Genomic DNA, 112654 nt, shown 5'->3' on the forward strand with positions numbered 1-112654 from the left:
CACGGCCCGATGGAGGACCTGGCCGTCGACGCCACCTCCGGCAGGCTCCTCGTCGACACCCTGGCCTCGGGCAAGCCGCTCGGCGTGGTCTGCCACGCCCCGGCCGCACTGCTGGCCGCCACCGAGGCCGACGGCAGCAACGCCTTCGCCGGCTACCGGCTCACCGGCTTCAGCAACGCCGAGGAGACCCAGAACGGCCTGGCGGCGGGCGCCAAGTGGCTGCTCCAGGACCGCCTGGTCGAGGCCGGCGCCGACTACCGGGCGGGGGAGCCGTGGGCCCCGAACGTCGTCGTGGACCGCAATCTGGTGACCGGTCAGAACCCCGCCTCCGCCGGACCGGCCGCGGCCGAGGTCCTCAAGAAGCTGAAGTGACGCGGTAGGGCTCCGCGCCCACCGATGAGCCGCCGCCGATGAGTCCCTTCAGGGATGCGAGAAGGAGAGAGATGAAAGCGATTTCGATCAGGGAACCCGGGGGCCCGGAGGTCCTGGAGTGGACCGAGGCCGAGGACCCGGCCCCGGCCGCGGGCGAGGTCGTCGTCGACGTGGTGGCCGGCGCGGTGAACCGAGCGGACGTCGCGCAGCGGATGGGTTGGTACCCGGTGCCGCCGGGAGCATCGCCCTACCCGGGACTGGAGGTCTCCGGCCGGATCAGCGCCGTCGGCGAGGGCGTCACCCAGTGGCGACCGGGCGACGAGGTCTGCGCGTTGCTCACCGGCGGCGGGTACGCGCAGAAGGTCGCCGTCCCCGCGGGGCAACTGCTCACGGTGCCCAAGGGGATGAGCCTCGTCGAAGCGGCGGCCCTGCCGGAAGCCGCCGCCACGGTCTGGTCGAACGTCTTCATGACCGGTGCCCTCAAGGCGGGCGAAACCTTCCTCGTGCACGGCGGAGCCGGTGGCATCGGCACGATGGCCGTCCAGCTCGCCAAGGCCCGCGGCGCCCGCGTCGTCACCACGGTCGGCGGCCCCGACCAGGCCGCCCGGGTACGAGATCTCGGCGCCGACCTCGCGATCAACTACCGCACCGAGGACTTCGCCGAACACGCTCCCTACGACGTGATCCTCGACGTCGTCGGCGGCCACTACCTCCAGCGCAACGTCCGCTCCCTGGCCCCCGACGGGCGACTGGTCATCATCGGTCTGCAGAACGGCCTGGAGGCCGAACTCGACCTCGCCGACCTCCTCTTCAAGCGTGCGTCCGTGCACGGGACCACCCTGCGCTCCCGCCCGACCGCGCAGAAGGCGGCCATCGTGGCCGAGGTCCAGGAGCACGTGTGGCCCTTGATCGAGAACGGCTCCGTGCAGCCGGTCATCGACCGGACCCTGCCCATGGCCGAGGCCGCCGAGGCACACCGGATCCTGGACGCCCACCACATCGGCAAGATCGTCCTGGTCAACCCCGACACCCCGTGACGCCGCCCCGGCCCCGCACCCGAAGCCGACGGCGGGGTCTCCTCCGTAGTCCTCACGGGGCAACGCCGTTTCCCGGGCTCATGACCCTGGATGTGCCCTCGGGCACGTGCCTGGGAAGGCGTTCATGCCAGGCTTTCGCCTCTCGCCGGCGCCCAGGAGCCGGCCAGCCGCTTCCGCGCGGCAGCGGCTTGCAACCGCCCCGCCTGGAACGCGGGCACCCACGCCGACGGGTCCGTCAGGTCCGTGCCGAGCGCCGCCGCCGATGCCTCGTCCGGGAACAGCGACACCACCGTCTCCGCGCCCAGCGCAGCCAACGCTTCCTGCCCGGGAGCCTGACGCGCCATCGGCTCCACGACGACCAACGTACGTGCACCGGCCGCGAGGTCCACGTTGGTGCCTGCCCGCAGCGCGCCGTCGATGAAGTGGCGCCCACCGATCGAGACGGGAGGCGCCGCTCCCGGGAACGCGCTGGAGGCCGCGACAGCAGCCGCCAGTGGAACGCCACTGTCGCGATCCCAGACCACCGGCTCGCCGCTTCCCGCCTCCACGGCAGGGATGAGCAGGCGACGCTCGCTCGGCCAGGCGTCCGTGCCGACGAGCCGGCGTCGCACCGCGACCAAGGCCCGCTCGGCCTCCGGATCGGCCGCGGCGAGGGCGATCCGCCCGACCCGCCGACGGGCCTCCTCCGGTGGCAGGCCGGCACCGAGGACCGCGAAGACCTCACCCATGCGCTGCGGATCGGCCTGCGGCGGCCGGGGGCCGTCGCCGCTGCTGCCGGCGGGGTCGGCGAAGTGTGCGAGGTCCTGGCCCGTGGCCAGCGCGGCGCCCACGATCGCGCCGGCCGAGGTGCCGACGACCAGATCCGCCGCGCCCAGGTCGACGCCCAGGCCGCGCAGGCCGTGGACGAGTCCCACCATCCAGGCCGTGCCGACGAGCCCGCCCGGGCCGAGCACGAGCGCACTGTCCCGTGAATGCATCGTTCCCCCATCCGCTGCTGTGGCGATCCCCACCCTAAAACGATCAACCAGCCCCTCAACGGCCGGCTCGCGCGTGGACCCCCTTGTGCCCATGTGCCCCGGCCGCCTGACGGCCGCTCTCGGCGCATGAAAGGCGCATGAAAAAGGCGGGGTCCGAAAACCCCGCCCGTACACGACGAAACCCCGGCTCAGGGCCAGACCAGGCAATAAGGCTGGTGCCCCGCCTCATGCAACCGGTGGCTGAAGTCCTGCCACTCGTGAAGCAGCTGATACACGTTGAACGCATCGCGCGGACCGCCGCGGTCCGGGACCGTCGACCAGATGAAGGCCGCCGCGCCGACCGCCTCCTCGCCGATGCCGCGCAGGGGGTCGACGACGGTCATGGGGAGTTTGACGACCGCGTAGTCGGGGTGCAGGACGACCAGTTCCAGGGGCGGCACCTTGTGCAGGGGGACGCCCTCGATGCCGGTCAGGACCATCGCGGCCATCGTCTCCGGCTTGATCTTGGTGAACATGCCGTTCATGCCCAGCTCGTCGCCGCCGAGTTCCTCGGGGCGCATCGAGATGGGGACGCGGGCCGCGGTCGCGCCGTCAGGCGCGCCGAAGTATTTGTACGTCACCCCCACCCGACCACCCTTCCTGCTCCCCGCCGTCAGGCGGTCGGCCCGGTGGTCCGAACGGCGGTCGACCGGTCGCTCCAGCTGGCGGTCCAGCTGCCGATCACCCTGCCGGTCGTGCCGCTCGGGCTCGCTCGGTACATCCTGTGTCCGACGTGCGTCGCTCTGCCGCGCTTCGGTCGATTCCTCCGCGTCGCGCCGGTGCCTTCCCCGCCGGGCACGTCGAGGACCCAGGTCATCAGTCCCCTCGCCCAGTCCGCCACCGCGATGCATATCTCCACCCGACTGCTTTTCTAGGACGCGTGGCCCCCGCCGCGCAACCCGATCATCGTGTCAGTGACCTCCCCCACGGCCGCCCGCCGAAACGTGCGGTGGAACAACAGTCCACGGGTTCTTGTCCGGCCTCTGATCATTACGTGCGTAAGAGCTGTGTGTATCAGGGCTCAGTCTCGCAGATGGCGGATGGCGGCGCTTGGATCTTGAGGCGGACCACGCGCCCGCCGGGCCGCGGCCTACCCTGAGGAGGTCACCCAAGCAGCCGGAGTCCGAGAAGCCGGAGAAGCAGCAGGTCATGAGTGCCCTGAGTGAAACGCCCTATCCCTACGACGCGCCGGCCTCCCAGGCGCTCTTCGACCGCGCCTCCGCCGTCGCACCCGGCGGCGTGAACTCGCCGGTGCGGGCCTTCCGCGCCGTCGGCGGCACGCCCCGGTTCATGGTGTCGGGGAAGGGGGCCTACCTGACCGACGCCGACGGGCGGGAGTACGTCGACCTGGTCTGTTCCTGGGGGCCCATGATCCTGGGGCACTCGCACCCCGAGGTCATCGCCGCCGTCCAGGAGGCCGTGGCCCGCGGCACGTCCTTCGGCACGCCCGGCGAGGGCGAGGTCGCGCTGGCCGAGGAGATCGTCGCCCGGGTCGAGCCCGTGGAGCAGGTGCGGCTCGTCAGCAGCGGCACCGAGGCGACCATGAGCGCCATCCGGCTCGCCCGTGGGTTCACCCAGCGGTCCAAGGTGATCAAGTTCGCCGGCTGTTACCACGGTCACGTCGACTCGCTGCTCGCCTCGGCCGGCAGCGGCGTCGCGACCTTCGCGCTGCCCGACACCCCGGGTGTCACCGGTGCCCAGGCCGGCGACACGATCGTGCTGCCGTACAACGACCTGGAGGCCGTGCAGGAGGCCTTCCACCGGCACCCCGGTGAGATCGCGTGCGTGATCACCGAGGCCTCGCCGGGCAACATGGGCGTCGTACCGCCGGACCCCGGGTTCAACCAGGGGCTGCGGGACGCCTGCCGGAAGAACGGCGCCCTGTACATCTCCGACGAGGTGATGACGGGCTTCCGTACCAGCCGCGCCGGGTGGTACGGGATCGACGGGGTCAAGCCGGACCTGATGACCTTCGGCAAGGTCATGGGCGGCGGCTTCCCGGCCGCGGCGTTCGGCGGGCGCGCCGATGTGATGGCCCACCTCGCCCCAGCCGGTCCCGTCTACCAGGCCGGCACCCTCTCGGGTAACCCGGTCGCCACCGCCGCCGGGCTCGCCCAGCTGCGGCTGCTGGACGACGCCGCCTACGAGAAGGTCGACGCGGTCTCCGCGCAGATCCAGTCCCTGGTCGGCGAGGCGCTGAGCAAGGAGGGCGTCGCGCACCGGCTGCAGACCGCCTCCAACATGTTCTCGGTGTTCTTCACCGACCGGCAGGTGCGCACCTACGAGGACGCCAAGCGGCAGGACTCGTACCGCTTCACCGCGTTCTTCCACTCGCTGCTGTCGAACGGCGTCTACCTGCCGCCGTCGTCCTTCGAGTCCTGGTTCGTGTCCACGGCCCACGACGAGCGGGCCATCCAGAAGATCGCCGACGCCCTTCCGGCGGCGGCCCGGGCGGCTGCGGAGGCCACCGCGTGAGCATCAGCAACGGCAGCAGGGACAAGGACGTCACGGTCGTCCACCTCATGCGGCACGGTGAGGTCGCCAACCCGGACGGGATCCTCTACGGGCGGCTGCCCGGGTACCACCTGTCCGAGCTGGGCCGGCAGATGGCCGACCGGGTGGCCGAGCACCTCGCCCCGCGGGACGTCACGTACGTCTGCGCCTCGCCGCTGGAGCGGGCGCAGGAGACGGCCACCCCGATCGCCAAGGCGCACGGTCTCGACCTGGACACGGACGAGCGGCTCATCGAGGCCGACAACGTCTTCCAGGGCAAGACGTTCGGCGTCGGGGACGGTGCCCTGCAGCGGCCCGAGAACTGGAAGCACCTGGTCAACCCGTTCAAGCCGTCCTGGGGCGAGCCGTACGTCGACCAGGTGGTGCGGATGATGGGCGCGCTGAACGCGGCCAAGGACCAGGCGCGCGGGCACGAGGCGGTGCTGGTCAGCCATCAGCTGCCGATCTGGATCGTGCGGTCCTACGTCGAGCGGCGGCGGCTGTGGCACGATCCGCGCAAGCGGCAGTGCACGCTCGCCTCCCTGACGACTTTCACATATCTGGGCGACAGGATCGTGTCGGTCGGCTACAGCGAGCCCGCGATCGATCTCGTCCCGGCCCATCTGCGGGCCGGTGCCAAGCCGCAGAAGGGCAAGGGCACCGCTCAGGGGAAGGCCTTCGGGGCCTGAGACAGGGGTTTCTGACGGTCCGTTTGGTGTGTCTTAGCGCGCTTTTTCGGTATCCGTTACGAAAACCATACAAATCAGCGGAACCTCCTCGTTCGTCGCGCCCTCTGACTGGGTGACCATCAGCAGGCGCGACGAATCGGGGATCTCCATGCGCACCGTCTCCCGGAACCTCTCCCGCAGGGGAATGCTCGGACTCGGCGCGGGTGCGGCGGCCGCCGCCACCCTGGCGGGCTGCGGGAGCCACACGTCATCCGACGGTGCCGGGCACCCGAACGGTTCCGGGCAGGGGAAGAACGGCCAGGGCGGCGGGAGCGGTTCGCATCCGGCCAAGCCGATCGGGGACGGTTCCACGTCGTTCACGGGCAAGCAGGCGCACCAGCCGGCCAAGCCCGAGCCGCTGGAGCCGGGCCAGACGCCGCCGCAGTTCGTCATCTTCTCCTGGGACGGCGCCGGCGAGGTCGGCAACGGACTCTTCCCGCGCTTCCTGGACCTCGCCAAGCAGCACGGCGCGAGCATGACCTTCTTCCTCTCGGGGCTGTATCTGCTGCCCGAGTCGAAGAAGCGGCTCTACGAGCCCCCGAACAACCCGCGCGGCGCCTCCGACATCGGCTACCTCACCGACGAGCACATCAAGGCGACGCTCGCCAACGTGCACCGGGCGTGGCTGGAGGGCCACGAGATCGGCACCCACTTCAACGGGCACTTCTGCTCCGGCCACGGCACCGTCGGCAACTGGACCGCACAGCAGTGGAAGAGCGAGATCGAGCAGGCCAAGGCGTTCGTGAAGCAGTGGCGGACCAACACCGGCTGGCACGACCTGCCCTCACTGCCCTTCGACTACGACAAGGAGCTGGTCGGCGGCCGTACGCCCTGTCTCCTCGGCCAGAACAACCTGCTGCCCACCGCCCGTGAGCTGGGCTGGCGCTACGACGCCTCCTCGCCGGGCGGCCGTCAGGTGTGGCCGGACAAGAAGCTGGGCATCTGGGACCTGCCGCTGCAGCAGATACCTTTCCCCGGACGTTCCTTCGAGGTGCTCTCGATGGACTACAACATGCTCGCCAACCAGTCCGTGAACTCCACCAAGGCGCCCGCCTACAACTACCCGGGCTGGCGCAAGCAGTCCGCGCAGGCGTACATAGCGGGCTTCCAGCGGGCATACGAGACAAACCGGGCGCCGTTCTTCATAGGTAACCACTTCGAGCAGTGGAACGGCGGCATCTACATGGACTCCGTCGAGGAGGCCTTCAAGCACATCGCGCGCGAGAAGGAGAAGGGTGCGGACGTGCGGATGGTCTCCTTCCGGCAGTTCGTCGACTGGATGGACGTACAGAAGCCCGAGGTGCTGGCCAAGCTGCGCACGCTGGAGGTCGGGCGGCAGCCCGCCGGTGGCTGGAAGCAGTTCCTCGCCTAGTCCGCTGCCGGAAATGTCCCGTGTAAATAGCTCCTGAAATGCGGTTTTCCGCCCGACAGGGGGGCGCGCGAGATCCTCGGAAACGGCATGCGAAACTTTTCACATGAGTACCCGTAGCCGCGCCGTCCTGCTCAGCGCCGTGGCCGCCGCCCTGGCCCTGACGCTGTCCGCGTGCGGCAACGGCGGCACCTCCGGCGGCGGTGGCAACACCAACTTCGTCACCGGCAACAACGGCATCGCCACCGCTGCCCCGGGCAAGCGCGCCCCGGCCCCGGACCTGTCCGGCAAGACCATCGACGGCAGGACGCTGGACGTGGCCGACTACAAGGGCCAGGTCGTCGTCATCAACGTCTGGGGGTCGTGGTGCGGCCCGTGCCGCGAGGAGGCGCAGTACTTCTCCAAGGTGTCGAAGCAGTACCAGGGCAAGGGCGTGCAGTTCGTCGGCATCAACACCCGGGACACCAGCACCACCCCGGCGATCGCCTTCGAGAAGGAGCACGGGATCGGCTACCCGAGCCTGTACGACCCGACGGGCAGGCTGATGCTCCGCTTCAAGAAGGGCACGCTCAACCCGCAGCTGATCCCCTCCACGCTCGTCATCGACAAGCACGGGAAGGTCGCCGCGCGGGCCCTGGAGGCGCTCGACGACACCTCCCTGCTGAAGATGCTCAAGCCGGTCCTGGCGGAGAAGTGACGTGAGCGCGACGCTGACGCTGGCGTTGGGCCAGAACCAGACCGTGATGCACGGCGCCCTGTTCATCGCCGCGCCGATCGCCCTGCTCGGCGGGCTCGTCTCCTTCTTCTCGCCCTGTGTCCTGCCCCTCGTCCCCGGCTACCTCTCCTACGTCACCGGAGTCGCCGGCACGGACCTGGCCCAGGCCCGGCGCGGGCGGATGGTCGCCGGGGCCTCCCTGTTCGTGTTCGGCTTCAGCGCCGTGTTCGTCTCCAGCGGGGCGCTGTTCGGCTACTTCGGCCGCAACCTGGTCGACTACCAGGACACGCTCTCCAAGGTGCTCGGCGTGCTCATGATCCTCATGGGCGTGTTCTTCATGGGGCTGCTGCCCGGCCTGACCCAGCGCGAGTTCCGCTTCCACCGGCGGCCGGTGACCGGCCTGATGGGCGCGCCGCTGCTGGGCGCGCTCTTCGGTATCGGCTGGACTCCCTGTCTCGGACCGACCCTGTCGTCGGTGAACCTTCTCGCCATGACCGAGTCCAGCGCCGGGCGCGGCGCACTCCTGCTGGTCGTCTACTGCGTCGGTCTCGGCATCCCCTTCGTCCTCACCGCGGTCGCCTTCCGCAAGGCGCTCGGCGCCTTCGGCTGGGTCAAGCGCCACTACGCCTGGGTGATGCGCGTCGGCGGCTCGATGATGATCGTGACCGGAGTGCTGCTGCTGACCGGTGCGTGGAGCAGCATGGTGCAGCAGTTGCAGATCTGGTCCGGCGGCTTCGATGTGGGGATCTGACCGATGAGCAAGACCGAAACCGACAAGAGCCAGGACACCGACAAGAGCCCGGACCAGGAGGACCTCGGCGCGGCCGGCTCCCAGCTGTCCACCGCGCCGCGGGAGGAGCTCTCCCCCGTGCCCGGCCTCGGCGTCATCGGCTGGGCCCGCTGGTTCTGGCGGCAGCTGACCTCCATGCGGGTCGCGCTGCTGCTGCTCCTGCTGCTCTCGCTCGGCGCGATCCCCGGCTCGCTGATCCCGCAGACCGGCGCCGACCTCAACAAGGTCGACGACTTCCGCAAGGCCCACAAGACGCTCGGTCCGATCTACGACAAGCTCGGCCTGTTCCACGTCTACAGCTCGGTGTGGTTCTCCGCGATCTACATCCTGCTGTTCGTCTCCCTCATCGGCTGCATCGTCCCGCGCACCTGGCAGTTCGTCGGCCAGCTGCGCGGCCGGCCGCCGGGCGCGCCCAAGCGGCTGACCCGGCTGCCCGCGTACACCACCTGGCGCACCGAGGCCGACCCCGAGCAGGTCCGCGAGGCCGCGCTCGCCCTGCTGAAGAAGCGCCGCTTCCGCGCGCATGTGGCCGGGGACGCCGTCGCCGCCGAGAAGGGCTATCTGCGCGAGGTCGGCAACCTGGCCTTCCACATCGCGCTGATCGTGCTGCTCGTCGCCTTCGCCTCCGGCCAGCTGTACAAGTCGGACGGCACCAAGCTGATGGTCGAGGGCGACGGCTTCTCCAACGCGCTGCCGATGTACGACGACTTCAAGTCCGGCAGCCTGTTCCAGAACGACGACCTGGTGCCGTTCAGCTTCGACCTGAAGGACTTCAAGGGCACCTACGAGCTCACCGGCCCGAACAAGGGCACACCGCGCACCTACCAGGCGAAGATCGACTACAGCGTCGGGGCGTACGGCAGGCAGAAGCCGACCACGATCAAGGTCAACGAGCCGCTGCACATCGGCGACGCCAAGGTCTACCTCGTCAGCCACGGCTACGCGCCCGTCATCACGGTCCGCGACGGCAAGGGCAAGGTCGTCTACCGTGCCGCCACACCGCTGCTGCCGCTCGACGGCAACGTCACCTCCAACGGCGTGGTCAAGGTGATGGACGGCTACCGCAACGCCCAGGGCCAGAAGGAGCAGCTCGGCTTCCAGGCCTTCTTCGTGCCGACCTTCGACCCGAAGAGCGGCACGATGCTCTCGCAGTTCCCGGCACTGGTGAACCCGCTGCTCGCGGTGAACGCCTACCACGGCGACCTCGGCGTCGACAGCGGTACGCAGAACGTGTACCAGCTGGACAAGACGCACATGAAGGCGTTCAAGGACGGCAAGGGCCAGCTGCTGAAGAAGCTCCTGCTGCCGGGCGACACGCTCACGCTGCCGAACGGCGCCGGGTCCGTCACCTTCGAGAAGAACATCAAGGAGTGGGCCGGCTTCGAGATCGTCCAGGAGCCGGGCGGCGGCTGGGCGCTCGGCGGTGCCCTCACCGCGATCTTCGGTCTGGCCGCGTCCCTGTTCATCCAGCGCCGCCGCGTGTGGGTGCGGGCGGTGCGCGGCGCGGACGGCGTGACGGTGGTCGAGATGGCCGGGCTCGGCCGCAGCGAGTCCGCCAAGGTGCCCGAGGAACTGGGCGCACTCGCCGGAACCCTCTACGACCAGGCGCCGGGGGCACCCGAACCCGACGACGACTCCACCGAATCTCCCGTCGTACCTGCCGAAGGGGCTGAGAAGTGACTCTCGCCGCCGCAACCAACGAACACCTCGCGAGCATCAGCAACACGCTGATCTACTCGTCGATGGCCGTCTACACCCTGGCCTTCTTCGCCTACATCGCCGAGTGGCTCTTCGGCAGCCGCAGCAAGGTGGCCCGCACGGCCGCCGCGCTCACGGCGCAGACCGGGACGGCCCAGGGCCCGGCCGTCACCGTCAAGCAGGCCGGCGGGGGCACCGCCGTGCTGGAGCGGCCCAAGGTCGTCGTGCGGTCGGCGTCGGGCGCCCGGGACGTGCCGGACGGGCCCGGCGCGCACGGCGGTGACGTCCAGGGCGACCTCTACGGCCGTATCGCCGTCTCGCTCACCGTGCTCGCGTTCCTCGTGGAGCTGGTGGGCGTCGTCTGCCGCGCGGCCTCCGTGCAGCGGGCGCCGTGGGGCAACATGTACGAGTTCAACATCACCTTCTCCACGGTGGCCGTCGGCGTGTACCTGGCGCTGCTGGCACTGCGGAAGAACGTGCGCTGGCTCGGGCTGTTCCTGATCACCACGGTCCTGCTCGACCTGGGTCTGGCCGTCACCGTCCTGTACACCGCGAGCGACCAGCTGGTGCCCGCGCTGCACTCGTACTGGCTGTACATCCACGTCTCCACCGCGATCTTCTGCGGCGCGGTCTTCTACGTCGGCGCGGTCGCCACGATCCTGTACCTGTTCAAGGACGCGTACGAGACCAAGCTGCAGACCGGCGGCAAGCCCGGCGCGTTCGCCACCTCGGTGCTGGAGCGGCTGCCCGCCTCCGCCTCGCTGGACAAGTTCGCCTACCGGGTCAACGCGGCCGTCTTCCCGCTGTGGACGTTCACGATCATCGCGGGCGCGATCTGGGCGGGCGACGCCTGGGGCCGCTACTGGAACTGGGACCCGAAGGAGACCTGGTCCTTCATCACCTGGGTCGCCTACGCCTGCTACCTGCACGCCCGCGCGACGGCCGGCTGGAAGGGCCGCAAGGCCGCCTACCTGGCGATGATCGCCTTCGGCTGCTGGCTGTTCAACTACTACGGCGTCAACATCTTCGTCAGCGGCAAGCACTCCTACGCGGGCGTGTGAGCCCGGGGTCGGTGACACTGGTGTCATGAGCGGTTCCATCGAACAGGGCACCAGTCAGACCCACGGGAACACGCACATCCTCCACTTCCTGGTGCGGCTCCCGCGGCGCATGGAGGACGTCTGGGCGGCGGTGGCCACCCCCGAGGGACTCGGGGGCTGGTTCACCGCCGTCGACGTGCTGGAACCCCGGCTCGACGGCGCGGTCGCCCTGCGTGACGTGGGGGCGGGGCGGGTCACCGCGTGGGACGTCGACCGGGTCGCCGAGTACACCCTCGGCGCCGGCGGCCGGATCCGGTTCCATCTGGAGCGGGGCGGCGACGACAGCTGCGTGCTGCGGTTCACCCACGAGTTCCAGGGGGAGCGCGAGTCGGAAGCCGGCTGGCGTGCCCGGTTCGAGCAGCTGACGGCACGCCTGGGGTCCCCGCGGAGCCCTTCCGGATCCGCGCGGGAGGACCTTTCCGGGCAGGAGCCCGTGGAGCCCCTCCCCGGCCAGTTCACCTAGGCCCGCGGCGGCCGGTCAGGACACCGCCGAGAGGCTCCCGTGGGCCACCGAGGCGATGTGGTCGCGCAGCCGCTCCACGTACAGTCGCAGGTTCTTCGCCGCCACGTCCGTGTCCGGGTACCGGCTCGCCAGCCACAGCCCCTCGTGCAGCCGGTTCACCCACACGCACACCTGGTCGCCGTACGACACCCGCAGCAGTGCGTGCGCCCGCTGCCCGGCCCAGTGCTCGGCGCCGGGGACGGCCCGGGTGTCGACGTAGGAGACGATCGAGTGCAGGTCCGGGGAGGTCGGCCGGAAGTCCGTGCCGAGCAGCCGCAGCACCCGCGCGAGCGGCATCCGGGCCAGGGACCGGTTGGCCTGCAGCTCGGCGCGCACCGCCCGCAGGGTGTCGGGGAAGCCCGCCGTACGGCCGACCGGGACCTCGATGGGGGCGCCGCCCACGTACCAGCCCACCGAGTCGTTCCACCGCGACTTCACCCGGGTGTGGAACGGCACCACCGTCCGGTAGACCGACTGCCCGCCCAGCTCGTGCACGATCAGCCCGGTCGCGGCCAGCAGACCGACCATGCTGCCGCCGTACGGCCTGCAGTACGCCTCGAACGCCGCCGCCTCCTGCGCGTCCGCCAGCGGCTCGCACAGCATCCGCTGCCTCGGCAGCGGGTCGCCCGGCACCAGGCCGAGGTCGACCGGGAAGCCCGGCAGCGTGCCGTCGCAGCGCCGGATGAACGCGCGCCAGCGGTCGACGACCGCGTGCCGGCCGTCGATGCCGTCCGCGTCGGCCCGCTCGATCTCGCAGAAGTCGACGTAGCTGGCCGCCGGCGCCAGGGGGCCGGGCTCGGTGCCCGCCAGGGTCGCCGTGTACAGCTCGTGGATCTCGGCGGCGATCCGGGTCAGGGAGTACGCGTCGACGTTGCTGTGGTCGAACGCCATGTACACGCTGGCGCCGTCGTCCCGTACGACCGCCGTGTAGATCAGGTTCGGCCAGCGCAGCGCGTCCGCGACGGTGTCGAAGCGGTCCTGGAGGTGCTGGACCAGCTCGTCCGCGTCGTCGAAGTCGCCCGCCTCCTCCCGGTGCAGGGAGACGTCCGCGGCGTCCAGCGTGAACCGGCGCAGCTCGTCTCCCGAGGGTCCGGCCCAGCGGAAGCCGCTGCGCAGCGTCTCGTGCCGTACCGTCCAGGCGCGCAGCGCCTCCTGCAGCGCGTCGAGGTCGACCGGCCCCGGCAGGTCGAAGGCGGTGCCGAGCCAGGTCGGCACGAACAGCCCGTCCTCGCGGACGCACCTGGCCGTCCTGATGTGCGACTCCTGGATGTAGGCGGGCGGCCGGGAGTCCTCCGGCAGTGCCGTCGCCGCCGCCACGGTCGCCGGGCTCAGCGTCCACTCGACGAGCCGTCCTGGCCGGACCTCGCAGCGCTGGATGTCAGTGATTCGCACGCGTCTCCTATCGGCAAAAAAAGGGGGGCCCTGAATGCGGGCCCCCGTGAAGGCAATGCCGTGGGACGCGGCCGGGACATGCCCGCCCGCTTCAATTCAACGGATCGGGTGGCGGGCCGAACGCGGAAGTGAATAACCGACGGTGACCGGTGGGGCAGAGGTGGCGTCAGCCGACGGTGATCGAGTCGAGCTTCTCGCGCAGGTACACATGCGAGTCGACCGGCGGGTACGCCACCCGGCCCACCGGCGCCGGCACGGACTCCACCCGGGTGCCGGGGGTGCACTCGCCGAAGTACACGAGCGACATCAGCTCCTCGGCGGGCGCGTCGGCGGGCGGCGGCAGCACTCGGTGCCGCCCGGACCGCCACCGGTCGCCGGTCCAGCGGGCCAGGAGATCACCGACGTTGACGGTGAACGCGGCCGGGTCGTACGGCGCGTCCTGCCAGCCGCCCGCGTCGGTGTGGATCTGCAGTCCGCCCTTCCCGGCCTGCCGGTCGAGGATGGTCACGGTCCCGAAGTCGGTGTGCGGCCCGATCCGGAACTGCCCCGGCAGCGGCTCGCCCACCACCTCCGTGCCCGGGTACCAGTTGATGTTGAAGCCGTACGTCGGATGGTCCATGTGCCGCGAGAAGAAGTCGGGTTCCAGCCCCAGCGCGTAGCCCAGCAGTGACAGCAGCTCCTTCTCCAGGGCGGCCATCCTCGCCAGGTACCGGGTGCAGAGCGGCCGCAGTGCGGGGACCTCGGCGGGCCACACGTTGGGCGCGTACCACTCCGCGTTGACGACGGGGTCCTCGAAGGGCTCGTCCGTCGCGAAGGTCAGCGACTCCTTCAGGTCGGGCGGGGTCTCGGTGCCCTCCGCGTACCCGTTGGCCTCGGCGCCGGGCCCGAGCCAGCCCCGGCCGCCGACCTTCGCCGCGTACGCCTGCTTGGCCTCGGCGGGCAGGAGGAAGAACTCCCGCGCGGCCGCCCGGATCCCGGCCCGCAGCCCGGGGTCCACCCCGTGCCCGGTGACCAGCAGGAACCCGGCGGTCTGCAGCGCCTGGTCGACGGTTCGGGCCAGCGCGGCACGGGCCTGTCCGGCACCGCCCAGCCACGGCCCCAGATCGATGGTGGGAACGCGTGCGCTAGTCACCGATGTCCTCCTTCCACAGCTGCGGGTTGTCCTTGACGAAGGCGCGCATCATCGCGACGCACTCGGGGTCCTGGAGCAGCACGATCTCCACACCGTGCCCGGCGAGCCAGTCGTGGCCGCCGTGGAAGGTGGCCGCCTCGCCGATCACCACCCGGGAGATGCCGAACTGGCGGACCAGGCCGCTGCAGTACCAGCACGGGGAGAGCGTGGTGACCATGGTCGTGCCGCGGTACGAGCGCTGCCGTCCCGCCGCGCGGAACGCGGCCGTCTCCGCGTGCGCCGAGGGGTCGTCGTCCTGGACGCGGCGGTTGTGGCCGCGGCCGAGGAGGGTGCCGTCGGGGGCGTAGAGCGCGGCGCCGATGGGGATCCCGCCCTCGGTCAGTCCGGCGCGGGCCTCGTCGACGGCGGTGGCGAGCCAGGCGCGGGCCTGTCGTTCATCCATGGCTTCACTGTGCTGGTCGGCCGGGTGCGGGGCAACGGGGCAGGCCCCGCGCTAGCCCGCCACGGCCCGCCAGATCCGCTCCGGGAGCAGCACCGCCGCCTGGTCCAGGTCCACGTCGTCGATGCCGGACAGCCACCGGCGGGCGACCCCGATGACCGGACCGAGGATCAGTGACTCCAGCAGCGGCGCCGGCAGTGCGGCGAGGTCGCCGGAGTCCACGTACCGCCCCGCCCACTCGGCGAGCGGCGACAGCCGGGCCTCCTGGGCGTCCCGGAGGCGTTTGCCGTCGGCCATCCCCTGCCGGTCGGCGTACGAGGAGTGCAGCAGCAGGGCCGCCTCCCGGTGCTCCTGGACGAAGTTCAGGTAGGTCCTGACGAGGGCACGAATACCGGTGTGGGCGGTACGGGTGTGCTCCAGAGACGCGACCAGCTCGCCGAGCAGCCGGCCGAGCCAGCGGGTGAGCAGGGCGTTCATCAGCCCGTCGACGCCGCCGAAGTGGTGGTAGAGGCTGCCGAGGCTCACCCCGCTCGCGCGGGTGATCGCAGCGACCGTCAGCCCCTGCTCGCCCGACTCGCCGTACACCCGCAGGGCGGCGTCCAGGAGCTGTTCGACGGTGGCCTCGCCACGCTGCTGCTTGGGGCTCATACTGAAGTGCTTTTCTAGAAAGTTATTTTAGTTCTGTGGGCTGTCGGCCCACACTGGTTGTCTCATCCTCACATCCAGGAGCGGCTGGTGTCGTCACCCGAGAACCATGGAATCCCCGAGATCCCCGTCTCTCTCACCGCACAGCAGGCCGCCTCCGGAACGGTCCTCAGACTGCCGCCGGGCGCGGGCGTACCGCCCGTGCGGATACCCCCGGTCCGCGACGGCGACCTCGTCCGGCTGCGCACCGGCGACCGCGAGGTGCACCTGCGGATCCGCGTCACGCCGGCCGCCGCCGGAGCGGGCTCCGAGAAGAAGCAGGGCCTCGCCTGCCTGGGTGTGATCGGTGTCGTCGCCGTCGTCGTGCTGCTGCTGGTGCTCACGAACCGCGGCAGCGGCGACGACACGGCCGGCGACACGCTCAGCTCGTCGCCGTACTCACCGTCGTACCCGACCGCCACGGCGACCGGCGAGCCGTACAGCAGCGCTCCGGACACGAGCGACCCGTACGGCAGCGACCCGTACAGCAGCGACCCGTACGGCACCGGCGACCCCTACGGCACCCCGAGCCCGGACCCGAGCCCCTACACCTCGGGCACCTGCCTCAACGGCACCCTGCCCGACTCCACCACCGCGCAGTCCGTCAGCGGCGTGGACGAGGTCTCCTGCTCCGCGTCCGACGCGCACTACAAGGTGATCGAGACCATCCCGCTGACCTCGGACATGAGCCGCTGCAACGACAACCCTCAGACCGAGTACGCCTTCTCGTCCCGCTACACGATCAACGGGGCGACCATGAACGAGTACGTCTACTGCCTGGTCGGCCTCGGGTCGTACGCCCGCTGAAGCAGCGTGCGGGAAGCCGACCGACCCAGGGGGCTGGACAACCTCTCGCGGCTGCCCGCCGGGGACCGGGATCGCAGCGCCGCCGGCGGCAGCGTCAAGGTCGTCGCTGCCGCCGCCGTGGCGGCTATCCGCTGATCATCCCGATGACCGCCCGTACGGCCTCGGCCACCGGCCGGCCGACGGCTCCGACGGTGGCGGCGATCCCGGCGATCGCCATCAGCGCCCGGTGCCGCTCCTGGGCGGGCACGGCGGCGTCGGGACTGACGGCGGGCAGGGACTCGTCCAGCAGCTGGGCGTCGGGCGCCGGCACCTGGGTCCGCAACCGGGCGACCAGCCCGTTCAGTTCGGCCAGGGCGGCGGTGAGGGCCGGGTCCTGCTGCCCGGCTCCGGGGCCGCCCTGGTTCTTGACGATGCCCTGGTTGTTCCGGCCGCCGTACATGTTCACGTTGTCGCCGTAGTAGTGGTTGGTGCCGCTCATGCGCCGATCCCCACGTTTCCGCTGCCGCCGTACATGTTGACGTTGTCGCCGAAGTAGTAGTTCTTCGGCGAGACGGTGAGGCTCTCCACCAGCACCTTGAACTCGGTGTCCGGATGATCGATGGCGTAGGAGATCTGGCCGACGATCTGGTCCAGATAGCGCGGGTCCTTGCTGGTGACCAGCGCGGTGGACGTGCCCGAGGTCTCGACCGCGAGGACGTGGTGCGGGGCCGCGAACACGACGGAGAGCATGTCGATGAGGAAGAAGATCTCGGCGAGGACCGCCGCGATCCAGACGAAGGTGACATAGCCGGCCATACTGGAGTGCTGCGAGGTCTGTTCCCCGCTGTTGTCCAGCACGCGGGCGGGCAGGCTGGGCAGCATCGCGATGAACCCGACGATCAGCGTCCCCGCGGTGTACCGCAGGAACCGCAGCACCGCCTCCTTGCGCCTGGGCTGCAGGACGAAGGTGTAGACGCGGGCGATGTTCGCCAGCGGGTACACCGCCGCGCCGATCCACAGGATCCGCTTGCTGACCCGCAGATCGAGCCGGGAAGGGGCCGGACGGGCCGGCGGCGCGGGGACGTCCGGCGGGTGTGGCGTGGCGCCGGGCGCCGCGGGCGGTGCCGCGGGCGCTTCCCGCGGCGGGGCGGGTGCGGTCGGCGGATCCTGGGTCGGGCGCTCGGGTGGCGGGCCGGTCTGCATCTGCTTCTGTCCCCCAGTGGTCAGGCGATCCCTGGCAACTCAGCGACCACCATTAACAACGCCCCGGGTGCGCGATGGCAAGCCGTCCGTGCTCGCCAAGTGCCGTCAGTACGGGAGGAGTTGAGGTCGGCTCAGTCCGCGACCCGCAGCAGCAGCTTCCCCGTGCTCGACCGTCCCCCCATCAGCCGGTGCGCCTGCGCCGCCTCCGCCAGGGCGAACTCGGCCGTCACCGGCAGCGTCACCGTCCCGTCGGCCGCCTTGGCGAACGCCTGCTCCGACAGCCGGCGCAGCACGTCCGGCGCCGTGGCGGCCAGGGTCAGGATGGAGAAGCCGGACACCGAGACGCCGCGCGGGTACAGCTCGGGCTGGCCCACGGTCCACGGTTCGGCGCCGCTCGCGTTGCCGAAGGACACCAGGCGCCCGAAGACGGCCAGCGAGGCCAGTCCGGCGCGCAGGGTGTCGCCGCCGACGGGGTCCAGGACCAGGTCGGCGCCCCGCCCGCCGGTCGCCGCGCGCACCTGCTCCTGGAAGGCGCCGACGAACACCTCGTCGTACCCGTGGTCCTTGGCGTGGGCGGCCTTCGCGGCCGAGGACACCACGCCGTACACCGCCCCGGCGCCCGCCGCCCGGGCCAGTCGGCCGACCGCCGTACCGATGCCGCCGGCCGCGCCCTGCACCAGGACCGACTCGCCGGGCTGGAGCCGGCCGACGGTGTGGACGAGGGCGTACGCCGTGGGCAGCACCGCGGGCAGGGTCGCGGCGGTGCGCAGGTCCAGGCCGGAGGGGACCGGGAAGACGGTGGCCGCCTCGGCCACCGTCACCTCCGCGTACGCGCCGCCCTCCGTGAGCGCCATCACCTCCTGGCCGACGGCGAGGTCCGTGACGCCGGCGCCGATCGCGCGGACGCGGCCGGAGACCTCCACGCCGGGGACGTAGGGCAGCGCGGGCACCCGGTAGCCCTCCGAACGGGCCTTCAGGTCGGCGAAGTTCACCCCGGTGTAGGCCACGTCGATGCTCACCTGCCCGGGGCCGGGCTCCGGCACCGGGGCCGTCACCAGCCGCAGCACCTCGGGACCGCCGTACTCCTGGAACTCCACCGCGCGCATGCCGTACCCCCGGCTCCACTCGACTGTTCAATCAAAAGCGAACACCCGCGAGTGTATGGTTTTCATCGAACACTCGGCAAGCCCCCGCACGGGGACGACGGAGAAAGAGGGAGGGGACTCACGTGACCGCCAGCAGCCACCGGACCGCCCCGGACCACACCCACCCCGACGACGTCCCGGTGCAGACGGCCCTGGCCGCCCTCGCCGACCCGGTACGCCTCGTCCTCGTCAGGGAGCTGGCCGGCTGTGCCGACTGGAGCCGCAGCTGCGGCAGCTTCGACGTACCGGTGGGCAAGGCCGCCCTCAGCCACCACTTCTCGGTGCTGCGCGGCGCCGGGCTGGTGGAACAGCGCGACGAGGGCCCCAAGCGGGTCAACCGGCTGCGCCGGACGGAGTTCGACGCCCGCTTCCCCGGGCTGCTGGACCTGGTCCTCCGGGCCGACTGACCCGGCGGCCGGGCGGCTGAACCGCGGGCACCGGCGGCGCGGACGGGCCCATCGGCAGCGCTCCGCACCGCCCGGGCCTCCTCGGTCGGCGCCCTCAGGTGTCCCGGTCGTCCTTGCCCAGGGACTTGAGGAACTCGGGATTGTCGTCGGGCGCGACCCAGGCGGCGGCGGAACCGCCGGGCCGGGCCTGCCGCGCCCGGCCGGTGATCAGCCAGGCGACCGGGCCGACCAGTACCTCGCCGAAGAGCAGGATGACGACCACCCACACCACCTTCGGCAGATGCCGCACCTCTTCCTCGGGGGTGTTCAGGCAGTCCACGAAGGCGTAGATCCACAGGGCCAGGACCAGCAGGAACGGCAGATACCTGAGCATGGCGTGCGATCCCCCGACGAAGTGAGACGGCCCCGGTGACCGGGCCAGGGTAGCGGGTGGCCATGATGGATGCTCCATGATCGCTGCCCGGGGACCGGGGGAAAGGCGGCTGCGATGAGGACGCGTGCGCGCAGGAGGCGGGCGGCGGCCGCGGTGGCCGCCGGGGGGCTGGCCCTCGGTGGTGTGCTGGTCGCCCGGGAGCTGGCCTCGCCGGTGTTCGGCATGCGGCAGGGGCCGCTGGCGAAGGACCCGGCATGCGCCCGGATCGCCGCGCACTACCCGGACCGTCTGGACGGCGACCGGCGCGACCCGGTCAGTTACGAGGGACTCACGGCCTGGGGCCACGGGCGGGTCCGCCTGCGCTGCGGCCTCAACCCGCCCGCCCAGACGAAGGACCCGTGCATCGCCGTGAACGGCGTCGACTGGGTGCTGCGCGAGACCGCCGCGCGCGACGGACACGACGTCCTCGTCACCTACGGCCGCCGGCCCGCCGTCGAGATCACGCTCGCGGACTCGGTACGGCAGACCGACACCGTGCTGATGCGGCTGAGCCGGCTGGTCGCGCCGGTGCGGCAGACCGACCACTGCCTGGCCGCCCGCTGAGCCGCGCTCAGCGCCTCCCGTGCGTCTTCTCGGCGAGCAGCGGGCGCGTGATCGTGCGCACGTCCGCCTCGCTGAGCCTGACCAGGCCCTGCGCGGCGACCTTCCCGTCCCGGTCGATGAACAGCGTGTACGGCAGCGTCGACGTCTGGTACTTCGCGGGCAGCCGGTGGACGAGCTGCCGGCTGCCGGGGTCGTGCAGGCTCGGGTAGGCCAGCCGGTGATCGCCGGCGAACGCCCGGCCCTGGGACCGGTCGGCGTCGGTGTCCACGCCCAGCACCTGGACGCCCTTGGCCGCCAGGTGCCGCTGGGCCTCGGAGAGTTCGGGCGCCTCGGCACGACAGGGGCCGCACCAGGCGGCCCAGACGTTGAGGACGACGACCTTGCCGCGGTAGTCGGACAGCCGGATCCGGCCGCCGTCGAGCGCGGTGCCGGCGAGGTCGGGGGCTGCCTCACGGTCGGCGGCCGCGAAGTGGCGCACCGGGGATGCGGCGGAGCCGGCCGTGTCCTGCGGGGGCGCGCACGCGGCGAGCGCGAACAGCGGGACCAGGAGCCGTAACACGCGACGACGTCTCATGATCGCCGAGTATCCCAGCCGCGCCGCACCCCCGCGGGGCAGGGGTGGGCGCAGGGACGAAGGGGTAGGTCGGCGATACTTGACCGCATGGCTTACGACGATCTTCGCTCCCTGCTGCGGGCGCTGGAGCGCGAGGGCGACCTCAAGCGCATCAAGGCCGAGGTCGACCCCTGTCTGGAAGTCGGGGAGATCGTCGACCGGGTGCAGAAGTCCGGCGGTCCGGCCCTCCTCTTCGAGAACGTGAAGGGCTCGGCGATGCCCCTCGCGATGAACGTCTTCGGCACCGACCGGCGGCTGCTGAAGGCGCTCGGCCTGAAGTCGTACGGCGAGATCTCCGAGAAGATCGGCGGCCTGCTGCGGCCCGAGCTGCCGCACGGCTTCGTCGGCGTGCGCGAGGCCTTCGGCAAGCTCGGCGCGATGACGCACGTGCCGCCGAAGAAGGTCAAGGAGGCTCCCGCCCAGGAGGTCGTCCTGCACGGGGACGAGGTGGACCTCGACCGGCTCCCGGCACTGTTCACCTGGCCCCAGGACGGCGGCTCCTTCTTCAACCTGGGCCTCACGCACACCAAGGACCCGGAGACGGGCGTCCGCAACCTCGGGCTGTACCGCCTCCAGCGCCACGACCGGCGCACCATCGGCATGCACTGGCAGATCCACAAGGACAGCCGCAACCACTACCAGGTGGCCGCGCGCCGGGGGGAGCGGCTGCCCGTCGCCATCGCCTTCGGCTGCCCCCCGGCCGTCACCTACGCCTCCACCGCCCCGCTGCCCGGCGACATCGACGAGTACCTCTTCGCCGGGTTCATCGCGGGCAAGCGGATCGAGATGGTCGACTGCAAGACGGTGCCCCTGCAGGTGCCGGCCCAGGCCGAGGTCGTCCTGGAGGGCTGGCTGGAGCCGGGCGAGATGCTGCCCGAGGGCCCCTTCGGCGACCACACCGGTTTCTACACCCCTCAGGAGCCTTTCCCGGCGCTGAGGATCGACTGCGTGACGATGCGCAGGCGCCCGCTGCTGCAGTCGATCGTCGTGGGCCGCCCGCCCACGGAGGACGGCCCGCTGGGCAGGGCGACGGAGCGGTTCTTCCTCCCCCTGCTGAAGGTCATCGTCCCGGACATCGTGGACTACCACCTGCCCGAGGCCGGCGGCTTCCACAACTGCGCGATCGTCTCGATCGACAAGAAGTACCCGAAGCACGCGCAGAAGGTGATGCACGCGGTCTGGGGGGCGCACATGATGTCCCTGACCAAACTGATCGTGGTCGTGGACTCCGACTGCGACGTGCACGACCTGCACGAGGTCGCCTGGCGGGCCCTCGGCAACACCGACTACGCCCGTGACCTCACGGTCGTCGAAGGCCCCGTCGACCACCTCGACCACGCCTCCTACCAGCAGTTCTGGGGTGGCAAGGCGGGGATCGACGCCACGAAGAAGTGGCCGGAGGAGGGCTACACCCGGGACGGGGGCTGGCCGGACATGGTCCTCTCCGACCCCGACACGGCGGCCCTGGTGGACCGCCGCTGGAAGGAGTACGGCCTGTGAGCAGCGCCTCCGCAGCGATCCCGCAGCCGGGACGCACCAAAGCCTTCCTGCGCCTGGTGATGATCGAGCACTCGGTCTTCGCGCTCCCCTTCGCCTACATCGCCTCCCTCACGGCGATGTACGAAGGGGACCGCACCATCCACTGGGGCCGGCTGCTGCTGGTCACCATCTGCATGGTCGGCCTGCGCACGTTCGCGATGGCGGTCAACCGGATCATCGACCGTGAGATCGACGCCCGGAACCCGCGCACGGCCCACCGGGAACTGGTGACCGGCGCGATGTCGGTCCGGCACGCCTGGACGGGCGCCCTGATCGCCCTGGTGGTCTTCCTGGGCGCGGCGGCCCTGCTCAACCCGCTGTGCCTGGCTCTCGCCCCGGTGGCCGTCATCCCGATGGTGGTCTACCCCTACGGCAAACGCTTCACGAACTTCCCGCAGGCCATCCTCGGTCTCGCCCAGGCCATGGGACCCGTCGGCGGCTGGCTCGCCGTCTCCGGCTCCTGGAACCGGGACGCGGTGATCCTCGGCCTCGCGGTCGGCATCTGGATCGGCGGTTTCGACCTGATCTACGCCTGCCAGGACGTCGAGACCGACCGGGAGATCGGCGTCCTGTCGGTCCCGGCCCGCTTCGGCATCCCGGCGGCGATCTGGGGCGCGCGGGCCTGCCACACGATCACCACGGCCCTGTTCGTCTGGTACGCGGTGGCCACGGATGCCGGTGCCTTCTTCTGGCTGGGCCTGCTGATCGTCGCGGGCGCCTTCGTCTACGAACACCGCATCGTCCGCCCCCACGACCTGTCCCGCCTCAACAGGGCGTTCTTCTCGGTCAACGGCTTCATCGGCATTGCCCTGTTCGTGTGCGCCCTGCTTGATCTCCTGGTCCGCGGTCTGACCGTCTGACGAACCCCGGGCCACCCGGCCTGAGCAACTCCCGACCGACCGGTACGCTCAAGGTGTGAACGCAGGAGAAACGCAGCGCGTGCCTTGGATCGTGGGGGTGTCCGGTGCTTCCGGGACGCCGTATGCGGCAGCCGTGCTGCGGGCGCTGCTGGAGGCGGGCGAGGCGGTCGACCTGGTGGTCAGCCGGGCCTCGCGGCTGACGCTGCTGGACGAGACGGGGATCTCGTTCCGCGACGCCCACTGGCAGGACGACCTGCGGGAATGGCTGGCCCGGGGCGCCGACGGCAAGCCCGGGACCTTCGACGTGGACATCAGCGGGATGCGGCACTGGAGCGCGGGCGACCTCGCCGCCGGTCCGTCCTCCGGGTCGTACGCGGCGAAGGGGATGCTCATCGTGCCCGCCTCCACCGCCTGCGTGGCCGGTGTGGCGCTCGGGCTCTCAAAGGACCTGCTGCAGCGTGCGGCGAGCGTCACCCTGAAGGAGCGCCGGACGCTGGTCGTCTCGGTGCGGGAGACGCCGCTGAACGGGCAGACCCTGCGTCACCTGGTCGCGCTGGACGACGCCGGTGCCACCGTCGTACCGGCCTCGCCCGCCTTCTACGCGGGCGCCACGCACATCCAGGACCTGGTGGACTTCGTCGCCGGACGGGTGCTGGACGCGGCCGGTGTCGCGCACGGCCTGTACCGGCGGTGGCGGGGCGAGCTGGGCGGCGGTTCGGCGGACTGACGGACCAGCGGTTCGGCCGGGCACGTCGCAGTACCTCTCATCAACTCGGAACTCTTCAGCGGAAGGCTTCGATCGCATGGACGCGGTGGACAGGCAGCTCATCCAGGCCCTGAGGGAGAACGGCCGGGCCTCCTACGCGGAGCTGGGGCGCCTCGTCGGCCTGTCGGGCCCGAGCGTCACCGACCGCATCAACCGGCTGGAAGCGGCCGGTGTCATCACCGGTTACCGCGCCACGGTGAACGCGGCCTCGCTCGGCCTCGGCGTCACCGCGCTGATCGGCATCTCGCTCTCCGACGCGGCCGACCACGAGGACGTCGCCCAGCGGCTGCGGGACCTGCCGGAGATCGAGGACTGCTGGTTCATCGCCGGCGACGACTCCTACATGCTCAAGGTGCGCTCGTCCGACGTGGACGGTCTGGAGAGGACCATCCGGCGGCTCAGCGGCACCAAGGGCGTCTCGCGTACCCGTACCACCATCGTGCTGTCCACGAAGTGGGAGAACCGGGTCGGGGAGCTGCCCGAAGAGGTCTAGGGATACGGTTGGTCGGGCTGTCGTAGAAAGGTGTGGGTATGGACGTCGGGCTCAAGCGCGAGCTGGAGGAGAAGGTCCGCTCCGGTGAGCGGCTGACTCGCGAGGACGGCATCGCGCTGTACGAGTCGGACGACCTGGCGTGGCTCGGCGGCCTCGCCCACGAGGTGCGCACCCGCAAGAACGGTGACGTCGTGCACTTCAACGTCAACCGGCACCTGAACATGACCAACGTGTGCACGGCCTCCTGCGCCTACTGCTCCTTCCAGCGCAAGCCGGGGGAGAAGGACGCGTACACGATGCGCATCGAGGAGGCCGTCAAGCTCGCCAAGGCGATGGAGTCGGAGAACCTCACCGAGCTGCACATCGTCAACGGCCTGCACCCCAACCTGCCGTGGCGCTACTACCCGCGCTCCCTGCGCGAGCTGAAGGCCGCCCTGCCGCACGTCTCGCTGAAGGCCTTCACGGCGACGGAGATCCACCACTTCGAGACGATCAGCGGTCTGTCGGCCTCGGAGATCCTGGACGAGCTGATCGACGCGGGCCTGGAGTCCCTCACCGGCGGCGGAGCCGAGATCTTCGACTGGGAGGTCCGGCAGCACATCGTGGACCACAGGACCCACTGGGAGGACTGGTCCAGGATCCACCGCCTGGCGCACGAGAAGGGTCTGAAGACCCCGTGCACCATGCTCTACGGGCACATCGAGGAGCCGAGGCACCGCGTCGACCACGTTCTGCGGCTCCGCGAGCTGCAGGACGAGACGAACGGCTTCCAGGTCTTCATTCCGCTGCGCTACCAGCACGACTTCGTGGACATGAAGGACGGCAAGATCCGTAACCGCCTTCAGGCCCGTACCCAGATGGCGACCGGCGCGGAGGCGCTGAAGACCTTCGCGGTCTCCCGGCTCCTCTTCGACAACGTCCCGCACGTGAAGGTCTTCTGGGTCATGCACGGCGTGCAGACCGCCCAGCTGGCCCTGCAGCACGGCGCGGACGACATGGACGGCTCGGTCGTCGAGTACAAGATCACGCACGACGCGGACAACTACGGCACGCCGAACAAGCTGACCCGTGACGACCTGCTGGACCTGATCCGGGACGCCGGTTTCCGCCCGGTGGAGCGGAACACGCGGTACGAGATCATCCGCGAGTACGACGGCCCCGACCCGGCGCGCCGCGAGTCCCCCCAGCCGATGCGGGTGTGAACAGGGCGTCCTGAGGGGGTACCCGGCAGCGGTGAGTTCCCGTACGACTGCCCCCGAAGACGCCTACACGGCGGCGCCTTTCGTCCCGGAGGGCGCCGGTCTGTCCGCCCTGCGCAGGGCCGCGGCCGGCTGCCGGGGCTGCCCCCTGCACCGGGACGCCACGCAGACGGTGTTCGGCGCGGGCGACGCGCACGCGCGCGTGATGCTCGTCGGGGAACAGCCCGGTGACCAGGAGGACCGCCAGGGCAAGCCGTTCGTCGGTCCCGCGGGAAGACTGCTCGACCGCGCCCTGGAGGAGGCCGGCATAGACCCGGCGGACGCGTACGTCACCAACGCGGTCAAGCACTTCAAGTTCACCCGGGCCGAGCCCCGCAAGCGCCGGATCCACAAGGCGCCGAGCCTGCGGGAGATGACCGCGTGCGGGCCGTGGCTCGCGGCGGAGCTGGCGCTGGTCGAGCCCGAGTTGATCGTGGTGCTGGGCGCGACCGCCGGCAAGGCGCTGCTGGGGTCGTCGTTCCGGGTGGGCGAGGTCCGCGGGACGGTGCTGGAGGAGGAGATCCACGGGCGGCCGGAGCGGCTGGTGCCGACCGTGCACCCGTCGTCGGTGCTGCGGACGCAGGACGACGAGGACAGGAAGGCCGCGTACCAGGGGCTCGTCGCCGATCTGAAAGTGGCTGCGCGCGCCCTTGGGTAATAGGTACAGTGCCCAAATGCCGCTTACCTTCACTCTGGACCCCGCCATCACTCCCACCTTGCGCGACGGCGTCCTCGACCTGTGGACGGACGTCTCCAACGCGGGCGGCGCCGTCGGCTTCGTACCGCCGGTCGGCCGGGAGGACGTCCGGCCGGAACTGGTGAAGCACTTCGTGGCCATGGCCGAGGGCCGCCACCGGCTGCTCGTCGGCTGCGACGAGACGGGCCGGCCGGCCGCGACCGCCTTCTTCTCCTTCAACACGCACCGGCTGCAGAAGCACTGGGTGTGGCTGTACACGGTGATGGTCCACCCCAGGCACCAGGGCAAGGGGTACGGCCGCGACCTGCTGGCGGCCGCCGCGGACGCGGCCCGCGCCTTCGACGGCGTCGACGCGATACGGCTGACCTGCCGGGGCGGTCTGGGTCTGGAGCGGTTCTACGGCTCCTGCGGCTACAAGGAGGTCGGCCGGGTGCCGGGCGCCATCCGGGTGGCACCCGGCGACGACCGCGACGACGTGATCATGCTGCTGCCCCTCGGCTGACCCCCTTGCAAGATCCCGTCGCGGGCGTGCTTCACTGGACGATGACCCCTTTTGGAATCGGACGAGTGGATTGAGATGCTCCGCTACACGCTGATGCGCCTCGGCATCTTCGCCGGCTGCCTCGTGGTCGTCTGGGGAGCCGTCTACTCCGGCATCTTCCCGCGCGGTTTCGGCAGCTCCAACTTCCTGTGGGTGCTGCTGCTGTCGCTGGTGCTGTCGGCGCCGATCAGCTGGGTGGTGCTGCGCAAGGAGCGGGACCGGGCCTCGGTGCACATCGTGAACCGCGTCGACCGGATGAAGGCGAACCTGGACGCCAACCGCAACCAGGAGGACCTCGCCGACGACACCGCCCGGGCACAGGGCCAGCCCTCCTGACCGACGGGACGGCTCCCGGCGCCCTGGGCCGCAATTAGTCTTGCCCCATGGGTGGGGCGAAGACCAGACGGATGCCGCGTGCGGTGCGGGAGCAGCAGATGCTCGACGCCGCCGTGCGGATCTTCGGCCAACGCGGCTACATGGCCGCCTCGATGGACGAGATCGCCGAACTCGCGGGCGTGTCGAAGCCGTTGGTCTATCTGTACCTGAACTCCAAGGAAGACCTCTTCACCGCCTGCATCCGGCGCGAGGCCACCGCGCTGACGCAGGCCGTCCGCGCCGGGGTCCGCACCGACCTGCCCGTCGACCGCCAGCTGTGGGACGGGTTGCAGGCCTTCTTCGCGCACACCGCCGAGCACCCCGACGCCTGGTCGGTGCTGCACCTCCAGGCCCGTACGCACGGGGAGCCCTTCGCGGGCGAGGTCGCCGCGATGCGCGAGGAGATCGTCGCGTTCGTGACCCGGCTGGTCGCCGTCGCCGCACGCGAGGCGCACCGAGATCCCGATCTCGCCGAGCACGAGGTCGCGGGGCTCGCCGAGGCGCTGGTCGGCGCGGCGGAGTCACTGGCCTCCTGGGCCAACGCCACGCCCGGAGTCACCGCCCGGTCGGTGACGGTCACCTTGATGAACGTCGCCTGGGCGGGCCTGGGCAACCTGATGCGGGGGCGTCCCTGGGTTCCGCCGGCGGAGGTCTAGCGCCGCGGGGAGCGCCTCGCCGCTGCCGGGCGCGGGGTGGCGCCTAGCCCACCGCCTCCGCCCCCAGCGGCCATGCCCCTCCGGAGAGGTGTAGCCTCCCGTCCGGCCCCCGCAGCTCGAACCGGCCGGTGCCGTCCGCACCGTAGCTCAGCGTCGCGGGCAGCAGCACCGGCGCCCGGAACCAGGCCCGGACCACCGCCCTGTCCGGGACTCCGTGGGCGGCCACGCAGCGGGCGACCGTCCACATGCCGTGCGCGATGGCCCGTGGGAAGCCGAAGAGGCGGGCGGTGAAGGGATGCAGGTGGATGGGGTTGCGGTCGCCGGAGGCGGCGCCGTACCGCCGGCCGACGTCCCCGGCGAGCCGCCACTCGGCCCGCACCGGAAGCGGTGGCGCCGGCGCGGCGGGTGACTGCCCGGACACGTCGGTCCGGTGCCGCGCGAGGTATGTGCTCCGCGACTCCCATACGACCTCCCCGTCGGCCCGCACCCCCGTGACCACCGTGGCTTCGGTGCCGCGCCGGTGCGGGGCCAGTCCTTCGACGTGGACGGCGAGTTCGTACACGCCGGTCGCCGGAAGGGGCGTGTGTCCGGTGATCTCGATCGACGTGTGGACCAGACCCGGCAGGGGCAGCGGAAAGGCCCGGTCGCTCATCAGCCGCATGGCCAGCGGGAAGCCGAGGACGTGCGGATAGGTGACCGGGAGGGCGTCGTCGCCGGTGGGGAAACCGCAGACGCGCTCGTAGGCGGCCAGCCGGGCCAGGTCGAGCCGCACCCCGGGCAGCACCAGACGGGCGCGCGGGAAGCCGGCCTCGGGGGAGGGGCGTTTGAAGGGGGAGCGCAGGACGCCCCGGGCCAGCAGCGGGGCCGGCGCGGGGGCGGCGGCCAGGGTGACGGTGGTCATCCCCCCCAGCGGGCTCTGGCCCACGGTGCGGCCGGTGAAGCGCGGATGGTGGTCTGCCATGTCCTGCCCCCACTGCTTACTCTGGAGTAAGGTTACCGCCGGTAAGCCTACGTCACAGGGGGAGGGGAGGTCGAGACGGGCCCGTCGAAGTCCCCCCTCGGCATGGAAGTTGAATCCCCCTCACATAACCCCCGAGGCTGCACACCCCCGGCCCGGGACCACCTCCGGACCCGCACAATCCCCTCACGGTGGAGCCGTACGATCACCTCCCTAACCTGCGGTAACCCCTTTCCGCCAAGGCGCCGCAGGTGCACGCACGCCAGAGGAGCCGCCCGTGTCCACCCCGTACCCGCACGACCCCGCCTCCTCCGGCGCCCCCGTCTCCGCCACCGACTACGACGGCCGTCCGGTCCTCGTGGAACCCTCGGTGCAACGGCTCGACGGCGCCGTGCGGGAGGTGTCGGTACCGCCGTTCGCGGCCCCGGTGAAGCACGGTTCCCTCGCGGACCTGCCGTTCGACAACGCGGAGACGGCCCCCGCCTCCGTCGTGCTCAGCCGCCGCCTGCCCGACGGCCGCTGGGCGGACGTCACGGCCGCGCACTTCGCCGAGCAGGTGCGCGCGGTGGCCAAGGGGCTGATCGCCGAGGGGCTGGTGCCGGGTGACCGTGTCGCCGTCATGGCCCGCACGACGTACGAGTGGACGCTGCTCGACTTCGCCGCCTGGGCCGCCGGCCTGGTCACCGTGCCGATCTACCCCACCTCGTCGGTCTTCCAGACCCGCTGGATCCTGCACGACTCCGGCGCCGTCGCCCTGCTCACCGAGACCACCGCCCAGGCCACCGCCATCGGCCCCGAACTGCCGCACCTGCCCGACCTGCGCCACCTGTGGGTGATGGACAAGGAGCACGTGACCCGGCTCGCAGAGGCCGGCGTACAGGTGCCGGACGCCGAGATCGCCGTACGGCGCGGCATGCTGGGCCCCGACACCCTCGCCACCCTCATCTACACCTCCGGCACCACCGGCCGCCCCAAGGGCTGCGCCCTCTCGCACGGCAACTTCTTCGCCGAGGTCGACAACGCCATCGAGCTGCTCCACCCGGTCTTCAAGGCCCAGGACGAGGAGCCGTCCGTCCTGCTGTTCCTGCCGATGTCCCATGTCTTCGGACGCATGGTGGCCATCGCCTGCGTCCGCGCCCGGGTCCGCCTCGGCCACGCCCCGAGCCTGGCCGCCGAGGACCTGCTGCCGGACCTCGCGGCCTTCAGACCGACCGCCCTGCTGACCATCCCGTACATGCTGGAGAAGGTCTACAACTCGGCCCGCGCGAAGGCCGAGTCCGGCGGCCGGGTCGCGGCCTTCGACCGGGCCACCACCGTCGCCCGGCGCTACGGCGAGGCGCTGGAGGCCCGGCAGACCGGCAGCGGCAGCGGCCCGAGCCGCTCCCTGAAGACGGCCCGCAGCTTCTACGACCCGCTCGTCTACCGCAAGATCCGCACCGCCATGGGCGGTCGCGTCCGGTACGCCATCTGCGGCGGCTCCCCGCTCGGCCGCCGCCTCGCCGCGTTCTACGCCGGCGCCGGCATCGAGATATTCGAGGGCTACGGCCTGACGGAGACGACCGGCGCCACGACCGTCACCCCGCCCCTCAAACCCCGCCTGGGCACGGTCGGCTGGCCGCTGCCCGGCACCCGGGTCCGGATCGCTGCCGACGGCGAGATCCTCGTCGCCGGCGACCACGTCCTGCGCGGCTACTGGGACCCGCAGGCCGGCGGCGTCGTCCCCGCGACGAGGGACGGCTGGCTGGCCACCGGCGACCTCGGCGAACTGGACGACGAGGGCTACCTCACCATCACCGGCCGCAAGAAGGAACTGCTGATCACGGCGGGCGGCAAGTCGGTGGCCCCGGCGCCGCTGGAGAACTGGCTGCGCCAGCACCCGCTGATCTCCCAGGTGATGCTGGTCGGCGACGCACGCCCGTACGTGAGCGCGCTGATCACCCTCGACCCCGACGGCATCACCCACTGGCGGCAGATGATCGGCAAGCACCCGGTGCCACCGGAACTCCTCGTGGGCGACCCGGAGCTGGAAGCGGTCCTGCAGCGCGCGATCGACGAGGCCAACAAGCTGGTGTCCCGCCCCGAGTCCATCCGCCGCTTCGCCGTCCTGCCCGTGGACTTCACCGAGGAGGCAGGGCATCTGACGCCTTCCATGAAGCTCCGCCGCGAGGCGATCACACGGGACTTCTCCCGCGAGGTGGAGAGCCTGTACGGGAACTGAGGCCGCACGCCCGCGCGGGGCACGGCGATCGGTCGACACCCGCTCCTCGCTGATCCCGCCTCGGTCCGGACTCGGCGGGGCGGGGAGCGGGTTGCCGCCTGGGTCGGTCGCGGCCCGGCATCGATCCTCGTACGACCTCAACAGCCAGTCAATCCTTGGGTTTTCTCGGCAACCCCAAGTGTTAGCTTGGGGGTTGTGACCCTCGAAGACCTCCGCGTGTTCGTGGCCGTGTGCCGCGCCGGCAGCCTCAGCTCCGTCGCGCGGGACCTCGGCTGCACCCAGTCCGCCGTCAGCCAGCACGTCAAGCGCCTGGAGCGGGAGACAGGGGTCGCGCTGCTGGAACGGCAACCGCGAGGAGTCGCCCTCACCCAGGCCGGGCGGATCCTGGAAGCGGCGGCGGCCGAGGGCATATCCGGCCTCGACCTCGCGGTACGCCGGCTGCGCGACCTCGTCGACGGCCACAGCGGCCACGTCCGCGTCGCCACCGGTGCCACCACGGTCCGGCACTTCATGTCCGACGCGGTGGTCACCTTCCGCCGCCGCCACCCCAAGGTCAACCTGGAGTTCCGGACGGTCAGTTCGGGACGCGGCACCTTCGACGCGCTGGCCGACGGCACCCTGGACCTCGCCTGGATCACCGTCGGCTCCCCGGTGCGCGGCATCGAGCAGCGGACGGTCGCCGCACTGCCCTGGCTGCTCGCCGTCCGCGCCGACGACCCCCTGGCCGGGCGGCCGGATCTCGACCCCGCCGACCTGCGGGACGTCCGTCTGATCCGGCTTCCCCCCAACTCCACCTCCGCCGTCCACCTCGACGCGGCCTGCGCCGAGCTGGGCGTCCGGCTCACCTACGACCCGAGCGTCGCCGACTGGGACACGGCGCTGCTGCTGGCCGAGCTGGCGGTCGGCCGGGCGGTCGTACCCGCCGTGCCGGGGCTGCCGGTACCGGGCGAGGGCGACCTGCGGCTCGTCCCGCTGCCGGGCCTGCGCCCCCTTCCGGTCGGCTGGGCCGTCCGCCGCTGGGACGCCCTCAGCCCTCCGGCCCGGGCGTTCGCCGACACGGTCGCGGAGTTCCGGGCCGCGGGCTGAGGGCGAGCGGCGCGGAGTTCCGGGCCGTGGGCTGAGGGCGAGCGCGGCCCGGTCAGCCCTCCTTCCGGGCGAACAGGCAGGCCTGTGCGACCGACTCCCCGGCCTCCTCGTCCGGTTCGCGCACGGTGGTGGAGCCGAGCGCGAACCCGGCGGCGCCGAGCAGCGCGGCGATCCGGTCCGGGCGCCGGCGGTGGAAGTCCAGGGCCACCGGGTGCCCGAAGGGCTGGGCGAGGTGCAGGGGCTGGTCGCCCACCTGGAAGGCGATCAGCAGGTGTCCGCCGGGAGCCAGGACCCGGTGGAACTCGGCGAACAGACGCGGGAGTTCGTCCACCGGTGTGTGAATGCTGGAGTACCAGGAGACCACCCCGGCGAGAGAGCCGTCGGCCAGGTCGAGGTCCAGCATCGAGCCCTGCTCGAACCGCAGAGCGGGATGCTCGCGGCGGGCGACGGCGAGCATGGACTCGGACAGGTCGAGTCCGAAGACGTCGAGACCGAGGGCGGCGAGGAGGGCGGTGACCCGCCCGGGGCCACAGCCGAGGTCGGCCACCGTCCCGGCCGGGCCGACGAGTTCGGCGTAGGCGCCGAGGAGGGCCCGCTCCAGCGGCAGACGGCTCATCACGTCCTTGAAGCGGTCGTCGTAGTCGTCGGCGATGGTGTCGTAGAAGGTGCGGGCGGCGGTGACGAAGTCCTCGGTGTCGGTCATGGGGAGGGACCGTACCGGCCCGAACTAACACCCCTTTAGGCTGCTGGGGTTGGCCGACTCGGCGGAACGGGGGGAAGTGGGCCGATGACCCATGCGATGGAGGTCTTCCAGCCACTGCAGGCGGACGATCCGGCCGTGGTGGCCGGCTTCCGGCTCGCCGCGCGGCTCGGCGCGGGCGGGATGGGCCGGGTGTACCTGTCGCACACGCACGGCGGGCGACCGGTGGCGATCAAGGTGGTGCGGCCGGAGCTGGCGGACGACCCGGACTTCCGGCGGCGGTTCGCGCGGGAGATCAAGGCGGCCCGGCGGGTGCGGGGCGCGTACACCGCCGAGCTGATCGACGCGGACGCGGACGGCGTGCCGCCGTGGCTGGCGACGCTGTACGTGCCGGGGCCTTCGCTGGCGGAGGCCGTGGCCCGGCGCGGACCGCTGCCGGTGCCGGCGGTGCTGTGGCTGATGGCGGGGGTGGCGGAGGCGCTGCAGGCCATCCACGCCGAGGGCATCGTGCACCGGGACCTGAAGCCGTCGAACGTGCTGCTTGCCGCCGACGGGCCGCGGGTCATCGACTTCGGCATCTCGACGGCGGCCGACGGCACCGCGTACACCGCCACGGGCGCCGCCATCGGCACGCCCTCGTTCATGGCTCCCGAGCAGGCGTCGGGGGACGAGGCCACGGCGGCGACCGACGTGTTCGCGCTCGGCCAGACGGCGGCGTTCGCGGCGCTGGGCCGACCGCTCTACGGGGACGGCCCGGCGATCAACGTGCTCTACCGGATCGTGCACTCCGAGCCCGACCTGTCGCTGCTGCCGGAGCCCCTGCGTCCGCTGCTCGCCCGATGCCTGGACGCCGAGCCGGCGGAGCGGGCCACCGCGGCGGAGGTGGTGGAGTGGTGCCGGCAGCGGTTGGCGGAGCACGCCGACTCGGGCGGCGGGCCGGCCGTGTGGCGGGACATCACCGGGCCCGAGGTCGCGGTTCCGGCCCCGGTCGCCCCTCGCGCCCCCGTGCACACGCAGCCGCTGCTCGTCCCGACGCGGCCGGTGCCACAGGGCGGGAAGGCCCGCCGGCGGCGCACGGCGCTGATCTCGGCCGGCGGGGTGGCGGGCGCGTTGCTGGTGACATTGCTGGCGTGGTCGGTCATGGACGCGAAGGACCGGCCCGGGCACCGGGCCGCGGCCGGCTCCCCGGCCTCCGCGGGAGCGGCCGCGCGCCCCTCGGTGTCCTCCTCGGCCTCACCGGGCTCCTCGCACGCGTCGGCCTCGGGGGCCGGTGCCGGTACGTCCGGGGCCGCGCCGTTTTCCTCGGCGTCGCCCCGGCAACCGGTCGCCACCCCCTACCCCCTGGTGTGGCTGGACGCGAAGAACTCGGTGAACCTCCGGAACCCGGACGACGCGCTGAAGAACCGCGAGGGGGACGTCCGCTTCGGCTGCAGGACGGCCGGCTGCGAGCTGGAGAGCGACACCGCCGTGTTCCTCCAGGTGTTCGGCAAGCCCGGCGACGGCACCCTCGACACGTGCCGTCTCATGCTCGCGCACGAGAAGAACCACACCCTTCCGCTGGCCGCTGCGGCGAACGGCACCGAGATCTGCCTGAAGGACGCGGAGGGGAACATCGGGCTGTTCGTGATCCGGACGAAGTCGACCGCGATGCCGGACATCGCCTTCCTCAAGGGGGAGCTGACGGTCTGGCGGAAGGCGGCCTAGCCCAGGCCCGCCACCCGTAGCAGGGCCGTCGTGGCCGCCGCCCCCAGGACCACCACCGCGAAGGGCGCGCGGCGCCAGGCGAGTACGCCGCCGGCCAGGACCCCGGCGGGCCGGGCCCAGCCCGCGAAACCACCGGACTCCGTCAGCGCGCCGGTGGCCAGCAGCGCGACGAGCAGCACCACCGCCCCGGCCGAGGCCAGCTCCTGGGCCCGGGCCGGTACCTCGACCCGTCCGTGCAGCACCGGCCCCACCAGCCGGAAGGCGTACGTGCCCACGGCCAGCGCGAGGATCACGACGACGGCGGCGTTCATACGGTGGCCTCCACAGGCTGTCGGCGATGCAGGAAGAGTCCCGCCAGGGCGAGCAGCACCGGCACTCCGGCGGGTACGGCGGGCGTCGCCGCGAGGGCGATGACCGCGCCGAGCAGGGCACACCTCCGCACCGTCGCATCGCCCCGCAGCTGGGGCAGGACGAGCGCCACCAGTACGGCGGGAAACGCGGCGTCGAGGCCGTAGCGGGCCGTGTCCCCGAGCGCGCCCCCGGCGAGCGCACCGGCCAGCACGCCGGTGTTCCACACGGCGAACAGGCCGAGCCCGGAGATCCAGAACGCCCTGCGCCGGCGTACCGGATCGGGCTGGGCGAGGGCGAAGGCCACGGTCTCGTCGGTGACCAGGTGGGCGCCGAGGAAGCGGGCCGCCCGCCCGCTCCCGATGATCTCGGCGACGGCCAGACTGAACGCGGCCGTACGGGTGTTCAGCAGGAGCCCGGTCGCGGCGGCGGCGACCGGGCCGCCGCCGGCGAGCAGGACCCCGACCGCGCTGAACTGGGCCGATCCGGCGTACACCACCACTGACATGAGCACCGGTACCCACACCGGCAGCCCGCCGGCGACGGAGACGGCACCGAAGGAGACGCCGACGACACCGCTGGCCAGCCAGACGAGGGAGCTGTCACGGATCAGTGAACGGTCACTGGGTGTTCGGAGCAACGAACGCATGTTTTCTACAATGAACAGAGGGCACTCTGTCCGTCAAGCCGAACGATCGTACCGATGGAGCGAACGACATGTCCGAGCCTGCCGCCCGGCTTCCCCTGGAGTGGATCGCCGCATCGCTCAAGCGCGAGCGCACCCGCGCCGGCCTGTCCCTCTCCGAGCTGGCCAAGCGCGCCGGAATCGCGAAATCCACACTCTCCCAGTTGGAGGGGGCGAGCGGAAATCCGAACGTGGAGACCTTGTGGGCGCTCGCGGTCGCGCTGGGGGTGCCGTTCAGCGCGCTGGTGGAGCCGCCGGCGCCGAGCGTCCAGGTGATCCGGGCCGGTGAGGGTCCGGCGGTCGCCTCGGCGCAGGCGAACTATGCCGCCACCCTGCTGTCGGCGAGCCCTCCCGCGGCCCGGCGGGACATCTACCGGCTGAGCGCCGAGCCCGGGGCGGCCCGGGTGTCGGAACCGCACATCCCTGGCACGGTCGAGCATCTGATCGTGGGCTCGGGCCGGATCAAGGCGGGGCCGGCGGGCGAGGAGGCGGAACTCGGTCCCGGCGATTACATGACCTACCGGGGGGACATCGCGCACTCGTACGAGGCGCTGGAGCCGGGCACGACCTTCATCCTCGTCATGCAGCACACGTAGAGAATTCGCGCAGAATTCATCGGTGGCCGGGGCGGGGTGGGGCAGGAAAGCGCGGCAGGCGCGGGAAAGGCAGGAGCCCCGTCACCGGAACGGTGCGGGGCTCCTTGGGTACTGCACTCAGGTTCTGCGATCAGGCAGTGATCAGACGGGGGTGACGTTCTCCGCCTGCGGACCCTTCGGGCCCTGCGTCACGTCGAAGCTCACCTGCTGGTTCTCCTCGAGGGAGCGGAAGCCGGAGGCGTTGATCGCGGAGTAGTGAACGAAGACGTCGGGGCCGCCGCCCTCCTGGGCGATGAAGCCAAAGCCCTTTTCGGCGTTGAACCACTTCACGGTTCCGGTAGCCATAAGCCCTCCTTGGGCTCAAAAGGGTTGCCCTGCTCCAGAACCTGCACGTGCGAAACGGTGCTGCACAACTGCATTCGTCTGAAAACGACGAGAGCCCGCGGTCACATGCTCCGCAGGCTCTGTACTGCAAGGGAAACCAAACTGCAACTTGCGGCGAGCCTAGCACGCGGCCAGCCGAAAGCAATAGAGGTCAAGATCACTTCACCCGGATGTTTGAACGTCCGTTGGGCCATTTGACGGCGGGGCCGGTAGCGGCACCGTGCCGGACGGGGTCTAGTCTCGCGATGTGGACAATGCTCGCACCCGGCCGCGCGTCGGCCACATCCAGTTCCTGAACTGCCTTCCCCTCTACTGGGGGCTCGCGAGAACCGGCACGCTCCTCGATTTCGAGCTGACCAAGGACACCCCGGAGAAGCTCAGCGAGCAGCTCGTACGCGGCGACCTCGACATCGGTCCCGTCACCCTCGTCGAGTTCCTGAAGAACGCCGACGACCTGGTCGCCTTCCCGGACATCGCCGTCGGGTGCGACGGCCCGGTGATGTCCTGCGTGATCGTCTCGCAGGTCCCGCTCGACCAGCTGGACGGCCGCCGGGTCGCCCTGGGCTCGACCTCGCGCACGTCCGTCCGCCTCGCCCAGCTGCTGCTCGCCGACCGCTACGGCGTCCAGCCCGACTACTACACCTGCCCGCCCGACCTCAGCCTGATGATGCAGGAGGCGGAGGCGGCGGTCCTGATCGGTGACGCGGCACTGCGGGCGAACCTACTGGACGGCCCGCGCTACGGCCTTGAGGTCCACGACCTCGGCACGCTCTGGAAGGAGTGGACGGGCCTGCCGTTCGTCTTCGCGGTCTGGGCGGCCCGCCGCGACTACGCCGGCCGCGAGCCGGACATCACCCGCCAGGTCCACGAGGCCTTCCTCGAATCCCGCAACCTCTCCCTGGAGGAGGTCGCCAAGGTCGCCGAACAGGCGGCCCGCTGGGAGGCCTTCGACGAGGCGACCCTCGCCCAGTACTTCACCACCCTCGACTTCAGCTTCGGCACCCCGCAACTGGAGGCGGTCGCCGAGTTCGCCCGCCGGATCGGCCCGACGACCGGCTTCCCGGCGGATGTGAAGGTGGACCTGCTGCGCCACTGAGCACGCGTCACTAGGCTTGCTGACCCAAGGGCGTCGCCGCACCGGAGGGCGTCGGCGACATCGGGCGCCGGGCACATCGGGTTCCGGTGCGCCGGGCACGGACGCCGGGTAGCGGCGTTGGGGGGAGCGCGCCATGCAGCCGCTGGATGTGGACGAGCCGGCCACCGTCGGGCCCTACCGGCTGCTCGGCCGGCTCGGCTCCGGCGGCATGGGCCGGGTCTACCTCGGCCGCAGCGCGGGCGGCCGTACGGTCGCGGTGAAGATCGTGCACCCGCACTTCGCGCTGGACGAGGAGTTCCGCGCCCGGTTCCGGCGCGAGGTGGCGGCCGCCCGCCGGGTCGGCGGCGCCTGGACCGCACCCGTCCTGGACGCGGACCCGGACGCCCCGGTGCCCTGGGTCGCCACCGCCTACGCGGCCGGGCCGTCCCTCGCTGCGGCCGTCACCGACTCCGGCCCGCTGCCCGCGCACACCGTACGAGCCCTGGGCGCGGGCCTCGCCGAGGCGCTGACGGCCGTACACGAACGGGGGCTCGTGCACCGGGACGTGAAGCCGTCCAACGTCCTGCTGACCCTCGACGGTCCGCTGCTGATCGACTTCGGTATCGCGCGGGCCATGGACGGTACGGCGTCCCTGACGTCCACCGGTGTCTCGATCGGCTCCCCCGGCTACATGTCACCCGAGCAGATCCTCGGCAAGGGCGTCACGGGCGCCGCCGACGTCTTCTCCCTCGGCGCGGTCCTCGTCCACGCGGCCACGGGGGAAGCGCCCTTCCGCGGTGACTCCTCGGCCGCGCTGCTCTACAAGGTCGTCCACGAGGAGCCCGAACTCGGCTCGCTCGACGGAGTGTTGCGGGAGGTGGCCGCGGCCTGCCTGGTCAAGGACCCGGCGGCCCGGCCCGTTCCCGCCGACGTGTGCCGACGGCTCGCCCCGGAAGGCGCCACCCGCCTGATCGCCGGCGGCTGGCTGCCGGGCACCCTGGTGGAGCAGGTCAGCCGCAGCGCCGTACGCCTGCTCAACCTGGACACGGGGGACACGGGGGACTCGGGGCCCGTGCCCTTCGACAGCCCTTCGGCACCGCAACCACCGGGTCCGGGTGGGGAGCAGGGTTCCGCGCGGGGTCCGGTTCCGGGGCAGGGTGCCGGGCGGGTTCCGGGTCGGGAGCAGGCTTCCGCCAGGGCTGCCGTTCCGCCGCAGGCTTCGGTTCCGGCGCAGGCTTCGGGGCAGGACCGGGCTTCGGGGCCGGGACAGGCTTCGGTCGAGTCCCCGGCTCCGGCCCAGGCTCCCGTCGGGAGCGCGGCCGGGGTCTTCGGGCCCGCGCCGGTGATGAACTCCGCGGGCACCCCGGTCCCGTCCCTCGGCATCCCGGGTCAGACCTCCTCGGAGCCGACGACCGGTGGGGACCGGGCCCCGGGCGGGGCGGCGACCGGTGTGGACGGGGTGGCGGCCGGGACGACGGGTGTGGAGGGGGTGCCGGCGGGAGTGCCGACCGTCGTGCCCGCGCCGCGGGACGCGCCGCCGCCCGGCCGGCTCTCCGTCAGCGTGGCGGCGGCTTCCGCGCCGGTGGAGGCCGGCCGCGGCCGCCGGCTGAGCTGCACGGTGGTGCTGGCGGTCGCCGGAGCGCTGGTCACGGTGTCCCTGGTGCTCGGCGCGCTGCTGGCACCCTGGTTCCAGAACGACGAGGACGCGGGCGCGAGCGGCGCCGGCCCCCGCTCCCCGGCGTCGAGTGCGCCGACCGGCGGCGTCTCCGGCTCAAGCGCCCGGCCCGGCGCGATCCCGGCCCGCTACCTCGGGACCTGGGAAGGGCAGGGCAGCGAACTCGGACTGCCGGCGGGCACCTTCCGGATCACCGTCCACCAGGCGGCCGTCGGGGAGGAGTTGGGACGGCTCCGCAACACCGACCAGCTCGGCAGCGTGTGCAGGGACGTCCTCACCCTGAAGCGGGTGACGAAGTCGCAGCTCCTGGCGACCTCGGTGGGCGCGAAGGACAACCCCGGGCACTGTGTGGCGGATCCGCGCCAGGTCGAGCTGACCCCGGTCGGCGACGACCTGCGGTTCACCTCGGACAGCGCTGCCGAGGGCAACGCGCAGGCCCGTATGTCGAAGGTGGGATGAGGACCGTGAACGCGACGGGGAGCGGAACCGGATGAGCACAGGGGCGCTGGTGGCCCTCGCCGCGCTGTGGGGTGCCCTGTCGGGCGCGTTGCTGCCCCGCGCCGCCTACCGCTTCGCCGTCCCCTCCGGTGAACCGTGGCGCGAGCGCTGCCCGGCCGGCCACCCGCTGCGGGGCTGGATCGGCCGGACCGGCTGCGGCGCCTGCGGCCGAGCGGGACAGGGACCGGGGGCGGAACAGGGGCAGGGACCGGGGGCGGAACAGGCCCGGGGGGCGGGAGCCGAACAGGCACAGGGGTCCGGGACGGGGCTGCGCACGGGTGTGCTGCCCGCCGCCCTCCTCACCGCCCTGACCTGCGCCGCGCTCGCCGCCGCCACCGGCACCCGGCCGGAACTCGCGGTCTGGCTGCTGCTCGCGCCCGTCGGGGTGCTGCTGGCCGTGGTCGACGTCCGGGTGCAGCGGCTGCCCGACCCGCTCACCCTGCCCCTCGCCGTGGCCGCGCTCGCCCTGCTGGGCCTGGCCGCGCTGCTGCCCGAGCACGCCGGCCACTGGCTCACCGCGCTCTACGCAACCCTCGCGCTCGGCGCCGGCTACTACGCGCTGTACCGCATCAACCCGGCCGGCATGGGCTTCGGTGATGTGAAGCTGGCCGTCGGCATGGGTGCCGTACTCGGCTGGTACGGCTGGTCCACCGTCCTGCTCGGCACTTTCGCCGGCTTCCTGCTCGGCGCCCTGTACGGCGGTGCGCTCGTCGTCGTACGGCGCGCGGGCCGCAGGACGGCGATCCCGTTCGGCCCGTTCCTGCTGGCCGGGGCCTTCGCCGGCCTGCTGATCGGCGCGTACGCGGCCTGAGGACGGACGGCCGCGGGGGCTGGCGTAGGCTGAGTCAGTCCGTCCACAACCCTTGACGAAAGGGACGCCCTGGTGACCGAGAAGGCCGACCTCCAGTCTGTTCTCGACCGTGCCGCAGCCGGTGGACGGATCACTCCGGAAGAGGCGCTCGTCCTCTACCGCGAGGCCCCGCTGCACGCGCTGGGCGCCGCCGCCGACGCCGTACGCCGCCGTATGTACGCCGGTGTCGAGCACATCGCCACGTACATCATCGAGCGGAACATCAACTACACGAACGTGTGCGTCACGGCGTGCAAGTTCTGCGCCTTCTACGCGGCCCCCAAGGACAAGGGCAAGGGCTGGACCCGCGACCTCGACGACATCCTGCGCCGCTGCGCGGAGACCGTCGAACTGGGCGGCACCCAGATCATGTTCCAGGGCGGCCACCACCCGGACTACGGCGTCGAGTACTACGAGAAGCACTTCAAGGCCATCAAGGACGCCTTCCCGCAGCTCGTGATCCACTCGCTGGGCGCGTCCGAGGTCGAGCACATGGCGCGGATCAGCGGTGTCTCGGTCGAGGAGGCCATCACCCGGATCCACGAGGCCGGCCTGGACTCCTTCGCCGGCGCCGGCGCCGAACTCCTGCCGGAGCGGCCGCGCAAGGCCATCGCCCCGCTGAAGGAGTCCGGCGAGCGCTGGCTGGAGATCATGGAGAGCGCGCACAGGCTGGGCGTGGAGTCCACCTCCACCATGCTGATGGGCACGGGCGAGACGAACGCCGAACGGATCGAGCACCTGCGGATGATCCGGGACGTCCAGGACCGCACGGGCGGCTTCCGCGCGTTCATCCCGTACACCTACCAGCCCGAGAACAACCACCTGAAGGGCCGCACCCAGGCGACCCTGTTCGAGTACCTGCGGATGATCGCGATCGCCCGTCTGTTCCTCGACAACGTCCGGCACATCCAGGGCTCGTGGCTGACCACGGGCAAGGAGGTCGGCCAGCTGTCGCTGCACTACGGCGCGGACGACCTCGGCTCGATCATGCTGGAGGAGAACGTGGTCTCCTCGGCCGGCGCCAGGCACCGCTCCAACCGCATGGAGATCATCGACCTGATCAGGAAGGCGGGCCGGGTCCCGGCGCAGCGCGCCACGACGTACGAGCACCTCGTCGTCCACGACGACCCGGCGAACGACCCCGTCGACGACCGCGTCGTCTCCCACATCTCCTCCACGGCCATCGAGGGCGGCACGGCCCACCCCGAGCTGAAGCTGCTGGCGTCGAACTAGAACGAACCAGGAGTCCCGTGCTGACACTTCACGTCGCCGAGCAGTCGCCCGAGGCGGCGGTCCTGGTCGACGGGGCGTCCGTCGCCGCCGTCGGCCGGTTCCAGGAGCTGGCCGACGGCCATACGAGGGCGCGGGTGCGGCGCTGGCCCGGCATCCTGACCCCGGGACTGCTGAACCCGTACGGCCCGGAGCTGCTGGAGGCCACGTACCATCCCGACCCGCGCGAGGCCGATGACCTCGGCACCGAGCCCATCGGTGGGGAGCGGGCCCGGGAGATCTTCCGCACCGACCCCGCGCGGCTCGGTGCGAGCGCGCGGCGCGGGGTGCAGCGGATGCTGGCGCACGGCACGGTGGCGGTGGCCGGGGAACTGCGGTCGCGGGCGGTGATCGACGCGGTGCGCCGGGCCGGACTCGCGGTAGGGCAGCGGCCGGACCGGCTCCCCGGCCCGCCGGCGCTGTCCCCGGCACCGCTGATCCTGTTGCCGGGGCTGGTGCCAGGCGGCCCCGCCCGGTTCGCCGTGTTCGACGTCGCGGACCGCGCCGAGCTGGTCCGGCGCGGCGCCGGGACCTGTGTGGCGACCGTGATCGGCGGGAGGCTGGTGTACCGCGGCCGCTGATCACGGCTCAGCCCGCGGACGCCCGCGCGAAGGCCCCGGACTCCGCGTCACCCCGCTGCGGTCCGTCGCCGCCTCGCGCCGGAGAGCGTGAACGTCTCTGTTCCTTGCGGGAGGTCCCGCCGAAGGTGACCCGGACAGCGGCGTCGGCACGCAGGAAGCCGAGGCTCCTGCCCTGAGACGGGGCTGCAACAATGGGCGGGTGACCCGCGCTTCCCTGAACAAGCAGCCGCACGAAGTCGCCTCGATGTTCGACGACGTGGCGGAACGGTACGACCTGACGAACGACGTGCTGTCGCTCGGCCAGGACCGGCGCTGGCGCAAGGAGGTGGCGAAGGCGGTCGACGCGCGCCCCGCGCAGAAGATCCTCGACCTCGCCGCCGGTACGGCCACCTCCTCGCTGCCCTTCGCGCGGACGGGCGCGTACGTCGTCCCCTGTGACTTCTCCCTCGGGATGCTCCAGGTCGGCAAGAGGAAGCACACCTGGCTGCCGTTCACGGCCGGCGACGCGACGCGACTGCCGTTCAAGGACGACACCTTCGACGCCGTGACGATCTCCTTCGGGCTGCGCAACGTACAGGACACGGACGCGGCCCTGCGGGAGATGTACCGGGTGACCCGGCCCGGCGGACGCGTCGTGATCTGCGAGTTCTCGCATCCGACCTGGGCGCCGTTCCGCACCGTCTACACCGAGTACCTGATGCGGGCGCTGCCGCCGGTCGCCCGCGCGGTCTCCTCCAACCCGGACGCCTACGTCTACCTCGCCGAGTCCATCCGTGCCTGGCCCGATCAGCCCGGCCTCGCCGAACGGCTGCGCAAGGCGGGCTGGTCGAGGGGGGCGTGGCGCAACCTCACCGGCGGCGTGGTCGCCCTGCACCGCGGCTTCAAGGAGAGCTGAGCACCCCGGCGGTGGATCGCCGCCGCCGGCTCACCGGTTGATCATCTCGTAGGCGTCACCGGGCTCACCGAGTTCACGGCGGAGTCCGCCCGTGGGCGGCCGCGGGATGCGTGGCTCGCGCACGCCTCCGCCGCCCTCTCCCTCGCCGAAGTCGAACCACACGTACACCATCGACTCCCGCGGCACCTCGGCGCCGGGCTGCGGGTACTGGCGCACGACGTAGTCGACGACCGTGAGGTGGAAGTCGGGGCGGTCCGGCGCGTTGAGCAACAGGCCGCGCGCCCGGGCCGTTTCGCGCGCGTCCACGGCCATCAGTCCGACCAGCCGCGGCACGCGCACTTCGGGTGTTTTGGGTGTTATACGCACAGATGTCACCCCCAGCGGTACTGGAAGGGTAACTCCGGGGCGCCCCGGCCGGAAGGAGTTGGTGTCTTTCTGTGACAGATGACTACTCTGGGTTATTGGAGGGTGGGTTGAGGGCCAGCCGGAAGCAGAGCGCCGACTCGTTCAGCGTGGGATGCGGGTAGCTCTGCGCCGGCCGCATCCCGAGCCGCCGGGTCACCGCGATCGACCGCTCGTTGCCCGGCCGGACCATCGCCACCACCTCGGGCACCCCGGCCGCCCGCACCCGCTGGAGCGTCTCGCGCGCGGCCGCGGTGGCATACCCCTTGCCCCAGTGCGCCCGGCCCAGCCGCCAGCCGATCTCGATCTCGCCGACCGGACCCCAGCCGGGCCGCCAGGGCTGCGCCCCGGTGAAGCCGATGACCTCCCCGGCCTCGTCCAGCAAGGTCCACAGGCAGAAGCCGAGTACCGCGTCGTGCCGCCGCTGGCGCGCGGTGAGTTCCTCGTAGACCGACAGCGCGGCCGGGCCGCCGCCGTAGAACTCCATGACCTCGGGGTCGGAGAAGACCCGGTGCCAGGCGACCGCGTCCTCGTGGGTGGGGACGCGCAGCCGTACCGCGGGGAGAGGTCGGTTCACAGGGCAGCCCTTCAGCCGGGTGATCAATTCTGCTGAATAGACTGCCCATGTCCAGTGCCGGTCGGCACGCAGATTTCGAACCAGGGGAGATCCCGCCGTGACCGTCGTGAAGGAGCCCCTCTCCGAAAACACCGCCGACGTGATCGTCGTCGGCGCGGGGCCGGCCGGCTCCACGACCGCCTACCACCTCGCCAAGGCCGGTCTCGACGTCCTTCTCCTGGAGAAGACCGAGTTCCCGCGCGAGAAGGTCTGCGGCGACGGCCTCACCCCGCGCGCGGTGAAGCAGCTCGTGGCGATGGGGATCGACATCTCCGAGGAGGCCGGCTGGCTGCGCAACAAGGGCCTGCGCATCATCGGCGGCGGCTCCCGCCTCCAGCTGGACTGGCCGGAACTCGCCTCCTACCCGAACTACGGACTCGTCCGCAAACGCGACGACTTCGACGAGCAGCTCGCCCGCAACGCCCAGAAGGCGGGGGCGCGGCTGTACGAGCGCTGCAACGTGAGCGGCCCGGTCGTCGACGACCGCACCGGCCGCATCACCGGTGTCACCGCCAAGCTCGGCGAGGAGAAGCGCGAGGTCACCTTCCACGCGCCGTTGGTGGTGGCCGCCGACGGCAACTCCACCCGCCTGTCGCTGGCGATGGGCCTGCACCGCCGCGAGGACCGCCCCATGGGCGTCGCGGTGCGCACCTACTTCACGTCGCCCCGCCACGACGACGACTACCTGGAGTCCTGGCTGGAACTGTGGGACCGGCGCGGACCCCAGGACCGCCTCCTGCCCGGCTACGGCTGGATCTTCGGCATGGGCGACGGCACGTCGAACGTCGGCCTCGGCGTGCTGAACACCTCCGCCTCCTTCAAGGAGCTGGACTGGCGCGAGATCCTCAAGGCCTGGTGCGCCTCCATGCCCGAGGACTGGGGCTACACCCCCGAGAACATGACCGGCCCCATCCGCGGCGCCGCCCTGCCCATGGCCTTCAACCGCCAGCCGCACTACACGCGCGGGCTGCTGCTCGTCGGTGACGCCGGCGGCCTGGTGAACCCCTTCAACGGCGAGGGCATCGCCTACGCCATGGAGTCCGGCCAGATCGCCGCCGACGTCATCGTCCAGGCCCACGCGCGGGCCACGCCCGCCCAGCGCGAGATCGCCCTGCAGCGCTACCCGCGCGTCCTCAAGGACACCTACGGCGGCTACTACACGCTCGGCCGCGCCTTCGTGAAGCTCATCGGCAACCCGAAGGTCATGCAGATCGCCGCCCAGCGGGGTCTTTCGCACCCGCTGCTGATGAAGTTCACGCTCAAGCTCCTCGCGAACCTCACCGACCCCACCGGCGGCGACGCGATGGACCGCATCATCAACGGCCTGAGCAAGGTGGCCCCGAAGGCCTGAGCCCCGTCCAGAGCCGGCTCACTCCCTGGAGCCGGTTCACTCCTCTAGACCCGGCCCACTCCTAGACCCGGCTCACTCCTCCAGGCCCGGCTCAGTTCCTCGGCCCTGGCGGCCCGGCGGGCGAACACCTCGTCCCGCCGGTCCGCCATCTGTCGCAGGGCGTCCTTTTTCTCCCGCTTGGAGAGCCGGTTCAGATAGAGATACCCGTTGGTGTGGTCGGTCTCGTGGATCAGGCACCGCGCGAAGTACCCCGTGCCCTCGATGACGACCGGCCGGCCGTCCTTGTCCTGCCCGCGCACGACGGCCCGGTCCGGCCGCGACACGGCCATCACGGCACCCGGTACCGACAGGCAGCCCTCGTTCTCGTCCAGCAGCCGTCGCCCGCTCGTGGGCGTTTCCAGCACTGGATTGACGATGTGTCCGACATGCCGGACACCGTCGTCATCGGGGCAGTCGTACACGAAAACACGCAGATCGCCCCCGACCTGGTTGGCCGCGAGCCCCGCTCCTTCGGCGACATACAGGGTGAGGAACATGTCGTCGATGAGTGCGGCGAGGTCGGGTCCGAACTCCGTGACGTCCCGGCACGGCTTGTGCAGGACCTCCTCGCCGGCCTCGGTGATCCGGCGCACCGCACCGCGCCGGGCCTCGGGGGCGTGGCGGGGGTAGTGGTCGGCGGGCGTTCCCTGTACGAACACGCGTGGCATCGCGCGGTCTCCTTCGCTCCTGGACGGACCGCCAGGCGGCGGCCCGTGCCGAGCATGTCAGGAGCACCGCCCTGGCGGGCCGGGAACGACGCAAGGGCCGCTGCCCCCGAGCGGCTGCGGCCCTACGCGCGTTGAGAGGCGCGGGAGTGCTCAGAGCACCCGCACGGCGCCGGTCGGCGGGTCGTACGACAGCGGGTGCTCCCCGACGCCGCTGGAGGGGTTCTGGGCGCCGACGAACATGCCGTCGCCCACGTACACCGCCACGTGGTAGGCACTGCCCGCGGGGCCCCAGTACAGGATGTCGCCCGGCTGCAGGTTGCTCAGCGACACCTGGGTGCCGGCCGTCGACTGGTCCTGGGAGACGCGGGGCAGGCTGATCCCGACCTGCTTGAAGGCCGTCTGCACCAGGCCCGAGCAGTCGTACGCCGACGGGCCGGTGGCGCCGGAGACATACGCCTTGCCGATCTGCGCCTTCACGAAGGAGATCACGGCCGCGGCCGAACCGGTGGCAGTGGAGGTGCTCGTGGACGTGCTCGTGGACGTGCCGCCGGAGTCCGACGTGGTGGAGAGCGTCGTGCGCTCCGCGGCGCGGGAGGCGCGGGCTGCGGCCTCCTTGCGGGCGGCCTCCTCGGCCTTCTTCTTGGCCTCGGCGGCCTTCTGCTTCGCCTCGGCGAGGTCCGCCTTGGCCTGCTTCGCGGCCTTTGCGGCGGCCGCGTCACGCTCGGCCTGCAGCTGGTAGTTCGCGGCGGCCTGCTGGGTGGCGTCCGCGGACTTGGCTGCCTGAGCGGCCAGGTCGGCCGTCAGGGTGGGCAGTTCGAGGGTCTGCGTCACCGGCTCGGCCGCGTTCGCCGAGCCGGACGCCCCGGCGACTGCCAGGGTGCTGAGGACGCCACCGGCAACTCCGGCCCGCATCGCGAGGGTCGACGCGCTGCGGCGGGGCTTCCGGTGGCTGCGTATGTGAGCGGTGTGGGACATGGGAACAAGCGGTACCAGGGGCTCCTTCATATCTTCAAGAAACGTGTGCTGCGCCACAGTTGCTCAATCGAGTCCTTGAATCCCGGGCGCGTCGCTCTTTATTGACGCCGTAACGGACAAACCGGACGTCGGTGATCAAGGCCTTGATCACGGTCTTTGATCATTACGTCCGGATTGCCCCCCGCCTACCACTGGTTGCGGTCGTTGGCCAAGCCCGGTTCTCAGGGACCTCTTATCGATGTGGCGGAGGTCACGGAACGGTCACCGGAACCGTGGCGTCCGTGCGCGCGGCGCTCGTGAACGCGTGCACGTGTCCACACCCCCGTCCACACCGCGCCCTCGCCTCCCACTGATGTGTGAACGCCGCCCTCTACCAGGCACCGGCATCCAGCGCCAATTTGCATGCAGCGGAAGTCTCTTGATATTGAGACGAACCCTCCGGCCTGCAATGACAAGCGAAAATGTCACTTCTGGTGATCAACTGAACGCTTCGCGTATGAAGATCACTCATCATCCGACTTCATGATCCTTCGTCAGGTGGTGGAGATCACAAAGCTTGTGGAATACCCCGTGTCGCAGATCACAGAGCGACGGGCATAAGATGCGTGGCAACTGGGCTTGTGACCTGCTTCACATGTTCTCGATCTTCGCCGGGGACGACGGGACTCGTGGGACCGGTGAGGCGGAAGTGAGCGCAGTGCACCAGTGCAACCGCCAGCAGTCAGCGCCGACTGAGAGGAGCGAGGAGCGGTGAACGCGTATGCGCCCATCCTCGTACTGGGAGCCCTCGGGGCAGGCTTTGCGATCTTCTCCGTGGTCATGGCCACGCTGATCGGTCCGAAGCGGTACAACCGCGCCAAGCTCGAGGCCTATGAGTGCGGTATCGAGCCGACCCCCACGCCGGCCGGCGGCGGGCGCTTCCCCATCAAGTACTACCTGACGGCGATGCTCTTCATCGTCTTCGACATCGAGATCGTCTTCCTCTACCCCTGGGCCGTCACCTTCGACGCCCTGGGGATCTTCGGGCTCGTGGAGATGCTGCTCTTCGTGCTCACCGTCTTCGTCGCGTACGCGTACGTATGGCGGCGCGGCGGCCTGGAATGGGACTGAGGGGCCTTACGACATGGGACTCGAAGAAAAGCTGCCGAGCGGCTTCCTGCTGACCACCGTCGAGCAGGCCGCGGGCTGGGTGCGCAAGGCGTCCGTCTTCCCGGCCACCTTCGGCCTCGCCTGCTGCGCCATCGAGATGATGACCACCGGCGCCGGCCGTTACGACCTGGCCCGCTTCGGCATGGAGGTCTTCCGCGGCTCGCCGCGCCAGGCGGACCTGATGATCGTCGCCGGCCGGGTCAGCCAGAAGATGGCGCCGGTGCTCCGGCAGGTCTACGACCAGATGCCCAACCCGAAATGGGTGATCTCCATGGGCGTCTGCGCCTCCTCCGGCGGCATGTTCAACAACTACGCGATCGTCCAGGGCGTCGACCACATCGTCCCGGTCGACATCTACCTGCCGGGCTGCCCGCCCCGCCCCGAGATGCTGATGGACGCGATCCTCAAGCTCCACCAGAAGATCCAGTCCACCAAGCTCGGCGTCAACGCCGAGGAAGCGGCCCGCGAGGCGGAGGAGGCGGCGCTCAAGGCCCTGCCCACGATCGAGATGAAGGGGCTGCTGCGGTGAGCGACGCGAACGGCAACGGCGCGGGCGGCGTGAACGGCTCCGCGAACGGGGTGAACGGCTCCGCGAACGGGGTGAACCCCGAGAAGGACCTCTCCGCCTCCAACCTCCCCGGTCAGCGCGGCCAGGGCGGCGAGGAGATCCGCGTCCAGCGCGGCATGTTCGGCGCCGAGAACGGCGGCGACACCTCCGGCTACGGTGGCCTGACCCGCTCGGTCCGACTCCCGGGACCGGCGACCCGTCCCTACGGAGGCTGGTTCGACGAGGTCGCCGACGAGCTGGAGGGCGCCCTGGAGGAACAGGGTCTCGTCCCGGACAACGCCGTCGAGAAGACGGTCGTCGACCGCGGCGAGCTGACCTTCCACATCGAACGCGAGCACCTGGTCCGCGTCGCCCGCACCCTGCGCGACGACCCGGCCCTGCGCTTCGAACTGTGCACCGGGGTCAGCGGCGTCCACTACCCGCACGACAAGGGCCGCGAGCTGCACGCCGTGTACCACCTGCGCTCGATCACCCATAACCGGCTGATCCGCCTCGAAGTGAGCGCTCCCGACAGCGACCCGCGGATCCCGTCCCTCGTCCCGGTCTATCCGACGAACGACTGGCACGAGCGCGAGACCTACGACTTCTTCGGCATCGTCTTCGACGGTCACCCGGCCCTGACCCGGATCATGATGCCGGACGACTGGCAGGGCCACCCGCAGCGCAAGGACTACCCCCTCGGCGGCATCCCCGTCGAGTACAAGGGCGCCCAGATCCCGGCTCCGGACCAGCGGAGGTCGTACTCGTGAGCAGCACCCAGTCAGCAGCCGCCCGGGAAACCACCGAGGGCACCGTATATACGGTTACCGGTGGCGACTGGGACGAGGTCGTCCAGTCCGCGACCCGCGCCGACGACGAACGCATCGTCGTCAACATGGGTCCCCAGCACCCCTCCACCCATGGAGTGCTCCGCCTGATCCTGGAGATCGAGGGCGAGACGGTCACCGAGGCCCGCTGTGGCATCGGCTATCTGCACACCGGCATCGAGAAGAACCTCGAGTACCGCACGTGGACGCAGGGCACCACCTTCGTCACGCGCATGGACTACCTGACGTCGTTCTTCAACGAGACCGCCTACTGCCTCGCCGTCGAGAAACTCCTCGGCGTCGAGGACGACATCACCGAGCGCGCCAAGATCATCCGAGTCCTCCTGATGGAGCTGAACCGGATGTCCTCCCACCTGGTGTGCATCGCCACCGGCGGCATGGAGCTGGGCGCCACCACGATCATGATCTACGGCTTCCGTGATCGTGAAATGATTCTCGACCTCTACGAGCTCATCACGGGCCTGCGGATGAACCACGCGTACATCCGCCCCGGCGGACTGGCCCAGGACCTGCCGCCCGGCGCCGTGGACCAGATCCGCGAGTTCGTGAAGAAGATGAAGAAGAACCTCCCGGAGTACGACAAGCTCGCCACCGGGAACCCCATCTTCAAGGCCCGCATGCAGGACATCGGCTACCTCGACCTGGCCGGCTGCATGGCCCTCGGCGCCACCGGCCCCATCCTGCGCTCCACCGGCCTGCCGCACGACCTGCGCAAGGCACAGCCGTACTGCGACTACGAGACGTACGACTTCGACGTCCCGACCGCCGACACCTGCGACGCCTACGGCCGCTTCCTGGTCCGCCTGGAGGAGATGCGCCAGTCGCTCAGGATCGTCGAACAGTGCCTGGACCGGCTCGCGCCCGGCCCGGTCATGGTCGCCGACAAGAAGATCGCCTGGCCCGCCCAGCTCGCCCTGGGACCGGACGGGCTCGGCAACTCCCTCGACCACATCAAGAAGATCATGGGCACCTCCATGGAGGCCCTGATCCACCACTTCAAACTCGTCACCGAGGGCTTCCGCGTCCCACCGGGACAGGCGTACGCGGCCGTCGAGTCCCCCAAGGGCGAGCTCGGCGTGCATGTCGTCTCCGACGGCGGCACCCGCCCCTACCGGGTCCACTTCCGCGACCCGTCCTTCACCAACCTGCAGGCCATGGCGGCGATGTGCGAAGGCGGCCAGGTCGCCGACGTCATCGTCGCCGTCGCGTCCATCGACCCCGTGATGGGAGGCGTCGACCGGTGACCACCTCTTCTTCGGAGCGGGGCGTCAGCCTGGGCATGCCCGAACTGCCCGCGCCCGCCTACCCGGACGACGTCCGGGCCCGGCTGGAGGCGGACGCGCGCGAGGTGATCGCGCGCTACCCGGACTCCCGGTCCGCACTGCTGCCGCTGCTCCACCTCGTGCAGGCGGAGGAGGGCCACGTCACGCGCACCGGAATGCGGTTCTGCGCGGACATGCTGGACCTGACCACGGCCGAGGTCACCGCCGTCGCCACCTTCTACACGATGTACCGGCGCAAGCCGTCCGGTGACTACCAGGTCGGCGTGTGCACCAACACGCTGTGCGCGGTGATGGGCGGCGACGCGATCTTCGAGACCCTCCAGGAGCACCTGGGCGTCGGCAACGGCGAGACCACCGACGACGGCAAGGTCACCCTGGAGCACATCGAGTGCAACGCGGCCTGCGACTACGCGCCGGTCGTGATGGTCAACTGGGAGTTCTTCGACAACCAGACGCCGACGAGCGCCAAGCACCTGGTCGACGATCTGCGTGCGGGCCGGCCCGTGCAGCCCACGCGCGGGGCGCGGATGTGCACCTTCAAGGAGACCGCGCGGATTCTGGCCGGCTTCCCCGACGAGCGGCCAGGGGCCGTCGAGGAGGGCGGCAGTGCGGGACCGGCGTCACTGGTGGGCCTTCGCCTGGCAAGGGGAGAGGCCGCACCCGCGCGCGTGGTCCATCCGCGCGGAGGTCCGCATGAGGAGCAGCAGGACAGGGTGCACGAGCCGTCGCCGGCCGAGCACCTCAGCTCCCATGACGCGCCGCAGGAGACATCGGCCTCCGACCCAGCCCACCCGGCAGGGCCTACCGCCGAGGAGGGGGAGTGATGACTGTGGTACCCGAGGTGAAGGACACGAGCCCGGAGAAGCTGCTCGCACCCGTGCTGTCGGCCTTCTGGGACGAGGACCGGTCCTGGACCCTGGACGTCTACCGGAGGCACGAGGGATACGAGGGGCTCCGCAAGGCGCTCGCCATGACACCGGACGACGTGATCGCGTACGTCAAGGAATCCGGGCTGCGCGGCCGCGGCGGCGCGGGATTCCCGACCGGAATGAAGTGGCAGTTCATTCCGCAGGGTGATGGAAAACCGCACTATCTAGTTGTCAACGCCGACGAATCGGAGCCCGGGACCTGCAAGGACATCCCGCTCCTCTTCGCGAACCCGCACAGCCTCATCGAGGGCATGGTGATCGCTTGCTATGCCATCAGGTCGTCGCATGCCTTCATCTATCTGCGTGGTGAAGTCGTTCCCGTTCTGCGGCGGTTGCACGAGGCCGTGCGCGAGGCCTACGCGGCGGGCTACCTCGGCGAGAACATCCTGGGCAGCGGGCTCGACCTCCACCTCACCGTGCACGCCGGCGCCGGCGCGTACATCTGCGGTGAGGAGACCGCACTGCTCGACTCGCTCGAAGGCCGCCGTGGTCAACCGCGGCTGCGTCCCCCCTTCCCTGCGGTGGAAGGCCTCTACGCCTGTCCGACTGTAGTGAACAACGTCGAGTCGATCGCGTCGGTTCCCGCCATCCTGCAGAACGGGAAAGACTGGTTCAGGTCGATGGGCAGTGAGAAGTCCCCGGGCTTCACGCTCTACTCGCTCAGCGGCCACGTCGCCAGCCCCGGCCAGTACGAGGCCCCGCTCGGCGTCACGCTCCGCCAGCTCCTGGACATGAGCGGCGGCATGCGGCCCGGCCACCGGCTGAAGTTCTGGACGCCCGGCGGCTCCTCGACACCGATGTTCACCGACGAGCACCTCGACGTCCCCCTCGACTACGAGGGCGTCGGCGCCGCCGGGTCGATGCTCGGCACCAAGGCGCTGCAGTGCTTCGACGAGACGACCTGCGTGGTGCGGGCGGTGACCCGCTGGACGGAGTTCTACGCCCACGAGTCCTGCGGCAAGTGCACACCGTGCCGCGAAGGGACCTACTGGCTGGTGCAGTTGCTGCGGGACATCGAGGCCGGCAAGGGCACCCTGTCCGACCTCGACAAGCTCGCCGACATCGCCGACAACATCAACGGCAAGTCGTTCTGCGCCCTCGGCGACGGCGCCGCGTCCCCGATCTTCTCCTCGCTGAAGTACTTCCGCGAGGAGTACCAGCAGCACATCACGGGCCGGGGCTGCCCCTTCGACCCGGCCAAGTCGACGGCCTGGGCGGACCGCCCGGAGGTGAACGCATGACCGTGACCACCAACGCTCCCGCGGGTGGCGGAGAGGCGGCGCTCCCGCCGGAAGACCTCGTCACGCTGACGATCGACGGCGCCGAGATCAGCGTGCCCAAGGGCACCCTGGTCATCCGGGCCGCCGAGCAGCTCGGCATCGAGATCCCCCGGTTCTGCGACCACCCCCTGCTCGACCCCGCCGGCGCCTGCCGTCAGTGCATCGTCGAGGTCGAAGGCCAGCGCAAGCCCATGGCGTCCTGCACCATCACGTGCACTGACGGCATGGTGGTGAAGTCCCAGCTCACCTCGCCGGTCGCCGAGAAGGCCCAGCACGGCGTGATGGAGCTGCTGCTCATCAACCACCCGCTGGACTGCCCCGTCTGCGACAAGGGCGGCGAGTGCCCGCTGCAGAACCAGGCCATGTCGCACGGCAACCCCGAGTCCCGCTTCGACGGCAAGAAGCGGACCTACGAAAAGCCCGTACCGATCTCCACCCAGGTCCTGCTCGACCGCGAGCGGTGCGTGCTGTGCGCCCGCTGCACCCGGTTCTCCAACCAGATCGCGGGCGACCCGATGATCGAGCTGATCGAGCGGGGCGCACTGCAGCAGGTCGGCACCGGCGAGGGCGACCCGTTCGAGTCGTACTTCTCCGGCAACACCATCCAGATCTGCCCGGTCGGCGCGCTCACCTCGGCGGCCTACCGATTCCGCTCCCGCCCCTTCGACCTCGTCTCCTCCCCGTCGGTGTGCGAGCACTGCTCCGGCGGCTGCGCCACCCGCACCGACCACCGGCGCGGCAAGGTCATGCGGCGCCTCGCCGCCGGCGACCCCGAGGTCAACGAGGAGTGGATCTGCGACAAGGGACGCTTCGCGTTCCGCTACGCGCAGCTCAAAGACCGCCTCGACACCCCGCTGGTCCGCAGCGCCGACGGCGTCCTGGAGCCCGCCTCGTGGCCGGAGGCGCTGGAGGCGGCCGCGCGCGGGCTCAGCGCCGCCCGCTCCCGGGCCGGCGTCCTCGTCGGCGGCCGGCTGACCGTCGAGGACGCCTACGCGTACAGCAAGTTCGCGCGCGTGGCGCTCGACACGAACGACATCGACTTCCGCGCGCGCGTGCACAGCGGCGAGGAAGCCGACTTCCTGGCGTCCCGCGTGGCCGGCCGCGGCCGGGACCTCGACGGTACGGGGGTCACGTACACCTCTTTGGAGAAGGCTCCGGCCGTGCTGCTGGCCGGCTTCGAGTCGGAGGAGGAGGCGCCCGGCGTCTTTCTGCGGCTGCGCAAGGCCTGGCGCAGGCACGGGCAGCAGGTGTTCGCACTGGCCACACACTCGACCCGGGGCCTGCGGAAGGCGGGCGGCACCCTGCTGCCGGCCGCGCCGGGCACCGAGACCGAGTGGCTGGACGCCCTCGCCGGCGGCGTCGGTCTGGAGGAGTCCGGCACCCGGGCCGCCGAGGCACTGCGCACCGAGGGCGCGGTCATCGTCGTAGGAGAGCGGCTCGCCTCGGTCGCCGGCGGTCTCACCGCCGCCGTACGGGCCGCCACGGCGACCGGCGCCCAGCTGGTGTGGATCCCGCGCCGGGCCGGTGAGCGGGGCGCCATCGAAGTGGGCGCGCTGCCGTCGCTGCTGCCGGGCGGCCGCCCGGCGACCGACCCGCGCGCGCGGGAGGAGGTCGCGGCCGTCTGGGGCCTCGCCGAACTCCCGCTGCGCTACGGCCGTGACACCCACCACATCGTCGAGGCCGCCGCGACCGGCGAACTGTCGGCACTCGTGGTCGCCGGGGTCGAGGTCGCCGACCTGCCCGACCCGGCACGCGCGCGTGAAGCACTCGACAGCGTCGGCTTCCTGGTGTCGCTGGAACTGCGGCCCAGTGAGGTCACCGAATACGCCGACGTCGTCCTGCCGGTCGCCGCGGTCGCCGAGAAGGCGGGCACCTTCCTCAACTGGGAGGGCAGGGTGCGATTCTTCGAGGCCGCCCTCAAGCCCGAGCAGATGACCCGTCGCCTGGCACCGGCCGACGCGCGCGTGCTGCAGATGCTGGCCGACGCGATGGACGTCCATCTGGGCCTGCCGGATCTGCGCACCACGCGCGCGGAGATCGACCGGCTCGGCTCCTGGGACGGTCCGCGCGCCGCCGGGCCCCAGGAGTCCGCGGGCGTGCTGCCCCGCCCGGCCGCCGGCGAGGCCGTGCTCGCCGGACACCGCCTGCTGCTCGACCAGGGTGTCCTGCAGGAGGGCGACGAGGCACTCGCCGGCACCCGGCACGCCGCCTACGCGCGCGTGTCCGCGGCGACAGCCGCCGAGTCGGGCGTCGAGGACGGCGGCCTCCTCGCGGTCACCGGCCCCGCGGGCAGCACCGAACTCCCGCTGCGGGTCACCGATATGCCCGACCGGGTGGTGTGGCTCCCGCTGAACTCCGCCGGCACGGGCGTCGCCTCCGACACCGGGGCGCAGCCCGGCTCACTCGTCCGCATCGGCCCGGCGGCACCCGCCGAACCGGCCCCCAAGGAGGTGGAGGCATGAGCCCGTACCTCGCAGCTGAAGACCTCTCGATGTTCGGCCGCGACCCCTGGTGGCTGGTCGTCATCAAGGCCGTGTTCTGCTTCGCCTTCCTGATGGTGACCGTGCTGTTCTCCATCGTCTGGGAGCGCAAGGTCGTCGCCTGGATGCAGCTGCGCATCGGCCCCAACCGGCACGGCCCCTGGGGCATGCTCCAGTCGCTTGCCGACGGCGTGAAGCTGATGCTCAAGGAAGACCTCATCGTCAAGCGCGCGGACAAGGTGGTGTACGTCCTCGCGCCGATCGTCGCGGCCATCCCGGCCTTCATGGCGATCGCGGTGATCCCCTTCGGCCCGGCCGGCAACGAGATCTCGATCTTCGGCCATCGCACCACGATGCAGCTGACCGACCTGCCGATCGCGATGCTCTACGTCCTCGCGGTCGCCTCCGTCGGCATCTACGGCATCGTCCTCGCGGGCTGGAGTTCCGGATCCACGTACCCGCTCCTCGGCGGCCTGCGCTCCTGCGCGCAGATGATCTCCTACGAGATCGCGATGGGCGCCGCGTTCGCCTCCGTGTTCCTGTACTCGGGGTCGATGTCGACGTCCACGATCGTGGAGCAGCAGCACGACCGCTGGTACATCCTGCTGCTGCCGGTCTCCTTCATCCTGTACATCGTCACGATGGTCGGCGAGACCAACCGCGCCCCCTTCGACATGCCGGAGTCCGAGGGCGACCTGGTCGGCGGCTTCAACACCGAGTACTCGTCGATCAAGTTCGCGATGTTCATGCTCGCCGAGTACGTGAACATGGTGACGGTCTCGGCCGTGTCGACCACCCTGTTCCTCGGCGGCTGGCGCGCCCCCTGGCCGATCAGCTCCTTCTGGGCGGGTGCGAACCACGGCTGGTGGCCGCTGCTCTGGTTCGTCATCAAGGTCCAGCTGCTGCTGTTCTTCTTCATCTGGCTGCGCGGCACGCTCCCACGGGTCCGCTACGACCAGCTGATGAAGCTCGGCTGGAAGGTCCTCATCCCGGTCTCCGTGACCTGGCTGATGCTGGTGGCGACCGTACGGGCCCTGCGCAACGAGCACTACGAGTTCGCCGACATCGCCCTCTACGTGGGCGGCGGAGTCCTCGCCCTGCTGCTGATCTCCTTCGTCGCCGACATGTTCCGCGAGAGGGCGAGGGCGGCCGGACAGTCCGCCGCCGAGCAGGCCGGATTCGACCCGATGGCGGGCGGATTCCCCGTGCCGCCGCTGCCCGGACAGGAACTGCCGCCCGTGCCGAGGCGCCGCCCGCGCCGCGAGCGGGAGCTGATTGTCAGTGGTGGGCCGGACACTGTCAGTGACGGATCTTCGGATGGAAAGGAGGCGTCCGATGGCTGAGGAGCCCAAGGAGACCAAGCCCGGTTTCCAGAACCCCGTCGCCGGCTTCGGCGTGACCTTCAAGGCCATGTTCAAGAAGCGGCTGACCGAGCAGTACCCGGAGCAGAAGAAGACCACGGCCCCGCGGTTCCACGGACGGCACCAGCTCAACCGCCATCCGGACGGCCTGGAGAAGTGCGTCGGCTGCGAGCTGTGCGCGTGGGCCTGCCCCGCCGACGCCATCTATGTGGAGGGCGCCGACAACACCGACGAGGAGCGCTACTCGCCGGGCGAGCGGTACGGCCGCGTCTACCAGATCAACTACGCCCGCTGCATCCTGTGCGGGCTGTGCATCGAGGCGTGCCCCACGCGCGCGCTGACGATGACCAACGAGTTCGAACTGGCCGACTCCAGCCGCGCCAACCTCATCTACACCAAGGAGCAGCTCCTCGCCGGCCTCGAAGAGGGGATGGTCGACACACCGCACGCGATCTTCCCGGGGACCGACGAACAGGACTACTACCGGGGCCTGGTCACACAGGCCGCGCCGGGCACGGTCCGCCAGGTCGCGCTCTCCAAGGGCGAGGTCCCGCAGGAGGCCGCGTCGACCTTCGGTGAGGACGAGCCGGCCTCGGAGGAGGTGATCGGCAAATGATGACGCACCTCGCCGCCTACACCACCTCCACCGGTGAGGCGTTCCAGTTCTGGGTCCTCGGCACGGTCGCGGTGATCGGCGCCCTGTGCACCGTCTTCATGAAGAAGGCCGTGCACAGCGCGCTGTGCCTCGCCGGGACCATGATCATCCTTGCGGTGTTCTACCTCGCCAACGGCGCCTACTTCCTGGGGATCGTGCAGATCGTCGTCTACACGGGCGCGATCATGATGCTGTTCCTGTTCGTGGTGATGCTCGTCGGCGTGACGGCCGCGGACTCGCTGAAGGAGACCATCAAGGGCCAGCGCTGGCTGGCCCTTCTGTGTGGGGTCGGCTTCGGCGTCCTGTTGCTCGCCGGTCTCGGGAACGCGTCCCTGAAGGAGTTCGACGGCATCGGCCAGGCGAACGCGAACGGCAATGTGGAGGGCCTCGCCTCCCTCCTCTTCACCAAGTACGTGTTCGCCTTCGAAATCACCGGCGCTCTGCTGATCACGGCCGCCGTCGGCGCCATGGTGCTCACGCACCGCGAGCGCACGGAGCGCGCCAAGACCCAGCGCGAGCTGTCCGAACAGCGCGTCCGTGAAGGCACGCACGTACCTCCGCTGCCCGCCCCGGGTGTCTACGCCCGGCACAACGCGGTCGACATCGCGGGCCTGCTCCCCGACGGCACGCCGTCCGAGCTGACCGTCAGCAAGACGCTGCGCGAGCGCGGCCAGGTGCGTGACGTGTCCGCGGAGGCGCTCAACGACCTGCGCGCGCTGGAACAGCGCGCGGAGGAACGCCTGGAGCGCACGGCGATCGAACCGGCGACGTTCAAGCGGCCCGAGGAGGCGTCGAAGTGAACCCGGTCAACTACCTCTACCTCGCCGCCCTCCTGTTCACGATCGGAGCGACCGGCGTACTGATCCGGCGCAACGCCATCGTGGTCTTCATGTGCATCGAGCTGATGCTGAACGCCTGCAACCTCGCGTTCGTCACCTTCTCCCGGATGCACGGCAACCTCGACGGCCAGATCATCGCCTTCTTCACGATGGTCGTCGCCGCCGCGGAGGTCGTGGTGGGCCTCGCGATCATCGTGTCGCTGTTCCGTACCCGCCACTCGGCCTCGGTCGACGACGCCAGCCTGATGAAGCTGTAAGGGGTCGGAAGAATCGTGGAGAACCTGATCGCGCTGCTCATCGCGGCGCCCCTGCTCGGAGCGGCCGTCCTTCTGGTCGGCGGCCGGCGGCTCGACGCCGTCGGCCACTGGATCGGCACGCTGCTCTCGTTCGTCTCCTTCGCCATCGGTCTCGTACTCTTCGCCGACCTGCTGGGCAAGGGAGCCGAACACCGCACCCTGACGCAGCATCTGTTCAGCTGGGTCCCGGTGGCCGGCTTCCAGGCGGACGTCACCTTCCGCCTCGACCAGCTGTCGATGACATTCGTCCTGCTCATCACGGGTGTCGGCTCGCTGATCCACCTGTACTCGGTCGGGTACATGGAGCACGACGAGCGGCGGCGCCGCTTCTTCGGCTATCTGAACCTGTTCCTCGCGGCGATGCTGCTGCTCGTCCTCGCCGACAACTACCTGCTGCTGTACGTCGGCTGGGAGGGCGTCGGCCTCGCCTCGTACCTGCTGATCGGCTTCTGGCAGCACAAGCCCAGCGCGGCCACCGCGGCGAAGAAGGCCTTCCTCGTCAACCGCGTCGGTGACATGGGCCTGTCGATCGCGATCATGCTGATGTTCACCACCTTCGGCAGCTTCGCCTTCGGCCCGGTCCTCAGCCACGCCGGCGACGCCTCCGAAGGCAGGCTCACCGCCATCGGTCTGATGCTCCTGCTCGCCGCCTGCGGCAAGTCCGCCCAGGTGCCGCTGCAGTCCTGGCTCGGGGACGCCATGGAGGGCCCGACCCCGGTCTCGGCCCTGATCCACGCGGCGACGATGGTGACGGCGGGCGTGTACCTCATCGTCCGCTCCGGAGCCGTCTTCAACGCGGCTCCCGACGCGCAACTCGCGGTCACCGTGGTCGGCGCGGTCACACTCCTCTTCGGTGCGATCGTCGGTTGCGCGAAGGACGACATCAAGAAGGCACTGGCCGGCTCGACCATGTCGCAGATCGGCTACATGATCCTGGCCGCGGGCCTCGGCCCCATCGGCTACGTCTTCGCGATCATGCACCTGGTCACGCACGGCTTCTTCAAGGCCGGCCTGTTCCTCGGCGCCGGCTCCGTCATGCACGGCATGAACGACGAGGTCGACATGCGCAAGTACGGCGGCCTGCGCACGTACATGCCGGTCACCTTCGTCACCTTCGGCCTCGGCTACCTCGCCATCATCGGCTTCCCGGGCCTGTCCGGCTTCTTCTCCAAGGACAAGATCATCGAGGCGGCCTTCGCCAAGGGCGGCACCGACGGCTGGATCCTCGGCGGCGTGGCCCTGCTGGGCGCGGCCATCACCGCGTTCTACATGACGCGCGTGATGCTGATGACCTTCTTCGGGGAGGAGCGCTGGAAGAACCAGCCCACTCGCTCCCCGGAGGCCCCGAGCGCGGAGCCCGCCGCGGAGCACCAGGGCGAGCACGCCGAGCCGCACCCGCACGAGTCCCCGAAGGTCATGACGATCCCGATGATCGTGCTGGCCGTCGGCTCGGTCCTCGGCGGTGGCTTCTTCAGCATCGGCGACCGCTTCCTGCACTGGCTGGAGCCGGTCACCGGCTACAGCGAGGGGCACTCCCCGGTCGGCGCCTGGACGGTCACCGGGGCGACCATGGTGTGCCTGGTCATCGGCGTCGGCATCGCCTGGGCCCAGTACGGCCGCAAGCCCGTCCCGGCCGTCGCCCCACGCGGCTCGCTGCTCACCCGCGCGGCACGCCGCGACCTGCTCCAGGACGACTTCAACCACGTCGTCCTGGTACGCGGCGGCGAACACCTGACGCGCTCCTTGGTGTACGTCGACCACACCCTGGTCGACGGCGTCGTCAACGGCACGGCGGCCGGCTTCGGCGGCCTGTCCAGCCGGCTTCGCCGGGTCCAGAACGGCTTCGCCCGGTCCTACGCGGTCTCGATGTTCGGCGGCGCGGCACTCCTGGTCGCCGCGACCCTGCTGATGAGGGCGGTCTGATACCGATGTCCTTTCCTCTGCTGACAGCGACGGCGGCGCTCCCAGCCGTCGGGGCCGTCGCCACGGCCGCCGTACCGGCCGCGTGGCGCACCGCCGCCAAGTGGCTGGCGCTGCTCGTCTCGCTCGCCACCCTCGCCCTGGCGGTCACCGTCCTGGTCCGCTTCGATCCGGACGGCGCCCGCTACCAGCTCACCGAATCCCACGCCTGGATCCAGGACTTCGGGGTGCGGTACGAACTGGGCGTGGACGGCATCGCGGTGGCGCTGATCGCGCTGACCGCCCTGCTGATCCCGTTCATCGTCCTCGCCGGCTGGAACGACGCCGACCCGCTGGAGACGGGCAGCAGCCGCTGGCGTCCCACGCAGGGCTTCTTCGCGCTGATCCTGGCCGTCGAGGCGATGGTGGTGATCTCCTTCGAGGCCACCGACGTCTTCCTCTTCTACATCTTCTTCGAGGCCATGCTCATCCCGATGTACTTCCTCATCGGCGGCTTCGGTGACCGCGCCCACGCGCAGGGCGAGGAAGCGGCCTCGAGGCAGCGGTCGTACGCGGCGGTGAAGTTCCTGCTGTACAACCTGGTCGGCGGCCTGATCATGCTGGCCGCGGTGATCGGCCTCTACGTGGTGGCCGGGAACTTCAGCCTTCAGGAGATCGCGCAGGCCCGTGCCAGTGGTTCGCTGCACATGGCGACGAGCACGGAACGCTGGCTGTTCCTGGGCTTCTTCTTCGCCTTCGCGGTGAAGGCGCCGCTGTGGCCGCTGCACACCTGGCTGCCCAACGCCATGCAGGAGTCCACCGCCCCGGTCGCCGTCCTCATCACCGCGGTCGTCGACAAGGTCGGCACCTTCGCGATGCTCCGCTTCTGCCTCCAGCTGTTCCCGCAGGCCAGCAAGTGGGCGACGCCCGTCATCCTCGTACTGGCGCTCATCAGCATCGTCTACGGCGCGCTGCTCGCCGTCGGCCAGCGGGACATCAAGCGCCTGGTGGCCTACGCGTCGATCTCGCACTTCGGCTTCATCATCATGGGCATCTTCGCGATGACCAGCCAGGGCCAGTCCGGCGCCACGCTCTACATGGTCAACCACGGTATTTCCACGGCTGCGCTGATGCTGGTCGCGGGCTTCCTGATCTCCCGGCGCGGGTCGCGGCTCATCGCGGACTACGGGGGCGTCCAGAAGGTCGCCCCGGTGCTCGCCGGCACCTTCCTGATCGGCGGTCTCGCCACCCTCTCCCTGCCCGGACTCGCCCCGTTCGTGAGCGAGTTCCTGGTCCTGGTCGGCACGTTCACGCGTTACCCGGTGATCGGCATCATCGCCACCTTCGGCATCGTCCTCGCCGCGCTCTACACCCTCGTCCTGTACCAGCGGACGATGACGGGCCCGGTGAAGCCGGAGGTGTCGGCCATGCCCGACCTACGCGCGCGTGAACTGGTGGTGGTCGCCCCGCTGATCGTGCTGTTGATCTTCCTGGGCGTCTATCCGAAGCCCGTCACGGACATCGTCAACCCGGCGGTCAAGCAGACCATGTCCGACGTACACAAGAAGGACCCCAAGCCCGAGGTGGAGGCGGCCAAGTGAGCGCAGCAGCCGTCCACAGCCTGTGGACAACCGCGGCCGATCCGATCTCGAAGATCGACGCGCCGAAGATCGAATACGGACAATTGTCGCCGACGCTGATCGTCGTCGGCGCGGCGCTGGTCGGGGTGCTCATCGAGGCCTTCCTCCCGCGCAAGGCCCGCTACTACGCGCAGGTGTTCGTGTCCGTCGTCGCCCTGTGCGCCGCGTTCGCCGCGGTGGTCGGACTCGCGGCCGACGGCTACGGCACCACCAAGGCGCACATCGCGGCCATGGGAGCGATCGCGGTCGACGGCCCGTCCCTGTTCCTGCAGGGCACGATCCTGCTGGCAGGCCTGGTCGGCCTGTTCACCTTCGCCGAGCGGCGCCTGGACCCGGCGGCGCACGGCAACCGCGTCGACTCCTTCGCCGCACAGGCCGCCTCCGTACCCGGCAGCGACAGCGAGAAGGCCGCGGTGAAGGCCGGTTTCACCACCACCGAGGTTTTCCCGCTGCTGCTCTTCGCGATCGCCGGCATGCTGGTGTTCCCCTCGGCCAACGACCTGCTGACCCTGTTCGTGGCCCTGGAGGTCTTCTCCCTGCCGCTGTACCTGCTGTGCGCGCTGGCCCGCCGCAAGCGGCTGATGTCGCAGGAAGCCGCGGTCAAGTACTTCCTGCTCGGCGCGTTCGCCTCGGCGTTCACGCTGTTCGGCATCGCCCTGCTGTACGGCTACGCCGGCTCGGTGTCGTACGCGCGCATCGCCCAGGTCGTCGACGGCACGGTCACCAACGTCGACCCGGCACTCGCCAACACCATGGGCAACGACGCGCTGCTGCTGCTCGGCAGCGCGCTGATCGTGATGGGCCTGCTGTTCAAGGTGGGCGCGGTGCCGTTCCACATGTGGACGCCGGACGTCTACCAGGGCGCGCCGACGCCGGTGACCGGCTTCATGGCGGCGGCGACGAAGGTGGCCGCGTTCGGCGCGCTGCTGCGCCTGCTGTACGTCGTTCTGCCCGGAATGCGCTGGGACTGGCGTCCGGTCATGTGGGCCGTCGCGATCATCACCATGCTCGGCGGCGCGATCGTCGCGATCACACAGACCGACATCAAGCGGCTCCTGGCGTACTCGTCCATCGCGCACGCCGGCTTCATCCTCGCGGGTGTCATCGCCACCTCGAAGGACGGCGTCTCGTCGGTCCTCTTCTACCTGGCCGGCTACTCCTTCGTGACGATCGGCGCCTTCGCGGTGGTCACGCTGGTGCGCGACGCGGGTGGCGAGGCGACCCACCTGTCCAAGTGGGCGGGTCTCGGCCGCAGGTCACCGCTGGTGGCGGCCGTCTTCGCGGTGTTCCTGCTGGCCTTCGCCGGTATCCCGCTGACCTCCGGCTTCGCGGGGAAGTTCGCCGTGTTCAAGGCGGCGGCGGCCGGCGGCGCGGCCCCGCTGGTGGTGATCGGTGTGATCTCCTCGGCGATCGCCGCGTTCTTCTACATCCGCGTGATCGTGCTGATGTTCTTCAGCGAGCCGAAGCCGGAGGGCCCCACCGTGGCCGTACCGTCCCCGCTGACCATGGTGGCGATCGCCGCGGGCGTCGCGGTCACGCTGGTGCTCGGCGTGGCCCCGCAGTACTTCCTCGACCTGGCGAGCCAGGCGGGAGTGTTCGTGCGCTGAGTCCCACGACGGCCCCGGCTCCCCAGGGAGCCGGGGCCGTCGCATGCCGTCAGGCCGGTGCTCCGGGATAGGGGCACTTCCCGAGCAGCATGCCCCCGGGATGATCGCCGGGCCATTCAGGAAGCCCGACGGGATGACGCCTCCTGGTCCGTCCGAGAACGCGCCGGGCTCGCACGGGCGTCCCCCGGCCTGTGGATAAGTCCGCCGCTGTCGGTCCGGACCCCTATCGTGGATGCAGCGGTCGACAGACGACACACGGGGGACCGGCGGGGGACAGGACAATGGGCGTGACGGGCGGGATCAGCGAGATGCCACAGGTGACCGAGGGACCGGGCGCGGCCGACAGCGAGGCGCTGGCCACGCTGCACCGGGTCTTCGGATACGAGGCCTTCCGGGGCGAGCAGAAAGCGATCATCGAGCATGTGGTGGCGGGCGGCGACGCCGTCGTCCTCATGCCCACCGGCGGCGGCAAGTCGCTGTGCTACCAGATCCCGGCCATGGTCAGACCCGGTACGGGCATCGTGGTCTCCCCGCTGATCGCGCTCATGCAGGACCAGGTGGACGCCCTGCGCGCCCTCGGCGTGCGGGCCGGCTTCGTCAACTCCACGCAGGACTTCGACGAGCGCCGCATGGTCGAGGCCGAGTTCCTGGCCGGCGAACTGGACCTGCTGTATCTGGCGCCCGAGCGGCTGCGTCTGGACGCCACGCTCGACCTCCTCTCCCGCGGCAAGATCTCCGTCTTCGCGATCGACGAGGCGCACTGTGTCTCCCAGTGGGGCCACGACTTCCGCCCCGACTACCTCACCCTGTCCCTCCTCGGCGAGCGCTGGCCGGACGTCCCGCGGATCGCCCTCACCGCCACGGCCACCCGGGCCACCCACCAGGAGATCACCCAGCGGCTGAACCTGCCGACGGCCCGCCACTTCGTCGCCAGCTTCGACCGCCCTAACATCCAGTACCGGATCGTGCCCAAGGCCGACCCCAGGAAGCAGCTGCTCGCCTTCCTCCGGCAGGAGCACGCGGGTGACGCCGGCATCGTGTACTGCCTGTCACGCAACTCGGTGGAGCGGACGGCGGAGTTCCTGACCGCCAACGGCATCGACGCCGTGCCGTATCACGCGGGCCTGGACGCGGGTGTGCGCGCCGCCCACCAGTCCCGCTTCCTGCGCGAGGACGGCCTGGTCGTGGTCGCGACGATCGCCTTCGGCATGGGCATCGACAAGCCGGACGTACGATTCGTCGCCCACCTGGACCTGCCCAAGTCGATCGAGGGCTACTACCAGGAGACCGGCCGCGCGGGCCGCGACGGACTGCCGTCCACGGCCTGGATGGCGTACGGCCTGAACGACGTCATCCAGCAGCGCAAACTGATCCAGTCCGGCGAGGGCGACGAGGCGTTCCGCCGCCGGGCCGCCGCCCACCTCGACGCCATGCTCGCGCTGTGCGAGACGGCCCGCTGCCGCCGTGGCCAGCTGCTTGCCTACTTCGGCCAGGAAGCCGACGCCGCGGGCTGCGGCAACTGCGACACCTGCCTCACCCCGCCGGAGACCTGGGACGGCACCATCGCCGCGCAGAAGGTGCTGTCGACGGTGGTGCGGCTGCAGCGGGAGCGCGGGCAGAAGTTCGGCGCCCTGCAGATCGTCGACATCCTGCTCGGCAAGCGCACCGGCAAGGTCATCCAGTTCGACCACGACCAGCTGTCCGTCTTCGGCATCGGACAAGACCTCTCCGAGGCCGAGTGGCGTGGCGCCATCCGGCAGCTGCTGGCTCAGGGACTGCTCGCGGTCGAGGGCGAGTACGGCACTCTGGCGCTCACCGAGGCGAGCGGCTCGGTGCTGCGCAGCGAGCGGGAGGTGCCGCTGCGCAAGGAGCCGAAGAAGCCGGCCGCCTCCCGGTCGAGGTCGGCGGGCGCGTCCGGCGGCGACCGCAAGGCCAGGACCGCCGCGGCGGAACTGCCCGACGAGCTGCTGCCCGCCTTCGAGGCCCTGCGCGCCTGGCGCGCCGAACAAGCCCGCGAGCAGGGCGTACCGGCGTACGTCATCTTCCACGACGCCACCTTGCGGGAGATCGTCAGCCGGCGGCCGGGTTCGGTGCGCGAGCTGGGCACGGTGAGCGGCGTCGGTGAGAAGAAACTGGCGACGTACGGAGAGGGCGTGCTGGCCGCGCTGGCCTCCCTGGACGAGGCGGCCCCGGCCGCCGACGACGCACCGGGAGCCGACTGGCCGGAGCCGGACGGGGAGCCGGAGCCCGACGACTGGATATAGCCCGTCGCGGGCCGGCGCTGGATACAGGAGCCGCTGGGTGCGGGGTCACAGCCCCCGCGCCGCGTAGGCCCTGACGTCCGCGTCCGAGTCGCCGGTGGCCGTGGCGAGGGCCGCGCGTGCCTCTGCCGTGGACCGGTGCCGGGTCAGGGCCAGCACCGCTGCCTTGCGCACGTCGGCGTTCGGATCGGCCAGCGCCTTGGCCAGGGCGGGGACGGCGGCGCCGGCGGACGCGGCCGACAGCGCGGTGGCGGCGCCGGAGCGGACCTGCCAGGCCGGATCGGACAGCGCGGCCACGGCTCGGGTGGCGAGCGGGGCCGGGCAGCCGGTGCCGGCCAGTGCGGCGAACGCGGCACCGCTCACCAAAGGATCGGTGTCCTCGGTGAGCCGCTCCAGGGTGGTGGTGAGCACCTCGCGGTCGGCCGCGGTGAGCGTCGCCAGGCCGACGGCGGCCAGGGCCTTGGCCACGGTGACCCGGACCTCCCGGGAGGGATCGTCCGCGGCACCCGCCAGCGGCCGGACCGCGTCGACGGAGACGAGCGCGCGCACGGCCTCGGTGCGCACAGCGATGACGGGATCGTCCAGCGCCGCCGCGAACACCCTGGCGTCGCCGAGCCGCAGAGCACGCAGCACATCGAGGGCGGCGGCGCGGACCACCGGATCGGCTGCGGTGACGGCGTCGGTGAGGGCGGTCCCCAGAGCCGGTTCGGGCGGCAGGGTCTCGACCAGTTCGCGCAGTGAGGCCGCGGCGGTCGCGCGGACCTCGGCGTCAACGTCGGCGAGTGCACCGGCCAGGGCCTGCCCGGTGCCGGGTGGCGCGGTCTCGGTGAGGACCGAGACGGCCGTACGGCGAACGGCAGGATCCGCGTCGGCCAGGTACGGCTCGACCAGGCCGAGTTCGGGCTCGGCCTCGGCCAGCTCCAGCAACTGCAGCAGCCGGGGCGAGGCGGTGCCCGGCGCGCCGGACCGGTCGGCGCAAGCGGTGGCACGCGCGGACGTGGGTCCCGCGGCGACCGGCGCCACCTCGCGCGGCCCGGCCGTGGCCACATGCTCGGCATGAACCTCGCCCAACCGCCGGGAGGCACCGCCGACCGGCGTGAACTCCTCGACCGGGACCAGATAGGGAGCCACGGGACGGGCCGTGAACTCCATCGCACCAGAGGGGGACTTGTGCAGATCGAGATGGTGGAACCAGGAGACGTCGTCGCGGCCGGGGTGATCGAGACGGTCGTGGTAGAGGCCCCAGCGCGACTCGGTGCGGGCGAGAGAGGCGCGGGCGGCCATCTCGGCGCAGTCACGGATGAAGGTGACCTCCGCGCAGCGCATCAGCTCGTGCGCGGTGCGGGCGCCCATGGCGGCGATGTCGGCGCGCATCCGCTCGAAGGCCTCGAGGGCGAGGGAGAGCCGCGCACCGGACTTCGGCGGTGCCACGTAATCGTTCACGAAACGGCGCAGCTTGTACTCGACCTGGGGCTGCGGCGGGCCGTCCGCGTTGCGCAGCGGGCGGTAGATCAGCTCGTGCGCTTCCCGCACCTGGTCCGCGGGAAGCTCACCCTCGTAGGCCGTGTACTGGGCGGCGTCCGCACCGGCGAGGTCACCGAAGACAAACGCGCCGATCATGTAGTTGTGCGGGACGCAGGCGAGATCGCCGGCGGCGTAAAGGCGGGGAACGGTCGTACGGGCGTGGTCGTCGACGCGGACGCCGGAGGCGGAGTGGCCACCGCACAGGCCGATCTCGGAGATGTGCATCTCGACGTCATGGGTGCGGTAGTCGTGCCCGCGCCCGGCGTGGAAGGTGCCCCGGGTGGGCCGTTCCGTGGAGTGCAGGATCGACTCCAGGGCGGAGACGGACTCCTCGGGGAGATGGCTGAGCTTGAGGTAGACCGGGCCGCGGTCGCTGGCGACCTCGGCGGCGAACTCGGCCATCATCTGCCCCGACCAGTAGTCGGAGTCGACGAAGCGCTCGCCGTGCCGGTTGACCTGGTAGCCGCCGAAGGGGTTGGCGACGTAGGCACAGGCCGGGCCGTTGTAGTCCTTGATGAGCGGGTTGATCTGGAAGCACTCGATACCGGTCAGCTCGGCACCCGCGTGGTAGGCCATGGCGTACCCGTCGCCGGCGTTGGTGGGGTTCTCGTAGGTGCCGTACAGGTAGCCGGAGGCGGGCAGGCCGAGCCGGCCGCAGGCGCCCGTGGCGAGGACGACCGCGCCCGCGCGGACGGTGACGAAGGCGCCGGTGCGGGTGTTGAAGCCGACGGCGCCCACGGCTTGTCCCTCGGCGGTCAGGACCCGGACCGGCATCACCCGGTTCTCGATCCGGATCCGCTCCCGCATCTCGCGCCGCCGCAGCTGCCGGTACAGGACCTTTTTGACGTCCTTGCCCTCTGGCATCGGCAGTACGTACGAGCCGGAGCGGTGCACCTGGCGCACCGCGTACTCACCGTGCTCGTCCTTCTCGAACTTGACCCCGTACGACTCCAGCCGCTGGACCATCGCGAACCCGCGGGTCGCGGTCTGGCGGACGGTGGACTGGTCGACGATGCCGTCGTTGGCGCGGGTGATCTCGGCGACGTAGTCGTCGGGTTCGGCGCGGCCGGGGATGACCGCGTTGTTGACGCCGTCCATGCCCATGGCGAGCGCGCCGGAGTGGCGGACGTGGGCCTTCTCCAGCAGCAGCACGTCGGCGCCGCGCTCGGCGGCGGTCAGGGCGGCCATGGTGCCGGCGGTGCCGCCGCCGATCACGAGGACGTCGCAGGTCAGCTCCTCGGCGTCGGCGACGGCGGGAATCTCCAGGGAAGTGGACGCGGGGGTGGTCACCGGGGTGCCTTTCAGGAGCCGAGCGAGGTGAGGATGTCGCGGCGCAGGGCCACACGGGCCGGGTCGTCCACGGCCCCACGGTCACGGGGCCCGGGCACATCGCGTACGGCGACCACCCGGCCGGAGCCGAGCAGGGCCACGCGATCGCCGAGGAAGAGGGCCTCGTCGACGTCGTGCGTGACGAAGACGACGGTCGCGCCCGTGCCGCGCAGCACCTCCACCAGCAGGTCCTGCATGCCGGAGCGGGTCTGGGCGTCGAGGGCGCCGAAGGGCTCGTCCATGAGGACGGCGCGCGGACTGTCGGCTAGGGCGCGTGCCAACTGGGCGCGCTGGCGCTGCCCGCCGGAGACCCGGTGCGGCAACTGCCCGGCCTGCGCGCTGAGCCCGACCCGGGTGAGCCAGGACTCGGCCCGGGAACGGCGCTCGGAGCGCGGTACGCCGCTGATGGCGAGCGGCAGTTCGACGTTCCCGCGCAAGGTACGCCAGGGCAGCAGCGCGTCCTCCTGGAAGACCAGCGCACGGTCGGCCGACGGCCCCGTCAGCGGGGCGCCGTCCACCTCGGCCGTGCCGCCCAGTGGAGGCAGCAGCCCGGCGAGCGTGCGCAGCAGGGTGGACTTGCCGCAGCCGGAGGGGCCGACGACGGTGAGGATCTCGCCGGGGGAGACGTCGAGGTCCACGTCGTACAGCACCGGCGCGTCAGGGCGGCCGAGCACGGTGGAACGGAAGGTGAGCCGGGTGCCCCGGGCGGCAGCCGACGCCGACGCGACGGGCGCGGCGACGGTCTCAGACGAGGTGCTCATCACGGGCCTCCTCGGTGTCCTTCTGGCGCTGCTTCTCGGGCTGGGTCTGCTGCTCGGGATCGCCGTCGGCTCGCACGGGGGCGGGAGCGGGACGGGGCGCACGGGTGCGGCCACCGGGCACGTACGAGGTGCGGGGGAGCCAGCGCGTCAGGCGCCGGCCGAGAAGTTCCACGGCCGTGGAGGTGACCCAGCCGAGGATGCCGATGGTGACCATGCCGACGAAGACGCCCGGGTAGTTCACCACCGTGTAGTCCTGCCAGGTGCGGTAGCCGACGCCGTACTGCCCGGAGATCATCTCGGCGGAGATCACGCAGATCCACGACACGCCGATGCCGACCGACAGGCCGCCGAAGATGCCGGGCAGTGCGCCCGGCAGCACCACCGAGCCGAGGATCCGCAGCCGGCCGCCGCCCATGGTGCGCACCGCTTCCTCCCAGACGGGCGTCAGCGCGCGGACCGCGTGCCGGGTGGAGACCAGCACCGGGAAGAAGGCGGCGGTGCAGGTGATGAAGACGATGCCCTGTTCATTGGAGGGAAAGAGCAGGATCGCGACGGGGACGAGGGCGATCGCAGGGATCGGGCGGATCACCTCCAGCACCGGGCCGAGCAGATCCTCGGCGAGGCGCGAGCGGGCCACGAGCACGCCCGTCGCCACGCCCAGGACGGCTGCCAGGGCGAAGCCGGTGAGGATGCGGGTGAGGCTGTCGGTGAGGTCGGTCCAGTAGTCGCCGCCGGAGAGCCGGTCGGCGAAGGCGCGGGCCACGTCCGTGACGGTCGGGAACTGCGAGAACCGCAGCCACAGGTCCACGTCCAGGCTGGTCAGCACCTGCCACAGGCCGAGGAACACGGCCAGCGAGGCCGTCCGCAGCGCATACCGGGCCAGGGGCCGCCGGGTCATGAGGCCCGCTCCAGCGCTTCGCTGTACGACACCGTACGGGTGCCGCCGTGGGCGGTGACGTAGGCCTGTGCGGTCGCGGGGGTGACGAACGGCAGCAGTTGGTCGCCGTTCGTCACCCACACCGCCTTGTCGGCGAACCAGAGGGTGCCGGTGGTGGCGTCGGGCACATAGGCGGCGCGGACGCCGTCCTTGTGCCCGGCCACGTAGGCCAGCAGTTCCTTCGCGGACTTGAAGGAGACGGTCTTCTCGCTGCCCTTGGGCCACACCTCGCTCGCGGCCGGCGCGGGTGCGGCGGTGAGGCGCCTGGCGTAGGAGGCGGCAAGGGCCTTCTTGACGTACTGGTCGTCGACGAAGGAGTTCACGTCGATGTCGCCGGTCAGCTTGGCGGCCTTCAGCACTGACACGTCCTGCTCGAGCGCGGAGACGAGCTGCGGCTTGACCGCAGGGTCGAAGGTGGCGATGCCGTGGGCGCCGTTGTAGAGGTAGACCACCTCGGCGGGCAGGCCCGTGGCCTCGGCGACCTTCTCGGATGCGGTGACAGGGTGGGCGTTGAGGTAGTCCGTCGCCTCCGCCTGGGCCTTGAGGAAGGCCTCGAGGACGGCCGGACGCTGCTTGGTGAAGTCCTCGCGGGCGGTCACGCCGTGGAACGTGGGCAGGTTCAGCTGGGCGCCGTCGTACAGGGCCTTGGCCTTGCCCTGGTAGGTCAGCAGTCCCGGCCAGGCGACGAACTGCGACAGAGCGTCCACGCTGCCGGAGGAGAGCGCCGAGGCGCCCACGGCGGGCTGCTGGTTGAGTTTGGAGATGCCCTTGTCGGGGTCGATGCCGGCGCGTTGCAGAGCCCGTACGAGGGTGCCGTCCGCGGCGGAACCGATGCTCGTGGAGACCTTCTTGCCCTGCAGGTCCTTCAGAGAGGTGAGCTTGGAACCGGGTGCGGTGACGACGGTGTTCAGGCCGCCGCGCAGGTTGTAGCCGGTCACCGAGACCAGGTGGGTGGGGCGGCCGAGCTGTTTGCCGCGGGCCGCGTTGAGCAGCAGCGGGAAGTCGCCCATCGAGCCGATGTCGATCTTGCCGGCGGTCATCTGGGCGGTGATCGGGGCGCCGGTGGCGTAGTCCTGCCAGTCGACTTTGTAGGTGTGGCCGTCGTGCAGGGCGTTGAGCTGCTTCTCGAAGTAGCCGAGGGAGCGCAGCAGTGTGCCGGCGGTGACGGTGTTGATGGTCTTGGACTGGTAGCCGACGGTCACGGTGACCGTGGAGCCGCTGCCCGCTTCGGCGCTGCCGCCGCAGGCGGACAGGGGAAGGAGGAGCACGACGGCGGATACGGCGACTGCCGTACGTTTCATGGTGGTTGTACCTCTCACCGCAGCAGGTAGGGCATGTTGACCGTGACGGCTCCGGTGGGACAGCGGGCCGCGCACGGGCCGCAGTACCAGCACTCGTCGACGTGCATGTACGCCTTGCCGTTGGTCTCGTCGATGGCCAGGGAGTCGAGCGGGCACATGTCCACGCAGAGGGTGCAGCCGTCGATGCACTTCGACTCGTCGATGGTCACGGGCACGTCGGCCCGCTGGGGCGCCAAGGGCATGGCTGTCTCCAGGAAACGTGCAGGCAGGGGGCGTGTTACGACCGGTGGAGCAGGCCGCTCATGGTGATCCGGTCGCCGCGGAAGCGGATGAACTCCAGGTCGACGGGGCGGCCGTCGGCGAGGTGCGTGAGGCGTTCCAGCATCAGTACGGCTGCGCCGCGCGGAGCCTGGAGCACGGCGGCGGAGTGGGTGTCCGCGTTCACCGCCTCCAGGGTGATCTCGGCGTGGCCGAGGCGCTGGCCGGTGATGGCTTCCAGGAGGCGGAAGACATCGGTGTTCTCCAGGTCGGCGCCGAGCAGGGCGGTGCCGATGTCGAGCGGGATGTAGGTGAGGTCGAGGGAGAGCGGGAGGCCGTTCAGGCGGCGCAGGCGTTCGATGTAGAGGACGTCGGCGCCGGCGGGGAGGCGGAGGCGGTCGGCCACCGGGGCGGGTGCGGGGGCGGGGCCCATGGTGCGGACCTCGTTGGTGACGCGGCCGTGTTCGCGGAGGGTTTCCGCGAGGCCCATCAGGCGGTCGAGCCCGTGCGGGTACTTCTGGGCGACGACGACGGTGCCGACTCCGGGCAGCCGGTCCACCAGGCCTTCGGCCCGGAGGAGGTCCAGGGCCTGGCGGACGGTGTTCCGGGAGGCGCGGTAGTCGGTGGCGAGGGTCGACTCGTGGGGGAGGGGGCCGTTCTGGAAGGCGCCGGTGAGGATCTGGTGGCGCAGCAGGTCGGCGAGCTGCCGGGCCCGGTCCGCACGCAGCCGTCGACGCGCGCGGTGGGCGGCGACGGTGGTCGCGGCGCCCTGACCGGCATGGTCTCGGGGGCGGTCGGTGGGTGGCATGGCTGAAACCATACCGATGGGGTAGGGAATGCGGTGTTGCCGAAGTGTTGCGCCAGGTGAGGGTGTGTTGGATACGGCGCTGAGCTGCGGTTTTCCTGCTTCGGGCGGGAAGATCTGCCACCCGGTGGGCAGGTCAGGACAGTGCTGTCAGGCCAGGCGCGAACGTGATCAGGAGCGGCAGCAGCGGCACCAGGGCGGCCACCGTCGTCGTCAGGGCCCGGTGCCGGCGCAGCAGCCTCGGTGGCGGTTCCAGCAGGCGGTCCACGCGCTCGCCGAGGAGGCGCCGGCTGGAGTCGCAGGACAGGACGCCCCGGTGCTGGTTCAGCTCGATCAGCGCGAGGGCTGTGGTGAGGTGCCCGCAGCGCCGGGACGCCGTGTCGTCGGCGGCCAGCTCGACCAGGCGGTGTGTCTGGTCGCAGAAGTGCGCGAAGAGCGGCACGCGAGGGAAGCCCGTGGCGAGCGCGGTGGACAGGTGCAGCAGCCAGTCGTGGTGGGCGCGCGCGTGCCCGCGTTCGTGGGTGAGGACGGCGTCCAGCTGGTGGTCGGTGAGACGCTGCAGCGCCCCCGTCGTGACGACCAGCTGCGGCGGGTGTCCCGGCATCCACCAGGCGTCCGGGTATTCGTCCTCCAGCACCAGCATCGGGCCGCGCGCCGCGGGCAGGCCGGCCGGCAGGTCGGGGGCGCGTTCCCGCAGCTGTGCGCGGGCCTGGCCGCGGCTGCGGCGGGCCTCGACGAGTTCCCGGGCCAGCATCGCCGTCGTCCAGGCGGCTCCGCAGGCCAGCAGCACGGTGAGGGCGGCGGCCCAGACCGGCGCGGAGGAGAGGTCGTAGGCGGCGGTGACGGAGGGCGGTGCGGGGGCGAAGACGCGGTCGCGGACGGTGTGGAAGACGGCCGCCGTGCCCAGGACCAGTGCCGCCAGGCAGCACAGCAGGACGGTGGCGACCAGGCACTGCCACACCCACAGCGCGACCACCGGTTCCCGCTCGGTCCAGGCCGCACGGGTCAGCGCGCGTGGCGCCGGCAGGGCGGCGGTCAGGGCGACGACGCTCAGCAGGAGCAGGCAGACGGTCATGCCGGGGCTCCGGTTCCTGGTCGGAGAGTTGCGCGGTGTCGGTGGTGCGGCGGCGCGCCGAGGGCGCGTCGTGTGGTGCGTGTCCGCCCAGTATGACGGTGAGGGGCGGCGCGAGTCAGGTCTCGGCGGTGATCGGTCCCGAGTTCGACCGCCTCTCCTTCCGCGCGGGTGCTCGCCCGGCTCGCAGGAACGCGAAGGCCTTACGTCTTGCGTCCCTGCAAGGCCTGCCGCACCGCCTCCAGGACGTCGTCCTCCGTGAATCCCAGAGCGAGTGCCCAGGCCACGTAGTCCCTGGTCCCGTCGGTGAGTTCCGCCGTGTGGCGGCGGTGGGCGCCCGGTGGCGGCGGAGCCACCCGCGTCCCCGCGCCGCGCCGGGTCCGGATGAGGGAGGCCGCCTCCAGTTCGCGGTAGGCGCGGGCCACGGTGCCCGCCGCCAGGCCGAGGTCCGCGGCCAGCTGCCGGACCGTCGGCAGACGCTCGCCCTCGGCCAGCCGGCCGCTGTTGATCAGGGCGGCGAGCTGGGCGCGGATCTGCTCGTAGGGCGGGACGGGGCTGGCCGTGTCGACCCGTACGGTGTCGCCGCTCACCGGCGCGCCCCTCGGTCCGTCCGGCGGCGCCGTGCCGCCCGGGGCGAGCAGATGGTGAACAGCATCCACGGCGCGGTCACCAGGGACACCAGCGCGAGCGGCAGCAGAAGCGCGTTGGCCATGGTGCCCGCCGTGCCGTCGCATGTCATGTCTGTCAGGGCGCCAGAGGCGGTCGTGGCCGCGCCCAGCAGGGATGTGGAGACGACGACCCCCCACGCGGCCACGATCGCCAGTGAGCGGTCGCGGCGGGACTGTTCGTCGCCGGGCCGGGTGGCGATCCGCCGCAGGGACCAGCCGCAGCCGCCCGTGGCGACGGCGAGGGAGGCCAGCATGGGCAGGCCGTAGGAGAACCCAGGCCAGGGGCCGTGCCCCTCGGTCATGCCCCGGCAGGTCAGGGTGAGTTCACGGCCCGCCCGTCCCAGGTCGTCCGGTGAGGCCACCGAGCCTGCCGCGGCCAGGAGCGCCACCAGGGCGACCGCGAGGACGATCAGCAGCAAGGTCGTCCGGGGCGGTACGTAGTCGCGGACCCGGCGCGGGGCCAGTGCGGCGGTGCGGACGGCTCCCCGGGCCGGTGCGGTCAGTGTGTCCCCCGTCAGGACGCCGGCGACCGCGCACAGGCCGAACGCCGGGATGGCGTACAGCACGCCGTCGCCGTGGCCGAGCGTGGACAGCCAGCAGGCCGCAAGGGCGCCCGTGGCCACGCCGGTCCAGCGGGCGTAGCGGTCGGCCGGGGCCCGGGAGGCGGTCGCTGGGACGGTCATGTCGAGATCGGTCATGGAAGTCCCCCGTGGAAGCACGACTTGTACTCACCGCTTGTATCAAGCGGTGAGTACAAGATGCTCGACCCGGTAGACTTGTGTCAACTTCTTGCTACAAGACGCCGCTCACTCCGGCGCCCCTCGTTCGGGCACTCTCGCTCCGGCACCCTCACTCCGGCACGACCCGCCCGCTGACCTCTCCCAGGCCGATACGGCGTCCGTCCGGCCCCGGGGCCCATGCCGACAGGGTCACCACGTCGCCGTCCTCCAGGAAGGTCCGCTTGCCGTCCGGGAGTTCGAGGGCGTCACGGCCGTTCCAGGTCAGCTCCAGCAGCGAGCCGCGCTGACGCTCGTCGGGGCCGCTCACCGTGCCCGAGCCGTACAGGTCGCCCGTGCGCAGCGAGGCGCCGTTCACCGTCATGTGGGCGAGTTGCTGGGCGGCGGTCCAGTACATGGTCGAGAACGGCGGCTCGGAGACCACGTGGCCGTTGATCGCGACAGAGATGCGCAGGTCGTAACCGCCGGGCTCGATCCCCGGTGCCGCGTCGTCCAGGTACGGCAGCAGCGGGTGCGTGCGCTGCGGAGGCGCCACGCGCGCGTGCTCCAGTGCCTCCAGCGGGGTGATCCACGCCGACACCGAGGTCGCGAAGGACTTGCCGAGGAAGGGGCCGAGGGGGACGTACTCCCAGGCCTGGATGTCCCGCGCGGACCAGTCGTTCAGGAGGCACAGTCCGAAGACGTGGTCACGGAAGTCGGCCAGCGCCACCGGACTGCCCAGCCTGGACGGCACGCCCACGACGAAGCCGACCTCCGCCTCGATGTCCAGCCGGATCGATGGGCCGAAGACGGGTGCCGGGTCGGCCGGGGCCTTGCGCTGCCCCGAAGGCCGTACGACGTCCGTGCCGGAGGCGACGACCGTGCCGGAGCGGCCGTGGTAACCGATCGGCAGATGCTTCCAGTTGGGGGTGAGGGAGTCCGCGGCGTCCGGGCGGAAGATCTGGCCGACGTTGCGGGCGTGGTTCTCCGAGGCGTAGAAGTCGACGTAGTCCGCCACCTCGAAGGGCAGGTGCAGGGTCACCTCGGACAGGGGGTGGAACAGCGGCTCGACGGTCTCGCGGTGGGCGGGGTCCGTGACCCAGGCCGTGACGGCGCGCCGTACCTCCGACCAGGTCGGGCGGCCGGCGGCCAGCAGCGCGTTGAGGGTGGGGCGCGCGAGCAGCGCGTGGTGGGACGAGCGGAGGGCGGCGGCCGCTGCGCCTGCGTCGAGGACGTGGTCCCCGAGCCGGACGCCGACCCTCCGCTCCGTGCCGCCGGAGGGCGAGAACACGCCATAGGGAAGGTTGTGCGGGCCGAAGGGGTCGCCCTCGGGGACGTCGAAGGGGGGCATGGTGGTGCTGCCTCACTCTCATCCGGGCCATGCATGGCGATGCGTTCCATGTGATCGCGCCACACGTTACGGCTGTGATGCATGTCTTGGGCAGTGCCCCGGGCGGCGCCCTCGGGGGGTGTCCGAAAGGTGTGGGTCCAGGGGCACTGCGGCGGGCGCCGAAGCGCGTCACGGTGCGTACCGAGGCGCGTCGTGACATGCGCCGCGGGCCGCCATCACGTGAGGCGGAGAACGCTCGAAAGGTTGCTCGTACCCTGCCTAAAGAGTTCGCAATGTCCGGATAAGCCTTGTCGGAGGCGGCAATTCCGGCTTAGCGTCCTTTGGGGGACACGGACGGGGTGGGTCCGTTCCATTTGGGGGGACACGTGGGGGGACCCGTGGCCGAAAACGCCGTCAGTGTGCCGTTCGAAGCGGACCGCGACGTGCCCGGACTGATCGTCAAGTTCGGTGACTATCCGCTGCACCACGGAGGTGTCGGCGCGATCCGCAGCTTGGGCCGGCTCGGCGTGCCCATGTATGCGATCACCGAGGACGCGTACACGCCCGCGGCCTCCTCGCGCTACCTGAAGAAGGCCTTTGTGTGGCCGACGACCGGGGCGGAGGACCCCGGCCACCTGGTCGAGGGCCTGCTGCGCGTCGGCCGCCGTATCGGCCGCCCGACCGTCCTCGTCCCGACCGACGAGGAGGCCGCCGTACTCATCGCCGAGCACCAGGAGGAGCTGGCCGGAACTTTTCTCTTTCCGCGCGTCGAGCCCGGGCTGCCGCGCCGGCTCGCCAGCAAGCAGGGCCTGCACCAACTGTGCGTGGAGCACGGCATCGCGGCCCCGGCGTCGGCGTTCCCGGAGACGTACGAGGACGTCGTCGCCTTCGCCGACACGGCCCGCTTCCCGGTGGTGGCCAAGAACCGGGAGGCGTTCGTCCGGCGCACGCGGCCCGCGGTGGGCGGCACCACGAGGATCGCCACCCGCGAGGGCCTGCTCACCCTCGCCCGCGACTGGGGCTCGCGGCCGGGCGTGATCCTCCAGGAGTACCTGCCGCGCGAGGAGGCCGAGGACTGGATCGTGCACGCCTGCTTCGACCAGGACTCCAGCCCCCTCGCCCTGTTCACCGGTGTCAAGGTCCGCTCGTGGCCGCCGCACGCCGGCATGACGGCCAACGCGTACGTCGTCGACAACCCGGAACTCACCGACCTCGCCGCGCGTTTCATCAAGCAGATCGGCTACAGCGGCATCATCGACCTCGACCTGCGCTTCGACCGGCGCGACGGACAGTACAAGCTCCTCGACTTCAACCCGCGCATGGGCGCCCAGTTCCGGCTCTTCGAGAACGAGTCGGGTGTGGACGTCGTACGCGCCATGCACCTGAACCTGACCGGCCGCCCCGTTCCGGAGGGGGAACAGCGGGCCGGCCACCGCTACATCGTGGAGAACATCGACCTGCCCGCCCTCCTCGCCTACCGCCGCAGCGGCTACACGACGCCGCACGCGCCGGCGAAGGCGAGCGGGACGGAGCTGGCCTGGCTCGCGGGTGACGACCCGCTGCCGTTCCTCACGATGCTCGCCCGCTTCGTGCGCCCGGGCGCGAAGCACCTCTATCAGCTGTGGCGGACCAACCGCCGCGGCAGCGGCACCTCCACGAAGTAGGCAAGGCCACCACGCGTGGCGCACCGTGTCCTGGGGAGGGACTTCGTGACTCGACCGGTTGCAGTCATCGGGGCCGGGCCGTTCGGCCTGTCCACCGCCGCCCATCTGAGGGCCCGCGGCATCCCCGTCCGCGTCTTCGGCGACCCCATGGTCAGCTGGCGCGACCACATGCCCGAGGGCATGCTCCTGAAGTCGACGCCCGTCGCCTCGAACCTCGACTGCCCGCAGTCCGGCCACACCCTTGCCGACTACTGCGACGCGGCCGGGATCCGCCGCCTGGTGACCGACGAGGACATCATCCCGGTGGAGACCTTCATCGCCTACGGCGAGTGGTTCCAGCAGAAGCTGGTCCCCGGCCTGGAGCGGGTGCGGGTCGTCTCCGTGGACCGCGACAAGAGCGGCGGCTTCGAACTGAAGCTGGACTCGGGCGAGATGTTCACCGCGCGGGCCGTCGTCGTCGCCACCGGCCTGTCGGGCCTGGCGCACCTCCCGGCCGAGCTGGCGGGAGCGGCGGCCGACGGACCGGCGCCCACGGGCCCGCTCTCGCACAGCTCCCAGCACCACGACCTGGGCCGCTTCGAGGGCAAGGAGCTGATCGTGATCGGCGCGGGACAGTCCGCGCTGGAGACGGCGGCGCTCGCCGCCGAGGCGGGGGCACGCGTGCGTGTCGTCGCGCGCGGCCGCGGCCGGGTCGCCTTCGGCGCGCCGCCCTGGGACCAGCCGAAGCTGCGCCCCGAGTCCCCGTTCGGCCGGGCCTGGTCGCTGTGGGCGCTGAGCTACTACCCGCACCCCTACCGCTACCTGCCCGAGGCCACCCGCCACTTCCTGGTCCGCCGGATCCTCGGACCGCTCGGCGCGTGGTGGCTGCGCGAGCGCTTCCAGAGCGCCGTACAGGTGGAGGACGTCGAACGGGTCGTGGCCGCCGAGGCGCCGGACGGCAGCCCCGTCCTCACCGTCCGCACCCATGGCGGGCACACCGAGCGGCTCACCGCCGACCACGTCATCGCCGCCACCGGCTACCGCGTCGACATCGCGGCGATGGACTTCCTCGGCCACGAACTGCGCACCGGGCTCGCGGTGAGCCGCGGCACGCCCCGGCTCGGCCCCGGCTGCGTCTCCTCCGTCCCCGGCCTGTACTTCACCGGCCTGCCGGCGGCGTCGTCGTACGGCCCGGTGATGCGCTTCGTGTGCGGTACGGGGTTCGCCTCCCCGCGCCTGGCGAAACACCTGGCGGCGGCCCACGGCTGAGGCTCACGGACCGATCCGGCCCGGGCCGCCGCGTCCCCCGGGCGGCTTCTGTCGGCGCGGTGCAGGCCAGGGGAGCCCACCGCGCCGCAGGGGGGGATCACCGGGCTGCCGGCCGGCCGGAGTGACGGACGCGGCGTGTGCGTGCACGCCCATGCGGGCGGATCCACCCGAGGCGGGCACGAGCGAGGAGCGATCACCCGCCGTCGCCGCCCGGGGCGAGGCGCCCCTCCGCGGTGACGCCGGGTGCACTGCGGCCGAGGGACCGGAGGGCTGGCCGGCCACTACGACGAGACGCAGCCGTCCGCGCTGGTCCGCGCCTCACCGGCGCGTCTCCTCGCATCGACACCGCCATCAGGGAGCCGGGTGCCACCAGTTGGGGCCGACCAGTACGTAAGTGCGCAGGACGACAAGATGAGTCGGCGGGGCGCGGTATCCGTATTCTCTGATCATGGCAGCTTCCCCCGCGTACGCACTGATCGCCACCGACCTGGACGGAACGCTGTTGCGCGGCGACGACACCGTCTCCGACCGGTCGCTCGCCGCGCTCGCGCGGGCGGCGCGGGCCGGTGCGCGGCACTTGGTGGTGACGGGCCGCCCGGCCCCGCGGGTACGGCCGCTGCTCGAGCACCTCGGCTGCACGGGGCTCGCGGTGTGCGGGCAGGGCGCGCAGGTCTACGACGCCGGGTCCGGCCGTCTGCTGTGGTCGGTCCGGCTGGACCGGGAGCTGGCCGAGACCGCGCTCGGCAAGATCGAGGCCGAGGTGGGACAGGTCTACGCGGCCGTCGACCAGGACGGCGTCGACGGGCTCACGCTCATCGAGCCGGGCTATCTGATGCCGCACCCGACCCTGCCCGCCGTGCGGGTCGGCCGGCGCGACGACCTGTGGTGCGAGCCCATCAGCAAGGTGCTGCTGCGCCATGCCGAGCTGTCCGACGACGAGTTGGCGGCCGTCGCGCGCGCGGTGGTGGGTTCGCTGGCGACGGTCACCATGTCGGGGCCGGGGACCGTGGAGCTGCAGCCGTCCGGGGTGACCAAGGCGACCGGTCTGGCACTGGCCGCCGAACGACTCGGGATCGCCGCACCGAAGGCCCTGGCGTTCGGCGACATGCCCAACGACATCCCGATGTTCGAGTGGGCCGGGCACGGGGTCGCCATGGCCAACGCACACCCCGAACTCAAGTCGGTGGCGGACGAGATCACCCTGTCGAACGAGGACGACGGGATCGCCGCCGTCCTCGAAAGACTGTTTCCGACCGACTGACCGGCACATCAGTACGCGGTCGTCCGGCACGGGCCTCGTGGAGACACGGCGGCCGCCCGGCACGCCCCCGTCCGTCAGGTGCGGGAACGTGCCGGGCGGCCGGTGTCCTGCCGGTCCGCGGGGCTGTCAGTACGCGCTGAAGACGTTGTCGATCGACCCGTAGCGCGCGGCCGCGTAGTTGCAGGCGGCGGTGATGTTCGCGACCGGGTCGTAGATGTTGAAGGAGGTTCCGGCCACGTGGTACGCGTTGAACGTCGGGTCGATGACCTGGAGCAGGCCCTTGGACGGGATGCCCTTGGCGGCGTTGGAGTCCCAGAGGTTGATGGCGTTCGGGTTGCCCGAGGACTCCCGGATGATGTTGCGGTAGATGCCGTTGTAGGTGCCCGGGATGCCCTTCTGGCCCATGATCGCGAGGGACTCGCGGATCCAGCCGTCGAGGGTGTTCGGGTAGCCGGCGGGGGTGGTGGAGGCCGTGGTGGCGGCCGGGCTCGCGGCGGAGGCGCTGGTCGCCCCGATGAGCGGCAGGGCGAGGACGGCGGCACCGGTGCCGACGGCGGCGAGGGCGCGGACGAGACGGGTGCGGCGGTGCTGAGCGGCAGCAGGCATGGGGAAGTTCCTCTCCGTCGCCTGCGAGGTGAGCTGTCGGGTGCGGGCGGGGAGGTGCCCGGCCGTGCCCGGGAAGGCACGGCTTTACCCCTAGCCGTTCCGGTGCGACGTGTGTCGTCCGGTCCGGCGACTTACCTGGTTCCCCCGCTCCTGCCGTACGAATGAGTTCGTCGATGGGTTACGTGGGCGGCGGCAGGATTAGGCGTCCGCCCGACGGCCCGGAACGTATGCGAGAGCACATGTCGGGAACAAGTACCGGATTCACACAACGTCCTATTTGACCTTGATCTATGCCCTATGAGGCACTTGATCCTTTGCGGTTGCCAACCCTCAACTCGCCAGCGGGGCAAGGGGAGGAGCGGGATGCGATGGGGGCGGGATGCCATCCGGCGACCGTGACCCAACTCACGAAATGGCAAACTGTTTTAAATCGGACATGGGGGATTCGGGTGGATCGGCTCGGCGATGGAACCCGTGAAACGGTGCCGGTCGTTCTCGTGGTGGAGCGGCCGCGCGCGGGGAGCGCGCAGGGAGGTGGCGAAAGGGGTGCCGGAGGGGGCGGCCAGGCGTTACTCCGCTCGCTCCCCGGTTCGAGACAAATTGGATGTATTCCTGTTAAGTCGATAAATGTCCGTTCTTAGTCCTTGATCAAAAACATACCGGTCATGATCCGATACCGCCCGGGCTGGACCGGTGGGCGCTATCGGTGATCGAAAGAGGACCGGATACGCTGACTTGAGTGATGGCAGCGACCTATCGACAAACCGTGTAATCGCCAGCAGACACCAGCAGACAGGAGACCCCTCGTGACCGTCGTCGGGCCGTTCGGGCTGAGCGTGCGGGACCAGGCTCTGGAAGCCGATGTCCAGGCCGGATTGGCGGCTGTCGAGGAAGGCTTGCTCGAGGCCACCAAGAGTGAGGTCCCGTTCATCACGGAGGCCGCGCAGCACCTCGTGCGAGCCGGCGGGAAGCGGTTCCGGCCGCTGCTCGTGATGCTCGCGGCCCAGTTCGGTGACCCCTACGCGCCGGGCATCGTGCCGTCGGCCGTGGTCGTCGAGCTGACGCACCTGGCCACGCTGTACCACGACGACGTGATGGACGAGGCGGCCGTACGGCGCGGCGTGGAGAGCGCCAACACGCGCTGGGGCAACTCGGTCGCGGTCCTCACCGGCGACTTCCTCTTCGCCCGGGCCTCCCAGATCCTCGCCGACCTCGGCCCCGAGGCCGTCCGGGTGCAGGCCCTCGCGTTCGAGCGGCTGGTCACGGGCCAGATCCTGGAGACCGCCGGTCCCTCGGACGGCCGCGACCCGGTCGAGCACTACCTGGACGTCCTCGGCGGCAAGACGGGCTCGCTGGTGGCGGTCTCGTGCCGGTTCGGCGCGATGATGTCCGGCGCCGACGAGACGGTCGTCGACGTGCTCACCCAGTACGGCGAGCGGCTCGGCGTCGCCTTCCAGCTCGCCGACGACGTCCTGGACATCGCCTCCGACTCGCACGAGTCCGGCAAGACCCCGGGAACCGACCTGCGCGAGGGCATTCCGACGCTGCCCGTGCTGCGGCTGCGCGAGCGGGCGGCCCGGCTGGGGCTGCCCGAGGACATCGCGCTGTGCCGGCTGCTGGACTCCGACCTCAGCGACGACGCCCGGCACGCCGAGGCACTCGCCGCGCTGCGCGCCCACCCCGCGCTGGAGCAGGCCCGCCGGGACACCGTCCGGTACGCGGAGGAGGCCCGCGCCGCGCTGGCCCCGCTGCGGGAGTGCGACGCCAAGGCGGCGCTGATGGAGCTGTGCGACGCGGTGGTGCACCGGGCCGGCTGACCCCCGGCGGGGCCTCGGCCGGTCGAGCCTCGCGGCAGCAACCGGCCGTACGGTCCGGCGCGGCCCTGCACACGGCCCCGCACGACTCCGTGGCCCCGCACGACCCCCTACGGCCCGGTGGAATGGCCCGGCACGGCCTGCCGCGATGCGCGTGCGGCCATGAGCGGCCCGCCGCGTGTGCTCCCATGGACGGCCCGCCGCGATGCACGGCCCCTGTGCGCGGCTTGTCGCGATGCGCGTGCCCCCATACGGACCCCTCCGTTCCGGTGAGACCCCTACGGGTCGGGGGAGTCGCTGCCCCTGCGTGTCATACCGCAGGCGTACACGGACTTGGCTCCGAGGTCTGACGCTTCCTCATGGCCGATTTGGTGAGATGGACACCACGGACATCACCACTCCTCACCGATTCGGGTGAGAATGGCGGCTCTGGTGGACCAACGTGAGGACAGCCGCCGCCGACGACGGAGGTAAGGCACACATGGCACCGTACGAAACCGACGACGCAGTGGACGGCGCGCGAGAGGAAACCCCGCACGCCGGACGCCGCAAGGCCGCCCGCTACGCGGTCCCGGTCGCGGTGGTGGGGGTGGCGGCGGCCACGATCGGGCTGGTCCCGGCGCTCGCCGCCTCCGGGGACCCCGACCTGCCCAGGATCACCGCACAGCAGCTCATCGAGAAGATCGCCAAGTCGGACGTGCAGCAGCTGTCCGGCACCGTGCGGATCAGCACCGACCTCGGACTGCCCGACCTCGGCGGCCTGGGGGGCAACCTGGCATCGGGGGCGGCCAAGGGCTCCGGCGACGGCTCCTCCGCCGACCCGCAGTCCCAGCTCACCTCGCTGGTCTCCGGCGCGCACACCCTGCGCGTCGCGACCGACGGCCCCGAGAAGCAGAAGCTGTCGCTGCTGGAAAGCGGCTCCGAGTACAGCCTCATCCACAACGGCAAGGACGTGTGGGGCTACGACAGCAAGAGCAACGAGGTCTACCACAGCACCTCGGCCGACGCCGGCAAGGACCACAGGGCCGAGCCCCCGGCCACGCCCAAGGACTTCGCCGACGAGGCGCTGAAGTCGGTGGACGACACCACGTCCGTCACCGTCGACGGCACCGAGCAGGTCGCCGGCCGTGACGCCTACAAGCTGCTCATCAAGCCCAGGCAGTCCGGCACCACGGTCGGCGCGATCAGCATCGCCGTCGACGCGAAGACGGGCATGCCGCTGAAGTTCACGCTGACCCCGAGGAGCGGCGGCGCGGCGGTCCTGAACGTGGGCTTCACCCAGGTCTCCTTCGCACCGCCGGCCGCCTCTGCCTTCACCTTCACCCCGCCCAAGGGCGCGAAGGTGACGGAGGAGAAGAAGCAGGGCCCCGCGGCACGGCAACACGCGCCGAAGCCGGGCGAGTTCGGCAAGGGCCTCAACGGCGCCGACGTCCTCGGCAAGGGCTGGACGTCCGTCGCGGTCTTCGACACCGGCGCCAAGGGCGGCCTGCCGTCCGGATCCAAGGGCGGTGACATGGGTGGCTTCCTCGGCTCGCTCGGCGAGAAGGTCTCCGGCAAGTTCGGCAAGGGCACGGTCTTCTCCACTCGCCTGGTCAACGTCCTGATCGCGGACAACGGCAAGGCCTACGCCGGCGCGGTGACCAAGGACGCCCTGGTGAAGGCGGCGGACACGGGAAAGTAACCCCGCTCGGGCACTACCAGCCATGACCGTGCGTTGATCCTTCGGGGCCTTCAGGGGGCAGGACGAGTCGAGGGGGAGCCGATGGACGAACCGTCCGCCGCGGGGCGGGAGGCGGGGGACACCGGGAACGCGGAGCGGTGTGCCCCGGACCAGGCGGAGACGAGCGTCATCGTCACCCGCGGACTCACCAAGCGCTACCGCGGCGGACAGCTCGCCGTCGACGGCCTCGACCTGACCGTCCCGGCGGGCAGCGTCTTCGGCTTCCTCGGTCCGAACGGCTCGGGCAAGACCACCACCATCCGCATGCTGATGGGTCTGATCGAGCCGACGGCGGGCACGGCCGGCGTGCTGGGCCGCCCGATGCCCCGGGCGGCCCGTGCCGTTCTCCCGCAGGTCGGCGCGCTCATCGAGGGCCCGGCCCTGTACGGCTTCCTCTCCGGCCGGGACAACCTGCTGCGCTACGACGCCGCGGACCCGACCGCCGACCCCCGCACCCGGCGCGTCCGGGTCGCGGCCGCCCTCGACCGGGTGGGCCTCACGGCGGCCGCCGGCAAGAAGGCCAAGGCGTACTCGCTCGGCATGAAGCAACGGCTCGGCCTGGCCGCGGCGCTGCTCCAGCCGCGTCGGCTGCTCGTCCTGGACGAGCCGACCAACGGCCTCGACCCGCAGGGCATGCGCGAGATCCGCACCCTGATCCGGGAGCTGGCCGCCGACGGCACGACCGTCTTCCTCTCCTCCCACCTCCTCGACGAGATCGAGCAGGTCTGCACCCACGCGGCGGTCATGGCGCGCGGCCGGCTCGTCACCCAGGGGGCGGTGGCCGACCTGGCCGCCGGGGCGCGCGGCCGGCTGGTGGTGACCACCCCCGATCCGGCCGAGGCGGCCCGGGTGCTGAAGGAGCAGGGCGTCGGGGACGTCACCGCCGACGGCGACCGGATCAGCGGCGAACCGCCCGCACGGGACCTCGCCGAGGTGAACGCCGCCTTGGTCGAGGCGGGGGTGCGCGTGCGGGGTTTCACGCTCGTACGGGCCTCGCTGGAGGACGCGTTCGTGGCACTGACGGGGGAGGGTTTCGATGTCGCGGGCTGAGACGGTCCCGGCGACCGCGCCGCGGCGGCCGAGCCCGCTGTGGACGTTCGGGCTGCTGCGCAGCGAACTGAACACGACCCTCCGGCGCTGGCGCACGCTCGCCCTGCTCGGCGTGCTGGCCGCGGTGCCGGTCCTGGTCGGGATCGCGGTCAAGATCCAGACGCGCGGCGGGGCGGCGGACCACAGCGGGCAGGGCCCCGCGTTCATCACTCAGATCACCAACAACGGCCTGTTCCTGGTGTTCACGGCGCTGGCGGCGACGCTGCCGTTCTTCCTGCCGATGGCCGTCGGGGTCGTCGCGGGCGACGCGATAGCCGGCGAGGCGGGCGCGGGCACCCTGCGCTATCTGCTGGTGGCCCCGGCGGGCCGCACCCGGCTGCTGCTCACCAAGTACACGACCGTGATGGCCTTCTGTCTGCTGGCCACGCTGGTCGTCGCCGTCTCCGCCCTGATCGTCGGTGCGCTGCTCTTCCCGCTCGGCGATCTCACGACGATCTCGGGCACCCGGATCAGCTTCGCCGAGGGCCTCGGCCGGGCCCTGCTGATCGCTCTCGTGGTCGCCGCCTCACTGGTCGGCGTGGCGGCGCTCGGCCTGTTCGTGTCGACGCTCACGGGCAGCGGCATCGCGGCGATGGCGACCACCGTCGGCCTGCTCATCACGGTCCAGATCCTCGACCAGATACCCCAGCTGCACGCGCTGCAGCCGTACTTCTTCCCGCACTACTGGCTGTCCTTCGCCGACCTGATGCGCGACCCCGTCTACTGGGACGATCTGGTGAAGAACCTCGGCCTGCAGGCGCTGTACGCGGCGGTGTTCGGGTCGGCGGCCTGGGCGCGGTTCACGACGAAGGACATCAGCGCGTAGGGCCTAGCCGGCGGCCCTCTCGTGGGAGAAGCGGGCGAGGGGCGCTTCCTGGGCGAAGAAGGTCTTCGCGCGTGCCAGCGCCTCGGTGTCCTTCAGTACGTCGCCGGGCGCGCTGCCGTTGCCGAGCAGGACTCCGCCGAAGCGCATTCCCATGTAGGCGGCGGAGTTGTTGAGTGTGCCGACGTAGGGGTCGGCGACGGACGGCTCGTCGCCGGCGAGCGCCGCGATGCCCCAGAGGGTGCGGCCGGCCAGGTTCGCCCTGAAGTCGAGGCCCGGGGTGCGCAGCCAGCCGGACCAGTGGTCCAGGTAACGCTTGGTGAGGCCGGACACCGAATACCAGTACAGCGGCGAGGCGATCACGATGTCGGTGGCCGCGAGCGTGGCGTCCAGCAGCAGGCCGGTGGGGCTGTCCGCGGGCGGCCGTGCGTGGTCGCTGTCGTGCCGCAGGTCCGTGAAGTCGGGCAGCGGGTGCTCGGCGAGGTGTATCCAGCGCTGTTCGACATCACCGGGCAGCTGCTCGGCGGCCCGGCGAGCGAGCAGCTCGGTGTTGCCCTCGGCACGGGAACTGCCCAGGAGGAAGAGGAAGCGGCGTGTGGTCATGACTACCCCCGGCTGATCGGCGTACGACAATAAACTGCATGTGCATTATATGCACATGCAGCTATCGCGGGCCAGGGCCCGCCGCCGAGGGCGGACGCTGGCTCACCCTCAGCGCTTCTGCCGCACCGAGACGCGCAGGCCGGAACCGTTCTCCCGCTGGATGAACACGGGCTGCCTTCTCCGTCGCTTTCTCGACATTGTCGGGGTACTTGAAGAAGGGCAGCCGCTAGGGACTGGTGTGCGGGAAGTGAGCCACCCGTGCGTCGGGGTACCAGTTGTCACGCATGGCCAGGGCGGCCGGGCCCGAGAAACGTGAGTGACCGATGACGAGGTCGAACGGCTGCTGGTTCGGGTCTGGGAGCCCACGCCGCCGGGTGCATCGTGGCGCACTGCTGCTCGAGCCAATGGCGTCCCTCGACTTCACCCTTCGGCGGTTCCACGGTATGCAGTTTCACCCCCTCGTGGCCCTTCTCCACCGGAGAGACGGTCAGGAGCGTGACGTCGTGTCCACGGGCCGCGAGAGCCATGCTGATCTGTTCGTTGAAGACGGGCACACCACCCTTCCCCATGCCGCTGTCATCACACAGCACGAGGATCCTCTGGCGCCGTTCGTCCGGCATGGACTGCCCCCTCACAGTCCGACGTGAACGCCGAGTTCACGCTGGAACGAGTTGATGAAGTAGCTCAGGTCATAGGCGCTGTAGTGAATGAGGCCCGTGTGCGTCCCCGGGCGGAGGCGGGCTGCCAGCTCGTCGAGCATCTCGGCGAAGACGAGGGCCCGGGTCGCCGACAGAACCACCTCTTGCGCGCCCAGGTGGCGCTTGGGCGGATCCCGGTACTCGGTGAGTGCCCAGGGGGTGGGGCCTTCGGCGAAGACCCGCCTCCAGGCATCGGCCTCGTGGTCGAAGCTCTTGGGTCGTCGTTGCCCAGCCACCGTGACCTCGCCCCACGCCAAGTGATGCGCCGGGTCGATCCCCTCGAGATGCTCACGCCATTCGGGCGCCGGGCGTCCCTGGAGGAGTGCGAGGACGTCGGACGTGGCGATCGACGCCTCCATCATCACGGAGAAATCCGAATGAGCCTTGAGCTCGTCCGGCGTCGGGATGGCCTCGGCCGCTCGCCAAGCGGCGGTCCGCAGTTTCTCCAGGCGGGCAGGCAGGTCCGGCACAGCGCTGACGGGTCGGGAAGCAGGGGCGATCCACGGTTCGGACCCCGGCGTGTAGGGGCTCGGTGCGGCTGCGGACAGCGGTGCCCGCAATGCGTCGGCAGCCTCGTGGGCGAGCGCGCTCAGTCGTCCGGCCTCGGGACCGATGGTCACCGGAGGCCGTCCGGGAGCCAGTCGGCGAGCGAGTTCCTTGAGTGCGAAGATGGTCTCCAGATGCCGACTGCCGGTGGTCATGACGCAGGCACCAGGCTGGAGTTGTTCATCCACCAGATACCCTGGGTCGGCGTTCAGGCGGGTCATCCAGTCCTCGCGGGCCTCCTGGAAGCTGAGGGGCCGGTCCTCACCGCCTGGCGCACGGCGCGTGACGAGGTGCCGGGCGGGGTCGGACGGTTCACCGATCCGCGGCTCCTCCGTCTCTCCTGCCAGCAGGCAGTCCTCCAGCGTCTGCCAGGCAGCGCACCTCTCGGGCGACCACCCGAAACGAGGGTGCTGGTCCTTCCGGCGCCACGTGGGGCTCTCCTGCGACCACAGCATCCGAGCCGCCGCCGAGTACAGCTGCTCGTAGGCGAAGTCCAAACCTGTCTGATCGTGCGTCATATCCCTCTCCCAAGCCGGTTCCGGCAGTTCGTGATCTTGATCTTCCGTGTCTCATGCTCGCCGCTGCCGCCGTGCGAGTCCACCGCGTACGCTCACGGCTGTCCGCGCAGAACGGGCACAGCGCCGGCGGCATCCCGTGCCCCAACCGGCAACAGCTTTTCCGCGTGCCGCGGCATGGTGAGTGCAACAGCCTCGGGGAAGGGGCCGGCGAACCCGAGGCCGGCGGACCATACGGTGGTGGGCCCGGCGGCCGCCCCAGCCCCGTATCCTCCCCACTCGCGAGGTCGTCCCCTCCGGCTGCCCTGACGTGATGGCCCGTCGATACATCGCCATGTCCGACGCGCACCGGACGAGGACGCCGACTGTTCCCAGCCCCCGTGTGGTCGAGGGCCGGGAGCAGCCCGTTCCTCGTCCTCGGTCCGAGGGCCCCCGCCCGATGCCGCCTGGATCACGGCTGACCCCACACCGCCGCTGCCGGCCGCCGGCGGTCGACTGGTACGGCCGTGCCCATCAAGACGCCAGCTCTGCCCGGTGGTTTCCGGTCCGGGCACGGCAGTGGATCTGACAGGCACGCATTCGGCGGCGACCAGCAGGTCCGCCGTACATGGTCCCTGCCGCACCGTCGTTGGCCTCAACCGTCGTACGCCTCCACCACCGGAACCGAGGGCCGTTGACCACATCGGCCCCCGGGCGGCGAGCACACCCGCCGCCGGGCTGAGGCCGCACGCCTGCGCCGCCGCCCCGCCCGGCCCCGGGTCGAGGTGACCGTCAACGAGTTCACCGGGACCGTGAGCTGGCGCACCCTCTCGGCCAGAACGCCGCTCGCGCCGGGAAACGGCGCCAGGAGGGACCGGCCGGTGGCGCGCACGCAAGAGTCCGCGCCACCCACCCTGCGCGCGCGGGCGGCCGCGCTGCGTGCCGCGGGATTCGATCCGCAGCGGGCACCCGCACGTGGTGCCGCGCCTGTACCCACACATCCCGCCGCCGTGCGGGCGGCCGTGGAGACGAGCGCGGCGTCGCTGTCCCCGGAACAGCAGCAGGCCCATCTGGCCCGGGTCGGCATGCTCCGCTCACAGGTCTCGGGCGATCTCTCGGCCGGGGCACGTATGCCGTCGGCGGTGGCGGCCCGGTTGCGTTCCGCGGCATCACCCGCGCAGCTCCACGCGCTGTCGGCGGCGCAGACGGGGTCCCGGCGGACGGCGTCCCCGGCGGGCGGCCCAGCCGCCCCGAACCGTGCCCCCACGCCGGGCGCTCCGCCGCCGTCCGGCCCCCGGAGGTGACCGCTGCCGACCGGGCGGCCCCCGTATCTGGGACGAGCCTGTGACGTCGTGGTGACGCACAAGCCGAACCCGGGGGACAGACTGGTTGGTACGAGACAAGGGGTGCGACCGGATCGCCACGCCGGGGGAGTGAGGGAAAACCGATGGCCCGACTCAGCTTCGAGAAGAAGCGGGTGCAGCAGCCCGCGGTGCATCCGGCGGCGGTGGCCGTGCGGGTGTTCGGCGCGGGAGGCGCGTCGGTGGGCGGGACGTCGGTGATCGCGGCGCCGGGCGAGGAGATCCAGCAGGCCGTCCTCAACCACCTCCAGCGCCTGGCCATCAGCCTCGGCGCCCCGATACCCGCCACCATCCACGACGACCGCACCGGCTGTGTGGTCCCCCTGGAGGTCTCGGCGGACGGCTCCAGCCGGGTCACGGGACGGGCGGTACGGGTGGCCGCGGCGAACAAGGCGAACGCGGCGAGCGGCGCGGGCGCGGTGGACGTGGCGGCGCCCGTCGGCGCGGCCGTGCCGGGCGCAGCCGACGTGGTGTCACCGGCAGGTGCGGCTACGGCGGACCGCGTTCGGGATGTGCCGCTTGTGGAGGAGCCGGAGCCCCTCCCGGCCTGGATGGTGCAGGTGCCGACGGGACAGTTCGGTCCCGCGCCGGTCATGCCGGTCGGGGAGGCACCGGAGTCCGAGGCAGGGGCCGGGGCCTACGACCCCGATGCCGCCGCCCCCGCTCCCTCGGCCTCCACGGCGTACGCCCTCCCGGCCTCCACCCTGATGGCCTCCCTCGCCGACCCTGCCCCCGCCCCCACCCACACTCCCGCCCGCGGGTTCGACGCCGTTGCCGAGGAGGTGCTCGGGGACGGGCCCGTCACCGAGACCGCGGAGGGCGCCGAGCTGCTCACCGAGCCGATGACGCGGATCAACGAGGCCGTGCGGGCCGGCCGTATCGAGGCGGCGGCGGAACTCGCCGACCGTACGGTCACCGAGGCGTCCACCGTGCTGGGCCCCCGCCACGCCGAAGTCCTGCACCTGCGTGAACTGGCCGCCTACATCGCCTACTTGGGGGGCGACACAGTCCGTGCCTTCCAGCTGTCCCTGGACCTCGCCCGGCTGCGCCGGCAGGAGCGGGACGCCGAGGCCGCCTACGGCAACGTGCTGAGCGCGGCGACCGCGTGGCGCGCCGTCCGCGATCCCGAGGAGGGGCTGCGGCTGGGCCGGGGCCTGATCGAGCTGTGGACGGAGCTCACGACTGAGCCGGGCCCCGCCGCGGAGGACCTGCGTCCGCTGGAGTCGGCCCGCGCCCGCATGGTCCGCCTGACCGACCGGGCGGCCCGCGCCACGCAGCCGTAACCGGGCGGCAGGGTCACGGGCTACTGCACGCAGAACTCGTTGTCCTCCGGGTCCGCCATCAGCACCCACTCACCCGCGGGTTCCTTCGCCTCGCGCAGCACCCGCGCGCCCAGCGCCTCCAGCCGCGCCACCTCGCTCGCGCGCCGCTCGGTACCGGCGTGCACATCGAGGTGAAGCCGGTTCTTCCCCCTCTTCGGCTCGGGCACGCGCTGGAACAGCAGCCGCCGACCGAGGCCGGTGCCGGTCTGGGGGTCGTACGGGTCGTCGGGATGCCGTACGGCGACGAGGTCACGGAAGGCGGGGCGGCCGTGGTACTCGACGGTGGCGTCACCGGGCAACGCGCCCTGGTCCAGCAGCCGCTCGATCAGGGCGCTGTTGTCCTCGGCCGTGTAATGCAGCGCGGCGGCCCAGAAGTCGGCCTGCGCGTGCGGGTCGGAGGCGTCGATGACGAGCTTCCAGTGCAGCGGGACGGGTGCCTCGGCGGGCGTCTGCGTCGACATGGTGGTCAACGTACAGCGACTCGACGCACTTGGGGCTTCGAGGCGGGCGATCGTCTGGATGCATTTCGAACCTAGGGTTGGACCCCGTTCCACCGCATGACGTTCTGGAACAGCTGAGCCTGCTCGATCGCGTCGTCCAGCGCATTGTGCGTATGAGGGTGCGAAGAGAGCAGATGCCGGGGCATCGAGCGCTTCGTCGACGCAGTGATCTGCGAGGTGGACTTGGCCGCGTACAGGGTCTTGAGATCCAGGCAGCGGGAATGGCCAAAAGGGGAGCCGTTACTGGCGTACTGCATGAAGTACCAGTACATCCACATCCAGTCGTAACCCAGCGGGTAGGCGACGAACACCGGAGTGGCGGACAGTTCATCCGAGACGGCCGCGAGCCAGTCGGCCGCAGCGTTCATGGCCTGGGCGGGGGTCTGTCCCTCCCGGGCCAGCCGGTCACGATCCAGGCCGCTGACGGCCAGGGCCTCAGGATCGTAGGCGTCGCTGATCGGTTTCAGTTCCGCGTAGAAAGTGCGCTCAGTCGGGTCGCTCACGTGGAAGGCGTCGCCGTCGTGGACGCCCGCCACCGCCAGGCCGAAGCTGGACATCGAGAACGGCCCCGGCACCGGGCCGTCGGCCTCGACATCGGCCGAGACGTAGAATTCCGATTTCGTCACGACTCTCTTTTCATTGTGAAGTTCACGCGTGGAACTGGGCAGTGACCGTCAGTCCGGTTGTGGCCGCAGCGTTCAGGATTCCCCGGCGCAAGTCTTCCAGTTGGTCCTCGGGAATCGGATTTTGATCATATGTGAGCGCAATCATCCAGTCGTCGTCCGCGTAACGCCATAGCGTTAGCTTCGCGTGACCCTGTTCCTTGGGTCGCAACTCCCGCTGACCAAATTCCTGGTCCCAGTCGTCATCGAGGCGACCTCGCCGGTCCAGCCCCACCTGCTCTCGGAAGTTTGAGAGCTGCTCCCCGAGATTGCCTCTCATTCGGATCCGCAGTTGGTCATTCACGGTCATCGCCTCCCGGGCGGTTGATGATCCAGTCGCTCTCACGGAAATGTGTGGAGATTCCGCTGCCTACGTCCGTTCTGTCAGGCGGACCCGCCGAAGGGAACAAGGCCGGTGCGACCTCACGGCCGAGTTCTCCCTCCCAATTCGCTTTCCAGTCCTGTAGTGCGGGGAACGACTGTGCAGCGACCTCTTTGTTGACGAAGTCGTATTTCGGGTGGATGAGGTGCGGGCTCCTCGTTCCGGGGTCAGTAGCTTCCCATGTATTCCGAGCCTTGTCGACCATGGCGTCCGAGGAAAGCTGGATGTCGTAGTCGCTGGGTGGCTCCGGTATCCCCTTTTCGTCCTTCACGCCGAGCAGGTGCTTGGCGTCGAAGGGGATGCGTGCAGGTCGATCCGCTTCAGGACGATCCCCCATCCATCCCTGCAGCCTGGCCGCAGCGTCGGGCTGTTCGGCCAAGTCCTGTTCGGTGGGAAAGTCTTTGTGGGAGCCTGAGAAGAATTGCGCCGACGACCCTTGCAGTCGAATGTCGACCTGATCGGGGTCTATTCCGTCCGCAGCCAGCGCTTCTTTCAGGCTTCCGGTGAACCCCTCGAACTGTTCGGGGCTCATGCCCAGCGGAGCCTCGAATCGTTGCCAGGCTCCCACCTGTTTCTCGTCGAGGCCGAGATACTCCAAGTCGTCGTTCTGTATCTGGTATCCGGTGTCATCACACGGCCACCCTCGCACCCGCTCGCCTGATTCGAGTTCCGTCACCGGGACGCGGCCTGCTTCGTCTATGAGCCCGTCGGCCTGCGCAGCGTGCTTTCTCGCCTCCACGGGGTCGGCGGACTCCGCGGTCTCCTCCACCGGGACCGGTTCAGGAGCCTCGTCCAGCAGAGCGGAGTCGGCGGGTGCCGACTCCTCCGAACCTTCAGAAACTTCGGGATCCTCCAGGAGGTCCGGAGCCTCCGATGCATCCGGCTCCAGCTCTTCGGATGGCTCCGAGGGGTCAGGCGCTTCCAAAGGGTCGGCTGACTTCTCCCTTGTCGTGCCTTCGGCAGCCTCCAATGGCTCGGCCGCCTCGGTCGGTTCAGGGGCCGCTTCGGTTTCGAGTGCTGCCTCCGCCGAATCGGGCGCCTCAGCCGCTTCCGGCGCTTCCAGCGGTCCCGCTCCCTCAGCCGACTGGGCGGCCTCGGCCGGCTCGGGTGCTTCGGCGGGTTCGGGCGCCTCCCGCTCGCCCGTCTGTTCCGCCGACTCCGGTTCCCAAGGTTCCGCCTGTTTCGCAGGCTCTGTCGGCTCCCCGGGTTCCGCGGGTTCTGGCGCTTCCGTCGGTTCGGCGGGAAGTTCCGTCGGCTCCGGTTGCCCAGGTTCTTGTGCTTCCGTCGGCTCTGGTTCTCCAGGCTCTGGTGCCTCCGTCGGTTCGGCGGGAAGCTCTGTCGACTCCGGTTCCGCGGGCTCTGGCGCCTCTGTCGGCTCGGCCGAGAGCTTCGTCTCCGGGGCCGGCGCCTCCGGCTCGGGCGGAAGTTCCGTCGACTCCGGGTCCGGTGCTTCCGAGGACTCTGCCGGTGGCGTCTCCGGTCGTGTCGGCTGCTCGGTGGGGCGGTCGCTCATGCGTCACCTTCAGAGGAAACGTGCGTACGGTAGAGCCGGACCCAGGGGAGCGTCTTGCGCTGCCAAGCCGAGCGGGCCACGTGGACGAAGACGCAGGCCCGGTAGCCGGAGAGGGCTGCGGGGTCCTCGGCGGACAGGGGCGCACGGTCGGCGACGTCGGTGATCCAGGACGCCGTGGACTGCCACCAGGCCGTCTGTTCCGGCTTGGACTTCGGGTACACCGTGACCCGTTGCCGCAGCTCCTTGGCGTCCTCCGGCCAGACCGCCGTCGCCGCGCGGGAGCGGAACGCGCAGCGGTGGCGGCAGCCCTCGCACTCCGGGAAGGGGGCCAGGGCCGTTGAGACGGACGGGTGGGTGCCGGCGAAGTCGCGGAAGCGGGCCGCCAGATCGGGGGAGGTGGCAAGGGGCGCCCGCGCCAGCCCCGCCTCGCGGGCCGCCGCCGCGCGGACGTCCGGTACCGCGACGAGGGCCGGACGGTCCAGGCGGTCGTGGTGGGTGAACGCCTGGAAGGGCTCCAGGGTCGCCGCGTACCGTTCCTGGTCGGGGGAGAAGCGCATGGTCCCGCCGATGAGTTCACGGTCGGCCTGCGCCGGCAGACGGTGCATCACCTTCAGGTTCGTGTTCTTGTACGCGTCCTCCACCAGCTTGCCCGGCACCTGTTCGACGATCACGACGCCTTCGCCGTACTTGCGGTTCTCCGCGAGGGTGTTGGCGAAGGCCTGGGCCGCGCGGGCCTGGGCGTTCCCCTCCTTCGTGTCGCCCGACTGGCCCTGTGGCCGGCCGAGCAGGCGGTGTGCCTCCTCGATCACCGTGACATGGGCGAGGGAGCCGCCGGAACGGTTCGCCTTGTAGTGCTCGGTCATCGTCTGCAGGATCAGCGCGGTGATCAGCGACTGCTCCTTCTCGTTGTCGCCCACCGCCGCCAGCTCCACCACCACCGGCCGGTTCAGCAGTTCGGCCACCGGATACGACCGGGCCACGTCCAGCGTGCTGCCGCAGGCACCCTCGGCCAGTGCCTCGGCCCGCAGCAGGGACGCGGCGACGATGTTGTCCCGCACCTCACCGGAGTAGTCGAGAGCCTCGCACTGTCTGCGCATCTCGACGGTGAAGTCACGCAGGGTCGGCCACTCCTGGTCGGTGCTCGCGAGGTCGGTCGGGACGATGCCCTTGCGGGCGTACGAGGCACGCAGCGCGCGGTTGTAGATGTTCGGCAGCGGGTCCCAGAGACCGAACGCGGCATCGAAGCAGGCCATGAGGCCGGCCATGTGCGTGCTGATCCGGACCCCGGCCGGTACCTCGAAGGGGTTCAGCCGGAGCGGGGCCGTGGTCTCGTCGCCGACCGTCAGCACCACCAGGTCCTCGAAGCCGGGCCGGGTCGCCAGCCAGCGGTAGTCGTCCAGATCGGAGTTGACCGGTTCGAGGACCAGGAAGGGCACCCGGTGGTCGCGCCAGAGCTGTTCGCAGAAGGCGAGCGTCGTGTTGGTCTTGCCCGAGCCGGTCGTACCGACGAAGAGGGCGTGGCGGGTGAGGTCGCCCAGGGCGATGCCCAGCGGGCCGGCGGGGGTGTCGTTGACGAGCTGGCGGCCCAGGGTGACCGAAGGGCCCGACGCCTGGTACACCGTCTCCCCGGCCAGTCCCGGACGCCGTACCGGGAAGCCGGCCATGTGGCCGCTGACGGCGAGCGGCAGCCGGAAGGCGGCGCTCGCCTCGCGGGCGTCGACCAGCTCCGCGAGCAGGCGCAGCGGCGGGGAGAGGGGCTCGGGCAGCCGCCATCCCTGGTCGCCGCCCCAGCGGGGCTGCTCCAGCGTGGTCAGGGCGTGCCAGGCGAGCGGGAGCTCTGCGGGGGTGGGGCGGATCACGCAGTGTGCCGGGCCGGTGAACGTCTCGGTGAGCACCCCCTCCTCGCGGGCCCGTTCCTGTGGTGAGACGGTCGCGCCGACCAGCTCGGCCATGGACTCGGGCAGCGGTGCGGGCGAGGCGAGGGCGATCCGCAGACGGAAGGCCCGGTCGGTGTAGCGGCGTGCGGCGTCCGTGTAGACCCGGGAGGCGTCGACGGCGAAGGCGTCCGGGGCGAGCTGGGCGCCCGGTGACCACAGGCCGTCCGGCAGCTGGCCGGGCGTGCCCAGTCGCCCGTACTGGGTGGCGATCCGCTGCAGCAGCGGCCCCAGGTCGTCCGGTACGACGTACGGCTCCAGGCCGATGCTCAGCATGACCGGGTACGGGTGCCCGGCCAGTGCCGGCCACAGCGCGTCCCACGGCGGGGCGGACGCGGTGAACGGCTGCGGCGAGAGGTAGTACCTGACCCCCGCGTCCGGGCGGTTCGGCAGACCCGTGCGGTACCGCTTGCGTATCTCGGCCATGCCCGCAGCCGGTTCGAGGGTGAACGGTGTGAGCAGGCGGGCCACTTCCGCCGGGTCCTCCACCGGGCTCGCGCTCACATGGCGTGGCGGTGTGGCCAGCCGGGCGCGCAGGGCCAGCGCGGCGGCCTCCGCCGCGGCCGGGGTGGGCGCGTGGACGCGTCCGAGCAGCGCACACGAGATGCGGCGCTCGGCCGGGTCGGTGAGATAGCGCAGTTCGAGGCGCTCGCCGTGCGCCGTGGCCCACTGTCCGGTCAGCCACGCCGTTTCGGCCGCGACCGCCTTGACCCGTCGTTCCCCCTCCGTCAGGTCCGCGTACTCCTTGGTCTCCGTGAGGTCGGCGGCCGCGTCGATCCGTACGGCGACCCAGGCCCACACGGTCGGACCGGCGGAGACACTCAGCACACCGGGTGCTGCCGGAATGCCGCCGAGGGTCAACTGCCGTTCCAGCCGTTCGTCTGCGGTGCCGACGGATGCGGCGGTGCGGGCGGGCCCATGGGGGGCGTGCCGGGCGGCATCGGGCCGGCGGGGGCCGCACCGGGCACGGTGCCGGGTGCATGGCCGAACGTCGGCGGGGCCGGCGGAGTGGGCGGAGCGGCGGGACCGGTCGAGGCAGGTGCCGTCTGGATCGGGGGTTCCTGGCCGAAGGTCGAGGCCAGCGGCACCTCGATGCCCTGGATCGCGATCTCCACGCCCTCCCGTGCCGCCGAGTGCACGGCCTCCCGCATGGCGCGCGGGCGGTCGGTGCGCAGCATCTGGTTGAGGGTGCCCGCGCGGTTCACCAGGGAACCGATGAGATCCTTCACGAAGTGCCCGATGACGACGGCCCCAGGGCGGCTGCGCCACATCGTCCATCCGACATACAGGCTGGTGCCGTACGCGAAGACGGTCACGTACGCCACGTACCGGCCGCTCGTGACGACCAGCCGGTTGTGTACGACCTCGGGTGTGATGTCGCTGCGGACGCGGGCAGGCACCGCGGTGACCGGGATCCGGCGGCGGCTGAGGGAGCCGTAGACGGCCGCGTACGCGGAGGAGGAGGCGGCGGCCTTGTCCTCCAGGAGCGTCTTCCACTCGGAGATCGGCTCGTTGAACCGCGTGAACAGCAGGGTCACCCAGAAGACGATGAACGCGATCACCAGACCGGGGCTGAGGTTCTCGGGGTCGCCCGCGAAGAGCGCGGGCAGCGCACCGAAGAGGAGAAAGACGAGCAGCGAGGCGAACGTGGCCGTGATCCACAGTCGCTTGACGGCCCCGAAGTCGACCGACTCGTCGAAGGTCAGCTCGACGTCGCCGTACTGCAATGTCTGGTTGCGATAGGCCGCGTTCGGCCCCATCGCCCCCGTCGCCGCCCAGTCGGCGGCTCCTGCCGGCTGTGCCAAGTCCATCGCCCCGTCCCCCGATCCCCGTGACCGCTGTCGCGTCGGTGCCCTGTGTTCAAGGCAGTTGATCAGCTTAGTGCACGGGGCTGACAACCCGTAGGCGGCAAAGGCGTGTTGGCCTAGGCGTCCACGGGCGTGGAGTCGGGTGTGTCCAGTCGGGGTGTGCCCAGGGGTTCCCTCGGTCCGCGTGCGGAGCGCAGTGCGTCGCCCGTGAGCAGGAGCAGCGCCAGCCAGACCAGCGCGAAGCCGGCCCAGCGCTCGGGTGGCATGGCCTCGTGGAAGTACAGGACGCCGAGCAGGAACTGGAAGACGGGGGCCAGGTACTGCAGCAGGCCCAGGGTGGACAGCGGCACGCGGATCGCCGCCGCGCCGAAGCAGACCAGGGGGAGAGCGGTGACGAGGCCGGTGGAGGCGAGCAGGGCGGCGTGTCCGGCGCTGCCGTTCAGGAAGCTCGCGTCGCCGTGCGCGCCGAGCCACAGCAGATAGCCGAGGGCGGGCAGGAACTGGATCGCGGTCTCGGCGGCCAGTGACTCGACGCCGCCGAGGTCGACCTTCTTCTTGACCAGGCCGTAGGTGCCGAAGGAGAAGGCGAGGACGAGCGAGATCCACGGCGGGCGGCCGTAGCCGACGGTCAGGACGACGACGGCGGCGAGACCGGTCGCGACCGCCGCCCACTGCACGGGCCGCAGGCGCTCCTTCAGCAGCAGCACGCCCATCGCGATGGTCACCAGCGGGTTGATGAAGTACCCGAGGGCGGCCTCGACCACGTGCCCGGAGTTCACGGACCAGATGTAGAGGCCCCAGTTCACGGTGATGAAGGCGGCGGCCACGGCGACGAGCCCGAGTCGGCGCGGCTGGCGCAGCAGTTGTCCGGCCCAGGCCCAGCGCCGTACGAAGAGCAGGGCGACGGCCACGACGACCAGGGACCACACCATGCGGTGGGCGAGGATCTCCATCGCCCCGGCGGGCTTCATCAGGGGCCAGAACAGGGGCACCAGGCCCCACATGCCGTAGGCGGCGAAGCCGTTCAGCAGGCCTATACGGTGCTCACCCTTGGACGTCCCGGCCACGGCCCCTCCTTGTCGCCACGCCGCACGCGGGAGCCCGTCACACCCACGCACGCCAGAACGAAGGTAGCGCCGAGCGCCCTCGCTGTCATGCCCGTATCGCCATACGGTCATGACAGGCGAGGGTGCCGGGACGGGTCAGGGCTTGAGTGCGGCGGCGATCGCCTCGGCGAGCGGTGTGGCCGGGCGGCCGGTCAGACGGGCCAGGTCGCCACTGGTGATCACCAGCTCGCCCTTCTCGATGGAGGCGTCCACGCCGGCCAGGATCGCGGCCAGCGGGCCGGGCAGCCCGGCACCGGTCAGGATGCCGGTGAGAGCCTCGGTGGAGACCGGGGTGTAGGCGATCTCCCGCCCGGTGCGCCGGCTCAGCTCGGCCGCGTACTCGGCGAAGTCCCAGGCCTCGTCGCCGCCCAGCTCGTACGTCGTGTTCTCGTGGCCCTCGCCGGTCAGCACCGCGACCGCGGCGGCCGCGTAGTCGGCGCGCGCCGCCGAGGAGACGCGGCCGGCTCCGGCGGCCTGGACCACCGCGCCGTGCTCCAGCACCGGTGCCAGGTTCTCGGTGTAGTTCTCGTGATACCAGCCGTTGCGCAGCAGGCTGTACGGCAGGCCGGAGGCGAGCAGCACCTCCTCCGTCGCCCGGTGGTCGTCCGCCAGCGCCGCGGTGAGGCCGCCCGGGGCGCTGGTGTACGCGAGCAGTGCCACGCCGGCCGCCTTCGCGGCGTCGATGACGACCGTGTGCTGCCGCACCCGGCCCTTGTCGAACTCGTTGCCGGAGATCAGCAGGACCTTGTCGCCGGCGGCGAACAGGCCGTCGAAGGTCTCGGGCGCGTTGTAGTCGGCGACGGCCAGCCGCACCCCCCGGGCCGCGAGGCCGGCGGCCTTCGCCTCGTCCCGCACGACCGCGGTGACCTGCTCCGCCGGAACCTTCTCCAGCAACTGCTGTACGACGTGCCGGCCGAGGTGTCCGGTGGCTCCGGTGACGACGATGCTCATGGTGGGGAACTCCTTGGGATGCCGTGTGTCCGTGTATGACACTCACCCTAGGAGGGGCGCTAACTGAGCGACAGTACCCACTTTGAAGTAAGGTACGTCCATGTCGGTAAGTGAGTGGAAGGGTGACGGCGAGGCCATGTGCCCCCATCGCCTGGTCCTGGAGCACGTGACCAGCCGCTGGGGCGTGCTGGTGCTGATCCAGCTCCTCGACCGCTCCCATCGCTTCAGCGAACTGCGCCGGGCGATCAGCGGCCTCGGCGGGCGCGGCGTCAGCGAGAAGATGCTCACGCAGACCCTCCAGACCCTGGAGCGCGACGGCCTCGTCCACCGGGACGCCAAGCCCGTCATCCCACCACGCGTCGACTACTCCCTGACCGAGCTGGGCCGCGAGGCGGCGGAGCAGGTGCGGGCGCTGGCGCGCTGGACCGACCAGCGCATGGACGACGTGCTCAGCGCCCGCCGGGCATACGACGAGGCCCGGGAAATCCAGTCCCGGGCCTCGTAGCGGCGCACAGCAGGGTCAGCCGACGACCGTCCAGGTGTCCCCGCCGGCCAGCAGCGCGGACAGGTCGCCCTTGCCCTTCTGCTCGATCGCGGTGTCCAGCTGCTCGGCCATCGCCGTGTCGTAGACCGGCCGCTCCACCGAGCGGAAGACCCCGATCGGGGTGTGGTGCAGGGTGTCGGGGTCGGCGAGCCGGGAGAGCGCGAAGGCGGTGGTCGGCGACGCGGCGTGCGCGTCGTGGACCAGGACGTCCGCCTCGTTGTCCGCGGTCACGGTGACCACCTCCAGGTCCCCGGTGGCCCGGTCGCGTACGACGCCCCGCGCGCCGTCGGCCCCGAAGCGGATCGGCTGCCCGTGCTCCAGGCGGATCAGGGCCTCCTCGGCCTGCTGCCTGTCCTTCAGGGCGTCGAAGGCGCCGTCGTTGAAGATGTTGCAGTTCTGGTAGATCTCGATCAGCGCGGTGCCCGGGTGGTCGGCGGCCGCGCGCAGCACCTCCGTCAGATGCTTGCGGTCCGAGTCGATGGTGCGGGCCACGAAGGACGCCTCCGCGCCGATCGCCAGCGACACCGGGTTGAACGGCGCGTCCAGCGAGCCCATCGGCGTCGACTTGGTGACCTTGCCGATCTCGGAGGTCGGTGAGTACTGGCCCTTGGTCAGGCCGTAGATGCGGTTGTTGAACAGCAGGATCTTCAGGTTGACGTTGCGGCGCAGGGCGTGGATCAGATGGTTGCCGCCGATGGACAGTGCGTCGCCGTCACCGGTGACCACCCACACGCTCAGGTCGCGGCGCGAGCTCGCCAGACCGGTCGCGATCGCCGGGGCGCGACCGTGGATGGAGTGCATCCCGTAGGTGTTCATGTAGTACGGGAAGCGGGAGGAGCAGCCGATGCCGGAGACGAAGACGATGTTCTCTCTGGCGAGCCCCAGCTCCGGCATGAAGCCCTGAACGGCGGCCAGGATCGCGTAGTCACCGCAGCCCGGGCACCAGCGCACCTCCTGGTCCGACTTGAAGTCCTTCATCGACTGCTTGGCCTCGGCCTTGGGGACCAGCTGCAGCAGTCCGTTGCCGGTGTCAGTCATCGATGGCCTCCTTCAGAGCAGTGGCGAGCTGTTCCGCCTTGAACGGCATGCCGTTGACCTGGTTGTAGGAGTGGGCGTCGACCAGGTACTTCGCCCGGATCAGGGTGGCCAGCTGCCCGAGGTTCATCTCGGGGACCACCACCTTGTCGTACTGCTGGAGCACCTTTCCGAGATTGCGCGGGAAGGGGTTGAGGTGACGCAGATGCGCCTGCGCGATCGAGTCGCCGGCCGTCCGCAGCCGTCGTACCGCCGCGGTGATCGGCCCGTAGGTGGAGCCCCAGCCCAGGACCAGGGTCTTCGCGCCGTGCGGGTCGTCGACCTCGACGTCCGGGACCTCGATGCCGTCGACCTTGGCCTGCCGGGTGCGGACCATGAAGTCGTGGTTGGCCGGGTCGTAGGAGATGTTGCCCGTGCCGTCCTGCTTCTCGATGCCGCCGATGCGGTGCTCCAGACCCGGAGTGCCCGGGACCGCCCACGGCCGGGCGAGGGTCTGCGGATCCCGCTTGTACGGCCAGAAGGCCTCGGTGCCGTCCTGCAGGGTGTGGTTCGGGCCGGAGGCGAACTGGACCCTCAGGTCCGGCAGCTCGTCCAGGTCCGGGATCCGCCACGGCTCGGAGCCGTTGGCCAGGTAGCCGTCGGACAGCAGCATCACCGGCGTGCGGTACGTCAGCGCGATCCGGGCCGCCTCCAGCGCGGCGTCGAAGCAGTCCGCCGGGGTCCGCGGCGCCACGATCGGCACTGGCGCCTCGCCGTTGCGGCCGAACATCGCCTGCAGCAGGTCCGCCTGCTCGGTCTTGGTCGGCAGGCCCGTGGACGGTCCGCCGCGCTGGATGTCGACGACCAGGAGCGGCAGCTCCAGCGAGACCGCGAGCCCGATCGTCTCGCTCTTCAGCGCGACACCGGGACCGGACGTGGTCGTCACCGCGAGCGAGCCGCCGAAGGCCGCGCCCAGCGCCGCGCCGATGCCCGCGATCTCGTCCTCCGCCTGGAAGGTCCGCACGCCGAAGTTCTTGTGCTTGCTCAGCTCGTGCAGGATGTCCGAGGCCGGCGTGATCGGGTACGAGCCGAGGAACAGCGGCAGATCCGCCTGCTGCGAGGCCGCGACCAGGCCGTAGGACAGGGCGAGGTTGCCGGAGATGTTGCGGTAGGTGCCGACCGGGAAGGCCTTGGCGGCCGGGGCGACCTCGTAGGAGACCGCGAAGTCCTCCGTCGTCTCGCCGAAGTTCCAGCCGGCCCGGAACGCGGCGATGTTCGCCTCGGCGATGTCCGGCTTCTTGGCGAACTTCGACCTCAGGAACTTCTCGGTGCCCTCGGTCGGCCGGTGGTACATCCAGGACAGCAGCCCCAGCGCGAACATGTTCTTGCTGCGCTCGGCCTCCTTGCGGGTGAGCGCGAACTCCTTGAGCGCCTCCACCGTGAGAGTGGTCAGCGGCACCGGGTGGAGGTTGTAGCCGTCCAGTGAGCCGTCCTGGAGCGGGTCGGCGTCGTAGCCGACCTTCTGCAGGGCGCGCTTGGTGAACTCGTCCGTGTTGACGATGATCTCGGCGCCGCGCGGCAGATCGCCGATGTTCGCCTTCAGCGCGGCCGGGTTCATCGCCACCAGCACGTTCGGGGCGTCCCCGGGGGTCAGGATGTCGTGGTCGGCGAAGTGCAGCTGGAAGCTGGAGACACCGGGCAGGGTGCCGGCGGGTGCGCGGATCTCGGCGGGGAAGTTGGGAAGGGTGGAGAGGTCGTTGCCGAAGGAAGCTGTCTCGGAGGTGAACCGGTCACCGGTGAGCTGCATGCCGTCACCCGAGTCCCCCGCGAACCGGATGATCACCCGGTCCAGGCGCCGCACGTCCTTCGCGCCGCCCGGTTTGCGCTGCTCTCCCACGACGGTTCCGTCGGTGTGCTCCGCTGGGCTGCTGACCTGGCTGGTCACTGAACTGGACCTCCTTCGAGGCGGCTGTCCGTCGGGTGGTCGTCCCACGGACCATCCCAGGATCAACCCTACGTCGGTTAGGGTCGCCTTCCCGAGGCCATCCGAGGATTGGACGACGTTTCGAGACGGCCTGTCGCGCTGTTACTCACTCTCCCGCATGATGACCCGCGTCGCCGGAGCTCCGATCAAGAAGTTCCCGAGCGTCCCTCGGTTGTCTCCTGAGTCCTCCCCAGTCGGGTGCCCGGCTTCCCCAGGCGGCCGGGCGGTTCCCGACGGTTCGGCGCCCAGCCCGCACGGCGTCCCGTCCGCCGGGAGTCCGGCGGGGTTCCGGGACGACTCCGGCCGGATTCCAGCGGGAGTCGCTCAGGAGTCCGTCAGGAGTTGAGGTAGGTCAGAACGGCCAGAACGCGCCGGTGGTCGCCGTCGCTCGGGGCCAGCCCGAGCTTCAGGAAGATGTTGCTGACGTGCTTCTCCACGGCCCCGTCGCTGACCACCAGCTGCCGGGCGATCGCCGAGTTCGTGCGTCCTTCGGCCATCAGGCCGAGCACCTCGCGCTCGCGCGGGGTCAGCCCCGCCAGCACGTCCTGCTTGCGGCTGCGGCCGAGCAGCTGCGCGACCACCTCCGGGTCCAGCGCCGTACCGCCCTCGGCCACCCGCACCACCGCGTCCACGAACTCGCGCACCTCGGCGACCCGGTCCTTGAGCAGATAGCCCACGCCCCGGCTGGAACCCGCCAGCAGCTCGGTGGCGTAACGCTCCTCCACGTACTGCGACAGCACCAGCACCCCGAGCCCCGGATGCACCTTCCGCAGCCGTACGGCCGCCCGTACGCCCTCGTCGGTGTGGGTCGGCGGCATCCGTACGTCCGCCACGACCACGTCGGGCAGCATGCCCTGCGCCTCCAGGTCGGCGACGGTCTTCACCAGCGCCTCCGCGTCCCCGACGCCGGCCACGACATCGTGTCCGCGGTCGGTCAGCAACCGGGTCAGGCCCTCCCTGAGCAGCACCGAGTCCTCGGCGATGACCACCCGCACCCTGTTCTCCACGATCTCCCGGCCCCCCAAGCCCATGCCGCTCGCCGGACGAAGCCGGTCCGACGACGTTCTTCCGTGCGGACGCTTGTCCGTACGGAGGTCAAGCATCCCAGCATTCGGTCCGCATCGCCGCCGCACGGCACAACCCGGCTGCCCACGGCGCGTGACGGGCTCGGGGTGGCTGGGGCCGAGGCGGGTCCGCGGGGATGGGCCGACGGGGTGCTCGGGGCTCGGCGGGACTGCCGTGCGGTGCCCTCACGGGCCGCCCTCACGGCTCTTCGGCGGCAGAGGGGGAAGGGGCTGCCTGGGGGTGCTGGGCGGTCGGGGCCGGCGGGCCGGCGGGGGACTCGCCGGGCGGTCGGGGTCGTCGGGTCGTACCCGGTGTCAGGCCCGCCAGGGCAGTTCCCCGATCACCCGGGTGGGGCCGCCCGCCGGGGAGTCCACCACGAGGATGCCGTCCACCGCGTCCAGGCGTCCGGCGAGGCCGGCCAGGCCCGAACCGCCGAAGACGTCCGCGCCACCCACCCCGTCGTCGGTCACCTGCAGCATCAGCCGGTCCTCCGTGCACCACACGTCCACCGACGCGGACCGGGCCCCGCTGTGCTTGCTGATGTTCTGCAGCAGCTCGGAGACGGTGAAGTAGGCGATGCCCTCGATGGCCGGCGCCGTCCAGGCCCCGGTCGGTCAGCACGGCCGGATGGATACCGCGGGCGAGGTCGCGCAGTTCCTGCAGCGCCGTCTTCACCTCGCCGTGCGCGTCCTCCACCATCCGCGCCGCCGCCCGCGGGTCCTCCCGGAGCTTCTCCTTGGCCAGCCCCAGGTCCATGGCCAGGTTGACCAGCCGGGCCTGGGCTCCGTCGTGCAGGTCCCGCTCGATGCGCCGCAGGTCGGCGGCGGCCGTGTCGACCACGACCCCGCGGTCCGACTCCAGTTCCACCACGCGCGCCGACAGCGGCGACGGCCCCAGCAGCCCCTGGACGAGCAGCCGGTCCACCGTCGTCAGGGCCCGCACGATCCACGGCGTGGCCAGCGTGAACAGCAGGCCCACCAGCGCGGTCACGGTGATCTCGAAGGGGTTGTCGAGATACACGCTGTGGTGCTCGTCGCCGTACAGCTGCAGCCCGCCCTGGCCGGCGTACGCCGGGAAGACCCAGAACCACAGCGGGTAGGTCAGCAGCGTCCAGCCGAACGTCCACAGGCTCACCGCCACCGAGAACGAGAACACCGCCCAGGGGAACTGCACCAGCGCGTACAGCAGGTTCCGCCACGAGGCGCCGCTCTTGAGCACCGCGCCCGTCCAGGCCAGCACGCCCGGCCCGCGCATCCGCAGCGGCTCCGGCTCGGCCACCTCCAGCCGCAGCAGCCCGCGCGCCCGCGCCCGCTCCAGCGCGCCGAAGCCCCGGCAGCCGGCGAGCCCCGCCGCGAGCACCGGGATACCGAGGAAGGTCACCAGCAGGCCCGCACCGAGCGACACCATGGTCACCGTCCAGGTGAACAGCACGACCGAGATCGGCAGGCTCAGCAGGACATAACCGAGTTCGCGCCAGCTGCGCGCCTCGAACGGCGCCCGCAGCGCGGCGGGCAGCCGATGGCCGGGCCCCGCGGACCGTCCGTCCTCCTCCCGCCCGTACCCGTACCCGTGTCCGTACTCCGTGGCCATCGATGTCGTCCGTTCTCCTCGTGCGGTCGGCGGTTCAGCCGTGTCTCCACAGTCGTGCGCCGGGGCGTGCCGGGCCATGGAGTCCGTCGGCGTCTTGGCCCGGGGGTTTTCCCCACCCCGGTCCCCGGCGGCCAGGCCGTTGTCCGGCGCGGTCGGCCGTGCTGCGCCGTCAGTTGTGCGGTGCGGTCAGTTGTGCGGTGCGGTGCGGTCGGCTTTCGGTGCCGTCCGGCGGGATCGCCGTAGGGGGTTCCGCCGTGGTGCGGCTGCGGGTTCGCCGGGAGTGTTCGCGCGGTTCCCGGCGCCCCAGGGGGCCGCAGACGCGGGCACCGCGTGGGGAGCCGCCCGCTACTCCGTCCGGTCCCGCCACGGCAGCTCGGCTGTGATCACCGTCGGGCCGCCGGCCGGGGAGTCGAGCACGAACAGGCCGTCCACCGCGCCCAGCCGCTCCGCGAGGCCCCGCATCCCGGTGCCGCCGTCCAGCCGGGCGCCGCCCCGGCCATCGTCCCGGACCTGGATGAGCAGCCGGTCCTGCGTCCGCCACACGTCCACCGACGCGGACCGGGCCCCGCTGTGCTTGCTGATGTTCTGCAGCAGCTCGGAGACGGTGAAGTAGGCGATGCCCTCGATGGCCGGCGCGATGGATGCCGCGGGCCAGGTCGCGCAGCTCCTGCAGCGCCAGCTTCACCTCGCCGTGCGCCTCCGCCACCATCGCCGCGGCCGAGTCGGGATCCTCCAGCAGCTTCTCCTTGGCCAGACCGAGCCCCATGGCCAGGTTGACCAGCCGGGCCTGGGCCCCGTCGTGCAGGTCCCGCTCGATGCGCCGCAGGTCGGCGGCGGCCGTGTCGACCACGACCCCGCGGTCCGACTCCAGTTCGGCGATACGGCGTTCCAGCTCGTCCGACGGCGACAGCAGTCCGCGCACCATGAGGCGGTCCACGTTCGCCAGGCCCCGCGCCAGGTACGGCAGCACCGGCCACAGCACGAACAGCGAGGTCAGCACGGTGCAGAAGGTGAGGACGCCCCAGGGCAGCCGGATCGCGTCGTACAGCAGGGTCCGCCAGCCCACCGGATCCTTCAGCGCCATCCACCACCGCTGCGTCAGCCCGCCGCTCCGGGCCAGCGGCATCGGGGTCGGCTCCTCCACCCGCACCCCGAGCAGCCGCCGGGCGCGGGACCGTTCCAGCTTCCCCAGCTGCCGTGCGCCCAGCAGACCGAGCGCCAGCAGCGGAAGACCGATCACCGTGATCGACAGGGCCCCTCCGACGGACAGCGCGGTGATCGCGTAGACGAAGCCGAACACCGTCACCGGCAGGTTCAGCAGGAGATACAGGATCTCCTTCCACGTGTGCGCGTCGTAGGCCGGACGGATCGGCGGCAGCCGGTCGGTGCCGTCGGCCGCCCGGCCGGTGGCGGAACTGGTAGCGGTCATACCGGCCAGCCTGCCGTGCGCGACGCCTTCCACGCCATGCGGTACGCCGCCCTCCGCCGCCGGGGGAAAACCCCACCCCCGCCCACATCTCCTGTCTCAGCCCGTGACGGGCTGCTTACCAGTTCTTTATCAGGGCCTAGACTCCCGTGCGTACAGATCGTCGAATCATGTTGCATCACAGAGTTCACTAATTCACCAGGTCACGAGTCAGGGAGCGAGGTCCTACGGTGCGGGAGACGTTGGGGGACTCGACGGTCACCACCGCGCACGTCATCGCGGCCGGCTACTTCCGGTCCTACTCGGTGGTGGGCCTGCTCGCGCTGGTCGGCGTGCTGTTCGTCGCCGTCGCCTTCGGCGCCGGCCGGCTGCTGCGCCCGGTCGTACCCACCCCCGAGAAACTGTTGACCTACGAGTGCGGCGTCGACCCCGTCGGCGAGGGCTGGGCCCACACCCAGGTCCGCTACTACGTCTACGCCTTCCTGTACGTGATCTTCGCGGTCGACTCGATCTTCCTGTTCCCCTGGGCGACGGTCTACGCCGCCCCCGGATACGGCGCGACGACCCTGGTGGAGATGTTCGTCTTCCTCGGCTTCCTCACCGTGGGCCTGCTGTACGCATACAAGAAGGGCGTCCTGGCATGGACGTGAACCCCGCACCGTCCGAGCCTGTCCTGCTCCCGGAGCCGAAGCGCCTGGGCGCGCTGGCCCGGCTTGCCCCCGAGCCGATGAAGGTGGTCCTGAACTGGGGCCGCCGCTACTCGCTGTGGGTCTTCAACTTCGGCCTCGCCTGCTGCGCGATCGAGTTCATCGCCGCGTCGATGGCCCGCCACGACTTCATCCGCCTCGGCGTCATCCCGTTCGCACCGGGCCCCCGGCAGGCCGACCTCATGGTCGTGTCGGGCACGGTGACGGACAAGATGGCGCCGGCCGTGAAGCGCCTGTACGAGCAGATGCCGGAGCCGAAGTACGTCATCTCCTTCGGGGCCTGCTCCAACTGCGGCGGCCCCTACTGGGACTCGTACTCGGTGACGAAGGGCGTCGACCAGATCATCCCCGTCGACGTCTACGTCCCCGGCTGCCCGCCGCGCCCCGAGGCGCTGCTCCAGGGCATCCTCAAGCTCCAGGAGAAGATCGCCCGCGAGTCGCTGGGGGAGCGCTACGGCGCCGGTTCCGCCCGCCCGTCCACTGCGGCCCTGACCAGCGACCTGGTGAAGCCGCCGCCGGCTCCGGGCACCGAGGGGGAGGCCCGATGAGCACCGTCGGCTGGCTGCCCGCCCCGGTCGAGGACCTCTTCGGTACGGACGCCACGGCCGAGGAGTCGTACGACGTCCTGACCGTGGACGTACCGCCGGCGTCCTGGCTCACCGCCCTGGAGACGGCCCGTACGACCCTGGGCTGCACCTACTTCGACTGGCTGAGCGCGGTCGACGAACCGGGCACGGGTTTCCGCGTCTCGGCGCACGTCGTCGCCCTCCACCCGGTCCGCCGTCTCCTCGTCCGCACGACCGTCCCGCACGAGGCGCCGACGCTGCCCTCCGCCGTCGGCGTCTACGCGGGCGCCGGCTGGCACGAGCGCGAGACCCACGAGATGTTCGGCGTCCGCTTCGAGGGCCATCCGTCGCTGGAGCACCTCCTCCTGCCCGAGAACTTCGAGGGCCACCCGCTGCGCAAGGACTTCGTCCTCGCCGCCCGCGTCGCCAAGGCCTGGCCCGGTGCCAAGGAGCCGGGCGAATCCGAACACGGCGGCCCGAAGCGCCGGCAGATGCTGCCCCCAGGCGTGCCGGACCCCAACGAATGGGGCCCGCTGAAGGGCCAGCTCCCGCCCGCCCCGGCCCGCCCGGCCCGTGCGGCGGGACGCGCGGCGGGCGAGCGCCCGGCCCGCGCGGCGGGAGACCGCCCGGTACGACGCACCCGTACGGCAACGGAGGGCTCCGCGAGTCAGGCGGAACCGACTCCCGCCGGGGCCACTGAGGCGACGAGTGTTGCTGACGCTGCGGGGGCCGCTGGTGCTGAGGCAACGGGTGTTGCCGGGGCTGCGGGGGCTGGCGCGGGAGCGACCGGTGCTGCTGGTGCTGCGGGGGCGGCCCGGCCGCGGCGGACGCGGAGCGCGAGCGAGGGCTCGGTGAGCCAGGCCCGCGCGGCGGCCCCGCAGGACGCGGCCGAGCAGAAGCAGGCCGCGGCCGAGGGCGACGCGTCCCGGGCGGCGGGTGCGGAAGGCCCGGCTGCCGAGGCGTCCGTGGCACACGAGCCCGGCCCGGCGCCGGCCCGGCCGCGCCGCGCCCGCAGCGCCTCCCAGGGCTCTGCCTCACAGCAGCCCCGGACCCCGGAAGCGACGACACCGGCTTCCGGTGAGCCGGCGGGTCCGGGTTCGGGTTCGGGTGAAGCGTCGGATTCGGCTTCCCATGCGCCGTCGGGTTCGGGTTCGGGTTCGGGTGAGCCGGTTGCAGGGGCCTCAGATGGTGCGACGGCGCCGGGCAGCGCGGCTCGCGCCGCCCGCCGGAGCACGGCCCCGCGCAGCTCGGACGCCCCGTGGCACCACGCCCGGCCGGCTTTCGAGGAGCCGACGGAGTCCGAGGGGGCTTCTACGGAGGCCGAGGGGGCTTCTGCGGAGGCTGAGCGGGCCCCTGCGGAGGCCGAACCTGCCTCTGGGGAAGCGGAGTCGACCTCTGCGGGAGCCGAGCCTGTCTCCGGGGAGGCCGAGCCCACGCATGTGACGCCCGAGTCGGCGCCTGCGCGGCCCGAGTCAGCGCCTGGGGAAGCGGAGTCGACCCCTGCGGAGGCCGAGCCGACCCCTGCGGAGGCCGAGCCGGACCGTGCGGAGGCCGAGCCGGACCGTGCGGAAGCCGAGCCGGACCGTGCGGAGTCCGAGCGGGCCCCCGCGGAGCCTGAGCGGGCTTCCGCGGAGCCTGAGCGGGCCCCCGCGGAATCCGGCCCGATGACCGCTGCGGAATCCGACCCGAAGATGTCCGCTGCGGAGTCCGAGCCGACGCCCGTCGAGCCCGAGCCGGCTCCTCAGGAGCCCGGGTCGGCCGAGCAGCGGTCCGAGCAACCCGCCACCGCCGAGGGTGACGGCCCGGCCGCGCCTGACGACCCGGCCGCCCACGTGGACCGCGCCGCCCCCGCCACCCGCGAGGACCCGGCCGCCCCCGGCAGCCCCGTCACCCCCGGCAGTCCCGCCACCACCGACGACCCCGACCCCACAGGAGGCCCGCAGTGAACGGCGCGCTGGACGTCGCCCTGCGACTCCTCGTCGTGTTCGTCGTCTTCCTCACCTTCCCGCTGATCGTCGGCCAGACCGAGCACAAGGTGATGGCCCACATGCAGGGCCGCCTCGGCCCCATGTACGCGGGCGGCTTCCACGGCTGGGCCCAGCTCATCGCCGACGGCGTGAAGTTCGCGCAGAAGGAGGACGTGGTCCCGGCCGGTGCCGACCGCCGCGTCTTCCAGCTCGCCCCCGCCGTCGCCCTGCTGCCGTACCTCCTCGTCCTGCTCGCCATCCCGATCGGCCCGAGCGAGGGTGCCGTCGGCCAGGTCCTGGACGCGGGCGTGTTCTTCGTGCTCGCGGTGATGGGCGTCGGCGTGCTCGGCTCACTCATGGCCGGCTGGGCCAGCGCCAACAAGTTCTCCCTGCTCGGCGGCCTGCGCACAGCCGCCCAGCTGCTCGCCTACGAGCTTCCGATGCTGCTCGCCGCCGCCTCGGTCGCGATGGCGGCCGGCACGGTCTCGCTGCCCGGCATCCTGCACGCCTTCCACTGGTGGTGGGTGCCCTGGCAGATCGTCGGCGCACTCGTCTTCTTCATCGCGGGACTCGCCG

107 protein-coding genes, 2 pseudogenes and 1 riboswitch (2 of these 110 only partly in view) are annotated in these 112654 nt (G+C 71.2%); of the genes and pseudogenes, 61 read left to right on the forward strand and 48 right to left on the reverse strand.

Features of this window, described 5'->3' with window-relative positions:
- On the forward strand, window positions 1-372 hold the 3' portion of the coding sequence (locus IO33_RS0119765) for a type 1 glutamine amidotransferase domain-containing protein (RefSeq protein WP_031166770.1). Its footprint begins 324 nt before the window's first position; 372 of the gene's 696 nt are visible here — the last part of the coding sequence; its start codon lies beyond the left edge, outside the window; the stop codon is at window positions 370-372.
- A gap of 71 nt (window positions 373-443) precedes the next feature.
- Entirely contained in the window at window positions 444-1409 is a 966-nt protein-coding gene (locus IO33_RS0119770; protein ID WP_031166771.1) for an NAD(P)H-quinone oxidoreductase, read from the forward strand.
- A gap of 122 nt (window positions 1410-1531) precedes the next feature.
- Here the strand turns inward: IO33_RS0119770 and IO33_RS0119775 are convergent, their stop codons facing one another.
- Window positions 1532-2386: a patatin-like phospholipase family protein gene (locus IO33_RS0119775; RefSeq protein WP_031166772.1), complete on the reverse strand. Its 855-nt coding sequence runs from the start codon at window positions 2384-2386 to the stop codon at window positions 1532-1534.
- A gap of 188 nt (window positions 2387-2574) precedes the next feature.
- Window positions 2575-3012: a hypothetical protein gene (locus IO33_RS0119780; RefSeq protein ID WP_003974483.1), complete on the reverse strand. Its 438-nt coding sequence runs from the start codon at window positions 3010-3012 to the stop codon at window positions 2575-2577.
- A gap of 571 nt (window positions 3013-3583) precedes the next feature.
- On the opposite strand from IO33_RS0119780, the gene hemL reads away from it, so the two are divergent.
- From hemL to IO33_RS0119835, 8 genes are all read left to right on the forward strand, one after another.
- Window positions 3584-4900 (forward strand): glutamate-1-semialdehyde 2,1-aminomutase, encoded by a 1317-nt coding sequence (gene hemL / locus IO33_RS0119795; RefSeq protein WP_031166774.1) that lies wholly within the window; start codon window positions 3584-3586, stop codon window positions 4898-4900.
- Window positions 4901-4947: 47 nt separating this feature from the next.
- Complete coding sequence (locus IO33_RS0119800) at window positions 4948-5607, forward strand: histidine phosphatase family protein (protein ID WP_051926878.1); 660 nt, start codon at window positions 4948-4950, stop codon at window positions 5605-5607.
- A gap of 148 nt (window positions 5608-5755) precedes the next feature.
- The gene (locus IO33_RS0119810; protein WP_031166778.1) at window positions 5756-7018 is read left to right on the forward strand and encodes a polysaccharide deacetylase family protein; all 1263 of its coding nucleotides are present in this window, start codon (window positions 5756-5758) and stop codon (window positions 7016-7018) included.
- Between the two features lie 103 nt (window positions 7019-7121).
- Window positions 7122-7712 (forward strand): TlpA family protein disulfide reductase, encoded by a 591-nt coding sequence (locus IO33_RS0119815; RefSeq protein WP_209438884.1) that lies wholly within the window; start codon window positions 7122-7124, stop codon window positions 7710-7712.
- A gap of 1 nt (window position 7713) precedes the next feature.
- Window positions 7714-8481, forward strand: coding sequence for a cytochrome c biogenesis CcdA family protein (locus IO33_RS0119820; RefSeq protein WP_031166783.1), 768 nt, complete (start codon window positions 7714-7716; stop codon window positions 8479-8481).
- 3 nt (window positions 8482-8484) lie between these two features.
- A complete protein-coding gene (gene resB, locus IO33_RS0119825; RefSeq protein ID WP_031166785.1) occupies window positions 8485-10200 on the forward strand; it encodes a cytochrome c biogenesis protein ResB in 1716 nt (571 codons plus the stop codon).
- Window positions 10197-11279: a c-type cytochrome biogenesis protein CcsB gene (gene ccsB, locus IO33_RS0119830; protein WP_031166787.1), complete on the forward strand. Its 1083-nt coding sequence runs from the start codon at window positions 10197-10199 to the stop codon at window positions 11277-11279. Before resB ends, ccsB begins: the two co-directional genes overlap by 4 nt.
- A gap of 25 nt (window positions 11280-11304) precedes the next feature.
- Window positions 11305-11781 carry an SRPBCC domain-containing protein gene (locus tag IO33_RS0119835; RefSeq protein WP_245235837.1) on the forward strand — a complete coding sequence of 159 codons (477 nt, stop codon included), beginning with the start codon at window positions 11305-11307 and terminating at the stop codon, window positions 11779-11781.
- Between the two features lie 15 nt (window positions 11782-11796).
- Here IO33_RS0119835 and IO33_RS0119840 read toward each other — a convergent pair whose 3' ends face one another.
- From IO33_RS0119840 to IO33_RS0119855, 4 genes are all read right to left on the reverse strand, one after another.
- The gene (locus IO33_RS0119840) at window positions 11797-13212 is read right to left on the reverse strand and encodes a condensation domain-containing protein (protein WP_031166791.1); all 1416 of its coding nucleotides are present in this window, start codon (window positions 13210-13212) and stop codon (window positions 11797-11799) included.
- Window positions 13213-13378: 166 nt separating this feature from the next.
- Window positions 13379-14344, reverse strand: coding sequence for an isopenicillin N synthase family dioxygenase (locus IO33_RS0119845; RefSeq protein ID WP_031166794.1), 966 nt, complete (start codon window positions 14342-14344; stop codon window positions 13379-13381).
- Window positions 14337-14786, reverse strand: a complete 450-nt coding sequence (locus IO33_RS0119850; RefSeq protein WP_031166796.1) for a nucleoside deaminase — start codon at window positions 14784-14786, stop codon at window positions 14337-14339. Before IO33_RS0119850 ends, IO33_RS0119845 begins: the two co-directional genes overlap by 8 nt.
- A 51-nt stretch (window positions 14787-14837) precedes the next feature.
- Window positions 14838-15431 carry a TetR/AcrR family transcriptional regulator gene (locus IO33_RS0119855; RefSeq protein ID WP_031166798.1) on the reverse strand — a complete coding sequence of 198 codons (594 nt, stop codon included), beginning with the start codon at window positions 15429-15431 and terminating at the stop codon, window positions 14838-14840.
- 87 nt (window positions 15432-15518) lie between these two features.
- Here IO33_RS0119855 and IO33_RS0119860 point away from each other — a divergent pair, with 87 nt between their 5' ends.
- Complete coding sequence (locus IO33_RS0119860) at window positions 15519-16274, forward strand: LppU/SCO3897 family protein (RefSeq protein WP_245235838.1); 756 nt, start codon at window positions 15519-15521, stop codon at window positions 16272-16274.
- A gap of 124 nt (window positions 16275-16398) precedes the next feature.
- Here the strand turns inward: IO33_RS0119860 and IO33_RS0119865 are convergent, their stop codons facing one another.
- The 3 genes from IO33_RS0119865 to IO33_RS0119875 all read right to left on the reverse strand — a co-directional run bounded on the left by IO33_RS0119865 (window position 16399) and on the right by IO33_RS0119875 (window position 18562).
- Window positions 16399-16752, reverse strand: a complete 354-nt coding sequence (locus IO33_RS0119865) for a hypothetical protein (protein WP_031166802.1) — start codon at window positions 16750-16752, stop codon at window positions 16399-16401.
- Window positions 16749-17456 carry a DUF6232 family protein gene (locus IO33_RS0119870; protein ID WP_245235839.1) on the reverse strand — a complete coding sequence of 236 codons (708 nt, stop codon included), beginning with the start codon at window positions 17454-17456 and terminating at the stop codon, window positions 16749-16751. The genes IO33_RS0119865 and IO33_RS0119870 overlap by 4 nt, the downstream gene beginning before the upstream one ends.
- Window positions 17457-17587: 131 nt before the next feature.
- Complete coding sequence (locus tag IO33_RS0119875) at window positions 17588-18562, reverse strand: quinone oxidoreductase family protein (RefSeq protein WP_031166805.1); 975 nt, start codon at window positions 18560-18562, stop codon at window positions 17588-17590.
- Between the two features lie 122 nt (window positions 18563-18684).
- Between IO33_RS0119875 and IO33_RS0119880 the strand changes: the two genes are divergently transcribed.
- On the forward strand, window positions 18685-19008 hold the full coding sequence (locus IO33_RS0119880; RefSeq protein WP_031166807.1) for an ArsR/SmtB family transcription factor: 324 nt from the start codon (window positions 18685-18687) through the stop codon (window positions 19006-19008).
- Between the two features lie 94 nt (window positions 19009-19102).
- On the opposite strand, the gene IO33_RS0119885 is transcribed toward IO33_RS0119880, so the two are convergent.
- Window positions 19103-19381 (reverse strand): PLD nuclease N-terminal domain-containing protein, encoded by a 279-nt coding sequence (locus tag IO33_RS0119885; protein WP_031166810.1) that lies wholly within the window; start codon window positions 19379-19381, stop codon window positions 19103-19105.
- 114 nt (window positions 19382-19495) lie between these two features.
- Between IO33_RS0119885 and IO33_RS0119890 the strand changes: the two genes are divergently transcribed.
- Window positions 19496-19984 carry a DUF3515 family protein gene (locus IO33_RS0119890; RefSeq protein ID WP_031166812.1) on the forward strand — a complete coding sequence of 163 codons (489 nt, stop codon included), beginning with the start codon at window positions 19496-19498 and terminating at the stop codon, window positions 19982-19984.
- A gap of 7 nt (window positions 19985-19991) precedes the next feature.
- Here IO33_RS0119890 and IO33_RS0119895 read toward each other — a convergent pair whose 3' ends face one another.
- On the reverse strand, window positions 19992-20558 hold the full coding sequence (locus IO33_RS0119895; protein ID WP_037685702.1) for a TlpA family protein disulfide reductase: 567 nt from the start codon (window positions 20556-20558) through the stop codon (window positions 19992-19994).
- Window positions 20559-20645: 87 nt separating this feature from the next.
- On the opposite strand from IO33_RS0119895, the gene IO33_RS0119900 reads away from it, so the two are divergent.
- The 9 genes from IO33_RS0119900 to IO33_RS0119940 all read left to right on the forward strand — a co-directional run bounded on the left by IO33_RS0119900 (window position 20646) and on the right by IO33_RS0119940 (window position 27762).
- Window positions 20646-22097 (forward strand): menaquinone biosynthesis decarboxylase, encoded by a 1452-nt coding sequence (locus tag IO33_RS0119900; RefSeq protein ID WP_031166816.1) that lies wholly within the window; start codon window positions 20646-20648, stop codon window positions 22095-22097.
- The gene (gene mqnP, locus IO33_RS0119905; protein ID WP_031166818.1) at window positions 22094-22996 is read left to right on the forward strand and encodes a menaquinone biosynthesis prenyltransferase MqnP; all 903 of its coding nucleotides are present in this window, start codon (window positions 22094-22096) and stop codon (window positions 22994-22996) included. Before IO33_RS0119900 ends, mqnP begins: the two co-directional genes overlap by 4 nt.
- Window positions 22997-23075: 79 nt before the next feature.
- Window positions 23076-23723, forward strand: coding sequence for a UbiX family flavin prenyltransferase (locus IO33_RS0119910; protein WP_031166820.1), 648 nt, complete (start codon window positions 23076-23078; stop codon window positions 23721-23723).
- Between the two features lie 76 nt (window positions 23724-23799).
- Window positions 23800-24255 carry an Lrp/AsnC family transcriptional regulator gene (locus IO33_RS0119915; protein WP_031166822.1) on the forward strand — a complete coding sequence of 152 codons (456 nt, stop codon included), beginning with the start codon at window positions 23800-23802 and terminating at the stop codon, window positions 24253-24255.
- 38 nt (window positions 24256-24293) lie between these two features.
- Entirely contained in the window at window positions 24294-25457 is a 1164-nt protein-coding gene (mqnE, locus tag IO33_RS0119920; protein ID WP_031166824.1) for an aminofutalosine synthase MqnE, read from the forward strand.
- Between the two features lie 31 nt (window positions 25458-25488).
- Complete coding sequence (locus tag IO33_RS0119925; protein WP_031166826.1) at window positions 25489-26151, forward strand: UdgX family uracil-DNA binding protein; 663 nt, start codon at window positions 25489-25491, stop codon at window positions 26149-26151.
- A gap of 16 nt (window positions 26152-26167) precedes the next feature.
- Entirely contained in the window at window positions 26168-26692 is a 525-nt protein-coding gene (locus IO33_RS0119930) for a GNAT family N-acetyltransferase (RefSeq protein ID WP_031166829.1), read from the forward strand.
- A 75-nt stretch (window positions 26693-26767) separates the two neighbouring features.
- Complete coding sequence (locus IO33_RS0119935) at window positions 26768-27067, forward strand: DUF4229 domain-containing protein (protein ID WP_031166831.1); 300 nt, start codon at window positions 26768-26770, stop codon at window positions 27065-27067.
- Window positions 27068-27114: 47 nt separating this feature from the next.
- Window positions 27115-27762: a TetR/AcrR family transcriptional regulator gene (locus IO33_RS0119940; RefSeq protein WP_031166833.1), complete on the forward strand. Its 648-nt coding sequence runs from the start codon at window positions 27115-27117 to the stop codon at window positions 27760-27762.
- A 43-nt stretch (window positions 27763-27805) separates the two neighbouring features.
- On the opposite strand, the gene IO33_RS0119945 is transcribed toward IO33_RS0119940, so the two are convergent.
- On the reverse strand, window positions 27806-28663 hold the full coding sequence (locus tag IO33_RS0119945) for a MaoC family dehydratase (protein WP_031166835.1): 858 nt from the start codon (window positions 28661-28663) through the stop codon (window positions 27806-27808).
- Between the two features lie 334 nt (window positions 28664-28997).
- On the opposite strand from IO33_RS0119945, the gene IO33_RS0119950 reads away from it, so the two are divergent.
- Window positions 28998-30938 (forward strand): AMP-dependent synthetase/ligase, encoded by a 1941-nt coding sequence (locus tag IO33_RS0119950; RefSeq protein WP_031166838.1) that lies wholly within the window; start codon window positions 28998-29000, stop codon window positions 30936-30938.
- 195 nt (window positions 30939-31133) lie between these two features.
- Window positions 31134-32024 carry a LysR family transcriptional regulator gene (locus IO33_RS0119955; protein WP_031166840.1) on the forward strand — a complete coding sequence of 297 codons (891 nt, stop codon included), beginning with the start codon at window positions 31134-31136 and terminating at the stop codon, window positions 32022-32024.
- Window positions 32025-32076: 52 nt separating this feature from the next.
- On the opposite strand, the gene IO33_RS0119960 is transcribed toward IO33_RS0119955, so the two are convergent.
- A complete protein-coding gene (locus IO33_RS0119960) occupies window positions 32077-32727 on the reverse strand; it encodes a class I SAM-dependent methyltransferase (RefSeq protein ID WP_031166842.1) in 651 nt (216 codons plus the stop codon).
- Between the two features lie 84 nt (window positions 32728-32811).
- On the opposite strand from IO33_RS0119960, the gene IO33_RS0119965 reads away from it, so the two are divergent.
- Window positions 32812-34428: a serine/threonine-protein kinase gene (locus IO33_RS0119965; RefSeq protein WP_031166844.1), complete on the forward strand. Its 1617-nt coding sequence runs from the start codon at window positions 32812-32814 to the stop codon at window positions 34426-34428.
- Here the strand turns inward: IO33_RS0119965 and IO33_RS0119970 are convergent.
- Together IO33_RS0119970 and IO33_RS0119975 are read right to left on the reverse strand one after the other, a co-directional pair.
- Window positions 34425-34739, reverse strand: coding sequence for an AzlD domain-containing protein (locus IO33_RS0119970; protein ID WP_031166847.1), 315 nt, complete (start codon window positions 34737-34739; stop codon window positions 34425-34427). The genes IO33_RS0119965 and IO33_RS0119970 overlap by 4 nt on opposite strands.
- The gene (locus IO33_RS0119975) at window positions 34736-35425 is read right to left on the reverse strand and encodes an AzlC family ABC transporter permease (RefSeq protein ID WP_031166849.1); all 690 of its coding nucleotides are present in this window, start codon (window positions 35423-35425) and stop codon (window positions 34736-34738) included. Before IO33_RS0119975 ends, IO33_RS0119970 begins: the two co-directional genes overlap by 4 nt.
- A gap of 68 nt (window positions 35426-35493) precedes the next feature.
- Between IO33_RS0119975 and IO33_RS0119980 the strand changes: the two genes are divergently transcribed.
- Window positions 35494-36057 (forward strand): helix-turn-helix domain-containing protein, encoded by a 564-nt coding sequence (locus tag IO33_RS0119980; RefSeq protein ID WP_031166850.1) that lies wholly within the window; start codon window positions 35494-35496, stop codon window positions 36055-36057.
- Between the two features lie 141 nt (window positions 36058-36198).
- On the opposite strand, the gene IO33_RS0119985 is transcribed toward IO33_RS0119980, so the two are convergent.
- Window positions 36199-36402, reverse strand: a complete 204-nt coding sequence (locus IO33_RS0119985; protein ID WP_003992177.1) for a cold-shock protein — start codon at window positions 36400-36402, stop codon at window positions 36199-36201.
- 286 nt (window positions 36403-36688) lie between these two features.
- Here IO33_RS0119985 and IO33_RS0119990 point away from each other — a divergent pair, with 286 nt between their 5' ends.
- The 6 genes from IO33_RS0119990 (at window position 36689) to IO33_RS0120015 (ending at window position 43284) form a co-directional block, all read left to right on the forward strand.
- Complete coding sequence (locus IO33_RS0119990) at window positions 36689-37537, forward strand: menaquinone biosynthetic enzyme MqnA/MqnD family protein (RefSeq protein WP_031166852.1); 849 nt, start codon at window positions 36689-36691, stop codon at window positions 37535-37537.
- Between the two features lie 133 nt (window positions 37538-37670).
- Window positions 37671-39650: a serine/threonine-protein kinase gene (locus IO33_RS0119995; protein WP_031166854.1), complete on the forward strand. Its 1980-nt coding sequence runs from the start codon at window positions 37671-37673 to the stop codon at window positions 39648-39650.
- A 31-nt stretch (window positions 39651-39681) separates the two neighbouring features.
- The gene (locus tag IO33_RS0120000; RefSeq protein ID WP_031166857.1) at window positions 39682-40500 is read left to right on the forward strand and encodes a prepilin peptidase; all 819 of its coding nucleotides are present in this window, start codon (window positions 39682-39684) and stop codon (window positions 40498-40500) included.
- A 72-nt stretch (window positions 40501-40572) separates the two neighbouring features.
- Window positions 40573-41772: a cyclic dehypoxanthinyl futalosine synthase gene (gene mqnC / locus IO33_RS0120005; RefSeq protein ID WP_031166859.1), complete on the forward strand. Its 1200-nt coding sequence runs from the start codon at window positions 40573-40575 to the stop codon at window positions 41770-41772.
- A 17-nt stretch (window positions 41773-41789) separates the two neighbouring features.
- Complete coding sequence (locus tag IO33_RS0120010; RefSeq protein ID WP_031166862.1) at window positions 41790-42389, forward strand: hypothetical protein; 600 nt, start codon at window positions 41790-41792, stop codon at window positions 42387-42389.
- A 199-nt stretch (window positions 42390-42588) separates the two neighbouring features.
- Window positions 42589-43284, forward strand: coding sequence for a demethylmenaquinone methyltransferase (locus IO33_RS0120015; RefSeq protein ID WP_031166864.1), 696 nt, complete (start codon window positions 42589-42591; stop codon window positions 43282-43284).
- 30 nt (window positions 43285-43314) lie between these two features.
- On the opposite strand, the gene IO33_RS0120020 is transcribed toward IO33_RS0120015, so the two are convergent.
- Window positions 43315-43650, reverse strand: a complete 336-nt coding sequence (locus tag IO33_RS0120020) for a PASTA domain-containing protein (protein ID WP_245235840.1) — start codon at window positions 43648-43650, stop codon at window positions 43315-43317.
- 82 nt (window positions 43651-43732) lie between these two features.
- Window positions 43733-44263: a GNAT family N-acetyltransferase gene (locus tag IO33_RS0120025; protein WP_031166868.1), complete on the reverse strand. Its 531-nt coding sequence runs from the start codon at window positions 44261-44263 to the stop codon at window positions 43733-43735.
- 97 nt (window positions 44264-44360) lie between these two features.
- Between IO33_RS0120025 and IO33_RS0120030 the strand changes: the two genes are divergently transcribed.
- Window positions 44361-45653, forward strand: a complete 1293-nt coding sequence (locus IO33_RS0120030; RefSeq protein WP_031166870.1) for a geranylgeranyl reductase family protein — start codon at window positions 44361-44363, stop codon at window positions 45651-45653.
- Window positions 45654-45697: 44 nt separating this feature from the next.
- On the opposite strand, the gene def is transcribed toward IO33_RS0120030, so the two are convergent.
- Both def and IO33_RS0120040 read right to left on the reverse strand, forming a co-directional pair.
- Window positions 45698-46360: a peptide deformylase gene (gene def, locus IO33_RS0120035; RefSeq protein ID WP_051926869.1), complete on the reverse strand. Its 663-nt coding sequence runs from the start codon at window positions 46358-46360 to the stop codon at window positions 45698-45700.
- A gap of 150 nt (window positions 46361-46510) precedes the next feature.
- Window positions 46511-47335, reverse strand: a complete 825-nt coding sequence (locus tag IO33_RS0120040; protein WP_031166875.1) for a C40 family peptidase — start codon at window positions 47333-47335, stop codon at window positions 46511-46513.
- 750 nt (window positions 47336-48085) lie between these two features.
- Between IO33_RS0120040 and IO33_RS0120045 the strand changes: the two genes are divergently transcribed.
- The 15 genes from IO33_RS0120045 (at window position 48086) to recQ (ending at window position 66412) form a co-directional block, all read left to right on the forward strand.
- Window positions 48086-48445 (forward strand): NADH-quinone oxidoreductase subunit A, encoded by a 360-nt coding sequence (locus tag IO33_RS0120045; RefSeq protein WP_003992243.1) that lies wholly within the window; start codon window positions 48086-48088, stop codon window positions 48443-48445.
- A gap of 13 nt (window positions 48446-48458) precedes the next feature.
- Window positions 48459-49013: a NuoB/complex I 20 kDa subunit family protein gene (locus IO33_RS0120050; RefSeq protein WP_009190037.1), complete on the forward strand. Its 555-nt coding sequence runs from the start codon at window positions 48459-48461 to the stop codon at window positions 49011-49013.
- Complete coding sequence (locus IO33_RS0120055) at window positions 49010-49801, forward strand: NADH-quinone oxidoreductase subunit C (RefSeq protein ID WP_051926870.1); 792 nt, start codon at window positions 49010-49012, stop codon at window positions 49799-49801. Before IO33_RS0120050 ends, IO33_RS0120055 begins: the two co-directional genes overlap by 4 nt.
- A complete protein-coding gene (locus IO33_RS0120060; RefSeq protein ID WP_031166882.1) occupies window positions 49798-51123 on the forward strand; it encodes an NADH-quinone oxidoreductase subunit D in 1326 nt (441 codons plus the stop codon). The genes IO33_RS0120055 and IO33_RS0120060 overlap by 4 nt, the downstream gene beginning before the upstream one ends.
- Window positions 51120-51986 carry an NADH-quinone oxidoreductase subunit NuoE gene (gene nuoE / locus IO33_RS0120065; RefSeq protein WP_031166884.1) on the forward strand — a complete coding sequence of 289 codons (867 nt, stop codon included), beginning with the start codon at window positions 51120-51122 and terminating at the stop codon, window positions 51984-51986. The genes IO33_RS0120060 and nuoE overlap by 4 nt, the downstream gene beginning before the upstream one ends.
- Entirely contained in the window at window positions 51986-53332 is a 1347-nt protein-coding gene (gene nuoF / locus IO33_RS0120070) for an NADH-quinone oxidoreductase subunit NuoF (protein WP_031166886.1), read from the forward strand. Before nuoE ends, nuoF begins: the two co-directional genes overlap by 1 nt.
- A complete protein-coding gene (locus IO33_RS0120075) occupies window positions 53329-55833 on the forward strand; it encodes an NADH-quinone oxidoreductase subunit G (protein WP_031166888.1) in 2505 nt (834 codons plus the stop codon). Before nuoF ends, IO33_RS0120075 begins: the two co-directional genes overlap by 4 nt.
- On the forward strand, window positions 55830-57194 hold the full coding sequence (gene nuoH / locus IO33_RS0120080; RefSeq protein WP_031166890.1) for an NADH-quinone oxidoreductase subunit NuoH: 1365 nt from the start codon (window positions 55830-55832) through the stop codon (window positions 57192-57194). The genes IO33_RS0120075 and nuoH overlap by 4 nt, the downstream gene beginning before the upstream one ends.
- Window positions 57187-57828 (forward strand): NADH-quinone oxidoreductase subunit NuoI, encoded by a 642-nt coding sequence (nuoI, locus tag IO33_RS0120085; protein ID WP_031166892.1) that lies wholly within the window; start codon window positions 57187-57189, stop codon window positions 57826-57828. Before nuoH ends, nuoI begins: the two co-directional genes overlap by 8 nt.
- Window positions 57825-58667, forward strand: a complete 843-nt coding sequence (locus IO33_RS0120090; protein ID WP_031166894.1) for an NADH-quinone oxidoreductase subunit J — start codon at window positions 57825-57827, stop codon at window positions 58665-58667. Before nuoI ends, IO33_RS0120090 begins: the two co-directional genes overlap by 4 nt.
- On the forward strand, window positions 58664-58963 hold the full coding sequence (gene nuoK / locus IO33_RS0120095) for an NADH-quinone oxidoreductase subunit NuoK (RefSeq protein WP_023547474.1): 300 nt from the start codon (window positions 58664-58666) through the stop codon (window positions 58961-58963). The genes IO33_RS0120090 and nuoK overlap by 4 nt, the downstream gene beginning before the upstream one ends.
- A gap of 15 nt (window positions 58964-58978) precedes the next feature.
- Window positions 58979-60925 (forward strand): NADH-quinone oxidoreductase subunit L, encoded by a 1947-nt coding sequence (nuoL, locus tag IO33_RS0120100; RefSeq protein ID WP_031166897.1) that lies wholly within the window; start codon window positions 58979-58981, stop codon window positions 60923-60925.
- 5 nt (window positions 60926-60930) lie between these two features.
- Window positions 60931-62502 carry an NADH-quinone oxidoreductase subunit M gene (locus IO33_RS0120105; protein WP_031166899.1) on the forward strand — a complete coding sequence of 524 codons (1572 nt, stop codon included), beginning with the start codon at window positions 60931-60933 and terminating at the stop codon, window positions 62500-62502.
- Window positions 62499-64148: an NADH-quinone oxidoreductase subunit NuoN gene (gene nuoN / locus IO33_RS0120110; protein ID WP_031166901.1), complete on the forward strand. Its 1650-nt coding sequence runs from the start codon at window positions 62499-62501 to the stop codon at window positions 64146-64148. Before IO33_RS0120105 ends, nuoN begins: the two co-directional genes overlap by 4 nt.
- A 281-nt stretch (window positions 64149-64429) precedes the next feature.
- On the forward strand, window positions 64430-66412 hold the full coding sequence (gene recQ, locus IO33_RS0120115; RefSeq protein WP_031166903.1) for a DNA helicase RecQ: 1983 nt from the start codon (window positions 64430-64432) through the stop codon (window positions 66410-66412).
- 45 nt (window positions 66413-66457) lie between these two features.
- On the opposite strand, the gene IO33_RS0120120 is transcribed toward recQ, so the two are convergent.
- From IO33_RS0120120 to fahA, 10 genes are all read right to left on the reverse strand, one after another.
- Complete coding sequence (locus IO33_RS0120120) at window positions 66458-69223, reverse strand: fumarate reductase/succinate dehydrogenase flavoprotein subunit (protein ID WP_031166905.1); 2766 nt, start codon at window positions 69221-69223, stop codon at window positions 66458-66460.
- An 11-nt stretch (window positions 69224-69234) separates the two neighbouring features.
- Entirely contained in the window at window positions 69235-70023 is a 789-nt protein-coding gene (locus IO33_RS0120125) for an ABC transporter ATP-binding protein (protein WP_031166907.1), read from the reverse strand.
- Window positions 70007-70921, reverse strand: coding sequence for an ABC transporter permease (locus tag IO33_RS0120130; RefSeq protein ID WP_078963795.1), 915 nt, complete (start codon window positions 70919-70921; stop codon window positions 70007-70009). The genes IO33_RS0120125 and IO33_RS0120130 overlap by 17 nt, the downstream gene beginning before the upstream one ends.
- On the reverse strand, window positions 70918-72261 hold the full coding sequence (locus tag IO33_RS0120135) for an ABC transporter substrate-binding protein (RefSeq protein ID WP_031166912.1): 1344 nt from the start codon (window positions 72259-72261) through the stop codon (window positions 70918-70920). Before IO33_RS0120135 ends, IO33_RS0120130 begins: the two co-directional genes overlap by 4 nt.
- 14 nt (window positions 72262-72275) lie before the next feature.
- Complete coding sequence (locus IO33_RS0120140) at window positions 72276-72503, reverse strand: 4Fe-4S dicluster domain-containing protein (RefSeq protein WP_031166915.1); 228 nt, start codon at window positions 72501-72503, stop codon at window positions 72276-72278.
- A gap of 35 nt (window positions 72504-72538) precedes the next feature.
- Window positions 72539-73327 carry a GntR family transcriptional regulator gene (locus tag IO33_RS0120145; protein WP_031166917.1) on the reverse strand — a complete coding sequence of 263 codons (789 nt, stop codon included), beginning with the start codon at window positions 73325-73327 and terminating at the stop codon, window positions 72539-72541.
- 133 nt (window positions 73328-73460) lie between these two features.
- Window positions 73461-74399 carry a M56 family metallopeptidase gene (locus IO33_RS0120150; protein ID WP_031166919.1) on the reverse strand — a complete coding sequence of 313 codons (939 nt, stop codon included), beginning with the start codon at window positions 74397-74399 and terminating at the stop codon, window positions 73461-73463.
- A gap of 200 nt (window positions 74400-74599) precedes the next feature.
- Window positions 74600-74986, reverse strand: coding sequence for a GntR family transcriptional regulator (locus IO33_RS0120155; RefSeq protein WP_031166921.1), 387 nt, complete (start codon window positions 74984-74986; stop codon window positions 74600-74602).
- Entirely contained in the window at window positions 74983-75762 is a 780-nt protein-coding gene (locus IO33_RS0120160) for a hypothetical protein (protein WP_051926871.1), read from the reverse strand. Before IO33_RS0120160 ends, IO33_RS0120155 begins: the two co-directional genes overlap by 4 nt.
- Before the next feature lie 151 nt (window positions 75763-75913).
- Window positions 75914-77131 carry a fumarylacetoacetase gene (fahA, locus tag IO33_RS0120165; RefSeq protein WP_031166924.1) on the reverse strand — a complete coding sequence of 406 codons (1218 nt, stop codon included), beginning with the start codon at window positions 77129-77131 and terminating at the stop codon, window positions 75914-75916.
- A gap of 398 nt (window positions 77132-77529) precedes the next feature.
- On the opposite strand from fahA, the gene IO33_RS0120170 reads away from it, so the two are divergent.
- The 3 genes from IO33_RS0120170 to IO33_RS0120180 all read left to right on the forward strand — a co-directional run bounded on the left by IO33_RS0120170 (window position 77530) and on the right by IO33_RS0120180 (window position 81283).
- Window positions 77530-78774, forward strand: a complete 1245-nt coding sequence (locus tag IO33_RS0120170; RefSeq protein WP_031166926.1) for a carboxylate--amine ligase — start codon at window positions 77530-77532, stop codon at window positions 78772-78774.
- A 45-nt stretch (window positions 78775-78819) separates the two neighbouring features.
- Window positions 78820-80022, forward strand: coding sequence for an FAD-dependent oxidoreductase (locus tag IO33_RS0120175; RefSeq protein ID WP_031166927.1), 1203 nt, complete (start codon window positions 78820-78822; stop codon window positions 80020-80022).
- Window positions 80023-80470: 448 nt separating this feature from the next.
- Complete coding sequence (locus tag IO33_RS0120180; protein ID WP_031166929.1) at window positions 80471-81283, forward strand: HAD family hydrolase; 813 nt, start codon at window positions 80471-80473, stop codon at window positions 81281-81283.
- Between the two features lie 126 nt (window positions 81284-81409).
- Here IO33_RS0120180 and IO33_RS0120185 read toward each other — a convergent pair whose 3' ends face one another.
- Entirely contained in the window at window positions 81410-81889 is a 480-nt protein-coding gene (locus IO33_RS0120185) for a transglycosylase SLT domain-containing protein (protein ID WP_031166931.1), read from the reverse strand.
- A gap of 3 nt (window positions 81890-81892) precedes the next feature.
- Window positions 81893-82072: riboswitch (cyclic di-AMP (ydaO/yuaA leader) on the reverse strand.
- Between the two features lie 623 nt (window positions 82073-82695).
- Here IO33_RS0120185 and IO33_RS0120190 point away from each other — a divergent pair.
- From IO33_RS0120190 to IO33_RS0120205, 4 genes are all read left to right on the forward strand, one after another.
- Window positions 82696-83706 (forward strand): polyprenyl synthetase family protein, encoded by a 1011-nt coding sequence (locus IO33_RS0120190; RefSeq protein WP_031166933.1) that lies wholly within the window; start codon window positions 82696-82698, stop codon window positions 83704-83706.
- A 478-nt stretch (window positions 83707-84184) separates the two neighbouring features.
- The gene (locus tag IO33_RS0120195; RefSeq protein ID WP_031166936.1) at window positions 84185-85384 is read left to right on the forward strand and encodes a LolA family protein; all 1200 of its coding nucleotides are present in this window, start codon (window positions 84185-84187) and stop codon (window positions 85382-85384) included.
- Between the two features lie 81 nt (window positions 85385-85465).
- Window positions 85466-86473 (forward strand): ABC transporter ATP-binding protein, encoded by a 1008-nt coding sequence (locus tag IO33_RS0120200; RefSeq protein WP_031166938.1) that lies wholly within the window; start codon window positions 85466-85468, stop codon window positions 86471-86473.
- The gene (locus IO33_RS0120205) at window positions 86460-87338 is read left to right on the forward strand and encodes an ABC transporter permease (protein WP_031166940.1); all 879 of its coding nucleotides are present in this window, start codon (window positions 86460-86462) and stop codon (window positions 87336-87338) included. Before IO33_RS0120200 ends, IO33_RS0120205 begins: the two co-directional genes overlap by 14 nt.
- Window positions 87339-87341: 3 nt before the next feature.
- Here the strand turns inward: IO33_RS0120205 and IO33_RS0120210 are convergent, their stop codons facing one another.
- The 4 genes from IO33_RS0120210 to IO33_RS0120220 form a co-directional block, all read right to left on the reverse strand.
- A complete protein-coding gene (locus IO33_RS0120210; protein ID WP_031166942.1) occupies window positions 87342-87938 on the reverse strand; it encodes a flavodoxin family protein in 597 nt (198 codons plus the stop codon).
- A 226-nt stretch (window positions 87939-88164) separates the two neighbouring features.
- Window positions 88165-88263, reverse strand: a complete 99-nt coding sequence (locus IO33_RS54110) for a hypothetical protein (protein ID WP_425347969.1) — start codon at window positions 88261-88263, stop codon at window positions 88165-88167.
- Entirely contained in the window at window positions 88217-88558 is a 342-nt protein-coding gene (locus IO33_RS50465) for a hypothetical protein (RefSeq protein WP_157857875.1), read from the reverse strand. Before IO33_RS50465 ends, IO33_RS54110 begins: the two co-directional genes overlap by 47 nt.
- Window positions 88559-88569: 11 nt before the next feature.
- Entirely contained in the window at window positions 88570-89700 is a 1131-nt protein-coding gene (locus tag IO33_RS0120220; protein ID WP_051926872.1) for a hypothetical protein, read from the reverse strand.
- Between the two features lie 1423 nt (window positions 89701-91123).
- Between IO33_RS0120220 and IO33_RS0120225 the strand changes: the two genes are divergently transcribed.
- Complete coding sequence (locus IO33_RS0120225) at window positions 91124-92320, forward strand: hypothetical protein (protein ID WP_031166949.1); 1197 nt, start codon at window positions 91124-91126, stop codon at window positions 92318-92320.
- A gap of 20 nt (window positions 92321-92340) precedes the next feature.
- Here IO33_RS0120225 and IO33_RS0120230 read toward each other — a convergent pair whose 3' ends face one another.
- The 8 genes from IO33_RS0120230 to IO33_RS0120265 all read right to left on the reverse strand — a co-directional run bounded on the left by IO33_RS0120230 (window position 92341) and on the right by IO33_RS0120265 (window position 101215).
- On the reverse strand, window positions 92341-92820 hold the full coding sequence (locus tag IO33_RS0120230; RefSeq protein ID WP_031166951.1) for a VOC family protein: 480 nt from the start codon (window positions 92818-92820) through the stop codon (window positions 92341-92343).
- 71 nt (window positions 92821-92891) lie between these two features.
- A complete protein-coding gene (locus IO33_RS0120235) occupies window positions 92892-93485 on the reverse strand; it encodes a 3'-5' exonuclease family protein (protein WP_031166953.1) in 594 nt (197 codons plus the stop codon).
- Between the two features lie 22 nt (window positions 93486-93507).
- Window positions 93508-93831, reverse strand: coding sequence for a hypothetical protein (locus tag IO33_RS0120240; protein ID WP_209438886.1), 324 nt, complete (start codon window positions 93829-93831; stop codon window positions 93508-93510).
- Window positions 93818-95416, reverse strand: a complete 1599-nt coding sequence (locus IO33_RS50470; protein ID WP_157857877.1) for a hypothetical protein — start codon at window positions 95414-95416, stop codon at window positions 93818-93820. The genes IO33_RS0120240 and IO33_RS50470 overlap by 14 nt, the downstream gene beginning before the upstream one ends.
- Window positions 95413-98178: an ATP-binding protein gene (locus IO33_RS0120250; RefSeq protein ID WP_157857878.1), complete on the reverse strand. Its 2766-nt coding sequence runs from the start codon at window positions 98176-98178 to the stop codon at window positions 95413-95415. Before IO33_RS0120250 ends, IO33_RS50470 begins: the two co-directional genes overlap by 4 nt.
- 29 nt (window positions 98179-98207) lie before the next feature.
- Window positions 98208-99161 (reverse strand): adhesin, encoded by a 954-nt coding sequence (locus tag IO33_RS53550; RefSeq protein ID WP_157857879.1) that lies wholly within the window; start codon window positions 99159-99161, stop codon window positions 98208-98210.
- A 113-nt stretch (window positions 99162-99274) separates the two neighbouring features.
- Entirely contained in the window at window positions 99275-100225 is a 951-nt protein-coding gene (rarD, locus tag IO33_RS0120260; RefSeq protein ID WP_051926875.1) for an EamA family transporter RarD, read from the reverse strand.
- Window positions 100226-100360: 135 nt separating this feature from the next.
- Window positions 100361-101215: an SDR family oxidoreductase gene (locus IO33_RS0120265; RefSeq protein ID WP_031166965.1), complete on the reverse strand. Its 855-nt coding sequence runs from the start codon at window positions 101213-101215 to the stop codon at window positions 100361-100363.
- Between the two features lie 100 nt (window positions 101216-101315).
- Between IO33_RS0120265 and IO33_RS0120270 the strand changes: the two genes are divergently transcribed.
- Window positions 101316-101720, forward strand: coding sequence for a winged helix-turn-helix transcriptional regulator (locus tag IO33_RS0120270; RefSeq protein WP_031166967.1), 405 nt, complete (start codon window positions 101316-101318; stop codon window positions 101718-101720).
- A gap of 15 nt (window positions 101721-101735) precedes the next feature.
- Here IO33_RS0120270 and IO33_RS0120275 read toward each other — a convergent pair whose 3' ends face one another.
- From IO33_RS0120275 to IO33_RS44340, 5 genes and pseudogenes are all read right to left on the reverse strand, one after another.
- Window positions 101736-102797 (reverse strand): 2-oxoacid:ferredoxin oxidoreductase subunit beta, encoded by a 1062-nt coding sequence (locus IO33_RS0120275; RefSeq protein WP_031166969.1) that lies wholly within the window; start codon window positions 102795-102797, stop codon window positions 101736-101738.
- Entirely contained in the window at window positions 102790-104718 is a 1929-nt protein-coding gene (locus IO33_RS0120280; protein WP_031166971.1) for a 2-oxoacid:acceptor oxidoreductase subunit alpha, read from the reverse strand. The genes IO33_RS0120275 and IO33_RS0120280 overlap by 8 nt, the downstream gene beginning before the upstream one ends.
- A gap of 374 nt (window positions 104719-105092) precedes the next feature.
- Window positions 105093-105788: a response regulator transcription factor gene (locus tag IO33_RS0120285; RefSeq protein WP_107069339.1), complete on the reverse strand. Its 696-nt coding sequence runs from the start codon at window positions 105786-105788 to the stop codon at window positions 105093-105095.
- 348 nt (window positions 105789-106136) lie between these two features.
- Window positions 106137-107412, reverse strand: a pseudogene (locus tag IO33_RS44335) (sensor histidine kinase).
- Window positions 107413-107757: 345 nt separating this feature from the next.
- Window positions 107758-108841 (reverse strand): annotated as a pseudogene (locus IO33_RS44340) (sensor histidine kinase).
- A 227-nt stretch (window positions 108842-109068) separates the two neighbouring features.
- Between IO33_RS44340 and IO33_RS0120300 the strand changes: the two are divergent.
- The 4 genes in view from IO33_RS0120300 to IO33_RS0120315 are tightly spaced (each overlapping or abutting the next) and all read left to right on the forward strand, a layout consistent with a single transcriptional unit that may run on beyond the window.
- Window positions 109069-109488, forward strand: coding sequence for an NADH-quinone oxidoreductase subunit A (locus IO33_RS0120300; protein WP_031166974.1), 420 nt, complete (start codon window positions 109069-109071; stop codon window positions 109486-109488).
- Window positions 109479-110093: an NADH-quinone oxidoreductase subunit B gene (locus IO33_RS0120305; protein WP_031166976.1), complete on the forward strand. Its 615-nt coding sequence runs from the start codon at window positions 109479-109481 to the stop codon at window positions 110091-110093. Before IO33_RS0120300 ends, IO33_RS0120305 begins: the two co-directional genes overlap by 10 nt.
- Window positions 110090-112057: an NADH-quinone oxidoreductase subunit C gene (locus IO33_RS0120310; protein ID WP_037685703.1), complete on the forward strand. Its 1968-nt coding sequence runs from the start codon at window positions 110090-110092 to the stop codon at window positions 112055-112057. Before IO33_RS0120305 ends, IO33_RS0120310 begins: the two co-directional genes overlap by 4 nt.
- Window positions 112054-112654: the 5' portion of a complex I subunit 1/NuoH family protein gene (locus IO33_RS0120315; protein WP_031166980.1), read on the forward strand. It continues 368 nt past the right edge of the window; the window shows 601 of its 969 coding nt (coding positions 1-601); its start codon is at window positions 112054-112056; the stop codon falls past the right edge of the window. The genes IO33_RS0120310 and IO33_RS0120315 overlap by 4 nt, the downstream gene beginning before the upstream one ends.

Source organism: Streptomyces durhamensis (assembly GCF_000725475.1).
Lineage (GTDB): Bacteria > Actinomycetota > Actinomycetes > Streptomycetales > Streptomycetaceae > Streptomyces > Streptomyces filipinensis.

Coding starts and splice junctions, on each gene's coding strand:
- IO33_RS0119885 (WP_031166810.1), bottom strand. CDS start 19,381: ATGCTCAGGTATCTGCCGTTCCTGCTGGTCCTGGCCCTGTGGATCTAC.
- IO33_RS0120040 (WP_031166875.1), bottom strand. CDS start 47,335: ATGTCCCACACCGCTCACATACGCAGCCACCGGAAGCCCCGCCGCAGC.
- IO33_RS50470 (WP_157857877.1), bottom strand. CDS start 95,416: ATGAGCGACCGCCCCACCGAGCAGCCGACACGACCGGAGACGCCACCG.
- IO33_RS0120305 (WP_031166976.1), top strand. CDS start 109,479: ATGGACGTGAACCCCGCACCGTCCGAGCCTGTCCTGCTCCCGGAGCCG.
- nuoF (WP_031166886.1), top strand. CDS start 51,986: ATGACTGTGGTACCCGAGGTGAAGGACACGAGCCCGGAGAAGCTGCTC.
- IO33_RS0119890 (WP_031166812.1), top strand. CDS start 19,496: ATGAGGACGCGTGCGCGCAGGAGGCGGGCGGCGGCCGCGGTGGCCGCC.
- IO33_RS0119930 (WP_031166829.1), top strand. CDS start 26,168: ATGCCGCTTACCTTCACTCTGGACCCCGCCATCACTCCCACCTTGCGC.
- IO33_RS0120205 (WP_031166940.1), top strand. CDS start 86,460: ATGTCGCGGGCTGAGACGGTCCCGGCGACCGCGCCGCGGCGGCCGAGC.
- IO33_RS0120220 (WP_051926872.1), bottom strand. CDS start 89,700: ATGACGCACGATCAGACAGGTTTGGACTTCGCCTACGAGCAGCTGTAC.
- IO33_RS0120225 (WP_031166949.1), top strand. CDS start 91,124: ATGGCCCGACTCAGCTTCGAGAAGAAGCGGGTGCAGCAGCCCGCGGTG.
- IO33_RS0120240 (WP_209438886.1), bottom strand. CDS start 93,831: ATGACCGTGAATGACCAACTGCGGATCCGAATGAGAGGCAATCTCGGG.
- IO33_RS0120140 (WP_031166915.1), bottom strand. CDS start 72,503: ATGCCCTTGGCGCCCCAGCGGGCCGACGTGCCCGTGACCATCGACGAG.
- IO33_RS0119945 (WP_031166835.1), bottom strand. CDS start 28,663: ATGACCACCGTCACCCTGGCCGCCGCCCCCGCGCCGGCCCCGCTGCTG.
- IO33_RS0119935 (WP_031166831.1), top strand. CDS start 26,768: ATGCTCCGCTACACGCTGATGCGCCTCGGCATCTTCGCCGGCTGCCTC.
- IO33_RS0119985 (WP_003992177.1), bottom strand. CDS start 36,402: ATGGCTACCGGAACCGTGAAGTGGTTCAACGCCGAAAAGGGCTTTGGC.
- IO33_RS0120160 (WP_051926871.1), bottom strand. CDS start 75,762: ATGACCGATCTCGACATGACCGTCCCAGCGACCGCCTCCCGGGCCCCG.
- IO33_RS0119800 (WP_051926878.1), top strand. CDS start 4,948: ATGCGGCACGGTGAGGTCGCCAACCCGGACGGGATCCTCTACGGGCGG.
- nuoH (WP_031166890.1), top strand. CDS start 55,830: ATGAGCCCGTACCTCGCAGCTGAAGACCTCTCGATGTTCGGCCGCGAC.
- IO33_RS0119980 (WP_031166850.1), top strand. CDS start 35,494: ATGTCCGAGCCTGCCGCCCGGCTTCCCCTGGAGTGGATCGCCGCATCG.
- IO33_RS0120210 (WP_031166942.1), bottom strand. CDS start 87,938: ATGACCACACGCCGCTTCCTCTTCCTCCTGGGCAGTTCCCGTGCCGAG.
- IO33_RS0119900 (WP_031166816.1), top strand. CDS start 20,646: ATGGCTTACGACGATCTTCGCTCCCTGCTGCGGGCGCTGGAGCGCGAG.
- IO33_RS0119835 (WP_245235837.1), top strand. CDS start 11,305: ATGAGCGGTTCCATCGAACAGGGCACCAGTCAGACCCACGGGAACACG.
- IO33_RS0120185 (WP_031166931.1), bottom strand. CDS start 81,889: ATGCCTGCTGCCGCTCAGCACCGCCGCACCCGTCTCGTCCGCGCCCTC.
- IO33_RS0119965 (WP_031166844.1), top strand. CDS start 32,812: ATGACCCATGCGATGGAGGTCTTCCAGCCACTGCAGGCGGACGATCCG.
- IO33_RS0119810 (WP_031166778.1), top strand. CDS start 5,756: ATGCGCACCGTCTCCCGGAACCTCTCCCGCAGGGGAATGCTCGGACTC.
- IO33_RS0119850 (WP_031166796.1), bottom strand. CDS start 14,786: ATGGATGAACGACAGGCCCGCGCCTGGCTCGCCACCGCCGTCGACGAG.
- IO33_RS0119995 (WP_031166854.1), top strand. CDS start 37,671: ATGCAGCCGCTGGATGTGGACGAGCCGGCCACCGTCGGGCCCTACCGG.
- IO33_RS0120265 (WP_031166965.1), bottom strand. CDS start 101,215: ATGAGCATCGTCGTCACCGGAGCCACCGGACACCTCGGCCGGCACGTC.
- IO33_RS0120230 (WP_031166951.1), bottom strand. CDS start 92,820: ATGTCGACGCAGACGCCCGCCGAGGCACCCGTCCCGCTGCACTGGAAG.
- recQ (WP_031166903.1), top strand. CDS start 64,430: ATGGGCGTGACGGGCGGGATCAGCGAGATGCCACAGGTGACCGAGGGA.
- resB (WP_031166785.1), top strand. CDS start 8,485: ATGAGCAAGACCGAAACCGACAAGAGCCAGGACACCGACAAGAGCCCG.
- IO33_RS0120000 (WP_031166857.1), top strand. CDS start 39,682: ATGAGCACAGGGGCGCTGGTGGCCCTCGCCGCGCTGTGGGGTGCCCTG.
- IO33_RS0119895 (WP_037685702.1), bottom strand. CDS start 20,558: ATGAGACGTCGTCGCGTGTTACGGCTCCTGGTCCCGCTGTTCGCGCTC.
- IO33_RS0119975 (WP_031166849.1), bottom strand. CDS start 35,425: ATGCGTTCGTTGCTCCGAACACCCAGTGACCGTTCACTGATCCGTGAC.
- nuoI (WP_031166892.1), top strand. CDS start 57,187: ATGGCTGAGGAGCCCAAGGAGACCAAGCCCGGTTTCCAGAACCCCGTC.
- IO33_RS0119940 (WP_031166833.1), top strand. CDS start 27,115: ATGGGTGGGGCGAAGACCAGACGGATGCCGCGTGCGGTGCGGGAGCAG.
- def (WP_051926869.1), bottom strand. CDS start 46,360: ATGCCACGCGTGTTCGTACAGGGAACGCCCGCCGACCACTACCCCCGC.
- IO33_RS0119970 (WP_031166847.1), bottom strand. CDS start 34,739: ATGAACGCCGCCGTCGTCGTGATCCTCGCGCTGGCCGTGGGCACGTAC.
- IO33_RS0119960 (WP_031166842.1), bottom strand. CDS start 32,727: ATGACCGACACCGAGGACTTCGTCACCGCCGCCCGCACCTTCTACGAC.
- IO33_RS0119875 (WP_031166805.1), bottom strand. CDS start 18,562: ATGCGCGCGGTGGAGTTCCAGGAGTACGGCGGTCCCGAGGTGCTGCGG.
- mqnE (WP_031166824.1), top strand. CDS start 24,294: ATGGACGTCGGGCTCAAGCGCGAGCTGGAGGAGAAGGTCCGCTCCGGT.
- IO33_RS0119870 (WP_245235839.1), bottom strand. CDS start 17,456: ATGCAGACCGGCCCGCCACCCGAGCGCCCGACCCAGGATCCGCCGACC.
- IO33_RS0120125 (WP_031166907.1), bottom strand. CDS start 70,023: ATGAGCACCTCGTCTGAGACCGTCGCCGCGCCCGTCGCGTCGGCGTCG.
- IO33_RS0120195 (WP_031166936.1), top strand. CDS start 84,185: ATGGCACCGTACGAAACCGACGACGCAGTGGACGGCGCGCGAGAGGAA.
- IO33_RS0120275 (WP_031166969.1), bottom strand. CDS start 102,797: ATGACTGACACCGGCAACGGACTGCTGCAGCTGGTCCCCAAGGCCGAG.
- IO33_RS0119915 (WP_031166822.1), top strand. CDS start 23,800: ATGGACGCGGTGGACAGGCAGCTCATCCAGGCCCTGAGGGAGAACGGC.
- IO33_RS0120135 (WP_031166912.1), bottom strand. CDS start 72,261: ATGAAACGTACGGCAGTCGCCGTATCCGCCGTCGTGCTCCTCCTTCCC.
- IO33_RS0120150 (WP_031166919.1), bottom strand. CDS start 74,399: ATGACCGTCTGCCTGCTCCTGCTGAGCGTCGTCGCCCTGACCGCCGCC.
- IO33_RS0120310 (WP_037685703.1), top strand. CDS start 110,090: ATGAGCACCGTCGGCTGGCTGCCCGCCCCGGTCGAGGACCTCTTCGGT.
- fahA (WP_031166924.1), bottom strand. CDS start 77,131: ATGCCCCCCTTCGACGTCCCCGAGGGCGACCCCTTCGGCCCGCACAAC.
- IO33_RS0120200 (WP_031166938.1), top strand. CDS start 85,466: ATGGACGAACCGTCCGCCGCGGGGCGGGAGGCGGGGGACACCGGGAAC.
- IO33_RS0119775 (WP_031166772.1), bottom strand. CDS start 2,386: ATGCATTCACGGGACAGTGCGCTCGTGCTCGGCCCGGGCGGGCTCGTC.
- IO33_RS0119865 (WP_031166802.1), bottom strand. CDS start 16,752: ATGAGCGGCACCAACCACTACTACGGCGACAACGTGAACATGTACGGC.
- IO33_RS0120270 (WP_031166967.1), top strand. CDS start 101,316: ATGTCGGTAAGTGAGTGGAAGGGTGACGGCGAGGCCATGTGCCCCCAT.
- IO33_RS0119855 (WP_031166798.1), bottom strand. CDS start 15,431: ATGAGCCCCAAGCAGCAGCGTGGCGAGGCCACCGTCGAACAGCTCCTG.
- IO33_RS0120285 (WP_107069339.1), bottom strand. CDS start 105,788: ATGGGCTTGGGGGGCCGGGAGATCGTGGAGAACAGGGTGCGGGTGGTC.
- IO33_RS0120180 (WP_031166929.1), top strand. CDS start 80,471: ATGGCAGCTTCCCCCGCGTACGCACTGATCGCCACCGACCTGGACGGA.
- IO33_RS0120105 (WP_031166899.1), top strand. CDS start 60,931: ATGTCCTTTCCTCTGCTGACAGCGACGGCGGCGCTCCCAGCCGTCGGG.
- IO33_RS0119770 (WP_031166771.1), top strand. CDS start 444: ATGAAAGCGATTTCGATCAGGGAACCCGGGGGCCCGGAGGTCCTGGAG.
- IO33_RS0120145 (WP_031166917.1), bottom strand. CDS start 73,327: ATGCCACCCACCGACCGCCCCCGAGACCATGCCGGTCAGGGCGCCGCG.
- IO33_RS0120090 (WP_031166894.1), top strand. CDS start 57,825: ATGATGACGCACCTCGCCGCCTACACCACCTCCACCGGTGAGGCGTTC.
- IO33_RS0120130 (WP_078963795.1), bottom strand. CDS start 70,921: ATGACCCGGCGGCCCCTGGCCCGGTATGCGCTGCGGACGGCCTCGCTG.
- IO33_RS0119815 (WP_209438884.1), top strand. CDS start 7,122: ATGAGTACCCGTAGCCGCGCCGTCCTGCTCAGCGCCGTGGCCGCCGCC.
- IO33_RS0120050 (WP_009190037.1), top strand. CDS start 48,459: ATGGGACTCGAAGAAAAGCTGCCGAGCGGCTTCCTGCTGACCACCGTC.
- IO33_RS53550 (WP_157857879.1), bottom strand. CDS start 99,161: ATGGACTTGGCACAGCCGGCAGGAGCCGCCGACTGGGCGGCGACGGGG.
- IO33_RS0120075 (WP_031166888.1), top strand. CDS start 53,329: ATGACCGTGACCACCAACGCTCCCGCGGGTGGCGGAGAGGCGGCGCTC.
- IO33_RS50465 (WP_157857875.1), bottom strand. CDS start 88,558: ATGCCGGACGAACGGCGCCAGAGGATCCTCGTGCTGTGTGATGACAGC.